General features: G+C 64.8%; 95 protein-coding genes (2 of these 95 cut by a window edge). 59 read left to right on the top strand and 36 right to left on the bottom strand.

Annotated features, from left to right (window positions below):
• Together C8C96_RS19470 and C8C96_RS19465 are read left to right on the top strand one after the other, a co-directional pair.
• A protein-coding gene (locus C8C96_RS19470; protein WP_121943350.1) for an efflux RND transporter permease subunit crosses the window boundary here: on the top strand, positions 1-1,445 show its 3' end. Its footprint begins 1,789 nt before the window's first position; only the last 1,445 of its 3,234 coding nucleotides appear in the window; its start codon lies off the left edge, out of view; the stop codon is at positions 1,443-1,445.
• Positions 1,446-1,554: 109 nt separating this feature from the next.
• A complete protein-coding gene (locus C8C96_RS19465; protein WP_233584275.1) occupies positions 1,555-3,054 on the top strand; it encodes an efflux transporter outer membrane subunit in 1,500 nt (499 codons plus the stop codon).
• A gap of 877 nt (positions 3,055-3,931) precedes the next feature.
• Here C8C96_RS19465 and C8C96_RS19455 read toward each other — a convergent pair.
• Positions 3,932-5,104 (bottom strand): pyridoxal phosphate-dependent aminotransferase, encoded by a 1,173-nt coding sequence (locus tag C8C96_RS19455; protein WP_121943349.1) that lies wholly within the window; start codon positions 5,102-5,104, stop codon positions 3,932-3,934.
• 78 nt (positions 5,105-5,182) lie between these two features.
• Here C8C96_RS19455 and C8C96_RS19450 point away from each other — a divergent pair, with 78 nt between their 5' ends.
• On the top strand, positions 5,183-6,619 hold the full coding sequence (locus C8C96_RS19450) for an NAD-dependent succinate-semialdehyde dehydrogenase (RefSeq protein WP_108497260.1): 1,437 nt from the start codon (positions 5,183-5,185) through the stop codon (positions 6,617-6,619).
• 348 nt (positions 6,620-6,967) lie between these two features.
• The gene (locus C8C96_RS19445; protein WP_121943348.1) at positions 6,968-7,213 is read left to right on the top strand and encodes a hypothetical protein; all 246 of its coding nucleotides are present in this window, start codon (positions 6,968-6,970) and stop codon (positions 7,211-7,213) included.
• A gap of 438 nt (positions 7,214-7,651) precedes the next feature.
• Here C8C96_RS19445 and C8C96_RS19440 read toward each other — a convergent pair whose 3' ends face one another.
• The 8 genes from C8C96_RS19440 to C8C96_RS19405 all read right to left on the bottom strand — a co-directional run bounded on the left by C8C96_RS19440 (position 7,652) and on the right by C8C96_RS19405 (position 16,575).
• On the bottom strand, positions 7,652-8,866 hold the full coding sequence (locus C8C96_RS19440; RefSeq protein WP_121943347.1) for an FAD-binding oxidoreductase: 1,215 nt from the start codon (positions 8,864-8,866) through the stop codon (positions 7,652-7,654).
• A gap of 6 nt (positions 8,867-8,872) precedes the next feature.
• On the bottom strand, positions 8,873-9,298 hold the full coding sequence (locus tag C8C96_RS25450; RefSeq protein ID WP_121943346.1) for an FdtA/QdtA family cupin domain-containing protein: 426 nt from the start codon (positions 9,296-9,298) through the stop codon (positions 8,873-8,875).
• Entirely contained in the window at positions 9,270-10,241 is a 972-nt protein-coding gene (locus C8C96_RS19430) for a glycosyltransferase family A protein (RefSeq protein ID WP_147455694.1), read from the bottom strand. Before C8C96_RS19430 ends, C8C96_RS25450 begins: the two co-directional genes overlap by 29 nt.
• A 223-nt stretch (positions 10,242-10,464) precedes the next feature.
• On the bottom strand, positions 10,465-11,433 hold the full coding sequence (locus C8C96_RS19425) for a porin (RefSeq protein WP_099729790.1): 969 nt from the start codon (positions 11,431-11,433) through the stop codon (positions 10,465-10,467).
• A 447-nt stretch (positions 11,434-11,880) separates the two neighbouring features.
• On the bottom strand, positions 11,881-13,866 hold the full coding sequence (locus tag C8C96_RS19420) for a TonB-dependent siderophore receptor (RefSeq protein WP_370107401.1): 1,986 nt from the start codon (positions 13,864-13,866) through the stop codon (positions 11,881-11,883).
• 276 nt (positions 13,867-14,142) lie between these two features.
• Positions 14,143-14,892, bottom strand: coding sequence for a TonB-dependent receptor (locus tag C8C96_RS19415; protein WP_121943343.1), 750 nt, complete (start codon positions 14,890-14,892; stop codon positions 14,143-14,145).
• Positions 14,893-15,151: 259 nt separating this feature from the next.
• Positions 15,152-15,376, bottom strand: a complete 225-nt coding sequence (locus C8C96_RS19410; RefSeq protein WP_056743372.1) for a hypothetical protein — start codon at positions 15,374-15,376, stop codon at positions 15,152-15,154.
• The gene (locus C8C96_RS19405; protein ID WP_121943342.1) at positions 15,373-16,575 is read right to left on the bottom strand and encodes a PepSY domain-containing protein; all 1,203 of its coding nucleotides are present in this window, start codon (positions 16,573-16,575) and stop codon (positions 15,373-15,375) included. Before C8C96_RS19405 ends, C8C96_RS19410 begins: the two co-directional genes overlap by 4 nt.
• A 593-nt stretch (positions 16,576-17,168) precedes the next feature.
• Between C8C96_RS19405 and C8C96_RS19400 the strand changes: the two genes are divergently transcribed.
• Positions 17,169-17,816 carry a hypothetical protein gene (locus tag C8C96_RS19400; RefSeq protein ID WP_147455693.1) on the top strand — a complete coding sequence of 216 codons (648 nt, stop codon included), beginning with the start codon at positions 17,169-17,171 and terminating at the stop codon, positions 17,814-17,816.
• Between the two features lie 168 nt (positions 17,817-17,984).
• Here the strand turns inward: C8C96_RS19400 and C8C96_RS19395 are convergent, their stop codons facing one another.
• The 5 genes from C8C96_RS19395 to bfr form a co-directional block, all read right to left on the bottom strand.
• Positions 17,985-20,159 carry a TonB-dependent siderophore receptor gene (locus C8C96_RS19395; RefSeq protein WP_121943341.1) on the bottom strand — a complete coding sequence of 725 codons (2,175 nt, stop codon included), beginning with the start codon at positions 20,157-20,159 and terminating at the stop codon, positions 17,985-17,987.
• 177 nt (positions 20,160-20,336) lie between these two features.
• Positions 20,337-20,669 (bottom strand): DUF3325 domain-containing protein, encoded by a 333-nt coding sequence (locus C8C96_RS19390; protein ID WP_121943340.1) that lies wholly within the window; start codon positions 20,667-20,669, stop codon positions 20,337-20,339.
• 5 nt (positions 20,670-20,674) lie between these two features.
• On the bottom strand, positions 20,675-22,513 hold the full coding sequence (locus C8C96_RS19385; RefSeq protein WP_121943339.1) for a PepSY domain-containing protein: 1,839 nt from the start codon (positions 22,511-22,513) through the stop codon (positions 20,675-20,677).
• Complete coding sequence (locus tag C8C96_RS19380; RefSeq protein WP_121943338.1) at positions 22,510-22,818, bottom strand: DUF3649 domain-containing protein; 309 nt, start codon at positions 22,816-22,818, stop codon at positions 22,510-22,512. The genes C8C96_RS19385 and C8C96_RS19380 overlap by 4 nt, the downstream gene beginning before the upstream one ends.
• A 426-nt stretch (positions 22,819-23,244) precedes the next feature.
• Positions 23,245-23,721 carry a bacterioferritin gene (gene bfr / locus C8C96_RS19375; protein ID WP_099729799.1) on the bottom strand — a complete coding sequence of 159 codons (477 nt, stop codon included), beginning with the start codon at positions 23,719-23,721 and terminating at the stop codon, positions 23,245-23,247.
• Between the two features lie 284 nt (positions 23,722-24,005).
• Here bfr and ahpC point away from each other — a divergent pair, with 284 nt between their 5' ends.
• The 9 genes from ahpC (at position 24,006) to C8C96_RS24890 (ending at position 33,930) form a co-directional block, all read left to right on the top strand.
• Positions 24,006-24,581, top strand: a complete 576-nt coding sequence (ahpC, locus tag C8C96_RS19370) for an alkyl hydroperoxide reductase subunit C (RefSeq protein ID WP_121943337.1) — start codon at positions 24,006-24,008, stop codon at positions 24,579-24,581.
• 154 nt (positions 24,582-24,735) lie between these two features.
• A complete protein-coding gene (ahpF, locus tag C8C96_RS19365; RefSeq protein WP_121943336.1) occupies positions 24,736-26,349 on the top strand; it encodes an alkyl hydroperoxide reductase subunit F in 1,614 nt (537 codons plus the stop codon).
• A 187-nt stretch (positions 26,350-26,536) separates the two neighbouring features.
• On the top strand, positions 26,537-26,890 hold the full coding sequence (locus C8C96_RS19360) for a hypothetical protein (protein ID WP_121943335.1): 354 nt from the start codon (positions 26,537-26,539) through the stop codon (positions 26,888-26,890).
• Between the two features lie 179 nt (positions 26,891-27,069).
• Positions 27,070-28,347 carry a TolC family protein gene (locus tag C8C96_RS19355; protein ID WP_121943334.1) on the top strand — a complete coding sequence of 426 codons (1,278 nt, stop codon included), beginning with the start codon at positions 27,070-27,072 and terminating at the stop codon, positions 28,345-28,347.
• 36 nt (positions 28,348-28,383) lie between these two features.
• Positions 28,384-28,956, top strand: coding sequence for a hypothetical protein (locus tag C8C96_RS19350; RefSeq protein ID WP_121943333.1), 573 nt, complete (start codon positions 28,384-28,386; stop codon positions 28,954-28,956).
• Positions 28,953-30,083, top strand: coding sequence for an efflux RND transporter periplasmic adaptor subunit (locus C8C96_RS19345; protein WP_121943332.1), 1,131 nt, complete (start codon positions 28,953-28,955; stop codon positions 30,081-30,083). Before C8C96_RS19350 ends, C8C96_RS19345 begins: the two co-directional genes overlap by 4 nt.
• 9 nt (positions 30,084-30,092) lie before the next feature.
• A complete protein-coding gene (locus C8C96_RS19340) occupies positions 30,093-33,212 on the top strand; it encodes an efflux RND transporter permease subunit (protein ID WP_121943331.1) in 3,120 nt (1,039 codons plus the stop codon).
• Between the two features lie 72 nt (positions 33,213-33,284).
• On the top strand, positions 33,285-33,683 hold the full coding sequence (locus C8C96_RS19335; RefSeq protein ID WP_121943330.1) for a hypothetical protein: 399 nt from the start codon (positions 33,285-33,287) through the stop codon (positions 33,681-33,683).
• Positions 33,684-33,783: 100 nt separating this feature from the next.
• The gene (locus C8C96_RS24890) at positions 33,784-33,930 is read left to right on the top strand and encodes a hypothetical protein (RefSeq protein ID WP_158605774.1); all 147 of its coding nucleotides are present in this window, start codon (positions 33,784-33,786) and stop codon (positions 33,928-33,930) included.
• A gap of 130 nt (positions 33,931-34,060) precedes the next feature.
• On the opposite strand, the gene C8C96_RS19330 is transcribed toward C8C96_RS24890, so the two are convergent.
• Complete coding sequence (locus tag C8C96_RS19330) at positions 34,061-38,377, bottom strand: ATP-binding protein (protein WP_147455692.1); 4,317 nt, start codon at positions 38,375-38,377, stop codon at positions 34,061-34,063.
• A gap of 593 nt (positions 38,378-38,970) precedes the next feature.
• On the opposite strand from C8C96_RS19330, the gene C8C96_RS19325 reads away from it, so the two are divergent.
• The 8 genes from C8C96_RS19325 to maiA all read left to right on the top strand — a co-directional run bounded on the left by C8C96_RS19325 (position 38,971) and on the right by maiA (position 46,085).
• Entirely contained in the window at positions 38,971-40,296 is a 1,326-nt protein-coding gene (locus C8C96_RS19325) for an aromatic ring-hydroxylating dioxygenase subunit alpha (protein WP_121943328.1), read from the top strand.
• 2 nt (positions 40,297-40,298) lie between these two features.
• Positions 40,299-40,772, top strand: a complete 474-nt coding sequence (locus C8C96_RS19320; RefSeq protein WP_055398708.1) for an aromatic-ring-hydroxylating dioxygenase subunit beta — start codon at positions 40,299-40,301, stop codon at positions 40,770-40,772.
• Positions 40,773-40,781: 9 nt separating this feature from the next.
• Positions 40,782-41,105 (top strand): non-heme iron oxygenase ferredoxin subunit, encoded by a 324-nt coding sequence (locus C8C96_RS19315; protein ID WP_121943327.1) that lies wholly within the window; start codon positions 40,782-40,784, stop codon positions 41,103-41,105.
• Between the two features lie 18 nt (positions 41,106-41,123).
• A complete protein-coding gene (locus C8C96_RS19310) occupies positions 41,124-42,401 on the top strand; it encodes an NAD(P)/FAD-dependent oxidoreductase (protein WP_121943326.1) in 1,278 nt (425 codons plus the stop codon).
• A 98-nt stretch (positions 42,402-42,499) separates the two neighbouring features.
• A complete protein-coding gene (locus C8C96_RS19305) occupies positions 42,500-43,204 on the top strand; it encodes a fumarylacetoacetate hydrolase family protein (protein ID WP_121943325.1) in 705 nt (234 codons plus the stop codon).
• Between the two features lie 30 nt (positions 43,205-43,234).
• Positions 43,235-44,359, top strand: coding sequence for a cupin domain-containing protein (locus C8C96_RS19300; protein ID WP_121943324.1), 1,125 nt, complete (start codon positions 43,235-43,237; stop codon positions 44,357-44,359).
• A gap of 54 nt (positions 44,360-44,413) precedes the next feature.
• A complete protein-coding gene (locus C8C96_RS19295; RefSeq protein ID WP_121943323.1) occupies positions 44,414-45,415 on the top strand; it encodes a tripartite tricarboxylate transporter substrate binding protein in 1,002 nt (333 codons plus the stop codon).
• Positions 45,416-45,446: 31 nt separating this feature from the next.
• The gene (gene maiA, locus C8C96_RS19290; RefSeq protein WP_121943322.1) at positions 45,447-46,085 is read left to right on the top strand and encodes a maleylacetoacetate isomerase; all 639 of its coding nucleotides are present in this window, start codon (positions 45,447-45,449) and stop codon (positions 46,083-46,085) included.
• Positions 46,086-46,263: 178 nt separating this feature from the next.
• Here maiA and C8C96_RS19285 read toward each other — a convergent pair whose 3' ends face one another.
• The gene (locus C8C96_RS19285) at positions 46,264-47,250 is read right to left on the bottom strand and encodes a 2Fe-2S iron-sulfur cluster-binding protein (RefSeq protein ID WP_121943321.1); all 987 of its coding nucleotides are present in this window, start codon (positions 47,248-47,250) and stop codon (positions 46,264-46,266) included.
• Positions 47,251-47,359: 109 nt separating this feature from the next.
• Here C8C96_RS19285 and C8C96_RS19280 point away from each other — a divergent pair, with 109 nt between their 5' ends.
• Entirely contained in the window at positions 47,360-48,289 is a 930-nt protein-coding gene (locus C8C96_RS19280; RefSeq protein ID WP_056061881.1) for a LysR family transcriptional regulator, read from the top strand.
• Between the two features lie 185 nt (positions 48,290-48,474).
• Here C8C96_RS19280 and C8C96_RS19275 read toward each other — a convergent pair whose 3' ends face one another.
• Positions 48,475-49,296 carry a pyruvate, water dikinase regulatory protein gene (locus C8C96_RS19275; protein WP_056061884.1) on the bottom strand — a complete coding sequence of 274 codons (822 nt, stop codon included), beginning with the start codon at positions 49,294-49,296 and terminating at the stop codon, positions 48,475-48,477.
• 264 nt (positions 49,297-49,560) lie between these two features.
• Here C8C96_RS19275 and ppsA point away from each other — a divergent pair, with 264 nt between their 5' ends.
• The 4 genes from ppsA (at position 49,561) to C8C96_RS19255 (ending at position 55,101) form a co-directional block, all read left to right on the top strand.
• Positions 49,561-51,951: a phosphoenolpyruvate synthase gene (ppsA, locus tag C8C96_RS19270; protein ID WP_056061886.1), complete on the top strand. Its 2,391-nt coding sequence runs from the start codon at positions 49,561-49,563 to the stop codon at positions 51,949-51,951.
• Positions 51,952-52,018: 67 nt separating this feature from the next.
• Positions 52,019-52,363 carry a DUF4212 domain-containing protein gene (locus C8C96_RS19265; RefSeq protein ID WP_056061890.1) on the top strand — a complete coding sequence of 115 codons (345 nt, stop codon included), beginning with the start codon at positions 52,019-52,021 and terminating at the stop codon, positions 52,361-52,363.
• Positions 52,356-54,452, top strand: coding sequence for a VC_2705 family sodium/solute symporter (locus C8C96_RS19260; protein ID WP_056743323.1), 2,097 nt, complete (start codon positions 52,356-52,358; stop codon positions 54,450-54,452). Before C8C96_RS19265 ends, C8C96_RS19260 begins: the two co-directional genes overlap by 8 nt.
• 124 nt (positions 54,453-54,576) lie before the next feature.
• Positions 54,577-55,101 carry a hypothetical protein gene (locus tag C8C96_RS19255; RefSeq protein WP_121943320.1) on the top strand — a complete coding sequence of 175 codons (525 nt, stop codon included), beginning with the start codon at positions 54,577-54,579 and terminating at the stop codon, positions 55,099-55,101.
• Between the two features lie 143 nt (positions 55,102-55,244).
• Here the strand turns inward: C8C96_RS19255 and C8C96_RS19250 are convergent, their stop codons facing one another.
• The 3 genes from C8C96_RS19250 to C8C96_RS19240 form a co-directional block, all read right to left on the bottom strand.
• Positions 55,245-55,604: an FKBP-type peptidyl-prolyl cis-trans isomerase gene (locus C8C96_RS19250; protein ID WP_056061897.1), complete on the bottom strand. Its 360-nt coding sequence runs from the start codon at positions 55,602-55,604 to the stop codon at positions 55,245-55,247.
• A 154-nt stretch (positions 55,605-55,758) separates the two neighbouring features.
• On the bottom strand, positions 55,759-56,067 hold the full coding sequence (locus C8C96_RS19245; RefSeq protein WP_015013381.1) for a helix-turn-helix domain-containing protein: 309 nt from the start codon (positions 56,065-56,067) through the stop codon (positions 55,759-55,761).
• A gap of 205 nt (positions 56,068-56,272) precedes the next feature.
• Positions 56,273-57,175: a LysR family transcriptional regulator gene (locus C8C96_RS19240; RefSeq protein ID WP_110959241.1), complete on the bottom strand. Its 903-nt coding sequence runs from the start codon at positions 57,173-57,175 to the stop codon at positions 56,273-56,275.
• Positions 57,176-57,294: 119 nt separating this feature from the next.
• Between C8C96_RS19240 and C8C96_RS19235 the strand changes: the two genes are divergently transcribed.
• From C8C96_RS19235 to C8C96_RS19225, 3 genes are all read left to right on the top strand, one after another.
• Complete coding sequence (locus C8C96_RS19235; protein WP_199737499.1) at positions 57,295-58,272, top strand: hydroxymethylglutaryl-CoA lyase; 978 nt, start codon at positions 57,295-57,297, stop codon at positions 58,270-58,272.
• Between the two features lie 23 nt (positions 58,273-58,295).
• Positions 58,296-59,510, top strand: a complete 1,215-nt coding sequence (locus C8C96_RS19230; protein WP_056743319.1) for a CaiB/BaiF CoA-transferase family protein — start codon at positions 58,296-58,298, stop codon at positions 59,508-59,510.
• A gap of 105 nt (positions 59,511-59,615) precedes the next feature.
• A complete protein-coding gene (locus tag C8C96_RS19225) occupies positions 59,616-60,626 on the top strand; it encodes a tripartite tricarboxylate transporter substrate binding protein (RefSeq protein ID WP_121944097.1) in 1,011 nt (336 codons plus the stop codon).
• A gap of 201 nt (positions 60,627-60,827) precedes the next feature.
• Here the strand turns inward: C8C96_RS19225 and C8C96_RS19220 are convergent, their stop codons facing one another.
• From C8C96_RS19220 to dnaG, 4 genes are all read right to left on the bottom strand, one after another.
• Complete coding sequence (locus C8C96_RS19220) at positions 60,828-62,402, bottom strand: methyl-accepting chemotaxis protein (protein ID WP_121943319.1); 1,575 nt, start codon at positions 62,400-62,402, stop codon at positions 60,828-60,830.
• A 77-nt stretch (positions 62,403-62,479) separates the two neighbouring features.
• A complete protein-coding gene (locus tag C8C96_RS19215) occupies positions 62,480-63,508 on the bottom strand; it encodes a tripartite tricarboxylate transporter substrate binding protein (RefSeq protein WP_121943318.1) in 1,029 nt (342 codons plus the stop codon).
• A 335-nt stretch (positions 63,509-63,843) separates the two neighbouring features.
• A complete protein-coding gene (gene rpoD, locus C8C96_RS19210) occupies positions 63,844-66,222 on the bottom strand; it encodes an RNA polymerase sigma factor RpoD (RefSeq protein WP_121943317.1) in 2,379 nt (792 codons plus the stop codon).
• 267 nt (positions 66,223-66,489) lie between these two features.
• Positions 66,490-68,547, bottom strand: coding sequence for a DNA primase (gene dnaG, locus C8C96_RS19205; RefSeq protein ID WP_121943316.1), 2,058 nt, complete (start codon positions 68,545-68,547; stop codon positions 66,490-66,492).
• 58 nt (positions 68,548-68,605) lie between these two features.
• On the opposite strand from dnaG, the gene C8C96_RS19200 reads away from it, so the two are divergent.
• From C8C96_RS19200 to C8C96_RS19190, 3 genes are all read left to right on the top strand, one after another.
• Positions 68,606-69,709 carry a PotD/PotF family extracellular solute-binding protein gene (locus C8C96_RS19200; protein ID WP_370107361.1) on the top strand — a complete coding sequence of 368 codons (1,104 nt, stop codon included), beginning with the start codon at positions 68,606-68,608 and terminating at the stop codon, positions 69,707-69,709.
• A 3-nt stretch (positions 69,710-69,712) separates the two neighbouring features.
• Entirely contained in the window at positions 69,713-71,380 is a 1,668-nt protein-coding gene (locus tag C8C96_RS19195; protein ID WP_233193718.1) for a GGDEF domain-containing protein, read from the top strand.
• Between the two features lie 102 nt (positions 71,381-71,482).
• The gene (locus tag C8C96_RS19190; RefSeq protein WP_121943315.1) at positions 71,483-73,129 is read left to right on the top strand and encodes an acyl-CoA synthetase; all 1,647 of its coding nucleotides are present in this window, start codon (positions 71,483-71,485) and stop codon (positions 73,127-73,129) included.
• 164 nt (positions 73,130-73,293) lie between these two features.
• Here C8C96_RS19190 and C8C96_RS19185 read toward each other — a convergent pair whose 3' ends face one another.
• Positions 73,294-74,187 (bottom strand): AraC family transcriptional regulator, encoded by an 894-nt coding sequence (locus C8C96_RS19185; protein ID WP_121943314.1) that lies wholly within the window; start codon positions 74,185-74,187, stop codon positions 73,294-73,296.
• 131 nt (positions 74,188-74,318) lie between these two features.
• On the opposite strand from C8C96_RS19185, the gene C8C96_RS19180 reads away from it, so the two are divergent.
• The 4 genes from C8C96_RS19180 (at position 74,319) to C8C96_RS19165 (ending at position 78,699) form a co-directional block, all read left to right on the top strand.
• Complete coding sequence (locus C8C96_RS19180) at positions 74,319-74,885, top strand: carboxymuconolactone decarboxylase family protein (RefSeq protein WP_056640097.1); 567 nt, start codon at positions 74,319-74,321, stop codon at positions 74,883-74,885.
• A 216-nt stretch (positions 74,886-75,101) separates the two neighbouring features.
• Positions 75,102-75,731, top strand: a complete 630-nt coding sequence (locus C8C96_RS19175) for a pyridoxamine 5'-phosphate oxidase family protein (protein ID WP_056743484.1) — start codon at positions 75,102-75,104, stop codon at positions 75,729-75,731.
• A 183-nt stretch (positions 75,732-75,914) separates the two neighbouring features.
• Positions 75,915-76,670 carry a sulfite exporter TauE/SafE family protein gene (locus tag C8C96_RS19170; protein ID WP_121943313.1) on the top strand — a complete coding sequence of 252 codons (756 nt, stop codon included), beginning with the start codon at positions 75,915-75,917 and terminating at the stop codon, positions 76,668-76,670.
• Between the two features lie 79 nt (positions 76,671-76,749).
• Positions 76,750-78,699 (top strand): diguanylate cyclase domain-containing protein, encoded by a 1,950-nt coding sequence (locus C8C96_RS19165; protein WP_121943312.1) that lies wholly within the window; start codon positions 76,750-76,752, stop codon positions 78,697-78,699.
• A 99-nt stretch (positions 78,700-78,798) separates the two neighbouring features.
• Here C8C96_RS19165 and C8C96_RS19160 read toward each other — a convergent pair whose 3' ends face one another.
• The 11 genes from C8C96_RS19160 to C8C96_RS19105 all read right to left on the bottom strand — a co-directional run bounded on the left by C8C96_RS19160 (position 78,799) and on the right by C8C96_RS19105 (position 93,803).
• On the bottom strand, positions 78,799-80,772 hold the full coding sequence (locus C8C96_RS19160) for an alkyl/aryl-sulfatase (RefSeq protein WP_121943311.1): 1,974 nt from the start codon (positions 80,770-80,772) through the stop codon (positions 78,799-78,801).
• 143 nt (positions 80,773-80,915) lie between these two features.
• On the bottom strand, positions 80,916-81,908 hold the full coding sequence (locus tag C8C96_RS19155; RefSeq protein WP_121943310.1) for a tripartite tricarboxylate transporter substrate binding protein: 993 nt from the start codon (positions 81,906-81,908) through the stop codon (positions 80,916-80,918).
• A gap of 67 nt (positions 81,909-81,975) precedes the next feature.
• Positions 81,976-83,202 (bottom strand): acyl-CoA dehydrogenase family protein, encoded by a 1,227-nt coding sequence (locus C8C96_RS19150; protein WP_121943309.1) that lies wholly within the window; start codon positions 83,200-83,202, stop codon positions 81,976-81,978.
• Between the two features lie 171 nt (positions 83,203-83,373).
• A complete protein-coding gene (locus tag C8C96_RS19145; protein WP_199737498.1) occupies positions 83,374-84,942 on the bottom strand; it encodes an AMP-binding protein in 1,569 nt (522 codons plus the stop codon).
• A gap of 197 nt (positions 84,943-85,139) precedes the next feature.
• On the bottom strand, positions 85,140-85,577 hold the full coding sequence (locus tag C8C96_RS19140; RefSeq protein WP_121943308.1) for a DUF1801 domain-containing protein: 438 nt from the start codon (positions 85,575-85,577) through the stop codon (positions 85,140-85,142).
• 48 nt (positions 85,578-85,625) lie between these two features.
• Positions 85,626-86,123 carry a GrpB family protein gene (locus C8C96_RS19135; RefSeq protein WP_158605773.1) on the bottom strand — a complete coding sequence of 166 codons (498 nt, stop codon included), beginning with the start codon at positions 86,121-86,123 and terminating at the stop codon, positions 85,626-85,628.
• Positions 86,124-86,137: 14 nt separating this feature from the next.
• Positions 86,138-87,166 carry a LysR substrate-binding domain-containing protein gene (locus C8C96_RS19130; RefSeq protein ID WP_121943307.1) on the bottom strand — a complete coding sequence of 343 codons (1,029 nt, stop codon included), beginning with the start codon at positions 87,164-87,166 and terminating at the stop codon, positions 86,138-86,140.
• 102 nt (positions 87,167-87,268) lie between these two features.
• Entirely contained in the window at positions 87,269-89,116 is a 1,848-nt protein-coding gene (locus C8C96_RS19125; protein ID WP_199737497.1) for a gamma-glutamyltransferase family protein, read from the bottom strand.
• A 264-nt stretch (positions 89,117-89,380) separates the two neighbouring features.
• Positions 89,381-90,964 carry an alkaline phosphatase gene (locus C8C96_RS19120; protein ID WP_121943306.1) on the bottom strand — a complete coding sequence of 528 codons (1,584 nt, stop codon included), beginning with the start codon at positions 90,962-90,964 and terminating at the stop codon, positions 89,381-89,383.
• Between the two features lie 168 nt (positions 90,965-91,132).
• Positions 91,133-92,668 carry a diguanylate cyclase gene (locus tag C8C96_RS19110; RefSeq protein ID WP_121943305.1) on the bottom strand — a complete coding sequence of 512 codons (1,536 nt, stop codon included), beginning with the start codon at positions 92,666-92,668 and terminating at the stop codon, positions 91,133-91,135.
• Positions 92,669-92,828: 160 nt separating this feature from the next.
• The gene (locus C8C96_RS19105) at positions 92,829-93,803 is read right to left on the bottom strand and encodes an NADPH:quinone oxidoreductase family protein (RefSeq protein WP_015013403.1); all 975 of its coding nucleotides are present in this window, start codon (positions 93,801-93,803) and stop codon (positions 92,829-92,831) included.
• 183 nt (positions 93,804-93,986) lie between these two features.
• Between C8C96_RS19105 and surE the strand changes: the two genes are divergently transcribed.
• From surE to C8C96_RS18995, 22 genes are all read left to right on the top strand, one after another.
• Complete coding sequence (gene surE, locus C8C96_RS19100; RefSeq protein WP_121943304.1) at positions 93,987-94,775, top strand: 5'/3'-nucleotidase SurE; 789 nt, start codon at positions 93,987-93,989, stop codon at positions 94,773-94,775.
• Complete coding sequence (locus tag C8C96_RS19095) at positions 94,775-95,557, top strand: protein-L-isoaspartate(D-aspartate) O-methyltransferase (RefSeq protein WP_110959224.1); 783 nt, start codon at positions 94,775-94,777, stop codon at positions 95,555-95,557. Before surE ends, C8C96_RS19095 begins: the two co-directional genes overlap by 1 nt.
• 12 nt (positions 95,558-95,569) lie before the next feature.
• Positions 95,570-96,496: a peptidoglycan DD-metalloendopeptidase family protein gene (locus tag C8C96_RS19090; RefSeq protein WP_121943303.1), complete on the top strand. Its 927-nt coding sequence runs from the start codon at positions 95,570-95,572 to the stop codon at positions 96,494-96,496.
• 5 nt (positions 96,497-96,501) lie between these two features.
• Entirely contained in the window at positions 96,502-97,545 is a 1,044-nt protein-coding gene (locus C8C96_RS19085; protein ID WP_121943302.1) for an RluA family pseudouridine synthase, read from the top strand.
• A 147-nt stretch (positions 97,546-97,692) separates the two neighbouring features.
• Entirely contained in the window at positions 97,693-98,442 is a 750-nt protein-coding gene (scpB, locus tag C8C96_RS19080; RefSeq protein ID WP_121943301.1) for an SMC-Scp complex subunit ScpB, read from the top strand.
• Positions 98,442-100,010, top strand: a complete 1,569-nt coding sequence (locus C8C96_RS19075; RefSeq protein ID WP_121943300.1) for a pseudouridine synthase — start codon at positions 98,442-98,444, stop codon at positions 100,008-100,010. Before scpB ends, C8C96_RS19075 begins: the two co-directional genes overlap by 1 nt.
• Before the next feature lie 89 nt (positions 100,011-100,099).
• The gene (gene ndk / locus C8C96_RS19070; RefSeq protein WP_008905954.1) at positions 100,100-100,525 is read left to right on the top strand and encodes a nucleoside-diphosphate kinase; all 426 of its coding nucleotides are present in this window, start codon (positions 100,100-100,102) and stop codon (positions 100,523-100,525) included.
• A gap of 90 nt (positions 100,526-100,615) precedes the next feature.
• Positions 100,616-101,731: a 23S rRNA (adenine(2503)-C(2))-methyltransferase RlmN gene (rlmN, locus tag C8C96_RS19065; protein WP_121943299.1), complete on the top strand. Its 1,116-nt coding sequence runs from the start codon at positions 100,616-100,618 to the stop codon at positions 101,729-101,731.
• 33 nt (positions 101,732-101,764) lie between these two features.
• Positions 101,765-102,598: a type IV pilus biogenesis/stability protein PilW gene (pilW, locus tag C8C96_RS19060; RefSeq protein ID WP_121943298.1), complete on the top strand. Its 834-nt coding sequence runs from the start codon at positions 101,765-101,767 to the stop codon at positions 102,596-102,598.
• Complete coding sequence (locus C8C96_RS19055; RefSeq protein WP_121943297.1) at positions 102,591-103,517, top strand: RodZ domain-containing protein; 927 nt, start codon at positions 102,591-102,593, stop codon at positions 103,515-103,517. Before pilW ends, C8C96_RS19055 begins: the two co-directional genes overlap by 8 nt.
• Entirely contained in the window at positions 103,517-104,797 is a 1,281-nt protein-coding gene (gene ispG / locus C8C96_RS19050; RefSeq protein ID WP_056061984.1) for a flavodoxin-dependent (E)-4-hydroxy-3-methylbut-2-enyl-diphosphate synthase, read from the top strand. Before C8C96_RS19055 ends, ispG begins: the two co-directional genes overlap by 1 nt.
• Positions 104,798-104,949: 152 nt before the next feature.
• Positions 104,950-106,212, top strand: a complete 1,263-nt coding sequence (gene hisS / locus C8C96_RS19045; protein ID WP_233584345.1) for a histidine--tRNA ligase — start codon at positions 104,950-104,952, stop codon at positions 106,210-106,212.
• A gap of 14 nt (positions 106,213-106,226) precedes the next feature.
• Positions 106,227-106,925 carry a tetratricopeptide repeat protein gene (locus C8C96_RS19040; protein WP_056743271.1) on the top strand — a complete coding sequence of 233 codons (699 nt, stop codon included), beginning with the start codon at positions 106,227-106,229 and terminating at the stop codon, positions 106,923-106,925.
• Between the two features lie 2 nt (positions 106,926-106,927).
• Positions 106,928-108,091 (top strand): outer membrane protein assembly factor BamB, encoded by a 1,164-nt coding sequence (gene bamB, locus C8C96_RS19035; protein ID WP_121943295.1) that lies wholly within the window; start codon positions 106,928-106,930, stop codon positions 108,089-108,091.
• Between the two features lie 13 nt (positions 108,092-108,104).
• Complete coding sequence (gene der / locus C8C96_RS19030; protein ID WP_056062205.1) at positions 108,105-109,448, top strand: ribosome biogenesis GTPase Der; 1,344 nt, start codon at positions 108,105-108,107, stop codon at positions 109,446-109,448.
• Between the two features lie 105 nt (positions 109,449-109,553).
• Complete coding sequence (gene hfq / locus C8C96_RS19025; RefSeq protein WP_056743269.1) at positions 109,554-109,808, top strand: RNA chaperone Hfq; 255 nt, start codon at positions 109,554-109,556, stop codon at positions 109,806-109,808.
• 93 nt (positions 109,809-109,901) lie between these two features.
• On the top strand, positions 109,902-111,047 hold the full coding sequence (hflX, locus tag C8C96_RS19020; RefSeq protein WP_192418921.1) for a GTPase HflX: 1,146 nt from the start codon (positions 109,902-109,904) through the stop codon (positions 111,045-111,047).
• Positions 111,048-111,100: 53 nt separating this feature from the next.
• Positions 111,101-112,471, top strand: coding sequence for an FtsH protease activity modulator HflK (gene hflK / locus C8C96_RS19015; protein WP_121943294.1), 1,371 nt, complete (start codon positions 111,101-111,103; stop codon positions 112,469-112,471).
• Between the two features lie 9 nt (positions 112,472-112,480).
• Positions 112,481-113,389, top strand: a complete 909-nt coding sequence (hflC, locus tag C8C96_RS19010) for a protease modulator HflC (RefSeq protein ID WP_056061999.1) — start codon at positions 112,481-112,483, stop codon at positions 113,387-113,389.
• 27 nt (positions 113,390-113,416) lie between these two features.
• On the top strand, positions 113,417-113,599 hold the full coding sequence (locus C8C96_RS19005) for a DUF2065 domain-containing protein (RefSeq protein ID WP_056062002.1): 183 nt from the start codon (positions 113,417-113,419) through the stop codon (positions 113,597-113,599).
• Between the two features lie 90 nt (positions 113,600-113,689).
• On the top strand, positions 113,690-114,838 hold the full coding sequence (locus C8C96_RS19000) for an ATP phosphoribosyltransferase regulatory subunit (protein ID WP_116749455.1): 1,149 nt from the start codon (positions 113,690-113,692) through the stop codon (positions 114,836-114,838).
• Positions 114,839-114,865: 27 nt separating this feature from the next.
• Positions 114,866-115,343: the start of an adenylosuccinate synthase gene (locus tag C8C96_RS18995; protein ID WP_121943293.1), read on the top strand. 899 nt of this gene lie beyond the right edge of the window; only the first 478 of its 1,377 coding nucleotides appear in the window; it begins with the start codon at positions 114,866-114,868; the stop codon falls past the right edge of the window.

Genomic DNA, 115,343 nt, shown 5'->3' with positions numbered 1-115,343 from the left:
ACGTGATCCGCCGCATGGGTGAGATCATGAAGGAGAACCCGAACGTCGAAGACGCGATCGCCTTCCCCGGCCTGTCGATCAATGGCTTCACCAACAGCTCCAACTCCGGCATCGTGTTCGCCACGCTCAAGCCCTTTGCCGAGCGCACCCGTGCCGACCAGAGCGGCGGTGCGGTGGCAGGCCAGCTGAATCAGGCGTTTGGCAGCATCCAGGACGCGTTCATCGCCATGTTCCCGCCACCCCCGGTGGCGGGCCTGGGCACCACGGGCGGCTTCAAGCTGCAGATCGAAGACCGTGCCTCGCTGGGCTATGAAGCCATGGACAACGCGGTGAAGGCTTTCATGGCCAAGGCCTACCAGACGCCCGAGCTGGCGGGGTTGTTCACCAGCTGGCAGGTCAACGTGCCGCAGCTGTACGCCAACATCGACCGCACCAAGGCACGCCAGCTCGGCGTGCCCGTGACGGACATCTTCGACACGCTGCAGATCTACCTGGGCAGCCTCTACGCCAACGACTTCAACCAGTTTGGCCGCACCTACAGCGTGCGCGTGCAGGCCGATGCGGCCTACCGCGCGCGGGCCGAAGATGTGGGTCTGCTCAAGGTGCGCTCTGCTACCGGCGAGATGGTGCCGCTGTCGGCGCTGATGAAGATGGAGCCCAGCTTCGGCCCCGAACGCGCCATGCGCTACAACGGCTACTTGGCCGCGGATGTGAACGGCGGCCCCGCGCCTGGTTATTCATCGGGCCAGGCGCAGGCGGCCATCGAGCGCATCGCCAAGGAGACGCTGCCCCAGGGCATCACGTTCGAATGGACCGAGCTGACCTACCAGGAGATCCTGGCCGGCAACTCTGCCGTGCTGGTGTTCCCGCTGGCCATCCTGCTGGTGTTCCTGGTGCTGGCCGCGCAGTACGAGAGCCTGACGCTGCCCATCGCCATCATCCTGATCGTGCCCATGGGCCTGCTGGCCGCGATGACTGGCGTGTGGCTGAGCAAGGGCGACAACAACGTGTTCACGCAGATCGGGCTCATCGTGCTGGTGGGGCTGTCGGCAAAGAACGCGATCCTGATCGTGGAGTTTGCGCGCGAGCTGGAGTTTGCCGGGCGCACGCCCATACAGGCCGCCATCGAGGCCAGCCGCCTGCGGCTGCGCCCCATCCTGATGACCTCGCTGGCCTTCGTGATGGGTGTGCTGCCCCTGGTGCTGTCCACCGGAGCGGGCGCCGAAATGCGCAGCGCCATGGGCGTGGCGGTGTTCGCCGGGATGATTGGTGTGACGGCCTTTGGCCTGTTCCTCACGCCCGTGTTCTACGTGCTGCTGCGCAAACTGGCTGGCAACCGCCCGCTGGTGGAGCATGGCGCGCATGTGGCGCCTATCTCGCACAACACTGGCACCGGTGGCACCGCGCACCCCGTGCTGGCTGCGCCACGCAAGGAGCACGAGTGATGCCCTTGACCACGGTGACAACAACGACCTTTGTGGCCCTAGATGCGCGCTCCACGGTGCACCCGCTGCCGACTGCAACGGGTGCATCGGGCGGGGCAGGAGACCAACCATGACCGATTTGCTATTGAAGAAAAACTCCACCGAGGGTGCTGCCTTTGGCGTGCGCAAGCGCAGCCTGCTGGCGCCCCTGGCCGCCGCCCTGGTGCTGGCCGGTTGTATGACCCAGCCCGTGGCCCCCGCGCCGCATGCGGGTGTGCCCGTGCCCGCCAGCTTCACGGCAGGGGGCGACGCACTGCCTACCGCCCCCTGGACGGTCGCGGCCCCCGCCGAGGCGCAGCCGCGCGGCGAGTGGTGGCTGGGCTTTCAAGACCCGGTGCTGGCCGACCTGGTATTGCGCGCGGGCACGGCCAACACCAGCATCCAGCAGGCCGCCGCGCGGCTGGCCGAGGCGCGCTCGCTGCTGCGCTCTGCCGATGCCGCGCGCTCGGTGCAAGTGGGCGCCTCGGCCGGTGTGACGCGCCAGGCAGGCGCTGCCACCACGGGCAGCGCAGCACCTGCCACGTTGGGCACGGCGGGGCTCAATGCCTCGTACGAGCTGGACCTGTTCGGCCGCCTCTCGCAAACCAGTGACGCCGCGCGGCTGGACGCCGACGCGCGCGAGGCTTTGCTGCAGAGCACGCGCTTGATGGTGCAGGCCGATGTGGCGCAAACGTACCTGCAGCTGCGCGCGGTGCAAGCCGAGCAGGTGCTGGTGCAAGAGAGCCTGGCCGCTTATCAGGACACGCTGCACCTGACACAGCGTCGCCTGCAGGCCGGCGATGTGGCTGAGCTGGACGTGGCCCGTGTGCAGACTGAGGTGGCGGCCACCGAGTCCGATGCCCTGGCCTTGCAGCGTCAGCAGGCCCTGCTGACCAACGCGTTGGCCGTGCTGGCCGGCGAGGTGGCCAGTGGCTTTGTGCTGCCGCCCGCGACGGGCGACGCCGCGTTGCCGGTGATCCCGCCGGGCGTGCCCGGCACGGTGCTGGCGCGTCGTCCCGATGTGTCAGCCGCGCAAACTGCCGTGCTGGCCGCGCAAGCGCGCGTGGGCGTGGCGCAGAAGGCGTGGTTCCCGGCCGTCACGCTCACGGGCAATGCGGGGCATGCGTCGCCCGAGCTGGGTGACCTGTTCAAGTGGTCCGCCCGTGCCTGGGGCGTGAGTGCGCTGTTATCGCTGCCGATCTTTGACGGCGGCCAGCGCGATGCGCAGATCGAGGGCGCCAAGGCGCGCCTGGAGGCTGCGCTGGCGGACCACCGTGGGCAGGTGCTCAATGCGTTTCGTGACGTGGAGGATCAGCTGACCTCGCTGCGTTTGCTCTCCGGCCAGGCCGAGGCGCAGGGGCGGGCGGTGACGGCCGCGCGGCGGGCCACGCAGTTGTCGGATGTGCGGTATCGCAATGGCTTGGTGAGCCAGCTGGAGTTGCTGGACGCGCGCCGCAGCGAGTTGCGCAATCGGCGGCAGGAGCTGCAGGTGCGGACGGCGCAGTATGTGGCGACGGTGGGGTTGATTCGGGCGCTTGGAGGCGGGTGGGGGGATCAGCCTGCGGTGAAGATGGCTGCTGTGTTGCAGTAGCTTTTTTTAGCGACTTTGGCTGCTTGCGCTAGTGGGATATGCGCTGGTAGCTATTGATTTTGTAGTGTTGGTTTTTGTGCGCTGATTGAGCCGCGTGCCTTTGTTGAGGGCGGAGGCCGGGAGTCGCCCCGGCGGGCGAGGTACTTTTCTTTGCTTCGCCAAAGAAAAGTACCCAAAAGAAAGGCGACCCCCAGTCTGCGACCCCTTCGCGGTGCGAAGGGGCAAACCTGCGTCGTGTCGGTTGCGGGGTGCGCCGTGGAACTCACTGCGCTGCGTTGCAGCTTCGTTCAGACATCCACGGCGAGTCAGTTCACGAAGCATGGGCGCTTCGACGCCCATGCTCACCCCGCAACCGCCCCGCCGCAGGCGCAGCCAGCAGGGGGTGGACAGCCGAACATCCAAACAACCGAACAGCCGGACTTCCATTCGGGCCATTGCTGCGCTCGGCCCAGGCTGCGCAGCGCGTGGCGCTTGCGCCCGCGAGATGGGGCCGAGCGCAGCAAAGGCCCGTGTGGCTGTTCTGTACCCCGGTGCCCCTCTGGATGCGCCGAGGAGCGCAGGGTTTGGCGGATCAGGGCTCGCGTGTGTCTGAGCGACGCGCAGCGGCGCGAGTTGAGCGAGACCCCGCCACACCCGAGCACCGCAGGTTGCCCCGTAGCGTCAGCGCAGGGGACGCAGACAGTGGGGTCGCCTTTCTTTTGGGTACTTTTCTTTGGCGAAGCAAAGAAAAGTGCCTCGCACGCCGGGCGACTCCCAGCCTCAGCCCTCAACCCGGGCACGCAGCCCAATCAGCACAACAACCAGACACTACAAAATCAATAGCTACCACCGCATATCCCACTAGCGCCTGCGGCCATAAAGGCTCAAAAACCTCAAATCACCCCTTCAACCACCCCCTCAACCTCTCCACCCCTTCCCCCAACCGCCCCACATCCCGGCTCGCAAAACACCACCGCAACCACCCCAACGCCTCCCCCCCAAACGCACTGCCCGGCGCCAACCCCAACCCCGCCTCCCGCACCAGCCGCTTGGCCAGCGGCAAACACTCGTCATGCCCGTCGATGTGGAAGAACGCATACATGCCCCCATGTGGCGTGGCCACCGACACTCCCGGCACCTCGGCCAGCAGCGGCACCAGCGTGTCTCGACAGTTGCGAAGATGGTTCACCAGCGCAGGCGTCACCTCCTCCGTGCGCTGCAGCGCCACCGTGGCCCCGCGCTGCACAAACACCGGCGCGCACGAGGTGTTGAACTCGATCAGCTTGCCCACCGCCTGGGTGAGTGACGGCGGCAACACCAGCCACCCCAGGCGCCAGCCGGTCATCAAAAAGCTCTTGGAAAAGCTGTGCGTCACGATCAGCCGGTCCTCGGGCTCAGCCACGTCCAGAAAGCTGGGGGCCGCGCCATTGGCCGTGTCGCCCGCGTAGTACAGCCGCTCGTACACCTCGTCCGCCAGAATCCACGTGCCCGTGCGGCGGCAGTGCGCCAGGATGGTGGCTTGCTCCTCGCGCGTCAGCGTCCAGCCCGTGGGGTTGTTGGGTGCGTTGACGACCAGCAGGCGCGTACCGGGTGTGATGGCAGCCAGCAGCGCATCCATGTCCAGGCGCCATGCGCCGTGCACGTCGGCCACCAGCGGCACAGTGCGCACCTGCGCCCCCAGAATGCGCGGCTGCGCCACCAGGTTGGGCCACACGGGCGTCACCAGCACCACCTCGTCGCCCGCGTCCACCAGGGCCTGCACGGCCACCATCAGGCCGTTCACGCCGCCGGACGTCACTGCGATGCGGTCGAACCACGCATCGGTGTGCTGCTGCGGGTGCAGGCCGTGCATGTAGCCTGCAATCGCGTGGCGCAGTTCGGGCAGGCCCAGGTTGTGGGCGTAAAAGGTCTCGCCCTTTTGCAGCGACGCAATGGCCGCATCGCGGATGAAATCCGGTGTCACCTCATCGCTCTCGCCAAACCAGAACTTCAGCACATCGCTGCGCCCCAGGCCTTCGTTGGCCACTTCGCGGATGCGCGACTCTTCGAGGCTTTGGACTACTTCTCGCATGCAATCTCCTTGAAATACACAGCCATCATCGCAGGCGTATAGTCGTTTTTTTGATTTTTTTGGCTGACCCCAACGCTCATGACCTATCCCAACACCCAGCTCTTCATCGCAGGCCAGTGGCAAGACGCCGCCGAAGGCAAGACCCTTGCCGTGTTCAACCCCGCAACGGGCAAAGAAATTGGCCGCGTGGCCCACGCCACCAAGGTCGACCTGGACCGCGCGCTGGACGCCGCACAAAAGGGCTTTGAAGCCTGGCGCGACATGCCCGCCGCCGAGCGCGCCAAGACCATGCGCCGCGCAGCGGCCCTGATGCGCGAGCGCGCCGAATCAATAGCTGCCATCATGGTGCAGGAGCAGGGCAAGCCCCTGGCCGAGGCCAAGGTTGAGACCATGGCATCCGCCGACATCATCGAATGGTTTGCCGACGAATCGCTGCGTGTGTATGGCCGCATCGTGCCCTCGCGCAATCTCAAGGCCACGCAGATGGTGCTGAAGGACCCGGTGGGCCCCGTGGCCGCGTTCACGCCCTGGAACTTCCCCATCAACCAGGTGGTGCGCAAGCTGGCCGCCGCGCTCGGTGCAGGGTGCTCGATTCTGGTGAAGGCGCCTGAGGAAACCCCCGCCAGCCCCGCAGAGCTGATCCGCGCGTTTGCCGATGCCGGTGTGCCCGCAGGCACCGTGGGCCTGGTCTATGGCGACCCGGCTGAAATCTCCAGCTACCTGATCCCGCACCCCATCATCCGCAAGGTCACGTTCACGGGTTCCACGCCCGTGGGCAAGCAGCTGGCCGCGCTGGCGGGCAAGCACATGAAGCGCGTGACGATGGAACTGGGCGGCCATGCCCCGGTCATCGTGGCCGAAGACGCCGACCTCGAACTCGCCATCAAGATCGGCAGCGGTGCCAAGTTCCGCAACGCAGGGCAGGTCTGCATTTCGCCCACGCGCTATCTGGTGCACGAAAGCATCCGTGCGGACTTTGTGGCCGCTTTCGCTAAATACGCCCAGGGCCTGAAGGTGGGCGATGGCCTCACGGCCGGCACGCAGATGGGCCCGTTGGCCAACCCGCGTCGCATTACCGCCATGGCCGACTTGTTGGCCGATGCGGTACAGCAGGGCGCCAAGGTGCTGGCCGGTGGCGAGCGCATCGGCACCGAAGGCAACTTCTTCCAGCCCACCGTGCTGAACGACGTGCCCCTGTCGGCCCGCATCGTGAACGAAGAGCCCTTTGGCCCCGTGGCAGCCGTGCGTGGCTTCACCCAAATCGAAGACGCCATTGCCGAGGCCAACCGCCTGCCGTTTGGTCTGGCCGGTTATGCCTTCACTTCGTCGCTGAAGAACGCTCATTTGCTGGCGCAGCGCCTGGAAGTGGGCATGCTCTGGATCAACCAGGCCGCCGCACCTGCAGCCGAGCTGCCGTTTGGTGGCCTGAAGGATTCGGGCTACGGCTCCGAGGGTGGCCCCGAGGCCATCGAGGCGCACCTGAACACGCGCCTGGTGTCGATCATGAACGTGTGAGGGCGACCATCGCGCTTTTTGAACAGGTTCTCAGCGCGGTAGTCACAGGCCCCCGGTGCCATGGGCATCGGGGGCCTTTCTGCTTTTTGAAGACTGCGCTGGGGCGGCGCAATGGTGCCGCGCTGGCACACGGCATGGGTAGCGGTGTGCCAGCGCGCACTGCTTTCAGGAGAGCCTAGCCCATGTTCTCCACGCGCTACCTTGCCCTCATCTTGGCCCCAGCCTGCGTATGACCCACCGGGGCTGGCATGGACAAGGAAGGCTCCAGCCAGCGGCCCGGACTGTTCTGTGCCTGGCTGTCCCCGGACGATGGCCCGGTGTGGGCGCATTTTGAGAACCCTGCGCACCATGCCGCAACTGGTGCGGCACTGCCATACCGGCGCGCCGGTGTTTGCGCTGCAGGCAGGCACCCGCTACCAGTGCAAGGCAGCATCACCACAGAAGTCCACCGGCCAGGAAGAACCCTACACCGCAGGGCTGACCGTGCAAGCAGCCGAGGCTTCCAATCGCCCGATTTCACTCCAACCCTTCGGGCAAGTACTTGTGCAACTCCAAAAAGACTTTGACCAGGTTCTTAGTGTCGGAGGGGTGTGACGGCTGGTGCGTGTCGCTCTGGGGCCTGACGGGCGGGCTGCGGCAGCTGGGGTGGTTTGGCGGGCATTGAGATGCCTGGTGCGTCTCGTGCGCACCGGACAGTGTTTGCAATGGGGCGCTGATGGTCGGACGCTGGCCAGAGCGCGCCGTGATTCAAAGCACCTGTGTGGTGAACCGTCGCTGGTGCCTGACACCTGTCAACACCGTGTGGATGACTTCGGCCCGGTCGATATACAAGCCACTCAAATCGTCGAAAACCACGTGCCTGCTGGCGGTTTTGCCCGAGACTGAAAGTGCGCAAAACGCCAGCTAGGGCTGTTGCACACCGGTTATCGGGGTATCTACTCATGGATGGCATGAACACCAGATGCCTAGAGCACCTGGTTGCAATCGTATGCCCGGGAGGTCACACCAAAAGAGATTTTGAGTGCTGACTATTTATTCAGCAAGGCTGTGAGCGAGTGATTTTGCAAGAAAAGGTGCTGTGGAGTATTTTCCAGTGTCTACTGAAAAATAGCGGCCATGTCGTGTGATGCCATAGTCTGATCGGCGATGAAGCGTGGATTTCGGATCCGAGAGCAAACCCTGGCCAGCAGCAAAAACCCAGCCACCTTCCAGATAAATGTATTCGGCTTGTTCGCGAATCTGTGCTGCCCATGGCAACAATGACTCCAGATTTTGGAAGATGGAATCCTTCAGTGCCTGCGAATCGGAAACGGCCGACTCTTTGATATCCGGTGGCAAGACGTCTGAACTATCTACCCGCAAACCATCGGGATACCAAGAGAGATAAAAATCACGTCCATTGTAATTTTTGATGTCTCCGAAAGGTCCCGTGGCAATAACGGCACAAGGTGTGTTTACTGTTGCTCGTGTGCGTACGAATAGCGACTGGCGGTATCGATTCGACCAAGTCCCCGTCGGTTCTATTCCAGCGGTCTGGTCTATCGCCATGCGGCCCTGCCAGAGCGAGTTAATCACATAGTCATAAGGGCCAAACGTGCCTTCAGATGTTTCTATGCTCCAGGTACCTTCGGCGCTGTCTCCCGTGGGGTGGGCTGCTGTAATACGGACCCCCATCAAAGGCTCAATGAGTTTTTCTTCCGCCAAAGCGGATATGAATTTTTCGGCCACCCAATTGGTCTCTACAGAGCGCTCTGGAGCGCGAAACCCCGCAACAATGTCTGGAGAAGATGTCAAGTTGGCAAGTTGGGAGGAGTTCAGTCGTTGAACCCTGCAATCGGATACATCAGCTAAATACCGTTTTGCATCTGGATGCGCTCGCACCCGTTCAACAACTTTCTCCATGTACGTCATCATTTCTGATGCCGATGTTACTGAATCGCGATGGCACAAATACAGGTCGTCTTCGCTTGTGATGGCTGGAGCAAGTGAAGTGCCGACCAATTCTTCGATCAGAGGGCGAAAATTGAGCCCTCCAGGAATGACATGGCTTGCGGTGCGTAAAGATGGATCCGCACTGTAGATAAATCCCAGATGGATCTTTCCTTCGTTCCATCGACTTGCCGCACTGAAAGGATGTTTCTCTTTGTCAAATATGGATACGTGAAATCCTTTGCGGGCGAGAAAGATCGCGGTGGAGCAGCCCATTATCCCTGCTCCGAGTACCGCAATGCGTAACGGTTTTTTCATGTTTGTTTAATTCCAGTTATTAACATATGACGCGGGATCATATTTCTCACTGGCCATTACCAAGAGTACAGAGTCCGATGCAACGTATGTCTGGCGGCACCACACTCCACTGCCTAGGAGCAGGCCTGGCCCTGTAGGTATCAGCGCGGTATTTACTTCTTCTGGCCCTGTTCTTAGCACGAGTTCAATTTTCCCTTGAAGGCAGATCAATAGTTGCTGCCCCGTTCGGTGGCCGTGCTCGCCGCGTATGGCTCCGGCGGGTACGTTTGTTACCGTGAATACCCGGCGAGGCCGGAAAGGAAGATCGTCGAAATCGATTGGCAGTAAATTGCCGCGTTCATCAGCATGAACGGGAAGATCAATCAAGCGGGCGCGCCCCTCAAACCAAGAGTGATGCGAAAAGTCAGCGCTGGTATTTATGATTTCCCTCACTTTCTAAGTCCGGCTTGTGTTGGAGGAGCCATCTCGCCATCGGACCGGTCAAGGTGAGTTTCTGTTCGCTGGTTAGGTCTGAGATCCAGATTTCTCGCATTATTGCTGCATGAACCTCAAAAAATTGCCGTTGAGAGAATTTCCAGCTTCGAGAAAGGCTGTCAGGTTTGTAGTACTTGTAGCATAGGGTTTCTGGTATTCGTGCGAACTCACCGAGCAGGCTCATGTGAAACAACCATGGCCAGTCTGCCGAAAATTCACCCGCCCGGTGGGACTTGAGTCCCTGAATTCGACGTGCAGGCTCCAAACGGAATAAACCTCGATTGGGTACCCACCATTTGTTGTCTCCCCGCATCATGATGAACCCTCTCTGTACGGGGTCGTGCACGCCTTCAATCTCTTCAAATATCCACTGCTCTTGAGATTCGTCGGTGTTGGTCAAGAGAACGTCGGAATAGCTCAATACAACTTCTGGCCGGCTGTCAAGTATGTTGACCAGCTTCTCGATATAAGCTGAATTTAATATATCATCGTGAAATGCAAACAAAACATAATCTGAGTTGGCTTGGTTGAGTAAAAAATTGCAATTGCCTACATACCCCAGCCGTTCCTGCTGTCGTATCACCCTGAAGCGTGGGTCATTGTGGGCATGGGCTGCACAGATTTCATAGGTCGAGTCATCGCATTTGTCCACTGAGATAATGATCTCAAGAGGGGCATAGGTTTGGGCCGACAGACAGTCAAGAGTCGCCAGAATAAAGCCTGCGGATTGCCATGCGGGAACCAGTGCGGTGACCTTCGATGGCTTTTTATGGGAGTCCATATGATTGAGAAAGTGATTTTTATTGCCAGCGCAGCAGGAGCCGGAAGGCCCGCATGGTCGAGCGTTTTCCTTGCTCTGTCGTGAAATTTTTTCCCATACACGAAGGTATTTTTCGTGCAAGCAAGTACTGCGCCGACTGTTGGGAAGATACCAGTTCAAACCCGCACGGCGTGTCTATCTGTAACCGCATTGGGCATGCAGGGCTGGCACGGAAACGCTCGGTGGATTGGATGCGCAAGGCGTTGATTGCGCAAGAAAAAAACCCCGCACCTCAAAGAAGTGCGGGGTAATTGGCTGTGTGTCTGCCCTCCCACCAGTCAGGGCAGCAGCGTGTGGGGCGCTATCAGAAGTTGTGGCGCACGCCCACGGCGAAGGAGCTAAAGTCGTTACCCGGAGCCGACACGCCGTAGGTGGCAGCCTGGCTGTTGTTGATGCGGGTGTAGTACGTGTAGATCTTGGTGCGCTTGCTCAGGTTGTAGTTGTAGCCCAGCGTGTACTGGGTGGCGGCGCTGTTGGACACGTTGGAGTAGTTCCCGGCACGGCCCACGTTCACGTGGAACTCGGACACGCCCATGATGTAGGCGGCCGACAGGCGCAGGTTGGTGCGGTTGCCGCCGTTGGCGATGAACACGTTCTTGTCGCGTTGCACGTAGGCGCCCATCACGAAGGGACCGGTGGAGTACGAAGCGCGCACTGCGAACTGGTTCTGGTCGCCCAGCTTGGAGTAACCGGCGCCCAGGCCCAGCTTGCCGATTTCGTAGTTGGCAGCCAGGTCCATGCTGTTCTTGCCGCCGGTGCCGCTGGGCTGCTCGTGCTGGGCCCAGCCGGCTTCGAACGTTGCGCCGCCCAGGCTGGGGGTGCGGTAAGCGATCTTGTTGATGTCACGGGCGGGGTAGGCGTACAGGGCGTCAGCCGACGAGCCAGTGTCGTGGTTGTGGTTGCTGATGAAGTCGGCCGTGGCGTAGTACGACTCGGACGTGAAGTTGCCCAGGCGCACCATGCCGAAGCCGCCGGACAGGTTCACTTCGCTCTGGCGGGCAAAAATGCCGCGCGAGTCGGTAGCGCCGGAGCTGGAGTCAAAGCCGCTTTCGAGCTGGAAGCCTGCCATCAGGCCGCCGCCCAGGTCTTCCTGGCCCTTGAAGCCAAAGCGGGAGGAGTTGTTGAACAGGCCGGTCTTGGAGACATCGCCGTCTTTTTGGTGTTCAAAGCTGGTGTTGACCCGGCCGTACAGGGTGACGCTGCTCTGTGCAAAGGCAGCAGACGTACCCACCAGGGCCAGCGCGGCGAGGGCGCAGCGGTTCAATGTTTTCATTCGCGAGGTTCCTTAAATCAAATTTTGTTTGATGACAAATAATCACCGGCCAAAAACGCACAGGGGTGATGCCTTCGGGCCGCCGCTACAAGCAAGTTTGGTGCCTGTGGTGATGTGATCGTTGCACTTTGCAACGGAAGGGGATGCTACTGGCCGCCGTGATTGGCCGCCAGCGGGGTAAACACCTTTTTGTCATCAAGATGTCGTTGCGGCGCAACATGGTTCTGGTAGGGCATGCCAGAACCGACCCGGGGCGTAGCCCGGCACCCCCTTTAAGGTAGCGAAGGCAGCGCAAGGCCCGCGCGGGCTGCGATCGGCGTGTCGCACTGCCCGGGCTGCTGCCGCCGTGCAGGCGCTGCAAGGGCCGCGAGGATTGCAGGCGCTGCAGGGCGGCTGGTGGGGTTCGTGGAGTGGGCGACGACCCCTTGAGGGATCGTCAACGGGCCCCTAGAACCGATAGGTCGAGGTCAGCGTGTAGGTGCGCGCCTGTCCGTAGAAGCAATCCCCGCGTGCCAGGCACTGGGTGATGTGCACCTTGTCGGTCAGGTTGACCACGTTGAAGGCCACGCGCCAGTCGCCAGCGTCGTAGGCCAGCATGGCATCGGCCAGGGTGGCGGCAGGGGTGCTGATGGCGCTGGTGCCGCTCCATTGCGAGCCGGTGTAGCGCACGCCCGCGCCCACCACCCAGCCGCCACGTCCTTGCGCTGCAAAGCGGTGGCTCAGCCAGGCCGATGCGGTGTGCCGGGGCACGCTGGCCACGGGCTGGCCCTGGTCGCCTGCGTTGCTGCGGCTGATCTTGGCGTCGGTGAATGCGTAGCCCACCGTGAAGTCCCACTGGCGCGCCAGGCTGGCCTGCACCTCTGCCTCGAAACCGTTGACCTTTACTTCGCCGATCTGCAGGCTGTTGAGCGGGTTGCCGGGGTCGGTGGTCTTGCGGTTCTTCTCGCGCAGGGTGTACACAGCGGCAAACGCACTGATGCCCTGGCCTGGCGGCTGCCACTTCACGCCGGCCTCCCACTGTTCACCGCGCTGGGGTTTGTAGGGGGTGCCGTACGCGTCGAGCCCACCCAGGGGCTGGAACGATTCGGAGTAGCCCACATACGGCGCCCAGCCGCCATCCATCTGGTACGTGACGCCTGCGCGTTTGGTCCAGGCCTTGTCGTCCACGGCAGCGGCAGGGCGGCCTTCGGTATCGGTCTGCGCACTGTCGTGGCGCAGGCCCAGCGTGGCCGTCCAGCGACCCCATTGGATCTGGTCTTGCGCGTAGAACCCCAACTGCTTTTGCACCACGCTGGGCTGGCGCACCAGCTGCGCCGCAGTGGGCGGTGTGAAGTTGCCGTACACGGGGTTGTACACGTCGATGGACGACGCCACCGCGCGCCAGGCCTGCTGGCCGGTGTGGTTGCGCTGCACGTCCAGGCCAGCGAGCACTGTGTGCGCGGTACTGCCCGCCTGCAGCTTGCCTTCGAGCTGCGTGTCGATGAGCAGCATGCGGCCGGTGTTGAGGTTCCACACCGCATCGCGCACCAGCGTGCGGTTGTCGCTGTTGAACACGGGGCGCGCAGGGCGGCCGGTCCCAGCGTTGGCAGTGAAGCTGGTGTAGATGGTGCGGTAGTCCACCTCGCTCACGGTGCGGCGCAGGTTCTGGCGCACTGTCCAGTCGCTGTTCAGACGGTGGCTGAGCAGGTAGCCCCAGGAGTTGTTGCTGGTGTCATACGCGTCCCAGCCCGGCTCGCTGATGAAGGTGTTGCGCGGGATCTGGCCGTACTGGCTGGGCAGCTGCGTGCCTTGCCACGGGAAGAAGCCAATGAGCGAGCCGCTTTGGTCCTTCTGGTGCAGCGCCTGCAGCGTCAGCGACGTGTCGGCATTGGGTTTCCAGGTGAGCGATGGCGCAAACACCACGCGGTTGTCGTCCACATGGTCCACCTGCGTACCGCTGTCGCGGCCCACGGCCACCAGGCGGTAGAGCCACTGGCCGTCCTGGTCGAGTGCGCCCGTCAGGTCGGCGGCGATCTGCTTGCGCGCGTTGTTGCCCAGCTGCACCTGCACCTCGCGCAGGGTGTCGGCCTGCGGGCGTTTGCTGGTCAGGTTGAGCACGCCGCCCACGCTGCCCTGGCCGTACAGCACGGAGGTGGGGCCGCGCAGAAACTCCACACGTTCCAGCGTGTACGGGTCCGGCCGGCTGGTGTTGTAGGTGCCGTAGGTGCGCAGCAGGCCGTCCTGGTACTGGCTCACCGTGCCGCCGCGTGCGGCAAAGCTGTCCACGCGGCTGTCGAAATAGTTGGACACCGCGCCCGCTGTGTATGCCGTCACCTGCCGCAGCGTCTGGACGCCCTGGGCTTCCATCTGGTCGCGGGTGATCACGCTGATGGCCTGCGGCGTTTCGATGAGTGGGGTGTCGGTCTTGGTGGCGCTCAGGGCGCGCTTGGCCACAAAGCCGGTGACGGGTGCGGTGGGGTTCTCCTGCCCCGCGCCCGAAGAGACGGTGACAGGGGCCAGCGTGGTCTCGGCCGTGGTGGTCGGAGCGGTTTGTGCATGGGCAGCGGCGCTGCACAGCAGCAGCAGGGCGGCCCGTGCCACCGCGGTGCGCGGCGCGCGGCATGCGCGCGAATTGGATGCGGAAGGATGCATGATTTGCTATTAATTAGATAGCTACTTGGGCATATTCGACTAGCGCAAGCGGCCGTTTTGGCTTGAAATGAGCGCCGCTCAGCGTCCCGCAGGTGCGGGAGTGGCCGCTGGGGGCAGGGACGGCGACGGCATGCCGTCGGCCAGCACAAAGCTCAGCGTGGTCACGTAGCTGGCTTCGCCGTACGGCGCGCCATGTGCCTCACCCGGCGTCTTGTCGCTGTGCTTCACCTCGGCCACGTACTGGCCCTTCCAGGGGGTGACGAAGGTCACTGTGCCGTCTTCACCGGCCTCGGCCTCGCGCGTCCAGCCCGAGGGTGCGGCCAGCTGCACCTTGGCCTTGGGCAGCGGTGCGCCCTGGTAGACCACTTTCAGCTCACCGGGCTTGCCGGTGGGCACCAGGTCCAGCGGGGCGGTGGGGGTCACAGGCTTGGCCAGGCTGGCCACCCAGCGGGCCGAGGGCTGCCAGACCATCGCGGGCAGGTTGCGCTTGCTGCGGTCGATCAGCGGGTAGCTGGCGGTGGCAAACAGGGTGTCGGGCGTGCCGGCGGCGGGGTAGACAAAAGCGTCCTTGCCCAGTTGGCCTTCCACACGCTGGGCGGCGGCGCCCGTGCGTTGCTGTTCGAGCACGGGCACGCCCTTGAACTGGTCCAACCGGCCGGGCGAAGTCTCGCGCAGGTTGTCGTTGAACTCCCCGAAGTGCAGGCGCGCCTGACCCCCGGCGTTTTCCAGCCACACCTGGTGCGCGTGGACAGGGGCCAGTGCGGTCACGCTGGCGATGGTCAGCGCGGCAGCCAGCCAAGGGCGTGGGAAGGTGGGAGCACAAGACATGGATATTTCCTCTCTTTGGTTTGGGATTCGGGAACGCCGCCAAAAAGCGCAGCGCGCAGCCCGCCGCACCACCTCCAGGGTGGGTGCAGCAAAGCTCACTTCTTGATAGCTGCCTGCGCTTTTGGGATAAGCGCTGGGTGGCTTTTTGATCTGAACGTTGCAGCGCCCGGCTCACACCGGACGACAGCGCAGATCGGTGGGCCGTGGGGCCCGCTTCAGCGACCGCCATGAGGTCGTCATGACAGCCGCCGGAAAACGCTCACAACGCCGCGCTCGCGCGCGGGTTCTTTGCTGGGGGAGTCGGCACCGGCGCGCGCGGCCGGCCGTACCAGCCCATCACCCCCACGGGGATGCCCAGCGCCACCCACGACCACCAGTCGCCCCAGGTGTCGGACACCAGGGCCGTGAGCAGCCCGGTGGTGGTGAGCACACCCATCACGATGGGCCCGCCCCACAAGGCCCAGAAAGGGCGGTGCTTTTTCATGCGGCCCCCTCGGTGGAGCGCGCGGCGCCCGATGTGGGCAATGCGCCGCCAGCCAAGTGAGCGGTGGCGCTGCCCACGGTTGGTGTTGCGGGGCTTGCGGCCTGCACGCCCTTGCGCAGCCACAGGTACAGCCCGCTGCCCAGCACCACGATGGTGGCGATGTCGAGCAGCGCCCAGAGGATCTTCATCGGCATGCCGCCGTAGTCGCCAAAGTGCAGCGGCTGCGACACGAGCAGCGCCGTCATGTACCACGGCAGCGTGGGCGATGCGGTGACCTGCGCTGTGCGCGCGTCCACCAGCACGGGCTTGAGCAGGCGCGAGGTGAGCGGCTCGTTGCCGCGCAGGAAAAACGTGTTGTGGTGCGGGCTGGAAAACGCCGTGCCCGGGAACGCAATGAACGACAGCTTGGTGCCCGGCGCCTGGGCCTGCGCGGCCTCCAGCGCCTGCTGCAGCGGCCCCCGCTCTGCAGCGGGCACGATGGGCTGGCCCTCATACGGCTTGAGCAGCACCGAGAGCTGGTCGTACTGCCAGTACTTGATGAGCAGGTCGGCCCACGTGTTGATCATGCCCGTACCGCCCACCACAAACGCCCACACCAGCGTGACGATGCCCAGCAGGTTGTGCAGGTCGAGCCACTTCACCCGCGTGGACCGATCCCGCCGCACCTCGCCAAACGCCAGCTTGCGCATGAACGGCGCATACAACACCACGCCGGTGACGATGGCCACCAGCAGCAGCAAGCCCATGAAGCCCAGAAACAGCTTGCCTGGCAGCCCCGCGAACAGGTCCACATGCAGCTTGAACATCACGTACATGAAGCCTTCGTCAAACCGTGGCTGCGCCAGCACCTGGGCCGTGCGGGCATCCACCGCCACTGAGCGGAAGTCATCGGTGGGCGCCGGGGTGGGCGTGAGCGTGACGAACCAGACGTTGTCATCGTCCTCCGCATGCGACGCGAACTGCACCACCCGCTCGGGGTGCAGCGCCTGTGCAGTGGCCAGCACCTTGTCCAGGCTCGCGCGCGGCGTGTTGGCAGGCATGGCGGGCGCCTCCACCTCGGTGCCCAGCAGGTGGCCGATTTCGTGGTGAAAGATCAGCGGCAGGCCGGTGATGCACAGCAGCAGCATGAAGACGGTGCACACCAGGCTGGACCATTTGTGGGTCCAGCTCCAGCGGCGCAGGGCGGTGGGGCTCAGCATGGGGCGGGGTGGTGAGGGCCGTCATGCAATCGGACCACCGCCAGCGCCGCCCACGGCACGGGGCACGCTGTCGCAACAGAGAAGGCGCAAAAGTGGTTCATCAAGCCAGACAACCCGGAAACATCGGAAGACGGTGGGTGCTGGCTGCAGCCGGGAGGCCTGTTCGATGGCTCGCGGCAAGGACTATGGCTGGCGGAAACTCAATTTTACATTGCAAATGGGAATTGTTTGTATTCGTGATTGTGCTGGGGGTAGAGGTGTTGCGAAATGGATTCAGCCATGCTGCCCATGCGGCGCTTTGAGGCAGAGACGGCTCTGCGCGCAGGGGCTGCAGGTGCAGGGCGGGGTTGGCGCCTGCAGGCTATATTCCTCTCGCCCCAACGCGCTGGTTTGGCAGACACTCGCACCGGCGTTTGATATCAGCCCATCGGCTTCAAACCCAGGCTGCGAGCCGCTTTCAGGAGAACTCTGTGTCCACGATATCCCGCGTCGTTCAGCCTGTCGCGTACGCATTTGCGGCTTGCATGGGTGCCTTGTGTCGGGCGCTGCACAGGGCTGTCTTGCTTGGGCTCGCTGTTCTGGCCGTTGGGTGTATGGGCAACGTGCACGCCGCAGACGAAAGCACATCTGCTGAGCGAAAAGCCCGACTCGCAATTCCCCCCGAGTTTCGGTATCTCGACTTTGTCCTGGCCGCTGCGGAAGGTGATTTGAACGGTGACGGCGTTCCCGACCGGGCCATGCTGTTGATGGGACGCAAAGGCGAAGGCCCGCAAGAGGAGCGGCTGTTCGTCCTGACCGGAAAGGCGGATGGCGGCTATCAGGTGCTCTCGGTGTCCGGCGAGTTCTGCCACCCCAGCAAGTTCTACAACCTGGACATTAAAAACAATTCATTGTTCGTTCAGGCGGTCTACTACGCCGACGCCGCCCGGTTCTCGGGCTTCACGCTGCAGTTCCGCTACAACCCCAAGACCAAAGACCTGGAACACATCGGCGAGCAGCAGGACGACGAAGACTATTCCAGCAACTCCTACCACCGCGTGAGCCTCAACTACCTGACCAACGCCGCCATTCATTCGCGGCGTGCTGGCAAGAAGTACAAGGAGGCGAGAGGCCGGATCGTTGATGGTCCGGGCGTGCTTCCTTTGAATGGGTTCGTCTGTGAAGGCTATGGCATGACGGGTTCTTCGGTCTACCTGGATGAAAACTTCAAGGTGCACCAGAAGGGCGTGACACCTCCGTGATGCGGAGCGGGTTCACCGCAAGAGCCCGTAGTACGGGTTGATGACAGCCAAGCCATGTTCCAGCACGCGGCTGCGGCCGATGGAGTGCCGTTCTTGGGCATCAGGCAGAAGAGGCCACATTCCTTTGAAACTTGGGTCCTTGGACCCCTTCCGCCGTTCACCTGAGCTTCAGAACCGCGTCCGTAACGTCACCTGCAGCGCGCGTGGCGAGCCCGGCAGGATCAGGTTGTCGTTGCTGCCGTGCGCCGACACGTAGTACTTGCGGTTGGCCAGGTTCTTGATGTTCACGTCCACATCCCACTGGCCCAGCGTGTACTGCAAGGCGGCATCGAGCGTGGTGTAGGCGGGCAGGGTAACCAGATTGGTCAGTGAGGTGAAGCGGGCGCCCACATAGTTCACGCCGCCACCCACGCGCAGGCCGTGGCCGAGGTCCTTCATGGCCCACAGGAAGGCCGAGTTGCGGGGCGTGAGCGCAGGCACTTTGCCCTGGGCGGCAATGGCAGCGGTGGGCAACTGGGTGGAGGTGGTGGTGGCCAGTGATTTCGTCATGCGGCCATCCAGCCAGGCGTAGCCGGCGCTTACATCCCAGCGGCCGGGCAGGCGGCCGTTGGCGGTCAGCTCCAGGCCGTTGGTGCGTTGCGTGCCCACGTTGATCTGGCGCGAGGGGTTGGTGGGGTCGGTGTTCTTGATGTTGGTGCGCTCCAGGTTGAAGAGCGCGCCCGTCACGTTCATGCGGCCATCGAGCAGGTCGAGTTTCACGCCGATTTCCTTGTTCTGCGTGATCTCGGGTTCGTTGGCGGTGTTGTTGGCAGCCAGCGCAAAAGTCTCTGCCGAGGGCTGGAACGACTTGCTGTATGACACGTAGTACGACACCGCGTCGCTGGGCTGCCAGACCAGGCCTGCGCGGGGGCTGAACTTTTTGTCGGTGCGCGACAACGCGGAGAGCTTGCGGTCAAACTCGGTCTGCTGCTTGAACACGTCGTAGCGCGCACCCACCAGCGCCTTCCACTCCGGGGCCAGCGTGATCTGGTTCTGCCAGTACAGCGCCGCTGTGTCTTGGGTGGTGTGGCTGGGGATGGCGCTGTCGGCGGTGTAGCTGGCGGCAGGTATCACCGGCGCGGCTACGCCGGCGGGGTTGAAGATGGAGACGCGGTCTGCTCCACCCGACACGGACTCCGCGCGCTTCTTCTGCTGGCCCAGTTCCATGCCCATCAGCCACTCCTGCTTCAGGCCCCCGAGCTGGTTGCGCCAGGTCACGTCGGTCTGGTTGAACAGGCCGCTTTCGTCGCGCAGGATGAACGAGCGTGTGCGGCCCACGGTCAGGTTCACCGGGTTGGTGGTGCCGCCGGGCAGGGTGTTGTAGCGATCCAGCGTGTAGTCGTATGCGCGTGTCACATTGCGCACTGACCAGTCGTCGTTGAAGCGGTGGTTGAGGGTGGCCGCCAGCGATTGCATGGTGCTGGTGGTGGTGTCGTCTTGCGCGGCGTTGCTGGATCCGTAGTAGGTGCTGGCGGGCACGTTCACTGGACGGCCGTTGAGTGCGGGAATGCCGAAGTCCGTCAGGCGCTTGTCGCGGGCGTTGGTGTACTGCAGCAGCAGGTCGGTCTGCGCCGCGAGCTTGAGCGCGAGCGACGGCGCGAAGTTGTGGCGCTTGACGAACTGCTGTTCGCGGTAGCTGCCCGAATCTTCGACGGCGGCGTTGATGCGGAAGGCTGCGGTGTCGCTGAGGCCTACATTCACATCGGCCGTGGCGCGGCGAAAGGCGTAACTGCCCAGACCCAGAGAAGCCTCCCCCGATGTCTCGCCAAACTTGGGTTTCTTGGTCACGCGGTTGATCAGGCCGCCCGAGGAGCCGCGCCCGTACAGCACGGCGGCAGGGCCCTTGAGCACCTCCACGCGCTCGATGTCGGCCAGGTCGCGGAAGTACAGCGCATCGTCGCGCACCCCATCCACAAACTGGTCGGCAATGGCGGTGAAGCCACGGATCACCACCTGGTCACGCTGGCCGTCGCCGTGGCTCATGGCCACGCCGGGTACGTTGCGCAGCACGTCTTCCATCGACCGCGCACCCTGGTCGCGCATGAGCTGCTCGGGTACCACGTTCACGGCTTGGGGCACATCGCGCAGCGGCGCGCTGCCCTTGGTGGCCGAGGTGCTGACGGCGGGCGAATAGCCGTCATCGCCGCTGGTGGATTGCACGGTGACCTCGCCCAGCGTCTGGGGCGGCGCAGAGGGCGGTGTTGCTTGTGCCAGCGCGGTGCCACAGAACGCGGCCAGGACGGCAGCGGCCAGCGGGTGCAGGGCCTGGGGGTGGCGGAAGGGGCGGCGGAAAGGTGCGTGCATGGTTTGTCCTTGGTGTGTGCGCAACGCGGTTGAAAACGGCTCCGCAGGCACCGGGCCTGGCGCGGGCCCATGGGGCCGGTGGCTGGGAGGGGCGCAGAGAGCGGGATGAAAAAATGCAGAGGTGAGAGGCGGATCAGAAAGTGCGACGAGCCAGAGGGGCCGCCGCATCCTTTCCGCTCACAACCCCCCGGCCCAGGCGGCGAGGCCTGCCAGCAGGGCCAACCCCGCCAGCAGCGGTGTGCGCCGGGGCTGCCAGGTCACAGTGGCCGTCACGGCCACGGCTGCTACTGACAGGGCCACGGCCCATGCGGTCACGCCGAGCGAAGCGGGCACGCCATCGGCCGGATGTGCGGCCAGCCAGAGCGACAGCAGCAGCAACAGCCACCCGGCGCGGCGCAGCTGTTGCAGGCGGTGGGCCACGCCTTCACGGCCCGTGGCGTCTTCGTGGTGGCGGTCCATGCCCAGCGCCATCGCCGACCAGGCCGCAAAACACAGCAGAAATGCGGACATGGTGTTCAAGCCCCCGAGGTGGAGACGGACACATCGGGTGCGGAATGCAATGCAGCCGTAGGGTCGGTGCGCAGTGTCTTGGCCGCTGCGGTGGTGCCCCGGGGCCAACGGCCCGGGCGCAGCCGCCACGACAGCCAGCCCAGCACCAGCCCGGTGGTCAGGAACGCCAGGTCCATGCTGGCCCACACCCATTCGCCCGCAGGCAGCGTGACGCCCAGGTGGGTGTGGGTGGTCAGGGCGTTGATGACAGGCAGCAGCCCCCACACCAGCCCCGCTGCGCCCAGTGGCACCGACCAGCCCATGCGGCTAGGCCGCACCACGGCGCAGGCCAGCGCCCACACCAGGGCCAGGCCCCAGGCGCTGAAGAACCAGGCCAGTTCCACATCGGCCCGGCCCTCAGCGTTCATCGGGATCAGGCGGTTGGAGGCGATGTACACGCCGCAGGCCAGCGGCAGGCCCGCCAGCGTGGCGATGTTGATGGCTGCCACCAGGCGCTCGCCAAACGGCGCCTTGGTGGGTGCGACGCCCGCCCTGTTGTCTTTACTGGCGGCGATCCCTGTGCGGCTGGCCTGCGTCTGCGACTTGGCGCTGCGCTTGACCGACCACAGCACCATGCCGGTGGCGATCATCAGGCTGCCCAACACGCCAAAGCCAAACAGCGCCCAGCGCAGGCCGATGTCGGCAAACCGCGCCATGTGCAGGCCATACAGCACGCCATAGGTCTTGACGGCGGGGCCGGTGGCATCGGCCTGGTCCAGCCACTGGCCGGTGGTGGCGTCAAACAGCAGGCGCGGTGGTCGGTATTGCAGGCGGTCGCCTTCGTGGCGCGTCACCTCGACCACGGCGCGGCCCTTGGCGTCGCGGCGCGCCTGCAGGCTGCCGATGCGCCCGCCATCCCAGCGGGTGCGCGCTTCGGTCAGGATCGACGGCAGTGCAATAGCGGGCAGGGGCTCTACCTTGTCGCCCGGTCTGCGCCGGGGGCGGCTTTCGGCTTTCTCGCCCTGCAGGTCGGCAAAGTACGTGTTGGAGTCCACGCCGTTCTCGCCCTTGTAGGCGGTGGCAATGCCTGCAGGCATGTAGAGCGTGTGGAAGATCATCAGCCCGCTGAAGGTGATCATCAGGTAGAACGGCAGCACGAGTACACCGCTGACGTTGTGTGCGTCCAGCCAGGCGCGCTGGCCACCCTTGGTGGGGCGGAAGGTGAAGAAGTCCTTGAAGATGCGGCGGTGCGTGATCACCCCCGAGATCAGCGCTACAAACATCAGCATGGTGGCTACGCCCACCACCCAGCGGCCTTCGAGGGTCCAGCGCCCCTTCTGCGCGGTGCGCAGCTCGAAGTGGAAGCGGTAGAAGAAGTCGCCGCCCATGGTCTGGCGCGCGTCGATGGCCTCGCCGGTCTGCGGGTTCATGCGCAGCGTCTCGAAACGGCCATTGCCCGTGTCGCGCCACAGGATGTTGACGGCAGGGTCGCGGTCGTCGGGCAGGTGCATGATCCACTGCGTAACGTTGGGCACCCGGCGCACCAGCGCGTCCAGGGCTTTTTGCGCCACCTGCGGATCGGTGGCATCCACCGGCTGCAGTCCATGCATCTCGGGGCGCATCCACAGGTTGAACTCGTTCTTGAAGAACGACAGCGTGCCGGTCAGGAAGATCGCAAACAGCAGCCAGCCCAGGATCAATCCGGCCCAGGTGTGCAGCCAAGACATGGCCTGGCGGAATCCCTCACGGTCGTTGGGCGCTTTGGGCTTCTTGGCTGAGCGTGCTGCTTCAGACGCAGTGTTGGCCGCGGTGGCTGCAGGGGCCCGTTCGGCCGGGGTTTGCGATGGGAGTGTGCTGCTGGTCATGCCGCTGCCTTCATCCAATGCGGTGCCGTGGCGCTGGCGCCCAGCACCAGTGCAGGCAGCAGCGTGCCACCCCAGGCGCCCCAGGCGGTGCGTGTGTAAAAAGCCCAGCCAGCGGCGGTGGCATACACCACCCACGAGAGCATGGTGGCCGTGAGCACAGCCTCCACGCGGGGCATGCATTGCGCTAGCAGGAGCGACAGCGCCGCCGAGAAGCCTGCCGCCAGCGCGTAGCCGCCCCCTATCGCCGCCACGGCGCGGGAGGTGATGGCCAGCCGGTAGCGTCCATTGACGCGGGTGCCCTTCATGGCAGGGCCCGGGGAGATCCGGGAATGTGTGTTGGCGAGGGCCCCGCAAGGCAGGGGCGGGTCGTACGGTGCGGCATCAGCAAAGAGCTCCAGACAGGTGTGTGGGTACAAAACGCACAAACGCTGGCTGCAACGGGCGGCTGGAGCCGGGTTGACTGGCTTGCTGGCGGGCTCGGGAATCAGGGTGTCACTGAACCCGGCCGCTGGTGGTAGGCTGACATTCTACTTTTGTTGAGAAGCATTCGCATTTGTGTTGCGGGAATTTTCTTCCGTTGATGTGCACTTGCAACAACCCGTGATCGCAGGGGGCATTGCTATCCGGGAGAAATATCCTCAAAGCTGCAGCGCGCAGGCACAAAAAAACGGGCCTAAGCCCGTTTTGATTTTTCTGCCCGCTTTCGTGGACCGATTTGGCGATCCGTGGCCTTACTCCACATCGCCCATCTGCGACTGCAGGTAGTTCTGCAGGCCCACCTTGCCGATCAGATCGATCTGGGTCTCGAGGAAGTCGATGTGCTCCTCGGTGTCGTCCAGGATCTTTTGCAGCAGGTCGCGCGATACATAGTCACGCACGCTTTCGCAGTGGGCGATCCCATCCTTGATGGTGGCTTGGGCGCCTTGTTCGGCGCGCAGGTCGCAGGCCAGGATCTCTGGCACGTCTTCGCCGACCTGGATCTTGGCCAGGTCCTGCAGGTTGGGCAGGCCGTCCAGCGTGAAGATGCGGTCCATGAGCCAGTCGGCATGCTTCATCTCGCCGATGGATTCCGAATACTCCTTCTTCGCCAGCTTGTCGAAGCCCCAGTGCTTGAGCATGCGGTAGTGCAGGAAGTACTGGTTGATGGCGGTGAGTTCGTTCTTGAGCTGGGCCTGCAGATGGCCAATGACCTGTGCGTCACCTTTCATGGGGACTCCTTGTAATGTGTGGATTCGGCGCTGATTGTCGTGACCCGCATCCAGCAGCGCAAGGCAAGCCCCTGCTGTGGCGCGCGGGCTGCGTGTGATGCTGAGAGGCGTTCGCGTTCACATCTTGTGTGCCCCGCGGCGCACCAGGGTTGTCACCGGGAGGTCGCACAGGGCGTTGTATAGTAATTGGCAATTGATTCGATGTAATCAATTAATTGGATTGATGGCTTGGAAATGCCTAAACTTCAGTCCTGTTCAGTCAACCAACCACAAAGGAAACAGCAATGTCCCTGATCAATACCCAAGTTCAGCCCTTCAAGACCACCGCTTTTGTCAACCGTGCCGGCAAGGGTGAATTCATCGAAGTGACCGAGCAGTCCCTCAAGGGCAAGTGGTCCGTGCTGATCTTCATGCCTGCAGCCTTCACCTTCAACTGCCCCACCGAAATCGAAGACGCTGCCGACAACTACGCTGAATTCCAAAAGGCCGGTGCCGAGGTTTACATCGTGACCACCGACACCCACTTCTCGCACAAGGTGTGGCACGAAACCTCCGACGCCGTGGGCAAGGCCAAGTTCCCCCTGGTCGGCGACCCAACGCACCAGCTGACCAACGCCTTCGGCGTGCACATTCCTGAAGAAGGTCTGGCACTGCGTGGCACGTTCGTGATCAACCCCGATGGCGTGATCAAGACCATGGAAATCCACTCCAACGAAATCGCCCGCGACGTGTCGGAAACCCTGCGCAAGCTCAAGGCTGCCCAGTTCACCGCCGCCAACCCTGGCCAAGTCTGCCCCGCCAAGTGGAAGGAAGGCGCCAAGACGCTGACGCCTTCGCTGGACCTGGTTGGCAAGATCTAATCCACGGCTCCTCCAAAGCCGGACAGCGTCATGGCGCCATCGCGCCATGCCGTCCGGCTTTTTTACGCCCGGACGTTGACAAGCAGGCTTGAACTGCAGCCTTTTTGGCGTCACCCTCCCAGACACCACAACTCGAATTTCAAAGGACACCACCATGCTCGACGAACAACTCAAGACCCAACTCGCCGCCTACCTGGAGCGCGTGCAGCAGCCGTTTGAGCTGGTGGCTTCCCTGGACGACAGCGAGACGGCGCGCGACATGCGCGAGCTGCTGACGACCATCCAATTCCTGCGCAGCGACAAGATCACCCTGCGCACCGACGGCAACGATGCACGCAAGCCATCTTTCAGCCTGCAGCGCGTGGGCGCCACCAACAGCCTGCGCTTTGCCGGCCTGCCGCTGGGCCACGAGTTCACCTCGCTGGTGCTTGCCCTGTTGTGGACGGGCGGCCACCCACCCAAGGTCGAGCAGGATGTGATCGACTCCATCAAGGCGCTGGACGGAGACTTCAACTTCGAGGTCTACATGAGCCTGACCTGCCACAACTGCCCGGACGTGGTGCAGGCGCTGTCGCTCATGGCCATCGTCAACCCGAAGATCAAGACGACCGTGATCGAAGGCGGCGCCTTCCAGCAGGAAGTGAACGACCGCGAAATCATGGCCGTGCCCATGGTGTTCCTGAACGGCCAGGTATTCGGCTCGGGCCGCATGACCATCGAAGAGATCGTCGCCAAGCTCGACACCGGCTCTGCCGCCCGCGAAGCCGCCAAGCTCAGCGCCAAGGATCCGTATGACGTGCTGATCGTCGGTGGTGGCCCCGCTGGCGCGGCAGCTGCCGTGTATGCCGCCCGCAAGGGCATCCGCACCGGCGTGGCGGCCGAGCGTTTTGGCGGCCAGGTGAATGACACGCTGGCCATCGAGAACTACATCTCGGTACTCGAAACCGATGGCCCCAAGTTCGCCGCCGCGCTCGAAGCCCACACCCGCGCCTATGGCGTGGACATCATGAACCTGCAGCGCGCCGACAAGCTCATCCCTGCTGCGCAGCCCGGTGGTTTGATCGAAGTGCAGCTGGCCAACGGCGGCTCGCTCAAGGCCAAGACGGTGATCCTGTCCACCGGCGCCCGCTGGCGCAACGTGAACGTGCCCGGCGAAGCCGAGTACAAGAACAAGGGCGTGGCCTACTGCCCGCACTGCGATGGCCCGCTGTTCAAGGGCAAGCGCGTGTCGGTGATCGGCGGCGGCAACAGTGGTGTCGAAGCCGCGATTGACCTCGCTGGCGTGGTGGCCCACGTCACGCTCATCGAATTTGCCGACCAGCTCAAGGCCGACGCCGTGCTGGTCAACAAGCTCAAGAGCCTGTCCAACGTGACCATCCACACCAACGCGCAGACCACCGAAATCACCGGCGCTGATGGCAAGGTCAATGGCCTCAAGTACAAGGACCGCGCGACCAACGTGGAGCACACCGTAGCGCTGGAGGGCGTGTTCGTGCAGATCGGCCTGGTGCCCAACACCGAGTGGCTCAAGGGCACGGTGGAGCTGTCCAAGTTCGGCGAAATCATCGTCGACTCGCACGGCCGCACCAACATCCCCGGCGTGTTCGCGGCGGGCGATTGCACCACCGTGCCTTTCAAGCAGATCGTGATTGCAGCGGGCGATGGCTCCAAGGCAGCGCTGAGCGCCTTTGACCACCTGATCCGCATGCCCGTGGTGGCCGAAGGGGCCAAGGCGCAGGCAGTGCAGCCCGAGGCCGTTGCTGCTTGATGTCGTGCAGGGGATGGGGGCGGATGCTGCCCTCGTCCCTGCAGGTAGGGCGGCCCGCAGCGTGAATCCAGCTGCGGATTCAGGCCTGGGCCTTTTGCCACTCAACCACGCAAAGTCCTTCAACCCGGTCTGGGCGATCCGCTGTTTTTGTAGGGGTTCTACAAACCTCCCTAGAATCCGGCTGCCCATGCGCCGCTTGCTGTTGCTCTTTCTCTTGGTGTTCATGCCGCTCCAGTCCATTTGGGCGGCTGCTTCGCCCTATTGCGGGCATGAAACGGCGCCGCAAGCCTCGCACTTTGGCCACCATGTGCACGATCATGTGGCCGATGAATCCCCTGTCCATCCAGCCAAGACATCCAGTGCCACCCCGGCGGACATGGACTGTCACGCCTGCCATGGTGCGGGCAGCGGTCTCGCGCACAGTCCCGGTGACCATGCCATCGTGGTGACTGCGGCACGCCCGCTGGCCCAGGCGGCACCAGCCTGGCCTCCAGCCCCCCTTTCACGCCCCGAACGCCCCAATTGGCCCTTCCTCGCCTGAGCGGCGAGGCGGGGGCTCTGGGCTGTCCCGTTTTCATTTTGTTGATGGTGTTGAAGAGCTGCCTTTTGAGGCTGTCGCGACGCGTGCGCTGACGCCTGCGCACGCTGCTGATCGTCTCTCCCTCCCATCGCGCCTCGCCGGTTTCAACCTGTGGCCCCTGGCCACTGCAGAGGAATCGGATGCAATCAACGAAACAACGACACCATGCGCCCGCCGCCGCCGTAGCGGCTATGGCGCTGGGCGTGGCACTTCTGGGCACTGCCGCACAGGCCCAGACCTCCAACCCCGGCACAGCGCCGCTCACGCTCCAGGCCCTGTTCGAGCAGGCCTGGCAACGCCAGCCCGAAGCGCAGTCTGCCGCCTTGCGGCGCGAGGCCGCGCAGGCCACACGCCGCGCGGCGGAAGCCTGGACGGCCGAGCCCGTGGCGCTGGAGCTGTCCACCAAAACCGACCGCCCCGGCAGCAACCAGGGCAGCCGCGAAGCCGAAGTGGGCCTGGCCCTGCCGCTGTGGCTGCCCGGCGAGCGCGCCCGCAAGGCCGCGCTCGCCGATGCGGAAGCGCAGGCGCTGGAAAGCCGTCAGCGCGCTGCGCAGCTGCAACTGGCCGCCACCGTGCGCGAAGCGTGGTGGGCGGCGCAGCGCGCGCAGGCTGACTGGGCCCTGGCGCAAGACCGGCTGCTGAACGCGCAGCGCCTGGCTGCCGACGTAGCGCGCCGCGTGCGCGCGGGCGACCTGTCGCGTGCCGACCAGGCGCAGGCCGACGGCGCCGTGGCCCAGGCCGAAGCCGCCATGGCCGAGGCCCAGGGCGCACGGGACTCAGCGCAGGCCGCACTGGCCGCCTGGGGCGTGCAGGCCGCGCCCACCATGGCGCTGGCGGACGGGGCAGAGCCCGAGCCCCCCGTGCCCGATGCCACGGCAGCCGCTGCCCAGCACCCTGCGGCGGCCGACTGGCAGGACCAGGCCGAGGTGGCCCGCCGCGCGGCCGACCTGGCCGCCGTGCAAACCCGCGCCAACCCCGAACTGACGGTGGCCGCCACGCGCGGCCGCGAGCAGGCGGGCGACCGCTACCAGCAGACCTTCACCGTGGGCCTGCGCATACCCCTGGGCGGGGGCGACCGTGCGCAGGCAAAGCAGGCTACAGCACGCGCCGATGCCATCGATGCCGAGGCGCGTGCTGCCGTGGAGCAGAGGCGCCTGGCCGCCGACATCGCCGCCGCCATGGCCCGTGTGAAAGCCACCCAGGCCCAGCGGGATGCGCTGGCACGGCACGCGGCCCTGGCGCAGGGCACACGCGGCTTTGTCGACAAGGCCTTCCGCCTGGGCGAAGCCGACGGCCCCACACGCCTGCGTGTGGAGCTGGAAGCCGCCCAGGCCGAACGCCAGCTGGCCCGCGCCCGCATCGATGCGGCCGCCGCCATCTCCCATCTGCGCCAGGCCCTGGGCCTGCTGCCGCAATGAACTCCCTGTGAATTTCGACCAATTTTTAAGACAACCATGACACTCTCTTCCGCTTTCTCCACACTGGGCCTGGCCCTGCTGCTGGGCTTGCTACCGCCGACCGCGCTGGCTGGCGCAGGCCATGACCATGGCGAAGCCCCCGCCGCCGCAGCGGGCACAGCCGTGCCGCGCTTTGCCGCCACCTCCGACCTGTTTGAACTGGTGGGTGTGCTCGACGGGCAAAAAATCGCGCTCTATCTGGACCACGCGGGTGACAACAGCCCCGTGAAGGACGCCCGGCTGGAGCTGGACATTGCAGGCACCAGCGTGCCCGTCACCCGCGTGGCCGAGGGCGAGTTCCAGGCCACCTTGGCCGCGCCGCTGGCCGAGGGCGTGAGCCCCGTCACCGCCACCGTGGCCGCAGGCACTGACACCGACCTGCTCGCAGGCGAGATCGACCTGCACCCCGCCGCCCACACCGATGCCGCACCGGCAGGGCTGGCCCGTCGCACCGCGCTGATCGCAGGGGCCGTGGCCGCCGTGCTGCTGGCGCTGGTCGCCGTGTGGGGTTTGCGCCGGGGCCGTACTGCCCGCATGGGCAACACCCAGCGCGTGGGAGGTGCAGCATGAAGCGCTTCCATCCCATGCCCTCTTGGCTGGCTTTGCTGATGGCCACCGCGCTCAGCGCCCCCCTGCCAGCCCTGGCGGGCCCCGGCCACGACCACGGCGACGCACCGCCCGCGCCCACCGGCAACGGCCCCAGCCGCCAGCCCGATGGCAGCGTCTTCCTGCCCAAACCCGCTCAGCGCCAACTGGGCGTGCGCACCCTGGAGGCAGCCACCGGGCAGCACGCCAAGGTTTTTGAACTGGCAGGCACCGTGGTGATGGACCCCAACGCGGGTGGCAAGGTGCAGTCCGTGCTGGCCGGGCGGCTGGAGGCCGGGCCCAAGGGCCTGCCCGGTGTGGGCCAGGCGGTGCGCAAGGGCGAGGTGCTGGCCTATGTGGTGCCCACGGCAGGCGCCATCGAGCGCTCCAACCAACTGGCCCAGCAGGCTGAACTGCGCGCCGCACGCGACCTGGCCGCACGGCGCGTGGCACGCCTGACCGAGCTGGCCGACACCGTGCCGCGCAAGGACATCGAGGCCGCCGAGAGCGAGCTGCACAGCCTCATCCAGCGCCTGGGCGCCGTGGGCGCGGGCCTGGCCACACGCGATGCGCTGGTGGCCCCTGTGTCGGGCGTGATCGCTTCGGCCAATGCCGTGGCCGGGCAGGTGGTGGACGCGCGCGAACTGGTGTTCGAGGTGGTAGACCCATCGCGCCTGCGCATCGAGGCCCTGGCTTACGACCCGGCACAGGCCCAGAGCGTGGCCGGTGCCACGCTGGTTGCGGGCGGGCAGCGCGTGCCCCTGCGCTTTGTGGGCGCGGCGCGCAGCCTGCGTGATCAGGCGCAGCCGCTGCAGTTTGCGGGCGACTCGTCTGCGCTTGGCACCTTGGCTCACTTGGCAATTGGCCAGCCGGTGCGCGTGTTCGTGCAGTCCACCGACAAGGTCGATGGCGTGCAAGTGCCCGCTGCCGCGCTGCTGCGCAACCCGGCCAACCAGACCATCGTCTGGGTCAAGGAGTCGCCCGAGCGCTTTGCGCCACGGGTGGTCACGGCGGTGCCGCTGGATGGCACCTCGGTGGCCGTGACCTCGGGCCTCCAGCCCGGCGACCGCGTGGCCACGCAGGGCGCTACGCTCATCAACCAGGTCCGCTAAGGAGTCACGATGTTCAAGTGGCTTCTCGAAAACAGCCTGGTCAACCGGCTGCTGGTGCTCATCGCCGCCGTAGTGCTCATGGCCTATGGCGCCTTCACGCTCTCGCGCACGCCGGTGGACGTGTTCCCTGACCTCAACAAACCCACCGTCACCCTCATGACCGAGGCGGGCGGTATGGCCGCTGAAGAGGTGGAGCAGCTCATCACCTTTCCGCTGGAGACCACCATGAACGGCCTGCCCGGTGTGGAGAGCGTACGCTCCACCTCCAGTGCGGGCCTGTCGTTCATCTACCTCACCTTCGACTGGAGCACCGACATCTACCGCGCGCGCCAGATGGTGTCCGAACGCCTGTCGTCCATGGAAGAGGGCCTGCCCAGCGGCATCACGCCGCGCATGGGGCCCATCAGCTCCATCATGGGCGAGATCATGCAGGTGGCCATCCCCATCGACGCGGGCAAGACCACGCCCATGGCCGTGCGCGAGTACGCCGACTGGGTGCTGCGCCCGCGCCTCATGGCCATCCCCGGTGTGGCGCAGGTGATCCCCATCGGTGGCGAGGTGCGCCAGTTTCAGGTGCTGCCCGACACGGCGCGCATGGCGGCGCTGGGCATCACGCACGACCAGCTCACGGGCGCGCTCAAGGGCTTTGCGGCCAACACCTCGGGCGGGTTTCTGGAGCTGGGCGGGCGCGAATACCTCATCCGCCACCTGGGCCGCACCTCGCGGCTCGAAGACCTGCAGAACCTGGCCCTCACCGCCAAAAACGGCCAGAGCGTGCTGCTGCGCCAGGTGGCCGATGCCACCTTTGCCGCCGCCACCAAGCGGGGCGATGCAGGCTTTGAAGGGCAGGGCGCCGTCATCCTGGGCATCCAGAAGCAGCCCACGGCCGACACCATCGGGCTCACGCGCAGCATCGAGACCGCGCTGGTGGACCTGAAGAACTCGCTGCCCGCAGGCATGGAGGCGCCGCGCGTCACCTTCCGCCAGGCAAGCTTCATCGAGGCATCGGTCACCACGCTGCAGGGCAAGCTCATGGGCGCTTCGGTGTTTGTGGCGGTGATTTTGTTCGTGTTCCTCGGCACGCTCAGGCCCACGGTGATTGCGCTCACGGCCATCCCGGTGTCCATCTTCATCACGGCGCTGGTGTTCAAGTATTTCGGCCTGTCGATCAACACCATGACGCTGGGCGGCCTGGCCATTGCCATCGGCGGCCTGGTGGACGACGCGGTGGTCGATGTGGAAAACGTGCTGCGCCGCCTCAAGATGGACCGCGCCAAGCACCCCCACCACCGCCTGCACCCCATCGAGGTGGTCAAGCTCGCGTCGATGGAAGTGCGCTCGGGCATCCTCTACGCCACGGCCATCATCGTGCTGGTGTTCTTGCCGCTGTTTGCGCTGCCGGGCATTGAGGGGCGGCTGTTTGTGCCGCTGGGCATTGCGTTCATCGTGTCCACGCTGGCCTCGCTGCTGGTGTCGGTCACCGTCACGCCGGTGCTGGCGTTCTACCTGCTGCCGCGCATGAAGAACCTCGACCATGGCGACACGCGCGTGGTGGCCTGGCTCAAGGCGCGCTATCGCAACGGGCTTGTGGCCGTGCTGGCGCGCCCGCGCACCGCCCTGGCCGTGAGTGCGGTGGCGGTGGCGCTGTCGGCAGCGGCGGTGCCGTTCTTCCCCACCACCTTCCTGCCCCCGTTCAACGAAGGCACGCTGCTCATCGGCATGCGGCTCAACCCCGGTGTCACGCTGGCCGAATCGAGCGCGCTGGCCCGCCAGGCCGAGGTGCTGGTGCGCCAGGTGCCCGAGGTCACGCACGTGGGCCGGCGCAGTGGCCGCGCCGAGCTGGACGAGCATGCCGAAGGCGTGCACGTGAGCGAGCTGGATGTGGGCCTGCTGCCTGCGGCCGAGCTCAAGCGCAGCGTGGCCGAGGTGCAGGCCGACATTCGCAGCCGCCTCGCGCACCTGCCTGCCGCCATCGCCATCGGCCAGCCCATCTCGCACCGCATCGACCACATGCTCTCGGGCGTGCGCTCGCAGATCGCCATCAAGCTCTTTGGCGACGACCTGGACACGCTGCGGGGCCAGGCCGAGGCCCTGCGCGCGCGGCTGGCGGGCATCCCCGGCCTGGCCGACCTGGAGGTGGAAAAGCAGGTGCTGGCGCCGCAGATCACTGTGCGCGTGGACTACGCCGCCGCTGCACAAATGGGCGTGCCCGCACCCCAGGTGCTGGCCGCGCTGCAGACGCTGGTAGAGGGCGAAAAAGTGGCCCAGGTGGTGGAGGGCAGCCGTCGCTTTGCGCTGGTGGTGCGCCTGCCCGACAGCGCGCGCTCCATCGACGGCCTGGCGCGTGTGCTGATCGACACGCCACGCGGCCCCGTGCCCCTGTCGCGCCTGGCCACCATCGAAGAGGGCGACGGCCCCAACCAGATCAGCCGCGACGATGGCAAGCGCCGCATCGTGCTCTCGGCCAACGCGCAGGGCAGGGCGCTGTCCGACGTGGTGGCCGACATCCGCCAGGCCGTGGGCGACACGCGCCTGCCCGAGGGCTACTTCATCACCCTGGGCGGCCAGTTCCAGGCGCAGGAAGAAGCCAGCCGCCTGGTGGGCCTGCTGGCCATCGTCTCGCTGGTGCTGATGTTTGTGGTGCTGTACACGCGCTACCGCTCGGCCACGCTGTCGGCCCTCATCATGGCCAACATCCCGCTGGCGCTGGTGGGTGCGGTGCTGGGGCTGTGGGTGTCGGGCCAGCCGCTGTCGGTGGCGGCGCTGATCGGCTTCATCACGCTGGCGGGCATCTCGGTGCGCAACGGCATTTTGAAGGTGAGCCACTACCTCAACCTGATGCGCGTGGAAGGCGAGCGCTTTGACACCGCCATGATCGTGCGCGGCTCGCTGGAGCGCCTGAGCCCCGTGCTGATAACCGCCCTGGTCACCGCCTTTGCTTTGGCCCCGCTGCTGCTGGAGGCCGAACGCCCCGGCACCGAAATCCTGCACCCGGTGGCGGTGGTCATCTTCAGCGGCCTCATCAGCTCCACGCTGCTCGACACCTTCCTCACCCCGGCCCTGTTCTGGCTGTTTGGCCGCAAAGACGCCGAACGCCTGCTGGACGACAAGAACGCCGAGGCGTTCTGAGCTTTTCTTGTTTTGTACTTGTTCTCTTTATCTGTTCGTTTGCTTTTTCATTCACCCTTTGAAAGGACTCTCATGAAAACCACCCGCCAACTTTTCGCCGCCCTGGCCCTCGCCGCTGTGGCCACCACCGCCGTCCATGCCGCTGGCGACCACGGCGCAGGCCACGACCACAAGCCCCAACACGGCGGCATCGTGGCCGAAGCCAACGACATGGACTACGAACTCGTCGCCAAGCCCGACACCATCACCCTGCACCTGCGCGACCACGGCAAACCCGCCAGGACCGAGGGCGTGAGCGCCAAGCTCACCCTGCTCAACGGCACCGAGAAATCCGAGGCCATGCTTGTACCGGCCGGCGAGGGCAGGCTTGAAACCAAAGGCATCTTCAAGGTCGCAGCAGGCACCAAGGTGGTGGCGCTGGTGACGCTGCCGGGCAAGAAGGCGGCGAATGTGCGGTTTGCGGTGAAGTAAGCCGCTGCCGTAGAGAGAAAGAAAGCGTTGTGCGCCACGCGCCGCTGCGTTGGCTTTTGCTGGCGTGGCGGTGTGTGGCCTGTCACAGTTGCTGTGCGCCATGAGCACCGGCGAGGTGGTGCGTGCATGGTTTCAGTGGTGCGGTGTGCTGAAAATTGAAGAAAATTGGGCTCTACCGCCTGTCTATCAAGCGCTAAAAGCTATCAAATTTGTAGTGAATCGGTTGGTGCTGGGCGCAAGGAGCTGAGCTTCTGTTGGTGGGAAAAGAAAGATTTTTGGGGCTGAGTGTCTTTCGGTTTAGGCTGGGACCGGTGGTTCCTCCTCGTCGCGTAGGCGGCAGTTCCCGATACTTGACCGACATTGAATAGCCTGATCGGTCATCGCGCAGTGCCCGCCGCCTGCTTTTCGGTTGAAAGTCGCGGAACAAGATCAAGGACGCGAGCGAGAATCCGCGCCTCCCCGCCCAGTCGTCGTTGCGCCTCATCCGCTTTCTTCTGAAGCAGTGCCTGCAGGCCAATGCGATCGATACGCTCACCAGTGTCGGGGTGCTGCCAATGCCTTCCCGGGTTCGACACCGAGACAAGCAGGCAGCCCGTACGCGCGTCCCGATGGGCCATGTACTTCTTGACCAACTGCTCGTCGATGGTGTCGCACAGCTCTCGCGCGGATCGCCCCTTCTCACCGATCTTCAGCTCAATAGTTGCTTGGTACCCTGATACAGACCGAAGACGGATGTCGGTCTCCTTGCCTTCAGCGGTTACGGCCTCCTGGTCAACGGTGTAGGCTTCCCGCGACGCAACTTCCAGTTCTCGTGCAATCAACGGCCGTAGCGTGTTCTCGTCGTCGATAGACGCCCAGCCGGCACGTGGTCCCGTGTCCTTGAGCAACAGCTCCTGAAGGTCGTCCAGCCGATCGACCAACAACTGCGCCATATCGGTCGCAGTCTTGGGCGAAAGCTCTTTGCGGGACAAAAGTGTGACCACTTCCGTCGGTGTCCAGGCGCTGGAGTCGATCTCTGCCGCAAGGCGCTCATGAGCCAACGCCGCGATGCGATCCCGCAAGCGCTCGAAGAGCGGATCGGCAGCGAGCGCGAGCTTTGCACTGAGAGCCTCCTGTCCACTCGTCTTCATCAGTGCATCGAAGATGTACCGACGCCCGTTCTCGGCAAAGTCTCGATACCCGGGTGAATAGACGGTGTCGTGGACGAGGTCGTCTTCCGACCTCACGTGCCGATGAAATTCAAGAGTCAGCCGGAGCAAGTGGTCAGGCGCCAGCTTGGAGACCCAATCGGTCATCCCCGGGTCAGTCCGCTCACTGAACAGTGAACCGATGATACGAACGGCTGCCCCATTAGGCTCCACAGGAAGTGTTGCCAGAACGGCAAGCATGCTCTCCACACCGCGCAGCGGCGCTAGCGAGAACAACACAGGCAGCCAGAACAACAAGTACGGATCGGTGCCGGCAGCCTGCACCTGCGACGCGGCCAGTCTCTCCAAAGGTCTTGTGATCTCAGGGCCGGCGTGCACCAGCAGCACGCGCACAACTTGGGACAGCTTCTGTTCGTTCGAAGGCGAATGCGGAAGCTGCACCAACGCCGAGCCCGACCATGCGAGCCAACCAACGAGACAAGGCAGAAGCGGCTGCGCTACTTCTTGCGTGCTGTTCCGCAGGGACTGCAGAACCATCGAGTGCCAGCCCGAATCGCCGCCCGCGTCGAGCAGCTCATCGAGCAGCTCGGTGCCAACGACGCTTTCCACCTCAGTGGGGTGCGCCTTTGCAAGGCTGCCAAGCCAGCTTGGCAGGCCGTTCAGCTCCAGCAAGGCATAGCGAGAAGCGAGTTCAGCTTCACTACGTTCCAACTTGGTCGCCCAGAGGGGATCCTCCGCTTCAGCATAGATGCCCATGAGACCGATCGACCACACAACGAGATAGGTGTTCTCCTCTCCAAAACGACGCTCGCATCGGACCGTTGGGCACAGGCTACGCCAATAGGCCATCAATGCGCGCCTCAGTCTGTCGGCGATGTCGCTTCCGAACTGGGAGGTCAGGAACGCACGATCCCATCGCCCCTCGTCGCCGTTGTGGCCCAGCTTGCGCAAGACCAGCCAGAGGTTCCAGATCGTGCTGTCCCTGCGCCCAGGCCCTAGCGCCAGCGCGGGCTGCTCAGCCAGTTCTCGCCTAATCTGAGCCCATGCTTCTCTTTCATCTGCGCGCTTCTTTGCCTGGCGCTTTTCCCGCTTTCGCTGCTCCTCCTGCATCTTCAGGAATTGGGCGCTCGGCTCGCTCGACGCGGCGATCGCTTTTAACTCTTCTGTCAGCGCTGTCGAGTCAGCCACGGCAATACGAAGAGAGCCCTCGCTCTCCTTGAGGCGCCCCTCAATCGCATGGAGGTGTGCGGCCAAGTGCAGAAGAACTGCTCGACGCTCCGGCGGCATCTGCACATCAGCAAGCGCTGCCTGTACCCACGGGTAGTCTCGCTCCAACGTGTAGTTCAGTGCCCCTTCGTAGACGATGCGAACCAGTCGGAGCCTGGCACTGCGATCGCCGCCAAGCGATTCCACGCAGGCCAGATCTACCTCGAAGACCCGCGGTCGCCAACCGTCAGCCAGCGAGTCCAGCAGCGCACTCAGCTCTGTTTTGCCCTTCCCCAGGCCGGAGGAGGCGTCGATCGACCGCCTTGCAAGAACCGAAGCCTCAATCAGTGTCTGGCTGGTGCTTCCAAGTTCAAGCAGCCGGAGACACAGCGAGCGCAGGATGCTCGATATTTCCAGCCGCCCATCGGCGTCTTGAAACTCATCCCCGACCGCCGACAGCCACTCTCGCGTGAGCCGAAGCACATCAGGCAACAAGGCGTCAAGGCGGGCTTGGCTGATGTCGGCCTTTTGGATTACCCGGGCGACACTATCAGCGTAGCCCCCACGGTTCCTTTTTTCGCTGCGAACCCTCGTCAAGAGCTGAACCAGTTGGGCCTCGGTGACATGCTCCGGATACAGCATAGTCCCGACCCAACGCGCAAGTCGTTCGGACCACCCTGGCGCTAACGTGACGATCGCATCGATCATCGGTGCAAGGCGGTAATCGCCCAGGGCTGCAAGAGCGAGCAATGCCTCGAACCGCTCGCGATCGCTGCAGGTTGCGTCCGCTGCGACGCTTGCAACCAGGTCAGCGCAGCCCTGCATGCGGCCAGCACTCACAAGCCGGAGCAGCAGCTCCCGAACTTCGGGCGCTTCGACACCGGCGGCCCAAGCAGATTGCACTGTGTCGGCGAGGCCGAGTTGCGCCAGCCGTGCCACCTGCAGATTCGGTACGTCAAGGCCGCGCCACAGCCCTTTGCCGTATCGCACCAGGAAACCGAGCAACGCGCGCTCGCGCTGGAGATCCGTGAGCGACTCCGGGTCGCCCTGGATCAACAAGGCGTCCGGCTCGATCTTGACCACACGTTCGAACATGTCGGGTCGAAGCAGGGCAAGCCATGCCACCACTGGCCTCATCGACGGCCTGAGGATCGTCTCGTTCGAGCCCGTGAGCCCAAACAACATGCGGCCTGCGGCGGCCTGGGTCAGCAAGCCAGCCTCGATCAGGTCATGAATCTGACGGGCCGCGAGAAACTCCATTACTGACCGATGGTGGAACCGGACCCTGCCGTATCCGCCTTCCACAAAAATCGGGCGCTCCAAGAGCGTCAACACCTCTTTGGGGCCCCAGTCCGTCAGCAGCTCACGCGGATCGATCGGTGCAGCGCCTGATGCGTCGCCATCCGATCCAGCGCTGTACTGGATGGTCAGGCGTCGGCTCAGGATGACCGCGAGCGCGAGCCGCTGTGCACCTATCAGCGCCTTCGCTGGCGGAAGCTCTGCCCTCTCTCGCCGATCAGGGCGCGCTGAGAGTCGGGCGCGCACATGGGACTGGATCTGCTCGAAGTGCGCACGAAGCACCCCGTGCTCTCGCCAGTCGTCGCAAAGCTCAATCAGATCCTGTGGCTTGCGAGCGAACTCTCTTGCGTGCTTTGCGTCGATGGCTGCCAGCAGTGCCTCAGGGTCCTCAACACCTCGGGATCGCGCGAACTCAATGATCTGGGGGCCGGTCAGCGGCAACAGCTCGACCTCTCGGCTGACGGGCGGGCCTTCGTCCTTGGTCTTGCTGGGGCCATCCATGGCGATGCGAATGAATTCATCTTGCGAATCTTCATGCCGCACTTGCGTGGGCACGGGCAGGATGTCCCTGAACGCCTGGCGATCGATCGGCACTGGGCGAGCGGTGACGACTACAGTGGCTCGTCCCATTGCCCCCCGAATGTCGTTTGCAAATCGACGCAGCGCGTCCTTGAACGAACGATGAACGAGTTGAAGTTCGTCGATCGAGTCGAGGAAGAAGTAGGCAAGTTGCGATGAGGACGCCAACCAGTTGGTGAAACGTTCGTGCTCATCCCCGAAAAGGGTGGCTACGACGCCGGCGGATTCAACGCGTTCAAGAGACAAGAAGAAGGCTGGCTCGCCGCGAGCGAAGAGCTCCCTCGCCTTTGACTCGCACTCATAGGTCTTCCCTGCGCCAGCCTCCGATATGATGAGAATGCGTTGGGACTTCAGCAACTCGTCCCAGCTGATACCGGATTCGTCGAAGCGCTCGCCCCAGGACAGTTCGAATGCATCGTCGTTGCTTGAGGTCGCTCTCAGGGCCTTGAAAGTGCGATTCATCTTGGTTGATGGCTTATTAGTCAACGCTTGTTCGATGTAGAACTGTAATGTCTCCGCTAGTTTGGCTTCGGGGGGCGCTGAACCCAACCGATCCGGCGTCTCAGAGGCACCGAGCTGCTGTATAGCTGGCATTGGTTTGGCGGAGGCGAACGGCCACAGCACCTGCAAAGCCGACGTTAAGTCGCCCCTGCAGATCTGAAATGCTCTCTTATGCCCCAGCCACCTATCGGCTGAGCATTGCCCCCTGCGCCCCCCCCCGCCACGCAGGCTGTCCGCCCGGTCCAGACTCATCGGTAGAAGCTCCCGGCTGATTGCCCCAGTACCCGCTCCCGTTTGTCCCGCTCACGCAACCGGCATGCAACGTGGCCTTGCGCGCCTTGCACCGCCACATGGCCCTGCAATCTCCCGCGCCGCCGTCAAAGTCATATTCACACCAGTGATGTGAAACATCACCAGCGTTCCATTGACTGATATTGCTGCAGCGCGAATGATCGCTCCCCAGGCGCTGGATGCATCTGCACCGGCCCCGAAAGACAGATGGATTGATGGATCGACTGATTGATTGGCGATGACAAAAAACAAAGGAGACGCCCATGCATGAATGCCCCGTGACCGTGTTCCCGCAGCAGATCCGCTGGGAGACGGACGGCACCAGCCGCATTCCCTTTCAGGCCTATACCGATGAGGCGCTGTACCGCAAGGAGCTGGACCGTTTGTTCTACAACGGGCACTGGTGCTATGTCGGCCTGGAGGCGGAGATTCCCAATGCAGGGGATTTCAAGCGCACGGTGATCGGCGAGCGTTCGGTGCTGCTGGTGCGTGACAAGGATGCTTCGATCCATGTGGTGGAAAACGTCTGCGCCCACCGTGGCATGGCGTTTTGCCGCGAGCGGCATGGCAACCGCGAGAGCCTGACCTGCCCGTACCACCAGTGGAACTACACCCTTTCCGGTGACTTGCAGGGTGTGCCGTTTCGGCGTGGCGTGAAGCAGGATGGCAAGGTCAATGGCGGTATGCCTGCGGACTTCAACCCGGCAGAGCATGGGTTGACCAAGCTCAAGGTGGCTACCCGTGGCGGCGTGGTGTTTGCGTCGTTTGACCACAGCGTGGAGCCGCTGGAGGAGTTTTTGGGCCCCACCATCCTGGGTTACTTTGACCGGCTGTTCAATGGCCGCAAGCTCACCATCCTGGGCTACAACCGCCAGCGCATTCCGGGCAACTGGAAGCTGATGCAAGAGAACATCAAGGACCCGTACCACCCCGGCCTGCTGCACACCTGGTTCGTTACCTTTGGGCTCTGGCGTGCGGACAACAAGTCGCAGCTGCTGATGGATGCGCAGCACCGCCATGCGGCCATGGTGTCCACACGTGGCGCGGCGGGCAAGGCGGCGGATGTGACGCAGGTGTCCAGCTTCAAGGCGGGCATGGAGCTGAACGACCCGCGCTTTTTGGACATTGCGCAGGAGGACTGGTGGGCGGGGCCACCCCTGGCTGCCAGCAGTGGTGATGCTGCGGCGCCCAACGCACCGGCATCTGTGCCCACGGCGGTGATGATGACCGTGTTCCCCAGCGTGATTTTTCAGCAGCAGGTCAACAGCGTGTCCACGCGCCACATCCAGCCCGATGGCAAGGGCGCTTTTGATTTTGTGTGGACGCATTTCGGCTTTGAGGACGACAGCGAAGCAATGACGCAGCGCCGCCTGCGCCAGGCCAATCTGTTCGGCCCGGCGGGCTTTGTGTCGGCCGACGATGGCGAGGTGATCGAGTGGTCGCAAGAAGGCTTTGAGACCAAGCCCGCGCACCGCACGCTGGCCGAGCTGGGCGGGCGCGATGTGGGCGACACGGACCACATGGTGACCGAGACGCTGATCCGGGGCATGTACGAATACTGGCGCAAGGTGATGGAGGCGGAGGCATGACCATGGACTTCCAGACCTACTTTGAACTGAACCAGCTCTACGCCCGCTACGCCCGCGCACTCGACGCGGCGGACTGGGAGGCGTGGCCAGAGTTTTTCATCGAGAACTGCGTTTACAAGCTGCAGCCGCGCGAGAACCACGAGCGCGGGTTTCCGCTGGCCACGCTGGCGTTTGACAGCAAGGGCATGCTGAAGGACCGCGTTTACGGCATCCGCGAGACGCTGTTCCACGACCCCTACTACCAGCGCCATGTGGTGGGTGCGCCGCTGGTGCACAAGGTGGATGCGGATGGTCGCATCCACTGCGAGGCCAACTATGCGGTGCTGCGCACGCGCTTGTCGAAGGAATCGACGGTGTTCAACGTGGGGCGCACGCTGGATGAGGTGGTGCCCACGCCCGAGGGCCTGAAATTCGCATCGCGCCTCGTCGTTTACGACAGCGAGATGATCCCCAACTCGCTGATCTACCCCATCTGAGGAGCCGCCATGACGACGATGACGACAAACTGGATTGACGCCGCAGCGCGGGACGATGTGCCAGAGGATGACGTGATGGGCCTGGCCGTGGCCGGGCGCGACATTGCGCTGTATGGCGTGGGCGGCGAGGTGTTTGCCACCGACAACATCTGCACCCACGGCCATGCGCGCCTGTGCGATGGGTTTCTGGAGGGGCACGAGATCGAATGCCCTTTGCACCAGGGCAAGTTTGATGTGCGCAACGGCAAACCCACCTGCGCGCCCGTCACCGAGCCGCTGCGCAGCTACCCCGTGAAGATCGAGGGCGGCCGCGTGTGGCTGGCCCTGGACTGAACCTCTCGAGGAGCCCCCATGACTGCCGAACGACCTGAGGTCGAGGCCGCCGCATTGCCGCATGAAGGCGTAAACGCCCACTCGGCCCACACCATCGTGATCGTCGGTGCGGGCCAGGCGGGCGGCTGGGCGGCGCAAACGCTGCGCAGCGAAGGCTTTGCGGGCCGTGTGGTGCTGATCGGTGATGAAGCCCATCCGCCGCACGAGCGGCCACCGTTGTCAAAGGCGGTGCTATCGGGCGCAGCCGCGCCGGAGAGCACGCGCCTCATGAAGCCCGAGGCCTTTGACGCCCTGGCGGTGCAATGGCGGCCCGGCGTGCAGGTGCACCGCATTGACCGCGCTGCCAAGCAGGTGCTGTTGTCGGATGGCACAGCGCAGCCCTACGACAAGCTCATCCTGTGCACCGGCGGGCGCGCCCGGAGGCTTGCCGTGCCGGGGGCAGACCAGGTGCCGCTGCACACGCTGCGCACCATTGAAGATGCGCAGGCGCTGGCCCCGGCCCTTCGGCCTGGCCGCAGCGTGGTGGTGGTGGGCGGCGGCTGGATCGGCCTGGAGGTGGCGGCCACCGCACGCCAGCAGGGCGCGGAAGTGGTGGTGGTGGAGACGCAAAGCCGCTTGTGTGAACGCACCGTGCCCGCTGAGGTGTCGGCGTATCTGCTGGCGCTGCACCGCGCCCAGGGCGTGCGCGTGCTGCTGGGCGCGGGTGTGCGGGGCTTTGCCCGCGCTGCAGATAGCCGTTCGGAAGTCTTGCTGGCCGATGGCAGCGCGCTGGCGTGCGACACCATCGTGCTGGGGGTTGGCCTGGTGCCCAACGACGAGCTGGCGCGCGCGGCGGGCCTGGCTTGCGAAGGTGGCGTGCTGGTCGGTGCCCAATGCCGCACGTCCGACCCCGACATCCTGGCCGCAGGCGATGTGGCCGTGGCACCCAACCCCTGGGCGGGCCGCAGCCTGCGGCTTGAATCGTGGCAGAACGCGCAGGAGCAGGGCATGGCCGCTGCGCGCTCGGCCCTGGGCCAGGCCGTGGACTACCAGCCGCTGCCGTGGTTCTGGTCCGACCAGTACGGCATGAACCTGCAGATCTACGGCATGCCCACGCCTGCGCACCGCGTGGTGCAGCGCGGCGATGCGGCCAGCGGCAGCTTTGTGCTGTTCTACCTGGCAGGCGATGTGGTGCAAGCAGCCATCGGCGCCAACGCGGCGCGTGATTTGCGGTTTGCCCGCCGCTTGATCGAGCAGCGCAAGCCGGTCGATACAGAGCGGCTTGCCGACCCGGCCACACCCATGTCCAAACTTTGATCCAGCGCTGGCGGTGCACGGTTGGCGCTCTGGCGCCATCAGTGGTCACAGCCAACGCTTGCCCCTCCTGACACCTCCCTTTGAAGAAAGAAACTGCGATGACCACCACCTACCTCTGGACCCCGCCCCCCGTCTATTCGCTGCCCGTGCGGGGCCGTAGCGAGCGCCTGCCCATCCACCGCCTGTTCTTTGTGGGCCGCAACTACCACGCGCATGCGGTCGAGATGGGGCGCCCGGTAGACAAGTCGGTGGAAGTGCCGTTCTACTTCACCAAGGCCCCGTCCACGCTGGTCGAGTCGGGCGCCACCGTGGCCTACCCACCCGGCACCCACAACTACCACCACGAAATGGAACTGGTGCTGGCCATTGGTGCGCCCGGTTTTCGCGTGAGCGAGGCCGATGCGCCCCGCCTTGTCTATGGCTATGCCTGTGGCCTGGACATGACGCGCCGCGACCTGCAGCTGGTGGCGCGGGATAAGGGCCGGCCTTGGGACCTGGGCAAGGATGTGGAGCAGTCCTCGGTGGTTTCGGAGATCGTGCCCATGCCGCAGGTGGTGCTGGGCCAGGGCGACCTGGAGCTGTCGGTCAACGGCGCTGTGCGCCAGAAGTCCGATCTGTCCAAGCTGATCTGGAACATCCCCGAGCTGATTGCCGACCTGTCCAAGTTCTACCACCTGCAGCCGGGTGACCTGATCTTCACCGGCACGCCCGAGGGCGTAGGCCCGGTACTGGCAGGCGACCGCATCGACGGCCACATTGAGGGCGTGGGCAGCATCGTGCTCCACGTTGGCCCGGCGGAATAAGAAAAAACCACATCCAGGAGACAAGCCACCATGACCATTGACCTCACGCCTTCCCCCGTGCGGCTGCATGCCGTTGCGGGCAAAGGCCAACCCGAGCCGACGCCCGAGCTGGAGCAGCTGTACCGGGGCTTTGAGCAAGAGCTGCTGGTGCCGCTGTGGACGCAGATTGGCGACCTGATGCCCTGCCAGCCCCAATCCAAGGCTGTGCCGCACCTGTGGCGCTGGGATCGCTTGAAGGCCCTGGCCGCACAGGCGGGCGCTATCGTGCCCGTGGGCCGTGGCGGCGAGCGCCGTGCGATTGCGCTGGCCAACCCGGCGCTGGGCGGGCGCCCCTTTGCCACGCCCACGCTGTGGGCCGCCATTCAGTACCTGATGCCTGGCGAAGACGCCCCCGAGCACCGGCACACGCAGCACGCGTTTCGCTTTGTGGTGGAAGGCGAGGGCGTGTGGACCGTGGTGAATGGCGATGCCGTGCGCATGTCGCGGGGCGACTTTCTGCCCCAGGCCGGCTGGAACTGGCATGCCCACCACAACGCTGCCACCGAGCCCATGGCCTGGATCGACGGCTTGGACATTCCGTTCTCGTACTACACCGAGAGCCAGTTCTTCGAAGTGGGACGCGAGAAGCTCCCGCCCGCCGAGCGCACCACCGCCGAGCGTTCCTATTCCGAAAGGCTGTGGGGCCACCCGGGCCTGCGCCCGGTGTCGATGGTGCAGGCGCAGCCCGCCACGCCCCTGCTGGCCTACCGCTGGGTGGACACCGACCGTGCGCTGGCCGATCAGCTGGCGCTGGAAGACGAAGGCCAGGCGGGCACGCTGAGCCCCGGGCACGCGGCGGTGCGCTTTACCAACCCCACCACCGGCGCCGATGTGTTGCCCACCATGCGGACCGAAATGCACCGCGTGCGCGCGGGCGGTGCAACGCGGGTGCACCGCGAGGTGGGCTCGTCCGTGTTCCAGGTGTTTGACGGCAGCGGCACCGTCACGGTGGGTGAACGCACCTGGCAGGTGGCGCGGGGCGACTTGTTTGTGGTGCCGTCGTGGCAGCCGTTCTCGGCCCAGGCATCGGCCGCTGGCGCGCTGGACCTGTTCCGCTTCAGCGACGCGCCGATTTTTGAGGCGCTGCACAGCCACCGTGTGCAAGTCACTGTTTGATCCATCACTCACCAAGCCGGATTCGGCTTTCATAAAACCAAGGAGACACCCCCCATGCTGACCGCCATTCGTTCACAGATTTTTAAACCCGCTCTGGCGCTTTGCGCGCTGGCCCTTGTGGCCGCCGCGAGCGTGCCCAACGCCGTGGCGCAGACCTTTCCTGCCAAGCCCGTCCGCTCCGTCGCGCCGTATTCGCCCGGCAGTGGCCCCGATGCGGTGATGCGCATCCTCAGCGAGCGCCTGTCGCGCAATTGGGGGCAGCAACTCGTCATTGACAACAAGCCGGGTGCCAACGGTTTCATCGCCATCGGCGATGCCAAGCGCGCTGCGCCAGATGGCTACACGCTGCTGCAGGTGGACAACACGCACATGGCCCTGCAGCCGCATGTGTTCAAGCAACTGCCCTATGACCCGACCAAAGATTTCGAGCCCGTCGCTCCGGTGTATTTCACGAACTTCTTTGTGGTGGTGGCGGCCAACTCGCCCTGGAAGGATGTGGGCGATTTGATCAAGGCGGCCAAGGCGGCGCCGGGCGACATCACCTACGGCTCCTGGGGCATTGGCAGCGTGGCCCATGTGGGCGCGGCGAGTCTGGAGGCAGCAACGGGCACAAAGATGATGCATGTGCCTTACAAGGACATGGGCAGCGTCTACACCTCGGTGGCCACGGGTGACATCAAGTGGGCGTTTGGAACGGCGGCGACGGCCGGGCCGATGTTCCAGGCCAAAAAGGTAAAGTTTCTGGCCCTGGCTGCGCCCCAGCGTCTGGCGGGCTTCACCGACATTCCGACCATGGGCGAAGCGGGCGGCCCGGCCGGGTTTGAAGTGAAGACCTGGGTGGGCCTGTTCGCGCCTGCTGGCACGCCGAAGGCCGCCATCGAGAAGATCAATGCCGACGTGGGCAAGGTGCTGGCCACTTCAGAGGTCAAGGAGCGCCTGGCGACCTTCGGGTTTGAGCCTTACATTGGCCCGCCCGCTGAACTCACCAAGGCCATCGAACGCGATTCGCGCACGTTCGGTGAAGTCGTCAAGCGCGCCAAGATTGCCCTGGACTGACCTGACACAGGGACTGAAACAGAGACTGAGCATGAAACTCTATTCCTTCTTCCGCAGCGGAACCTCCCACCGCTTGCGCATCGCGCTCAACCTCAAGGGGCTGGTCTACGAGCAGATTGCGGTCGACTTGCGGCGTGAGGAACATTTTGGCGATGCCTTCAAGGCCATCAACCCGCAGCAGTTCGTGCCCGTGCTGGAGGCCGATGAGCGCCTGATGATCCAGTCGCCCGCCATCATCGAGTGGCTCGAAGAGCGCTATCCCACACCACCGCTGCTGCCCGGCGATGCAGGCGATCGCGCCCAGGTGCGCGCCCTGGCCGCCATCGTGGGCTGCGACATCCACCCCATCAACAACCGCCGCATTTTGGAGGCGCTGCGCCACCGCTTTGGTGCGGACGAGGCTGCCGTGAACGACTGGTGCGGCACCTGGATCAGCGCGGGCTTTGACGCCATCGAGGCGCTGCTGGCCAGGGACCCGCAGCGCGGTGATTTCTGCTTTGGCAGCACCCCCACGCTGGCCGATGTGTACCTGGTTCCGCAGGTGGAGAGCGCGCGCCGCTTCAAGGTGGACGTGTCGCGCTGGCCGCTGGTGCAGGCGGTGGACGCGGCCTGCGCGCAAGTGGATGCGTTCCGCAAGGCGGCGCCCAGCGCGCAGCCGGATGCGGGCTGAGCCTGCCGAAGCCCCTCGCGGCGCTTCGACCGCGCTGAGTGAGCGGTTCAAGTGGATTCAGAAGACTCCAAAAACCTCATTCCGTTTCCAAATCATTCGTGTCTAGGCGCGAAGCCGCAGACAGTGCTGTAGCACGGCAAGGCGAAGCAACAACGACACGGATGATTTGGAGACGGAATCAGTCGCCCTGCATGTAAAAAGCCTCGGCATGGAGGTGAGCCGCCTCCAGGCCTTTGCCCAGCGCCAGCAGTGTGGTGGTTTCCACCATCGGCGGCGAGCCGCACAGATACGCCTGCCAGCCTTGCAGGCTCGCGTGGTCCTGCTCGATGGCCTGGGTCACCAGCCCGCGCCGCTGTGTGGCAGGGTCGGCACCCGAGGCCACCACCACATGCACCTGCAGGGCAGGGTGCACGCTGCGCAGATGGTCCAGCCATGCCAGGCCATACAGCTCGCGCGGCGAGCGCAGGCCGAAGTACAGGTGAATGGGGTTGCGCATGCCCGCAGCCACTGCGCCGCGCACCACAGACAGCACCGACGCCAGCCCGGTGCCCCCAGCCACGCACAGCATGGGCCCCGTGTGCTGTTGGCGCAGATACGCCGCACCCAGCGGCCCGCTGACCTTGACCTTGTCCCCCACCTTCAGCTGCCCGGCGATGTAGCCGCTGACCCGGCCCTGGGGCATGAGTTGCACATGAAACTCCAGCAGCGGTTCGCCCGGCAGGTTTGCCATGGAGTAGGGGCGCACATGCGTCGGCGTGAACCCCAACTGCACGTACTGGCCTGGTGAAAACGCAATCGGTTTTGCCACCTTGAGCAGCAGGCGCCGGATGTCTGCCGCCAGTGGCTCGATGGCCACCACGGTGGCCTTGGCCACGCGCGCACGGTGCACCACGGCCTCTTCCGGGGCGGGCACTTCGATGGTGCAGGGCTCGGTCACATAGGTCTGGCAAGCCAGCACGGCACCGTCCACGCCGTCCAGCGGACGCTGCTGCTCGCGCCCGCCATCGAGCACCTCACCAGACAGCACCCGGCAGCGGCAGATGCCGCAGCGGCCCGACAGGCATGAATACGACATCGGAACCTGCGCCGCGCGCAGGGCGTCGAGCAGGTTCACGCCGGGCTCGGCGCGGATCACGCGGTTAAGCGGCTGAACGAGGATGTCCATGGCGGGCTGCGTTCGATTTCATCCAGCCCATTGTGCCCACGAAAGCGCCAGCGAATCACTGGCTGCAATACCATCGCCACTTCATATCACCCAAGCTGATGGAGTGGCGATGGAGCTATCGGATATCGACCTGAACCTGCTGGTGCTGTTTCAGCAACTCATGGTCGAACGGCGCGTGTCCAAGGTGGCCGACAACCTGGGGCTGACGCAGCCTGCGGTCAGCAACGCGCTGGCCAAGCTGCGGCGCATTTTTGGCGACGAGCTTTTCCTGCGCACCTCGGGCGGCATGGTGCCCACGCCTTTTGCCGAACAACTGGGCGAGTCCGTGGGGTATGCGCTGGGCATGATCCACAGCGGGCTGAACCAGCGCACACAGTTCACGCCCGCAACGCTCAAGCGCACCATCACCATCGGCATGACGGACATTGGCGAGATCGTCTTCCTGCCCGCGCTGCTGGAGCGCCTGGGGCGGGAGGCGCCGGGCGTCACGCTGAACACCGTGCGCAACAACGCCGCCCATCTGCGCGAAGACATGGAGGCTGGCAAGGTGGACCTGGCCATCGGCCTGCTGCCGCAGCTGAAAGCCGGGTTCTTCCAGCGGCGCTTGTTCCGCCAGCGTTATGTGTGCCTGTTCCGCAAGGGCCATGCGCTGGACCGGCCCAAGCTGCTGTTGTCGGACTACAAAGCGGCAGAGCACCTAGTGATCGTGTCGGCGGGCACGGGGCACGGCAAGGTGGATGAATTGATCCAGAAGGCCGGCATCGACCGCCTGGTGCGGCTGAGCGTGCCGCACTTTGTGAGCGTGGGCCACATCCTCCAAAGCACGGCGCTGGTGGCGACGGTGCCCGAGCGGCTGGCGCTCAAGCTGGTCGAACCCTTTGGCTTGGTGCTGCGAACGCACCCCGTCAAACTGCCTGACGCGCCCATCAGCGTGTTCTGGCACGCCAAGGTGCACCGCGAACCCGTCAATCAGTGGCTGCGCGGTATGGTGTTTGAGCTGTTTGGGGGCGACGGTACCGTTGGCGGTGGGTTACCGTGATCTGTGGGTTGAGCCAGCGGCGCACGCCAGGTTGCGCCGTTGGCTCTCATAGAGATTGCTATGTTATTTATAGCTTGTTTTTCTTTTAAGTAAAGCGGTAGCCCCGGTTTTTATTCAACATTCTGATCGCCACTCCGAGGGGTTGGTGGTTGTCGGTTGGTGGCAGCGTTGTCACCCAACGCTGTTCAATACACCAGCCGCTCCGGCCGCACCTCCTGCAGGATGGTCGTCGCAATCTCTTCAATCGATTTGGTAGTGGTGGACAGCCACCGGATGCCCGCGCGGCGCATCATGGCTTCGGCCTCGGCCACTTCGGCGCGGCAGTTTTCGATGCTGGCGTATTTGGAGTTGGGGCGACGCTCGGCGCGGATCTCGGCCAGGCGGTCGGGGCTGATGGTCAGGCCAAAGATCTTGCTGCGAAACGGCACCAGGGCCGGGGGGAGCTGGCGGCGCTCGAAATCCTCGGGGATCAGGGGGTAGTTGGCGGCTTTCAGGCCACATTGCATGGCCAGGTACAGGCTGGTAGGGGTTTTGCCGCTGCGGCTCACGCCCACCAGGATCACATCGGCCCCCGCCAGGTCGCGGTTGCTCTGGCCGTCGTCATGGGCCAGGCTGAAGTTGATGGCTTCAATGCGGTCCGTGTACTCCTTGCTGCGGCTCACGTCGCTGAAGCGCCCCACGCGGTGGTGCGACTTGATGCCCAGCTCTTCCTCCAGCGGGTGCACAAAGGTGCCGAACATGTCCAGCAGCATGCCCTTGCAGCCCTCCTGGATGACCTTGAGCACGTCCATGTTGACCAGCGTGGTGAAAACGATGGGCTTTTTACCCTCGACCTCTGCAGTGTGGTTGATCTGCCGCACCGCCTGGTGCGCCTTGTCCACGGTGTCGATGAAGGGCAGGCGCACATGGCGCGGCTTCATCTCGAACTGGGCCAGGATGGCGTTGCCGAAGGTTTCGGCGGTGATGCCGGTGCCGTCAGAGACAAAAAATACGGTGCGCGAGTGCATGGAGCCCCTTTTTTTGGATGCGGCTTGCGCCAGCCGGGTGGACACCACAAAGAAGTGGCAATTCCCCGTTTTGCGTCAGTCGCGTGAAAGCGTCAGCCCGTTGCCAGATGCGCGGGCCTACAATTGTCACAATTATCCAATTCTCACCATGCACACCGTCGGCCTACAACCACAACGACAAAGCTGCAGCCTGTGCATGGCCGCTCGCCCATCGCTCTCAGGGGGCAGGCGCGCAGACCCGGTTTCAACTTCTGGAGCTTTCCCATGTCTGCACTTTTCAGCCCGACCGCCCTGGTCGTACCGTTTGAAAACCTGAGAATGACCGATGTCGAGGCCGTTGGCGGTAAAAACGCCAGCCTCGGCGAGATGATCTCCCAGCTGCCGCAGGGTGTGCGCGTGCCCACGGGCTTTGCCACCACCGCCCACGCGTTCCGCGAGTTCCTGGCCTACGACGGCCTGGCCGACCGCATCAGCGCCAAGCTCAAAAGCCTGGATACCGAGGATGTGCGCGCCCTCGCACAGGTCGGTGCCGAGATTCGCGCCATGGTTGAGGCCCAGCCCTTCCCGGCCGACCTGCAAAAGGCCATTGCCGACGAATTTGCCAAGCTGAGCGCTGGCAACCCCGCCGCCTCATTTGCCGTGCGCTCGTCCGCCACGGCCGAGGACTTGCCCGACGCATCGTTTGCCGGCCAGCAGGAAACCTTCCTGAACGTGGTGGGCATCGACGAAGTCATGCACAAGATGAAGGAAGTGTTTGCGTCGCTGTACAACGACCGCGCCATTTCCTACCGTGTGCACAAGGGCTTCGAGCACGATGTGGTGGCCCTGTCGGCCGGTGTGCAGCGCATGGTGCGCTCCGACCTGGGCGCCGCCGGCGTGATGTTCACCATCGACACCGAATCCGGCTTTGAGGACGTTGTCTTCATCACCAGCAGCTACGGCCTGGGCGAGACGGTGGTGCAGGGCGCCGTGAACCCCGACGAGTTCTACGTACACAAGCCCATGCTCCAGGCAGGCAAGAAGGCGCTGATCCGTCGCAATCTGGGCAGCAAGCTGATCCAGATGGTGTTCTCCACGCCTGAAGAAAAGGCCGCCAGCGGCAAGCTGGTCAAGACCATTGATGTGCCCACCGAGCAGCGCAACCGCTACTCGCTGACCGACGCCGATGTGGAGCAACTGGCCCGCTACGCGCTGGTGATCGAGCAGCACTACGGCCGCCCCATGGACATCGAGTGGGGCAAGGACGGCACCGACGGCCAGCTCTACATCCTGCAGGCACGGCCTGAAACCGTGAAGAGCCAGGCCAAGGGCCAGGCCGAGCTGCGCTACAAGCTCAAGGGCCAAGGCACCGTGCTGGCCGAGGGCCGTGCCATCGGCCAGAAGATTGGCACCGGCCCCGTGCGCCTGGTGCACAACATTTCCGAGATGGACAAGGTCCAGCCGGGCGATGTGCTGGTCACCGACATGACGGACCCCAACTGGGAGCCCGTGATGAAGCGCGCCAGCGCCATCGTCACCAACCGGGGTGGCCGCACGTGCCACGCCGCCATCATTGCGCGCGAGCTGGGCATTCCGGCCGTCGTGGGCTGTGGCGACGCGACCGAGCGTCTGAAGGATGGCACGCTGGTCACGGTGAGCTGCTCCGAGGGCGACACGGGCAAGATCTACGACGGCCTGCTCGAAACCGAAGTCACCGAAGTGCAGCGCGGCGCGATGCCCCCCATCAAGACCAAGATCATGATGAACGTGGGCAACCCCCAGCTGGCGTTTGATTTTGCCCAGCTGCCCAACGAAGGCGTTGGCCTGGCGCGGCTCGAGTTCATCATCAACAACAACATTGGTGTGCACCCCAAGGCCATCCTGGACTACCCCCAGATCGATGCCGACCTGAAGAAGGCCGTGGAGTCCGTGGCCCGTGGCCATGCCAGCCCCAGGGCGTTCTATGTGGACAAGGTCGCCGAAGGCGTGGCCACTATTGCCGCCGCCTTCTGGCCCAAGCCTGTCATCGTGCGCCTGTCGGACTTCAAGTCCAACGAATACCGCAAGCTCATCGGCGGCAGCCGCTACGAGCCCGAGGAAGAAAACCCGATGCTGGGCTTCCGTGGCGCCGCCCGCTATATCAGCGAAGACTTCGGCGAAGCCTTTGCGATGGAATGTGAAGCCTTGAAGCGCGTGCGCAACGACATGGGCCTGACCAACGTGCAGGTGATGGTGCCCTTTGTGCGTACGCTCGGCCAGGCCGAACGCGTGACCAAGCTGCTGGCCAGCCATGGCCTGCAGCGTGGCAAGGACGACCTCAAGGTCATCATGATGTGCGAAGTGCCGAGCAACGCCATCCTGGCCGAGCGTTTCCTGGAGTTCTTCGACGGCTTCTCCATCGGCTCCAACGACCTGACCCAGCTCACGCTGGGCCTGGACCGCGACTCTGGCCTGGAGCTGCTGGCGCAGGACTTCGACGAGCGTGACCCGGCTGTCGAGGCACTGATCCATCAGGCGATCAAGGCCTGCCTGGCCCAGGGCAAGTACATCGGCATCTGCGGCCAGGGCCCCAGCGACCACCCTGACTTTGCGCAGTGGCTGGCCAAGGAGGGCATCTCGTCGATTTCGCTCAACCCCGACAGCGTGATTGCCACCTGGCAGCAACTGGCAGGCTGACGCACCGACCGGGCTGCCATGTGCCAACTGCACCACCCGCCATCGCGTCCGTGATGCCGCGCCAGTGATGCCGTTGCAGCAGCCCGCTACCCGCCCCGCCGACGCCGAGATGGCGGGGCCGTTTCCCCCCGACTTGCATGACGTGCGCCACCTGTGGCTCAAAGCAGGTTTGCTCCTGCTGTGGGCCCTGGTGTCTTTTGGGGCCACCTACTTCGCCCGGGACCTGCAGGTACTGGTGGTGGGGGGCTGGCCTCTGGGCTACTGGATTGCGGCGCAGGGCGCTGTGCTGGTGTTCATCGCCATCGTGGTCGCCTACGGCTGGGCCATGAACCACTTTGAGCGGCAGGACCAGCAGCAACGCGAGGCGTTGGAGCTTTCCGCCCCTCCCGCAGAAGACCGCGCCCATGGCTGAGCGCAAGCCAGGCAGCGCCGAGGCGGACCGCGCCTATTTGTGGCGGCTGCACCGTATTCTGGCGCTGTACGTGGCGGGGGTGCTGGGCTTTCTGGCACTGATGACCTGGGCTGAGCACCAGGGGCTGTCGCGCCACTGGATCGGCCCGATTTTTCTGTTCCTCACGGTGATGGTGTACGCCGGCATCGGCGTGTACGGCCGCACGACGGACCCCGAGGACTACTACGTGGCTGGGCGGCGCATTCCGCCCATGTACAACGGCATGGCGACGGCGGCCGACTGGATGAGTGCGGCCTCGTTCATCAGTCTGTCGGGCGCGCTGTACCTGCAGGGCTTTTCGGGCACGCCGGGGCAGGCCGGTGGCCTGGCCTATCTGCTGGGGTGGACGGGGGGCTTTTGCCTGGTGGCCATGCTCATCGCACCCCACCTGCGCGCCATGGGCCTGTACACCGTGCCCGACTTTTTTCACGTGCGTTTTGGTGGGCGCTGGCCGCGTGTCATTGCCGCACTGGCAGCCGTGTTGTGCTCGTTCACTTACGTGGTGGCGCAGATCTACGGCGTGGGGCTGATTGCGTCGCGCCTCACCGGCGTGCAGTTCGAGATCGGCATCATGCTGGGCCTGGGCGGGGTGTTGTTGTGCTCGTTCCTGGGCGGCATGCGGGCCATCACCTGGACGCAGGTGGCGCAGTACGTTGTGCTGCTGCTGGCGTTCATGATCCCGGTGTCGTGGCTGGCGTACAAGCAGCTGGGCAACCCGCTGGCGCCATTGGTATATGGCGCGCAGATCAGCAAGATTGCCGACCTGGAGGCGCAGCTGCTCGACTCCCCGGCCGAACACCAGGTGGTGCAGGCTTACCTGCAGCGCGCCAAGGACTTCGAAGCGCGCCTGCAGGATGTGGATGCCGCCCTGGAGCGTGAACGCGAAAAGGGCCGTGAGCGCATCCGGGCCCTGCGTGCGCAGAACGCTGATGTGGGCCTGATCGTCTCTGCCAGCCGCGAGCTGGCGGCGCTGCCCCGCGATGCTGCAGCTGCCCGCGAGCGCTGGACCCGCGAAATGCGCGAGAACTACGAGCGCGCGCGTCCTTTGGGTGGGCTGCCGCCCCACAGCCAGGCCTATGCCGGCGACCCCCACGGCACCCCCGAGGAGCAACGCGACTACGAGCTCACGCGCCGTAATTTTCTGGCGCTGATGTTCTGCCTGATGGTGGGCACCGCCGGGCTGCCCCACCTGCTGACCCGCTACTACACATCGCCCACGGTATCTGCGGCCCGCGCGTCGGTGGGCTGGTCGCTGTTTTTCATTGCGCTGCTGTACCTCAGTGCGCCCGCGCTGGCCGTGCTGGTGAAGTTCGAGGTCATGCAGAACCTGGTGGGCAGCAGTTTTGAGGCCCTGCCCACCTGGATGGCCCAATGGGCGCGGGTGGACAGCTCGCTGCTGTCGGTGGAAGACGTGAACGGCGATGGCCTGATCCAGTTTGGCGAGATCCGGCTGGGGGCCGACCTCATCATGCTGGCCACGCCCGAACTGGGTGGGCTGCCGTACGTGGTGTCGGGCCTGGTGGCGGCAGGGGGCCTGGCAGCGGCGCTGTCCACGGCCGACGGCTTGCTGCTCACCATCAGCAATGCGCTCGTGCGCGACCTGTATTTCCAGGACACGCGCCGCCAGGCGTCGCCCGAGCAGCGGGTGATCCTGACCAAGTTCACGCTGCTGGCCGTGGCCTTGTCGGCTGCGTTTGTGGCGGCGCTCAAGCCATCCGAAATCCTGCCCATGGTGTCGGCGTCCTTCTCGCTGGCGGCGTCGGCGTTTGTGCCGGTGATGGTGCTGGGCATCTTCTGGCGGGGCACCACGCGGCAAGGCGCGGTGGCGGGCATGCTGGGCGGGCTGGCTATCACGGTGTACTACATGCTGTCGCATGTGCCCGCCATGCAGGCGCTGCCGCGCTGGCTGCTGGCCGATGGGTTGTGGTTCGGCATCCAGCCCATTTCGGCCGGGGTGTTTGGTGTGCCCTGTGGCCTGCTCGTTACCTTGGTGGTCAGCTGGATCACCCGGCCTGCACCGCCGCTGCCACGCATTCGCTCGGAGATGTGAGGGGTTGGCGCCGCGCGGGGGTTATGTGTAAACCCCGATTTGCAGAGGTGCCAAAACATGGGATTCTGGTTCGCAGGTGATAGCCTTGCGGCGTCCCCCGCGACTGCTCACTACTAGGAGACTCATGGTTCTCGTCAAAACCCCCGCAGGCCAGGAAGCACTCAAGGACCGTCACGGCAGCCTGAGCTCGCGCCAGCGTTCGGCCTTCATTCTTTTTGACGGCAAGCGCACCACGGGGGAGATTTTGGCGGCCACGGCGGCCATGGGCATCACGCAGGACGATGTGCAGGCCATGATCGCCCAGGGGCTGTTGGCGCCGGTCGGGGGGCAGATGGCTGCTGCAGTCGTGGGCTCCGTTGCTGCCAGTGCACCCCTCGCTTCCGCCACGCTGGCAGAGGCTCCCGCCACCGATCTGGGCACGGTGGCGTCGCCCGTCGAAGGCTCGGGGCGTTCGCCCATGGAGCGCTACCAGGCGGCGTATCCCATCGCCACGGAGCTGACGGCGGCGCTGGGCTTGCGCGGGTTTCGCTTGAACCTCGCGGTGGAGGGCGCAGGCAGTTTTGAAGACCTGGCGGCACTGGCCCCCAAAATCCGGGAGGCGGTGGGTGATGCCAAGTTCGAGCGGCTGGACAAGGCGCTGTTTGATTGAGGCCCCGGGGTTCCGGACTGGTCTTGATGGATAGGAGCCTGAGGGCTCCCCAGCCAAAGCCCGTTTGCAAGATGCGCGGGCATAAAAAAAGCGGCCCGAGGGCCGCTTTTGTTTTGCCGATGTAGACCGGAAGGGGGCTGAGATCAGCGGCCCACCTTGAGCAGTTCCACGTCGAACTTGAGCGTGGCGTTCGGGGGGATCACGCCGCCCGCACCGCGTGCGCCATAGCCCAAGGCGGCGGGGATGATCAGGGTGCGCTGGCCGCCGATCTTCATGCCCTGTACGCCTTCGTCCCAGCCCTTGATGACCATGCCGGCGCCCAGTGCAAATTCAAAAGGGTCGTTGCGGTCGCGGCTGGAGTCGAACTTGGCACCTTGCTCACCGTTGTTGTACAGCCAGCCGGTGTAGTGCACCGACACGTTTTGGCCCTTGGTGGCTTCGGCGCCTTCGCCCACGGTGGTGTCTTCGTATTGCAGGCCGGATGCAGTGGTGGTCAGTGCCATGGGAGTTCCTTGTTTGCTATTAAAAATATAGCTTCAGGCGCATGTTTTGATTGCGCTTGAAGCTATTTTGATCCCTATTTTAACGAAAGCCCCGCGCGGAGGTCCGGCGGGGCTTCTCCCTGCGGGGCAGGGCGAGCAGGGGGGGGGAGAGGGCTCAGGCCTTCTTGGCGCGGCCTGCGACCCAGCGGGTGGCAAAGGCCTGCACGTCCGACAGGCGCTTGAGCAGGTCAGCGCCCGAGGGGGTGACGGTGTAGCCGTCGCTGCCATGGTCCACAAAACCGGCTTCGCGCAGCTCTTTGATGCGGGTGTTGAGCGTGTTGGGGGTGATGCCACCCACGCTGTCCTGCAGCAGGCGGAACGTCTGGGGGTGGCCGTCCTTCAGGGCCCACAGCACGCGCAGCGCATAGCGGCATTCAAGTTTCTCGAAAAGCTGGTTGATGGAAGCATTTTCTTTGGAGCTCATGGACGCTTCTCCTCGCGCAAGTGTTGGATCTGGATTCAGTGCGGGTGGCCGTCAACCGGGCCCGCTGATGCGCTGAGACTATAGCGCGGAACCCATTTTGCTACAAGTTTAGTAGCTCAGAACGCACAGCACACATGCGCTAGTGGCGAAAAATACAATGTTGCGTATCAAACTGTTGCGACAGGGCCACGGTTTTTGGGCCTCTTCAGGCGCGTCCCAGCCCCGCCAGATGCCCCACCAGCAACTGGGCCGCGGGGGGCAGCCACTGGGCGCTGCGGTAGCAGATGGCAAAGCGCCGCTGGGCCCAGGGGTCGCTCAGCGGGACGATGCGCACCGGTGCCAGCTGGGCAAAAGGCTGGGCCACTTCGCGTGGCACCACGCTGATGGCGAGGTTGGCGCGCACCACCCGCAGGGCGGCGTCAAAGTTGGACACCAGCACGCGGTGGGCCAGCATTTTCCCTTCCACTGCAGCGGCGCGCGCCAGCAGCACCTGCACTGCACTGAGCGCGGGCATGCTGACGAATTCGTGCTCCAGCACGTCGGCAAACCGCACGCTCTGCAGCTGGGCCACGGGGTGCGACTCGTGTGCCACCACAGCCAGGTGGTCGCTGCGGTAGGCGCTGGTTTCCAGGCCCGACAGGTCGGCTGCGTCCCAGCAGATGCCGATGGAGGCGCTGCCGTCGCGCACGCCTTGCACCACGTCCGGGCTCACGCGTTCCTCCAGGCTGATCTGGATGTTGCGGTGTGCCGGGTCTTGCAGAAAGGCCGCCACATCGTCGGCCAGCGACTCTGCCATGACCGAGGCCGTGACCAGCATGCGCACATGGCCCCGGGTGCCGGTGGCGTAGGCCGCCATGTCGCGCTCGATCTGCCCTACGCTGGCCAGCATGGTGCGGGCATGCTCCAGCAGGGTCTCGCCGGCAGGCGTTGGCACCACGCCCCGGCGCTTGCGCAGCAGCAGCGGTGTGCCCACCGTGTCTTCCAGCTGCGCCAGCCGCTTGCTGATGGCCGAGCCCACGATGGACTCCTGCTCTGCCACACGCGCGATGCTGCGCTGCTCGCACACGGCGGCAAAGAGGCGCAGGGTCTGCAAGTCCAGGTCGCGCATGGCAAACCTCCAAGTGTTGTGATGTTCCGTTTGGGAATGTTACGGCTTCCGAGATGTATTTTCTGATTCATTCGGGAATTTTTAGAATCTTGCCCAGACCCACCCGAAAGAGACATCCCGTGCACATCTCACCGATCCCATCCGACCAGCAGCCCCCGGTGGCCCGCGCCATCGTCCGCGAAGTCGGCCTGCGCGACGGCCTGCAAAGCATCGCCACGGTGGTGTCCACCGCGCACAAGATCGAATGGATCAACGCTGCCTACGCCGCCGGCCAGCGCGAGATCGAGGTGGGCTCCTTTGTGCCCGCCCGGCTGCTGCCCCAGCTGGCCGACACGGCCGAGGTCCTGGCCCACGCCAAAACGTTGCCCGGCCTGGTGGCCTCGGTGCTGGTGCCCAACATCAAAGGCGCCGAGCGCGCGCTGGAGCAGGGTGCTGACCTGATGATCGTGCCCCTGTCTGCCAGCCACGCCCACAGCCTGGCCAACCTGCGCAAGACCCCCGACGAGGTGGTGGCCGAGGTGGCCCGCATCCGCGCGCTGCGCGACGCGAGTGGCGGCCGCACCTTGATCGAGGGCGGCGTGGGCACGGCCTTTGGCTGCACCCTGCAGGGCGAAGTGGCTGAGAGCGAAGTGCTGCGCCTGATGCAGGCGCTGCTGGATGCGGGCGCCGACCGCGTGAGCCTGGCCGACACCGTGGGCTATGCCGACCCGGCTGCGGTCGCCCGCCTGTTTGGCAAAGCGCGGGCGCTGGTGGGCGACCGCCTGGCCTGCGCGCACTTCCACGACACGCGCGGCATGGGCCTGGCCAATGTGTATGCCGCCTGGCAGGCAGGCATCACGCGCTTTGATGCCTGCCTGGCGGGCATCGGCGGCTGCCCGCACGCGCCGGGCGCCAGCGGCAATGTCACCACCGAAGACCTGGTGTTCATGCTGGAGCGCATGGGCATCGCCACCGGCATCGATGTGACTGCGCTGCTCGCGCTGCGCCAGCGCGTGGCCGGATGGCTGGCGGGCGAGACCCTGCATGGCACCCTCTGGCAGGCCGGGCTGCCGCAGAATGCCGCACCCGCCGTGCTGCGTGAAGCAGCAACGGCCTGAACCCCTTTCTGAACGCTCTGAACATGCACGACACATCCGCCCCTCTCTCGTCCCCCCGCCTGCCGCTGGAAGGCCTGCGCGTGGTGGAGTTCACCCACATGGTCATGGGCCCCACCTGCGGCATGGTGCTGGCCGACCTGGGCGCCGAGGTCATCAAGGTCGAGCCGGTGGACGGCGACCGCACCCGCCACCTGCTGGGCGCGGGCGCGGGCTTCTTCCCCATGTTCAACCGCAACAAGAAGAGCATTGCGCTCGACCTGCGCAGCCCCGAGGGCCTGGCGGTGGCGCGCAAGCTGGCCGCATCGGCCGACGTGGTGGCGCAAAACTTCAAGCCCGGCGTGATGACCAAATACGGCCTGGACTATGCCGCCCTGAGCCAGGTCAACCCGCGCCTCATCTACGTCAACCACACCGGCTTCTTGCCCGGCCCGTACGAGCACCGCACGGCGCTGGACGAGGTGGTGCAGATGATGGGCGGACTGGCTTACATGACTGGCCGCCCCGGCGACCCGCTGCGCGCAGGCAGCAGCGTGAACGACATCATGGGCGGCATGTTTGGCGCGATTGGCGCCATGGCGGCGCTGATGCAGCGCGGCATCACCGGGCGCGGGCAGGAGGTGGACTCGGCCCTGTTCGAGAACAACGTGTTCCTGGTCGGCCAGCACATGATGCAGTACGCCGTCACCGGAAAACCGGCCGCGCCCATGCCCGACCGCATCTCGTCCTGGGCCGTGTACGACGTGTTCAGCGTGAAGGACGGCGGGCAGATCTTTTTGGCCGCCGTGAGCGATGCGCAGTGGCAGACCTTCTGCGACGCCATGGGCTATGCCGACCTGAAGGCCGACACCGGCCTGGCCACCAACAACGACCGCGTGCGCGCCCGCCCCACGCTGATGCCGGTGCTGCGCGAGCGGCTGGCGCAGCACACGGCCGATGAACTGGCCGCGATCTTCGAGCGCCACGGCCTGCCGTTTGCACCCATCCGCCGGCCCGAAGAACTGTTTGACGACCCGCACCTGCAAGCCACGGGGGGCCTCGCCGACATCACGCTGCCCGATGGCGAACGTGCCGGGCAGACCGCGCAGATCACGCTGATGCCGCTGCGCATGGACGGCCAGCGCCTGGATGTGCGCTGCGACCCGCCGCGCCTGGGCCAGCACACGGCCGAACTGCTGCAGGGCCTGGGCTACACCGCCGATGAAGTGACCGCGCTGCAGGCCACCGGGGCCATTGCCTGATTTTTCCTTGACGACCGGGGCAGCCCACGCGGCGCAGACCGCAGGCCCTGGATTCCAACCACACTACCGGAGACAACCGTGCCCCTGCCCACCCCTGCTTTTGACATGCACCGCATCGCGCCCGCCCGCCATGGCGTGCTCACGCGCCGCCAGGCGCTGGCCACCGGTGCGGCCGCGCTGGGCGCCGCCGCCTGGGGCCTGCCCCGCCTGGCCCGTGCCCAGGGCGACGGCAAGCCGCTGCGCGTGATCCTGCCGCTGTCGGCGGGCTCAGGGGCCGACGGCGCCATCCGAGCCATCAGCACCAGCCTGGCCAAGGCGCTGGGCCAGCCCATCGTCATCGAGAACCTGCCGGGCGCGGGTGGCATCACCGGCACCACGCAGATCGTGCGTGCGCCCAAGGACGGCTCGGTGATCGGCGTGGTGTCCAACAACCACGTGGTCAACCCCAGCGTTTACAAGAACATTCCGTTCGACTCGCTGGCCGACATCACCCCCATCACCATCCTGGGCGCCACGCCGTTTGTGCTGGTCGCGCACCCTGCGGTGCCCGCCAAGACGGTGCAGGAGCTGATCGCGCTGGCCAAGTCCAAACCCGGCGTGCTCAACTACGGCTCGTCGGGCAACGGCACCATCCTGCACCTGGGCGCGGCCATGTTCGTGGACCAGGCCAAGATCGACATCAAGCACATTCCCTACCGGGGCATGGGCCCGCTGATGAACGACATCCTGGGCGGGCAGGTGCAGCTGGGGGTGGTGGCGGTGGCACCGGCGGCTGCGCACATCAAGGCAGGCGCCTTGCGGGCCCTGGGTGTGACCACCGCCACCCGCGTGGCGGCACTGCCGGGCGTGCCCACCATTGCCGAGCAAGGCCTGCCGGGCTATGAGCTGGATGGGTGGATCGCCCCGGTGGCGCCTGCGGGCCTGCCCAAGGCCGAGCTGGCGCGGCTGTACAACGGCTTCAAGGCCGCCATGGAGATGCCCGAGGCGCGTGACGCGCTGATTGCGCAGGGCTACGAGATCAAGCTCACGCCGCCCGAGCCGGCCGCCGCCTTCTTCCGCAGCGAAGCAGCGCGCATGGCGCAGGTGGTGAAGAACGCGAACGTGAAGATCGACTGACGCAGCGCAGGGGGCTGCCTGCAGCGTGTTTTTGCGCAGCAGCAGGCAGGTTTTGAGGGTTTTTGGGCGCTTGCGCTAGTGCAATATGCCTGAGTAGCTATTGTATTGATAGCATTTGCATGGCCGCCGTGGCCCTGCGCCTGCAGGGCTGTGGTGCCACCGCGGGGGCGGTGTGATGTGCAATTGCCTTGCGGCCCCCCGTCAGGCCCGCGGCGCGGGGAGCGCGGGGTGGGCGTGGCGCAGGCGGAACACCTCCACGGCCTCCACCAGTTGCTGCGCTTGCCCGCTCAGGCTGCCTGCGGCAGCGGCGCTTTCTTCGACCAGGGCGGCGTTCTGCTGTGTCGCCTCGTCCATGCGCACGATGGCCTGCGTCACGCGCAGCATGTCGCTGGTCTGTGCGGCGCTGGCCTGGCTGATCTCTTCCATCAGCGCGCTCACACCCTGGATGGACGACACCACCTCGGCCATGGTGGTGCCTGCATTGCGCGCCAGGTCCGAGCCGGCCTGCACGCGCTCCACGCTGGTCTGGATGAGCTGCTTGATCTCGCGTGCGGCGCTGGCGCTGCGGGTGGCGAGGTTGCGCACCTCGCTGGCCACCACGGCAAAGCCCCGGCCCTGTTCACCGGCGCGCGCGGCCTCGACGGCGGCATTGAGCGCGAGGATGTTGGTCTGGAATGCGATGCCGTCGATGACGCCAATGATGTCGGCAATGCGGCGCGAGCTGTCCTGGATGCCCTGGACCACCTCCACCATCTGCGTGACCACGTCACCCCCCCTCTGCGCCACAGTGGCGCCGTTGCGCGCCAGCTCGTTCGCGCGCTGGGCGTTGGAGGCGTTCTGCTGCACCGTGGATTGCAGCTGCTGCATCGACGAGGTGGTTTCGTCCAGCGACGAGGCCTGCTCTTCGGTGCGCAGGCTCAGGTCGGCATTGCCCTGCGCGATTTCAGCACTGGCGCTGGCCACGCCCTCGGCATTGCTGCGCACGCCAGAGACCACGTTTTCCAGGTTGTCCTGCATGGCGCGCAAGGCCTCCAGCAGGCGCGCGGGTTCATCCGTGCCCTCCACCTCGATGCGGGTGGTGAGATCGCCCGCCGCCACCTTGTGCGCCACCGACACCGCCACCCCCAGGGGGCGCACCACCGAGCGGGTGAGCAGCCAGCCCGCGCAGGCGCCCAGCGCCGTGACCAGCGCGAGTGCCACCAGGCTGCTGAACAGTGCGCGCCGGGCGTCCTGCGCAGCCTCCTGGGCGATGACTGCACTGCTGGCGGCCACCTGCTGGCTCAGCTCGGTGAGCAGCTTGGCCGGGCCCTGGTCGATGTCGGCCACGTCCGCATCGCCCGCCGAGGGCACAAAGCCCAGCGACTGGAACACCTCAAAGCCCTTGCGGTAGCCCTGCGCCATCTGGGCGTGGGCCTGGGTGAACTTTTGCAGCGCCGCCTTTTCCTGCGCGTCGGTCAGCTGGGGCTCCAGCGACTTGGCCGCATCGGCCACCCGTTTTTCACTGGCCTGGAAGGCATTCCAGTGCAACTCGCGCTTGCGCGAGTCCTCGCCCCGCAGCAGGGTGTTCTTCCACTCCAGCACCTGGGTCTTGAACTCGCTTTCCATGCGGCTCACGGCGCGCTCCTGCGCCACGCGCTGTTGCACCGTGGTGTCGTAGGTGCCGAGCGTTTGGTACAGAGCCGCAATGCCGAACAGCGCGGCCCCCAGCAGCAGGGCCAGCACCAGGCCCAGGGCTGTGGCCATGCGTGCGCCGATGGAGTAGTTGGACATTTTCATCAGAGGCTCCAAAGGTTCTGCAGCAGGCCGGTCGGCTGGTGCTCAGAGGCGCTTGCGGCGGGGGTGTTCAGACCTTCTCAGGCCTTCAGCTTGAGCAGGTACACCATCACGCGGGCGGTCGTGAGGTCCAGTTCCATGAACTCTGCCAAATCCTTGCCGGTGAGCCAAGAGGGTTCCCACCGGTTCTGCTTGAGCGTGCGCAGCCAGGATTCGTGGCGGGTGGCGGCCTCGACGGCGGCCAGCATCTCCGCCGTGCGTGCGGCGGACACGCCCTTGCCGGTGAACACACCGCGCCAGTTCGCCATCACGGCATCCAGCCCTTGTTCGCGGAACGACGGCAGGCCAAAGACGCTGCGGCGCGACGACACGCCCACGGCGCGCAGCTTGCCGCTGGCAATGGCATCGTTGAACTCGCTGTAGCCCGACAAACCCAGGGCTGCGTTGCCCGACAGCACGGCCTCGACCACCTCGGCACCGCCAGGGAAGGGTTTGTAGACCAGCCCCTCCGGGTTGGCCTTGGCGGCGCGGGCCAGCACGCCTGCGTAGATGTGGTCCACACCACCGGCCGAACCGCCGGCAATCGGCACGGCCTTGAGGTCGGCACGCAGCGCATCGGCGAGGTCCTTGGTGGTCTTGATGGGCGAGTTGGCGGCCACGGCGGCCACCAGGTAGTCGCTGGTGAGCCGCGCCAGGGGCTGGATCTGTGTCATGTCCACTGCAGGCTTTTGCAGTGCCACGGCGCCCACCATCACCATGCCACCCATCAGCAGCGTGTTGGGGTCGTTGCTGTACTTTTCGGCGTATTTGGCCAGGCCGATGGTGCCGCCCTTGCCGCCGATGTTTTCGTATTCCACCTGGTCCGCAGCGCCGGCTGCGACCATGGCTGCTCCGAGGGCTCGGCCTGTCTGGTCCCAGCCGCCACCGGCATTGGCAGGGATCACGATGCGCACGGTGCCCGCCAGCTTGGCAGGCTTGGCGGCTGCAGGGGCAGGACGGGCTGCTGTCGCAGCGCTCTGCGCCCAGGCGGAGGGGGCGAGCGCAGTCCAGGCCAGGGCGGTCGCAACGGATTGGGCAAGGGCACGGCGGCGGTCGATGGCTGCAGACATGGAAAGTCCTTTGACAAGAGGGAAGGCAGGAAGGGCGTCGGGAACCAGATCTCAGGCCGCTGCGGGAGCGCCCTGACTGGGTTGCTTGCGCGTTGCCACGCCGAAGCAACGCAGTCAGCCTGTGGCTGCATGCACAGGGAAGGGACCTGCGCACCACCTGGGCTGCGCGCAATGGTCGCCAGCCAAGCTGTCAGTCTGCTGTCGCTGGCATCAGGGTAAACGCGGGGTTTATGGCCCCGTGCAGAGCGGTGCGCCGATCAGCGCACCATGAAAAACGCCCTGCGCCGCAGGTGCGGGGCAGGGCGTTGAAGCCAGTAAAGGCTGGGTCGCGAGGCTTACAGCGAGTCGATGAAGCTGCGCAGCTTGTCAGAGCGGCTGGGGTGCTTGAGCTTGCGCAGCGCCTTGGCTTCTATTTGGCGAATGCGCTCGCGGGTCACGTCGAACTGCTTGCCCACTTCTTCCAGCGTGTGGTCGCTGGTCATCTCGATACCGAAGCGCATGCGCAGCACCTTGGCTTCGCGGGGGGTCAGGCCATCGAGGATGTCCTTGACCACGTCGCGCAGGCCGGCCTGCATGGCGGCTTCGATAGGCGCGGTGTTGGCACCGTCCTCGATGAAGTCGCCCAGGTGGCTGTCGTCGTCGTCGCCGATCGGCGTTTCCATGGAGATCGGCTCCTTGGCGATCTTCATGATCTTGCGGATCTTGTCCTCGGGGATCTCCATCTTGGCCGCCAGGATGGACGCATCGGGCTCGAAACCAAACTCTTGCAAGTGCTGGCGGCTGATGCGGTTCATCTTGTTGATCGTCTCGATCATGTGCACCGGGATACGGATGGTGCGCGCCTGGTCGGCGATCGAGCGGGTGATGGCCTGGCGAATCCACCAGGTGGCGTACGTCGAGAACTTGTAGCCCCGGCGGTATTCGAACTTGTCCACCGCCTTCATCAGGCCGATGTTGCCTTCCTGGATCAAATCGAGGAACTGGAGGCCACGGTTGGTGTACTTCTTGGCGATCGAGATCACAAGGCGCAGGTTGGCCTCGATCATTTCCTTCTTGGCATCGCGCGAGGTGGCTTCACCTTCGTTCATGCGCTTGTTGATGCCTTTGAGCTCGGCCAACGGCACGACCACGCGCGACTGCAGGTCGATCAGCTTTTGCTGCAGATCCTGGATGGGCGGGATGTTGCGCGCAATCACGGCCGACCAGGGCTTGCCGGCGGTGGCCTGCTTCTCGACCCACTGCAGGTTCAGCAGATTGGGCGGGAAGTCCTTGATGAAGGTTTCCTGCGGCATGCCGCACTTGTCCACGATGATGCGGCGCAGCTCGCGTTCCTTCTTGCGCACGTCGTCCACCTGGCCGCGCACCATGTCGCACAGCTTCTCGATGGTCTTGGCGGTGAAGCGGATGGTCATCAGCTCGGCCGACAAAGCAGCTTGCGCCTTGACATAGGCGGGCGTGCCGTAGCCTTCCTTGTCGTAGACCTTGTGCACTTTTTCGAACAGCTCACGCAGCTTGTCAAAGCGCTCCAGTGCCTGCTTCTTGAGTTCTTCGAGTTTCTTGGTCAGCGCCTTGGAGCCGCCCTTGCCGTCGTCGTCATCGGCCTCGTCGAATTCGTCGAAGTCTTCTTCGGCCACATAGTCGTCGGCCTCGTTGGGGTTGGAGAAGCCGTCCACGATGGTCGAGATGACGACCTTGCCTTCGCGGATCTCCTCGCCCATGTTGAGGATCTCGGCGATGGTGGCGGGCGATGCGCTGATCGCCTCCATCATGGCCATCAGGCCGCCTTCGATGCGCTTGGCGATTTCGATTTCGCCTTCGCGGGTCAGCAGCTCCACGGTGCCCATTTCGCGCATGTACATGCGCACGGGGTCGGTGGTGCGGCCGAATTCCGAGTCCACGGTGGACAGCGCGGCTTCGGCGGCTTCTTCGGCCTCTTCCTCGGTGGCGCCAGCGGGAGCGTTGTCCGTGATGATCAGCGCTTCGGCATCGGGCGTCTGCTCGTACACCGCCACGCCCAGGTCGTTCAGGGTGGTGATGACGGCTTCGAGGGTTTCGGCATCGACCAGCTTGTCGGGCAAGTGGTCGTTGATTTCAACGTGCGTGAGGTAGCCGCGGGTCTTGCCCAGCTTGATCAGGGCCTTCAGGCGCTGGCGGCGCTTTTGCATGTCCTCTTCGGACAGGACGGTTTCGTCCAGGCCGAATTCCTTCATCAAGGCGCGTTCCTTGGCCTTGCTGATCTTCATGCGCAGGGGCTTGACCTTCTCGACCGTGGCGGCTGCCTCGGGGGTCTCTTCGATCTCGCCTTCGAGATCGGCCTCGATGTCCGACAGGTCGGTATCGTCCACGCTCTCATCGCCACCGGCGGCTGCCTTGGGCTTGCGGCCGCGCTTGGCGGGGGCTTTGGCTTCGGCGGCACCAGCAGCCTTGGCGGGGCGGCCAGGCTTTTTCTTGGGCGCTTCTTCGTCGTCCGCAGCTGCGGCGACGGCCTTGGCGCGGGCAGGTTTCTTTTTCAGCAACTCATCGGCAGCTTTGATCAGCTCGGCGGTACTTTTCACGGGCACAATTTTCACTTTCTTGGCGACCGGGGCGGGCGCAGCGGCAGCGGCCTTTTTGGGGGCCGCCTTGGCCGGCGCTTTGGCCGCGGTTTTGGAGACAGCCTTTGCGGCGGTGCCTGAGGCAGACTTGGGCGACTTCGCGGACTTTTGAGCGGGCATGGAGCAACCTCAGAATCAAAAACGGACACAAAGAAAACGCAAGCGCCTCAGATCCCGGCGCGGGTGGCAACGCAAAGCAACGAGGGCTTTGCGCCTGGAGGGGACACCCTCAGCGGCAAGATGTCTGGGCGATCATTTGGTGTGCAGTCCTTGCGATAAGTGGGCCCATCAGCGCATAGGTGCGCGTTTGTCACGGTGGCCCGGCTCGGAGGTGCTGCTGTCGCTCTTGCCAATAACTAACCTTATATTATACCGCCCAGACCCTATTCAAGTGGTTTTTGGCGCTATTTGCTCCAGTTCCTTGCGCTTTTCGGCCAGCGCCCGGTAACGCTCCAGGGCAGATGGGTCTTGTGCCACCTGCAGCACCAGCACTTTTTGCTGCTCCTTGATGTCTTCGATCTGCATGCGGGTGAGCAGGTCGCGCAGCTCCAGCCGCAATTCGTGCAGTTCGCCCTCGGTCTGCGCATGCGAGCCGGTCATCACCTTGACGGCCAGCTCTTCGCACTCGTGATCGCGCAGGCTTTCGCGCAGCACGGCCCAGGCCAGGGGGCCATGTTCGTGGAACTGCGCCTCCAGCCACGCAAACAGTGGCCCATGGGGCGCAGGCTGGGCCGCCAGTGTGGTGTGGTCGTCGTGCGTCAGCTCTTCCAGAAACGCCATGTGCGACAGCAGCAGCCGCGCCGCGTGGTCCGCCCGGCCCATGGCCGGCGTGCGGGGCAAGCGGGGCTGGGGCGGCCAGGGAGCGTCCTTGTCGCGCTTTTTCCAGCCTCCGCCGCTTTTCCAGTCGCCCCCTTTGCGGAACGGGGGCTTGCCGCCGCTGCCATAGCCACTTTGGCCTCCGTAGCCTCCCTGGTTGCCGTAACTGCCGTAGCCTGGGTCGTAGGCCGTGCCTGTCGACTCGCTGTGGGGTTGCCAGCCATCGGTGTCGGGCGGGGCATCCCAACTGGGGGCGTCATCAGGGGCGGTACGGGGCGGGTGGCGCTGCGGGGGGGCATGGTGTGCAGCGCGCAGGCCGTCGCGGGCGGCGGCCTGGCCCCACAGGTCGGACAGGTCGCGGGCATTGAGCTGGGTCAGCTCGGCCAGCTCGCCCAGCAGCTGGCGCTTGAGCACGCCGTCGGGCAGCGCCGTCCACAGCGGGCGTGCATTGCTGGCCATGTGGGCGCGGCCTTCGGCGGTGGCCAGGTCGCAGCCCTCGCTGGCCGATTCGACCAGGAAGCGGCTCAGCGGCATGGCGTCGCTCACATGGCGCGCAAAGGCGTCGGTGCCATGGTCGCGGATGAAGCTGTCCGGGTCGTGCTCTGCGGGCAGGAACAGAAACTTGATGCTGCGCGTGTCGGTGGCATGGGGCAGGGCGCCATCCAGGGCCTTGCGCGCGGCGCGCCGCCCGGCGTTGTCGCCGTCAAAGCTGAACACCACCGCGTCGGTAAACCGCAGCAGCTTTTGCACATGCTCTGGCGTGCACGCCGTGCCCAGTGTGGCCACCGCGTTCGGAAAACCCAGCTGCGCCAGGGCCACCACGTCCATATAGCCCTCGGTGACCAGCGCGTAGCCCGCCTCGCGGATGGGCGTGCGGGCCTCAAACAGGCCGTACAGCTCGCGCCCCTTGTGAAATACCGGGGTTTCGGGGGAGTTGAGGTACTTGGGCTTGTCGTCCCCCAGCACCCGGCCACCAAAGCCGATGTACTCGCCCTTGACGTTGCGGATGGGGAACATCACCCGGTCGCGAAACCGGTCATAGCGCTTGCCACCGTCTTCGTCGTTGACGATGACCAGGCCGCTTTCCTCCAGCAGCGGGTCGTCGTAGCTTGGGAACACGCTGGCCAGGCTGCGCCAGCCTTCGGGCGCGTAGCCCAGTCCGTAGCGCTTGGCCACCGCGCCCGAGACACCCCGGCCCTTGAAGTACCCGATGGCGCGCTGCGACTCGCGCAGGTGGCGGCGGTAGGCGTCGGCGGCTTTCTCCAGCACCTCGTTCAGCGTGGCTTGTTTCTGTCGCGCGGCGGCGGCGCGTTCCTTTTCCTGCGGGGAGATGTCGTCATCGGGCACCTGCAGGCCCACGCTCTGGGCCAGGTCCTGGACGGCCTCGACGAACCCCATGCCCGCGTGGTCCATCAGAAAGCTGATGGCATTGCCGTTCTTGCCGCAGCCAAAGCAGTGATAGAACTGCTTGGCGGGGCTGACGCTGAAAGAGGGCGACTTCTCTCCGTGAAAGGGGCACAGCCCCATGAAATTGGCGCCACCTTTTTTCAGCTGGACGTAGCGCCCCACGATGTCCACCACGTCCACACGGGTGAGCAGTTCCTGAATGAAAGACTGAGGGATCGTCACGCGCCCTATTGTCCGCGTAAACTCTTTGTAACCAGTTATTGCTGGAAAGGCTTTTGGCATGGGGTTCGCGGCATGTGGGCGGGCGTTGGCGGGTAGGGCGCTGCACGGGTGGCGCGCCAGCCTGCCCGTGCTGCTGTTCGCGCTGGCGGGACTCGCATGGCTGCCGGGGGCCTCGCAGGCCGCGACGGTCCTCAGGGTGCTGGCCTGGCCGGGTTATGCCGACCCGGACTTTGTCGCGGTGTTCGAGAAGCGCCATGGGGTCAAGGTGGAGATCACCATCGTGGCGTCGGACGACGTCTTGCGCGCCAAGATGGACAGCACCGACGGGCCGGGTTTTGACCTGGTGGCTGCCAACACGGCGGAAATTGCGCGGCTGATCCTCCATGACAAGCTCGCGCCGTTGCCGTTGAGCAACATCCGCAACACTGCCGGGCAGCTGCCCCGGTTTCGCCAGCTGCACACCATCTCGGGCATTGGCTGGCGGGGCGAGGTCTATGCCATGCCCTTCACCTACTCCGAGATGGGGCTGGTGTACGACCGCCAGCAGTTCAGCACGCCACCGCAGTCGATCGCCGTGCTGTGGGACCCGCGCTGGCAGGGCAAGGTGCTGGCGTTTGACGGCAGCAGCCACGGATTTTCGCTGGCCGCCATGCGCCGGGGCCTGCCGCCGTTTCGCATCGACCCCGCCCGTTTCAGCCCGCTGGCCAAGGACCTGGTGGCCCTGCGGCGCAATGTGCGGTCGTTCTACAGCCTGCCCGAGGAGTCGGTGGAGCTGTTTCGCAAGCACAAGGTGGCGGTAATGCACGCCAACTACGGCCAGCAGCAGCTCAAGCAGCTGCGCGATGCGGGGCTGGATGTGGGCTACGTTGTGCCCAAGGAGGGCGCGCTCGCCTGGCTGGATTGCTGGGCCATCACCCGCCGCTCCACCCAGGTCGCGCTGGCTGCCGAGTGGATCAACTACATGCTCGACCCGGCCGTGAGCCGCGAGTTCACGCGGCGCCAAGGGCTGGCCAACACCCTGGACGAGCCACCAGCACTGGCGGGCGATGTGCCCGGGGGGACCATGGGCCCCATCGTGTGGCTGGAGCCGGTGGAAGACGAAGCCCTGCGCGCCCGCCTCTGGCAACGCATCGTGTCGGGCGACCGACCCAACCGGTTCTGACCGATGGCACGCGTGAAATGGAGCATCGCGCTGAGGCTGGGGGCCCTGCTGGCCTCGTTCAGTGTGTTCGCGGCCATTCTGGCGGGCTACTACACCTTTGACTCGAGCCGCGAACGCCTGCAGGGGCGGGCCGAGCGCTCGCTGCTGGCCACCACGCAGGTGCTGGCGCGCCACATGCAGGCGGGCTTTGGCACGGTGGCGCGCGACACGGCCTTTCTGGCCGACGCCGCTGCCGTCGAACAAGACCAGGGACGGCTGGCCGACCTGTTCAAGGCCAACCTGCAGGCCCATCCCGCCTATTTGCAGATCCGCTTCATCAGCGCCAGCGACTACGGGCTGGAGCTGGTGCGCATCGATCGCCAGGGCGACAAGCTGGTGCGCGTGCCCGATGACCAGCTGCAGGAGAAGTCGCACTTTCCGTTCGTTTTCGAGGCCCTCAGCCTGCCCGATGGGGAGGTGTATGTGTCCGAGTTCGGCATCAACCATGAAGACGCCGCGCAGGAGGCGGCCGTGCCCGTGTTCAACATGGCGTCGCCCGTGGTGCAGGGGGGGCAGCTGCGGGGCGTGGTGGTGGTGCGTGTGGCGGCCGCGCCGTTCCTGCACAACTTCAACGCGGCGCTGCCGACCCCTTACGGTTTTTATCTGAGCAACCGCTGGGGTGACTTTCTGGTGCACCCGGACGCTGCGCAGACCTTTGGCTTTGACCGGGGCCAGCGCATCCTGATCCAGGAGTCGTTCCCGCAGGTGGCCGCGCTCGTCGATGGCCGTGCCGAAGAGGCGGTACTCAGCCAGTCCGGCACCGACGACGAGGAGGCGCGTGTCTTTGCCTTTGTGCGCATGCCCTTTGGCAACGCGGACGAGGGGCGTTTCATGGTCGTGGGGCTCTCGCAGCCGCTGGCCGTGGTGCAGGGCGAGGTGCTGGACCTGGGGCGCAGCATCCTCAAGATCCTGCTGGTGCTCAGCGTGGTGGGTGTGGCCCTGGCGGCTGGGGTATCGCGCCTGGTGACCCAGCCGCTCCAGGCCATGGTGAAGGCGGCGCAGGCGTTTTCGCGTGGGGAGGCCCACGGCGCGCTGCCGGTGCACCGGGGCGACGAGGTGGGCGAGCTGGCCCGCAGCTTCCAGGACATGGAGCAGCAGATCAGCCGCCAGCTGGCCGAGCTGAACCTGAGCCGAGACGCCATGGCCCACCTGGCGCACCACGACGCACTCACCGGCCTGCCCAACCGCCGCATGTTCGAGCAGCGCCTGGCCCAGGTGCTGGAGCTGTCGCGCCGCAGCGGCCGCAGCTGTGCACTGTTGTTCGTGGACCTGGATGAGTTCAAAGCCATCAACGACACGCGTGGGCATGCCGTGGGCGATCTGGTGCTGCAGGCGGTGGCACGCACCATCGTCGGCGCCGTGCGGCAGGTGGACACCGTGGCCCGGCTCGCCGGGGATGAGTTCACGGTGCTGTGCGAAAACGTGGATTCCGAAGAGGCCGCGCTGCAGATCGTGACCAAGCTGCAGCACGCGTTCGAGCCACCGCTGGACATCGACGGCGAGCCCCTGGCCGTGCGCGCCAGCATCGGCCTGAGCCTGTTCCCCCGCGACGCGCAGGATGCGCGCACACTCATGGCCAGCGCCGACGCGGCCATGTACCGCATCAAGCAGAGCCACAAGCGAAGGTTGTGAGGCTGCGCACCGCAGTCCACACCGCGCTTGCGCCAGCCCGTGTTGCTTTCGTGTCAGCCTGCGGCGCTAGGCTGTGTGTAGTTCACCTTCTTGCACCGACCCATGACCTCCATCTTTGACCAGCACCTGTCCCGCAACGAAGCCAACTTTGCCGCCCTGTCGCCCCTGTCGTTCATCGAACGCACGGCCGAGGTCTACCCCGACCGCCTGGCCATCGTGCACGGCGCGCTGCGCCAGACCTGGGCCCAGACCTACGCGCGCTGCCGCCAGCTGGCCAGCGCGCTGACCCAGGCCGGCATCGGCAAGAACGACACCGTGGCCGTGATGCTGCCCAACACGCCGCCGATGGTGGAGGCGCACTTTGGCGTGCCCATGGCGGGCGCGGTGCTCAACACCCTCAACACCCGGCTGGACCCGGAGGCCATCGCCTTCATGCTCGACCACGGCGAGGCCAAGGCCGTGATCGTGGACCCGGAATTCACTGGCACCATGGCCAAGGCGCTGGCCCTGCGCACGGGCACCACGCCCATCCGCGTGATCGAGGTGCAGGACGCGCTCTACGGCCCCGCCGTGCACAACCTGGGCGGCACCGAGTACGAGGCCTTTGTGGCCAGTGGCGACGCCACCTTTGCCTGGAGCCTGCCTGCCGACGAGTGGGATGCGATTGCGCTCAACTACACCAGCGGCACCACCGGCAACCCCAAGGGCGTGGTCTACCACCACCGGGGCGCCGCCACCAACGCCATCAGCAACGTGCTGGAGTGGGACATGCCCAAACACGCGGTGTACCTGTGGACGCTGCCCATGTTCCACTGCAACGGCTGGTGCTTTCCCTGGACCATTGCGGCCCGCGCAGGCGTCAACGTGTGCCTGCGCCGGGTGGACGCGCAGGCCATCTTCGACGCCATTCGCACGCACGGCGTCACGCACTACTGCGGCGCGCCCATCGTGCACGGGCTGCTGGTCAACGCGCCCGAGGCGATGAAGGCGGGTGTGCCATCCGGCGTCAAGGCCATGGTGGCGGGCGCAGCGCCACCAGCGTCGATGATCGAAGGCATGGAAAAAATGGGGTTTGACCTGACCCATGTGTACGGCCTGACCGAGGTCTACGGCCCGGCCACCGTGTGCGCCAAACACGAGGCCTGGGATGCCCTGGACATCGGCGAGCGCGCCCGCCTCAACGCCCGCCAGGGCGTGCGCTATCACCTGGAGCGCGACGTGCGCGTGCTCGACCCCGAGACCATGCTGCCCGTGCCGCAGGACGGCGAAACCATGGGCGAGATCATGTTCAAGGGCAACATCGCCATGAAGGGCTACCTCAAGAACCCCAAGGCCACCGACGAGGCCTTCGCGGGCGGCTGGTTCCACAGCGGCGACCTGGCCGTGCAGTACCCCGACGGCTACATCAAGATCAAGGACCGCAGCAAGGACATCATCATCTCGGGTGGCGAGAACATCTCGTCCATCGAGGTCGAAGACGTGCTCTACCGCCACCCCGACGTGCTGGCCGCTGCCGTGGTGGCCAAGCCCGACCCCAAGTGGGGCGAGACGCCCTGCGCGTTTGTAGAGCTGAAGGCCGGTGCCCAGACCACGCCCGAAGACATCGTGGCGCACTGCAAGAAGCACCTGGCGGGCTTCAAGGTGCCACGCGCCGTGGTGTTTGGCGAGCTGCCCAAGACCAGCACCGGCAAGATCCAGAAGTTTGAGCTGCGCAAGCAGGCCGGGTCGGCAGCGGCCATCAACGTCTGAGAAGGCGTGACGCGCCTCGTGGAGGGGGCGCGCGCGGTGGGTGGCTATTTGCTATGTAATTAATAGCTGCCGGTGCATATTCCACTAGCGCATCCGCCGCTTTTGGTTTGAAAACCGGGGCCAGGGGCTCCTGGGTGCCCCTGCGGCGCTGCCCGGGCTGGGTGTCAACGCCCTTCGTCCACCGCCTCCCGCCAGTCCCGCGCTGACATCCCCAGCTTTTGCGCAAACACGCGCGACAGCGCCGAGGGGTTGGCGTAGCCCAGTTCATGGGCGATGGACTTGAGCGACCGGCCCGCACGCAAATGCGCCTGCGCCAGCGTGAGCCGCCAGTGCGCCAGGTAGTCGGCTGGCGTGTCCCCCACCACGGCCTTGAAGCGGGCGGCAAACGCGCTGCGCGACATGCCCGCCTGCTGGGCCATCTGCGCCAGGCTCCACGGCTCGCCGGGTGCCTCGTGCAGGGCCGTGAGCGTGCGCGACAGTTGCGGGTCGGCCAGGCCCGTCAGCAGGCCGGGGGGCATCTGTGCTTGCTGCGGGTGGTCCAGCAGCCAGCGCAGCAACTGCAGCAGCACCACTTCAAACAAGCGGTCGGCCAGCACGCGGTGGCCGCAGCGCAGGCGGTCAGTCTCGGCAAACAGCAGGTCCAGCGACTGCTGCAGCCCGTCCACCGCGCCCAGCGGCAGCACCACCAGCGGCGGCAGGGCGCGGGCCAGCGGGTGGCTGGCGCCGCCGTCGAAGTCCAGCGCGGCGCAGGTGAAGTCCGAGCCCTCGGTGGGCGCGTTGTGAAAGAAGTGCTCCAGCGGCCGGGCATAGAACAGCAGGCTGGGCTCGCACACCTGAAGCCGCTCGGGCGGGCCGGCCTGGGGCTGGTGCGTGACCACCATCTCGCCCTGGCGCAGCACATGCAAAAAGCCCCGGCCCGGCGCCGCCGCAAAGTGCGTCACGCCGCACAGCGGCCCGTTGTGGAACAGGTGCGCCCGCACCCGAAACCGCTCCAGCAGCGGCGACAACCGGTCGAGCGGGGTGGAGGCCTGCGCGGGTGTAGGAACGCTTGGTGGCATGGTTTTGGATTATTGGGTATGAATTATGGATTTTATGTGCCAAATGGTACGCGCTGGCGCCGGACACTGCAGGGGTGCCGAGAACAGGCACAAGTTCTCACCAACCCTTCATGACCTTCAAGGAACACACCATGTCCGCTACTTCTTCTTCCGTCGCCCGCGTCCCCCTCGTCGACCGCACCGCCGCCACCGGCACTGTGCGCGCCGTGCTCGACCAGGTCCACGGAGCCTTTGGCGCCACGCCCAACATGTTCCGCGCCGTGGCCAACTCGCCCGCTGCGCTGCAAAGCATGTGGGGTGCGTTTGGCGCCTTGGGCGGCGGCGTGATCGGCGCCGCCCTGGGCGAGCAGATCGCCGTGGCCGTGGCCAACCGCAATGCCTGCGACTACTGCCTGGCCGCCCACACCGCACTGGGCCGCAAGGCGGGCGTGAGTGGCGAGGCCCTGGCCGCCGCGCAGGCGGGCGAATCGGCCGACCCGCGCACGGCCGCCGTGCTGCGCTTTGTGCTGCAACTGGTCAACGAACGCGGCCAGGTCGATGCGGCCGATGTGCAGGCCCTGCGCGACCAGGGCGTGAACGACGAGCAGATCGTCGAAATCGTGGCCCATGTGGCGCTCAACCTGTTCACCAACTATGTGAACGTGGCGCTGGCCGTGCCGGTGGACTTCCCTGGCGTCAAGCTGCGCCCGGCGCGCTGAACGATGGGGCGGCGCGCGTCTGGCCGGTGGGCTGGGTGCGCGCCGCTTCTGTTGCTGCTGGCGCGGTCCTGTGGCGAAGCCATCGCAGGCAGTCCTTCGCCAAACCCATGCGTGCATTTTTTGCACGCATGACCGGCTGCAAAGTCGTTTGTCAGCGCGGCAGGCCTGCTACACCATGGCCGCTCCCTTGCCCACCCACCCGAAGGAAGCCGCCCCATGACCCCCGCCCGCGACGAGCACGCCATCGACACCCTGCCACGCCTGGAGGCCCTGCTGGGCACGCTGAGCGATGCCTCCGTCCACAAAGAGCTGCCGTATGTGCACCCCGCCTACCGCGCCATGATCGCGGCGTCGCCCTTTGCCGTGCTGGCCACCACCGGCCCCGGCGGGCTGGATGCCTCGCCGCGCGGTGACCCCGCCGGCTTTGTGCAACTGCTGGATGACAAGACCTTGCTGCTGCCCGAGCGCCGTGGCAACAACCGCGCCGACAGCCTGCGCAACATCGTGGCCGACCCGCGCGTGGCGCTGCTGTTCCTCATCCCCGGCGTGGGCGAGACGCTGCGCGTCAACGGCCACGCGCGCATCAGCGTCGCGCCCGACCTGCTGGCGCGTTTTGTGGTCAACGGCCAGCCGCCAAAGTGTGTGATCGTGGTCGATGTGCAGGCGGTGTACTTCCAGTGCGCGCGCGCCATCCAGCGCTCGCGCCTGTGGCATGCCGTGCCGCCCGGCACCCCGCGCCCCGTGCCCACCCCGGGCGCCATCCTGGCGTCCATCACACAGGGCGCATTTGACGGCGCTGCCTACGACCGCGAACTGCCTGCGCGCCAGCAGGCCACGCTGTATTGAGCCGGCACCGCGATCCGTCGCCACAGCGTTGCCCCTGCCGCAAGCGCACACAATGGCGGCTGGGCGCGCAGGGCTTGCGCTTCATGGGCTCACCGGCCGAACGCGCAGATGCGTGAGGAGCGTGGAGCTCCGTGGGGCGTGAAGCCCACTCACGCGCGCGTTCACACCAAGTGAGGGGGAGACATGGATTCCGTGCTGTTGATCGTGGCCCTGGGCGCAGTGGCCGCCGGGTTTGTGCAGGGGCTGTCGGGTTTTGGTTTTGGCATGGTCGCCATGTCGTTCTGGGCCTGGACGCTGGAGCCCCGCCTGGCCGCGCTGCTGGCGGTGTGCGGCGCGCTCACCGGCCAGCTGGTGGCGGCGGCCACGGTGCGCCGGGGGTTTGACCGGGCGCGCCTGCTGCCCTTTGTGCTGGGTGGCCTGGTGGGCATCCCCATTGGCGTGGCCGTATTGCCCCGGCTGGACATGGACGCGTTCAAGGTCATCCTGGGCACGCTGCTGGTGCTGTGGTGCCCGGCGATGCTGATGGCCAAGCAGTTGCCCCGCATCACGCGCGGCGGGCGCGTGGCCGACGCGCTGGTGGGCATGGCCGGCGGCGTTATGGGCGGCCTGGGCGGCTTCACCGGCGTGCTGCCCACCCTGTGGTGCACCTTGCGCGGTCTGGACAAGGACGTGCAGCGCGCCATCATCCAGAACTTCAACCTGGCCATGCTGCTGGTGACCTTCATCACCTACCTGGCCACCGGTCTGGTCACCCGCGAGGCACTGCCGCTGCTGGCCATTGTGGTGCCCGCCATGCTGGTGCCCGTGCTGCTGGGAGCGCGGCTGTACCACGGTATCAGCGATGCGCGGTTCCGGCAGATCGTGCTGGGCATGTTGACCTTGTCGGGCGTGGCGATGCTGGTGGCCAGCCTGCCCAAGGTGCTGGCGCGGCTCGCGTAGGGTTCCATTTGCGTGGGCCGCGCCCGGTGGCCATCCTGTTGTCGACTTGCCGCACATGCCCCGTTACATTGGGAGGGGCATGCACCAAAAAGATGACACCACGCGGCCACCGGACGCGGACGACCGTCTTGAGGCCGGGGCCCCGCGTCGCCGCTATCGCCTTGTCACGCCGCTGAGCTTGGCGATTGCGCTGGGCTGCATCGTTGCCGTGGCGGGCTTGTGGCTGGTCACGCTGCAGCGTGTGGCGTTCGAGCGCGAGCAGGCCGTGGCCTCCGCCATGCAGTCCAACGCCAACCTGGCCATCGCCTTCGAGCAGCAGGTGTTCCGCACCCTCAAGGCGGCCGAGCAGGTCGCCGCCTTTGTGCGCGAGCAGTACCTGCAGCAGGGCACCGATATCGACCTGCGCGACTGGGTGGAGCGGGGGGTGATCCGCGAGCCCATGTTCACCATCATCAGCGTGGTGAACGAGCAGGGCGACATCGTCAGCAGCAGCCAGGAGACCGGGGCTGTCAACTACAGCGACCGCGCCTTTTTCAAGGCGCTGCGTGCCAGCGATCGCGATGACCTGTTTGTGAGCGAGCCTGTGCTGGGCCGTGTGTCGGGGCAGTGGCGCATTCCGATGGCGCTGCGCATCGTGAGTGAGGGAGGCCGCTTTGGTGGTGTGGTGGTGATGTCGGTGGACCCGACGAACTTCACCGACTTTTACCGCCAGGCCGACCTGGGTGCACAGGGGCTGCTGGAGCTGACAGGGCTGGACGGCGTGGTGCGCGGCCGCAAGGCCGGGGGCAAGATCAGCTTCGGTGGCGATGCGCGGGGCCTGCCCTGGTTTCAACTCCGCGCGCAAGACCCTGAAGGCGAACTGATCGATGAGAACGGCGCGGTGGACGGTGTGCCGCGCATCCTGAGCTACCGCAGCATGGCGGGCTACCCGTTGATGGTGACGGTGGGGTCGACCTCCGACGAGGTGCTGGCGCCGGTGATGCAGCGGCGCGTTGACTACCTCGCCCTGGCGGCGGGGGCCAGTGTGGCGCTGCTGTGTTTTGGCGCGCTGCTCATTGTGGTGCTGGCACGCCAGCGGGCCGTGGCCGATGCCCTGGCGTCCAGCGAAGGCTTGTTCCGCGCCACCTTCCACCAGGCGGCTACCGGCATCGCCCATATCACGCCCGAAGGCCGCATCCTGCGTGCCAACGACAAGTTCTGCCGCATGCTGGGCTATTCGCTGGAGGAGCTGCGCCAGCGCGACCTGTTTGCGCTGAGCGACGAGGGCGAGCGTGAAGCCCTGCGCCGCTTTCTGGCGCGGCGCCTGGTGACGCACTCGCCCGTGTTCTCTCCCGAGATGGAAAAGGCCTACCGGCGCAAGGACGGCGGCCTGTTGTGGGTGTACGAAGCGCTGGGCCTCGTCAAGGACGCCCAGGGTCACCCGGACTTTCTGGTGGTGGTGACGCAGGACATCAGCGCGCGCAAGGAGCTGGAGATGCGCCTGTCGCACGATGTGCTGCACGACGCGCTCACGGGCCTGTCCAACCGCGTGATGTTCCATGACCGATTGGCGCGTGTGCTCGAAACGGCCCGGCGCCACGGGCGGCACGCCGCAGTGCTCTATGTGGACCTGGACGGGTTCAAGTCCGTCAACGACCAGTGGGGCCATGCAGCAGGCGACCTGCTGCTGCAGCAGGTGGCACGGCGGCTGGAAGACTGCGTGCGCGCCGAAGACACCGTGGCGCGCCTGGGCGGCGACGAGTTCGGCATCGTGCTGGCCACCATCGAGCGGGCAGACCACTGCGAGGTCGTGGCGGGCAAGGTGCTGTCTGCGATGGAGCAGCCTTTTGTGCTGGAGGGGGCTGTTGCGCACATCTCGGCCAGCGTGGGCGCGGCGCTCTACCCGCGCCATGGCACCGATGCCGATGCGCTGCTCGCCCAGGCCGATGCTGCGATGTATGCGGCCAAGCAGGCGGGCAAGAATCGCTTCAGCATCGACACCGCACTGAGCCCGCTGGCCGATGGGGGTGTCGCAGGTTCGCCGGGCTGAGGAGGAGCCAGCCATCGAGGGATGGCTCTGGTGTTGTGCTCCTAATTTGGGAGCATTAAGCGCATTATGTATAGGCGCTATCGGCCTGTTTCATTCAAATCACCGCGTCATGATCGGAAAGTCACGCACCGGCTTGTCCAGCATGCCCATCAGCTGCCGCAGGGCCTGCGCATCGCCTTCCATGCGCAGCGCGCCAGAGGCGGCCAGCTCCTGCGGTGTGGCCTGGCCGTTCATCAGGCGCAGGAAGGCGGGTTTGGTAAGCAGCAGCGTGGCGTCGGCGGGCCAGGGTGGTGTGCCCGGGCGGTGGTGCAGCACCGCGTTCTCAAGCCACAGACCATGGTTTTCTTCGGCGTCGGTAAAGCGCAGTGCCACGGCCAGGCGCACGCCGTCCGCGCGCGGGCCGTTGAGCGAGGCGGCCATTGCATCGAGGAACTGCGGGATGGGGGTCTGCATGAGCATGTCGGCCACTGCAGCGCGCGGGCCTGAAGCGTTGCGCTGTGCAGTGCCATGCCGCAGTTCCTGCGCGCCTGTCAGGTAGAAGTTGCGCCAGGGCGCCGATTCAGCGGCGTAGCCCATCTGCTCAAAGCTGCGCGCCATCAGGTCTTTGGCCGCAGCGTTGTTGCTGTCCGCCAGCAGCACATGGCGTAGCAGCTCGGCCGCCCAGCGGTAGTCGCCCGCGTCAAAGGCCTGGCGCGCGGCGGTCACTGCAGCGTCCGCGCCGCCTGCCAGGGCCACGTAGCGGCGCGCGGCCTCCACAGGCGGCAGCGGGTCGAGCGTGGCGGGGTGCGCGTCGAACCAGCCCAGGTAGAACTGCGCCACCGCGCGCACGTTGTGTTTGACAGTGCCGTAGTACCCGCGCGATGCCCACTGCGCCGCCAGCGTGGAGGGCAGTTGCACGGCCTCGGCGATCTCGCCGGGTGTCTGCCCGGCGTTGAGCAGGCGCACCGTCTGGTCGTGCAGGTAGCGGTAGGTGTCGCGCTGCGTGGTCAAGAAGGTGTCGATGCGCTCGCGGCCCCACACGGGCCAGCCGTGCTGCAGGAAGACCACATCTGCACGGCGTGCGTGCGCAAGGGCGCTGTCGATGTAGCGCGACCACGCCAGCGCGTCGCGCACCTTGGCGCCGCGCAGGGTGTAGAGGTTGTGCAGTGTCTGCGAGACCAGTTCTGCCGCACCGAACGCGCGCAGGTCGGGCAGCTCGAACACCATCTCGGCCGGGGCTTCGGAGCCTGGCACGTTGTGGAACACGAAGCGCACGCCATCAATGTCGAGCGCCTGCGTGGGCTGGTCGATGAGCACGGTGGGCGGCAGGATGCCGATGCGCCCGACCGCCACGGCCATGCCCAGGCCGTTGTCCACCACGCCGCGCGCATCGCGTGGCAACTGGCTGCCATACATGAAGCCCGCGCGGCGCGACATGGCGGGGCCGAGCAGCAGGTTCTCGCTGGTCGCCTCCTCCATGAAGCCCACCGGTGCCACGATGGGCACGCTGCGTGCCTTGGCGTCCTGCGCGGTCAGCACGCCCAATGCGCCGCCGAAGTGGTCCACATGGCTGTGCGTGAACACCAGGCCCGACACCGGCTGCGCGCCCAGGTGCTGGCGCGCGAAGGCGAGGGCGGCCGCCGCCGTCTCCTGCGTGGTGAGCGGGTCCACCACGATCCAGCCCGTGCGGCCCTGGATGAGCGTGAGGTTGACCAAGTCGAACCCACGCAGCTGCCAGATGCCCTCACGCACCTGGTACAGGCCGGGCGTCTGGTTCAGGCGCGCATGGCGCCACAGGCTGGGGTGCACGGTGTCGGGGGCCTCGCCCTGCGCAAACTGCAGCGCATCAAAGTCCCACACCACCTGGCCCTGCGCGTTGCGCACCTGGCCTCTGGGCGTGGCGATCAGGCCCCGGCGCGCGTCCTCGAAGCTGGCGGGCGCGTTCACGTCCAGTGTGCCCAGGGATGCGGCCTGGCGCGCACGCGTGGCGGCTGTTGCGTCCTGCCGGACATCGGCCACCTGCGCAAAGGTTGCAGGTGCCAGGCCCAGCAGGAGTGGCAAGGCGAGTGCCGCAAGCGTTGGGAGGTTTCGCATGGGGGTTTGGAACCTTTTTGAGATGAAAAAGGCCTCACGCGCACAATTTATATGCGCTGGCAGCTATCAAAATTGAAGTAATGCGTTGCCTGGTACGGACGGGTAGGGCCCGCGCACGTGGGCGCGCTCACCCCTTCGCGCTATCACATCGGCTCCAGCCTGATGCGTTTCATCATCGCCTCGGTGAAGCCGATTTCCTTGCCGAAGGCCCGTGTGAAGGTCTCGCCGTCTTGCGGGTTGACCATGCCGCCTTGCTCTTCGAGCGCGGTCACCACGGTGGGCTGGCGCAAGGCGGCTTCGAACGCGGCGCGCACGCGGGACACGATGGCATCGGGCGTGCCGGTGGGCACGGAGACACCGCCCCACGAGGTCAGCTCCACCCCGGGCAGGCCCGCCTCGGCCAGCGTGGGCACACTGGGCAGCTTGGGGTTGCGCGCGGGCCCGGTCACGGCCAATGCGCGCAGCTTGCCAGCCACGATGTTCGAGTACGCCACAGCGGTGATGGGCGCGCCAAAGGCCACCTGCTGGCCCAGCACCGCATTGACGATTTCCGACGCGCCCTTGTACGGCACATGCGTGGCCTGCGCCTGGCTGACGCTGAGCACCATCTCCACCCCCAGGTGCGAGGGCGTGCCGACACCGCCCGACGCGTAGTCCAGCTTGCCGGGCTGCGCACGCAGGCGCGCCAGCAGGTCGGCAAAGCTGCGGATGTCGCTTTGCGCGTGGACGATGACCACCGTGTCCGAACTCGTCAGGCCGATCACATGGCGAAAGTCCTTGAGTGCGTCGTAGCCGGGCTGCTTATACATGCGCATGCTGGCCGCCATGGGTGAGGCGGAGTACACCCAGGTGTAGCCGTCGGGCGCGGCCTTGGCCGCCTGGCGCGCACCCAGGTTGCCGCCTGCGCCGCCCTTGTTTTCGATGACCACGGGCTGGCCCAGCTCCTTCGACACCGCTTCGGCCACGATGCGGGCCGTGGTGTCCGGGCCCGTGCCGGCGAGGTAGGGCACCACCCACTTGATGGGGCGCGCGGGCCACGGCTCGGCGGCCATGGTGGATGTACTGGCCAGCAGTGGCAGCAGGCTTGCAGCGAGCAGTACGCGGCGGCGCAGGTGGGGGATGGGTTGATTGGTCATGTCTTGTCTTGTCTCCGTGTCATTTTCTGTGAGGGTTGTTTTGGCGCGCTGTGGGCGGCGCAGCCGCTCAGGGGGATGCCATGAGTTCTTTCGCGATGGTGTTGCGCTGGATCTCGCTCGTGCCGGTGAGCACGCGGTACATGCGCAGCATGCGGAACAGGAACTCCACGCGCCGGCCCTGCACGATGCCTTCGCCGCCGTGGATCTGCACCGCGCGGTCGGCGATGCGAAAGGCCGCCTCCGAGCAGAACAGCTTGGCCATGGAGGACTCGGCGCGTGGCTCGGCGCCCGCATCAATCGCGCGGGCCGTGGCCAGCATCAGCCCGCGCGCGGCAGCCCAGTCGGTCGCCATGTCGGCCAGCATGTGTTGGATGGCCTGGAACTGCCCGATGGCGCGGCCGAACTGGTGGCGCTGCTGTGCGTAGTCGCGCGCATCGCGCAGGGCCACCTGCGCCAGGCCCAGCATGGCGGGGCAGTGCAGCAGCCGGTTCACGCTGATGCGGCCCAGCGCCAGCGCCAGGCCGCGCCCGGCCTCACCGATCAGGTTGGCGGCGGGTACGCGCGTGCCCTCCAGCACGATGTTGCCCGTGCTCGTCTGCCCCGCCATGGTCTTGTAGCCCGACTCCACGCGCACCCCGGGCGCATGCAGGTCCACAAAGAAGGCCGTGACCTCGCGCTTTTTCGGATCGGGGGCGTCGTGTGTGGCGGTGGACGCCATCAGCACCGCGTAGTCGGCAAACGGCGAGCCCGAGATGAAGCGCTTGGTGCCCGTGATGACGTAGTCGTCGCCCTCGCGCACGGCGCGTGTCTGCACGTTGCCAGCGTCCGATCCAGCCTCGGCCTCGGTCAGCGCGAAGCAGATGGCCATCTCGGCCCGGGCCACCGGCAGGATGAACTGCTGCATCTGGTGCGGCGTGGCCATGCGCGCCAGCGCGCCCACGCGTGGCGGGCCACTCAGCTCGCCAAACACATGGGGGGCGAACGGCGAGCCGCTGGCGTAGATGGCTTCCTTGACCAGCACATGGTCCAGCGTGGACAGGCCCAGGCCGCCCATCTTCTGCGGCAGCGTCATGCCGTAAAAGCCTAAAGCGTGCGAGCGCTTCCACACCTGCTGCAGCAAGGCCTTGTCGGGCGCGTGCTCGTGGTCGATGCCATGCTCGCGCGCCAGCGCGGCCAGCTCGCCATACAGAAACTCGTTGATGCGCGCAATCAGCTCGGCCGCCTGTGGCGAGCCTTCAAAAGGCATGCCGGGAAACAGCGGCGCTGGGAGGGGGGATGTGATGTCGTTGTTCATGTCAGGATTCCTTGTCGTTGGCTGTGACAGCGGGCTCTGGAAACTGGCGCAGGCCCAGGCGAGAGACGCCGAGCAAGGGCCGCCCCGCAGCGATGGCGTCGTCCCCCTTCTCGCAGCGCGCAGCGCCAAGAGAGAAGGGGGAGGCGGCAAAGCCGCTCAGGGGGATGCCCTCTAATTCACCATCCGCCCACGCCCTTCCCAGTACGGGGCCTGCACGGCACGGCGCATCACCTTGCCGTTGGGGTTCTTGGGCAGGGTGGTGACGAACTCAATACGCCGTGGCCGCTTGAACCCGCCCAGGTGCTGGGCGCAGAACGCGTCGATCGCAGCGGTGGTGTCAGCGCCGGCCGCGCGGCCGGGCTTGAGCACCACGTGCGCGGCCACGGCCTCGCCCCATTTGTCATCGGGCACGGCGAACACGCAGGCGTCCGCAATGGCATCGTGCTGGTACAGCACGGCCTCGACCTCCGATGGGTACACGTTGAAGCCGCCGCTGATCACCATGTCTTTCTTGCGGTCCACGATGTAGACGTAGCCCTCGTCATCCATGCGGGCCAGGTCGCCCGTGTGGTACGCGCCGTCCTTGAGCACCTCGGCCGTCAGCTCGGGGGCGCGCCAGTAGCCCGCAAAGATGTCGTCGCCACGCACCACGATCTCGCCGATCTCGCCGGTGGCCACGGGCTGGCCGTCGTCGCCCAGGATCTGCACATCGCATTCCAGAAACGGCCGTCCGCACGATGCCAGGCGCTCTGGCCGCGCAGCGCGGGCAAACAGATGGTCCTCCACCGACAGGCCACACACGCCCGAGGTCGTCTCGCCCGCGCCGTAGCCTTGCTGCAGGATGGGCCCGAACACGTCCATGGCCTGCAGGATGCGCGCGGGCGCCATCGGGGCGGCGCCGTAGCCCAGGCGCAGCAGGTCGGGCAGGGGGCGGTACTGGCCCTCCAGCTCGGTCAGCAGCATGTTGATCATGGTGGGCACCATGAAGGTGTGGGTCACGCGGTCGGCCCGCATGTCGGCGATGAAGCGCGGGGGCTCGAAGCCGTTGAACAGGCGGATGGTGACCCCCTGGCACAGCGCCGGCACCATCTGCATGCCCGATGCGTGGGTGATCGGGCCCACCAGCCCCAGGATGTGGCCGGGCTGCTGCCCGTCCGAACGCGTGAGGAACTTGCGCAGCTGCGCAAGGCGGTTGCCGAAGGTCTGCATGGCCGCCTTGAGCACGCCGGACGAGCCCGAGGTGTAGTGCAGCACGGCGACTTCGTCCTCGCACACGACCACCGGGGTGAATGTGTCGCTGGCCTGGGCCAGTGCCGCTTCATACCCTGCGGGGCCCGCATCGTCGGTCAGCAGCAGCCAGGGCATGGCGCCGGGCATGCATTGCTCCACATGCGGGCGGATGGTCTCGGCACGCTCGGCGGTGGTCACGATCAGCGCCGCACCGCTGTTGGCGGCAATGGCGCCGACCTCGGTGGGCGAGAGCCGGGCGTTGAACGGCGCCTTGATCAGCCCGGCCTTGTAGCAGGCGATCTCGATCTCGACGACCTCGACACAGTTGGGCAGGTAGATGCCCACGCGGTCACCGCGCTGCAGGCCCAGGCCGAGCAAGGCGTTGGCCAGGCGGTTGGTGCGCTGCTCCAGATCGGCATAAGTGATGCTGCGTGCGGGGCTCTTGACCGCCATGCGGCGGGCATGGGCACGGGCGCTGCGCGCCACGAGGGCGCCGACGTTGGCGACCACGCGCGGGGGAATGGGGGGCGAGGTGGTAATGGCTGTCTCCTGAAACACTGGCCCCGTCGAGCGCGGGGCATGGGGTCACTGTTCCAGAAGACGGGGTATCAGGGAAATACCGATTGCTGATGGGCAGGCATCACTGAAATTGATGCCCGTGCCGTAGCGTGCCTTCCGCACACGCTGCGTGCGCGGCCGCGACAGTGTTATGCCGCCTTCGCCCGGGTGGCGGGCTTTTTGGCGGCGGATCTGGCGGGCTTGGCGGCGTTGAGTGCCACTGCCGCGCGGATGAGCGACTTGAACGCCTCTGCATCCACCACATCGCCCTCGTGGATGTCGATGGCGCGCCGCGCATTGCCGTCCAGGCTGGCGTTGAACAGCCGCGCCGGGTCCGGCAGCGAGGCACCCTTCAGAAAGGTGAGCTTCACTGCGGCCTTGTAGCTCTCGCCGGTGCAGAGGATGCCGCCCAGCGACCATACGGGCGTTCCCATCCACTTCCACTCTTCCACCACGCCGGGGGCGGCCTCATGGATGAGCGCACGCATGCGTGCCAGCACCGGTCCGCGCCAGTCGGCCAGGTCTGCGATGCGCTGATCGATGAGGGTGGAGGCGGGTTGGGACGATGAAATGGTTTTGGATGCCATGGCGGTGTCTCCTGAAGCGGAATCGTTAGAGCCTTTATGGGAATGTGATCAGTCGGCAGCCAGGGGCTTGCCCGCCGCCCGCAGCACCTGCGTGATGAAGCGTGCCTTCTCCTCGCGGTAGCGGTCCATCCCCTCAGATGCGAATCGCTGCTTGAGCCGGTTGTACTCTGCCACCAGGGCGGGGTCGGCGCGCAAGGCATCGCGAAAGTGCAGAAAGCATTCGAACGGCGAGCCGCAGGCCACCACCTGCAGTGCAACGTCCATCGTGGCGCCGGGCCACAGCAGCATGCACAGATCGGGCGCGCGCAGTGTGTCGGCCTTGGCGCTGCAGCCTGCGGCTTCGAGCGCTGCCACGCCCGGTGCATGGTCTTGCGGCGGCACCAGCACGCAGATATCGAGGTCACCCTTGGAGACTGCGCCGGGAATGGACGAGGCGCCGATGTGTTCGATGCGCGCCTGCGGCACGATTGCAGCCACCTGGGCAGCCACCGCGGCAAACGTGGCTGCGGCGTCGTCCTGGTACTGCGCGGATTCGAGCAAGGTCACTGCGGTCACTCGGGTCACACTGCGGCCTCCCACCTGCCCGATGCCACCAGCTTCTGCACCACGGCCTCCAGCGCGTCCATCACCACCTGCATCACCCCGTCCACCTCGCGGTCCGCAGCGGTGGCCAGGGTGTAGCTGCGCGTCATCTCCGGGTTGACCACGCGGGCCACCATCCAGTCGGTGCCAGAGGCAGGGGCATCCCCCAGCGCGCAGGCAGGGGTGAAGGTGAAGCCGCCCCCGCACGCATACAGCGAGCGGATCACCCGCGCGGAGTCGTGTTCGTGGGCGATGTTCAGGGCCACACCGCGCGCGGCGGCGGCTTCTTCGACCCGCTGGCGGATGGTGTAGCGGCGCGACTGCAGCACCAGGGGCTGTGCGGCCGCATCGGCAAAGTCGATGGTGGGGCGCATGGTGGGGCTGGCGGCGCGCGCTGCCGTGGCACGCGCGCCAGCCCGGCGCGCAGCAGGCGCTTTGGCCGTGGCTGCTGCGTCAGGCACTGGCCGCAGCAGCGCACGCACCGTGCCGCCGGGGTCGTGCCCGCAAAAGTACATGGCCTCGCGCACCAGGGGACGGCAGTGCAGGCCCTCCACCTGCGCGGCGTCGACCAGAACGCCGATGTCCGCACGCCGGTCCAGCATGGCTTTCCTGACCATAAGGCTGAGGTCGTCGAGCACGAACACCCGAATGCGCGGGTGCGTGTCCTTCAGGTGCGCCAGCAACGGGCCCATGAGCAGCGATGACAGCAGAAACGGCACGGCAATCGTGACCGATCCCTCCGGCCCCTGCGGCAGACGCTGAATGCGTTCGCGCATCGCAGACGCGTCGCTCAGCAGGCGCCTAGCATCCTGGTACAGCTGCACGCCGGCCTGTGTTGGGGTGACGCCGATGTGCGAGCGCTCCAGCAATTGCGCGCCCAGCTCTGACTCCAGCTTCTTGATCTGGGCGGTGAGTGCCGGCTGGGCAATGTAGAGGCTGCCAGCCGCCCGCGAGAGGCTGCCGGCCTCGACCACGGCGATGAAGTAGCGCAGGCTTCGGAGATCCATGGGGCAAGAATGTAGCCGGGTCTGTCCTTGGCGCACGCCATGCCCGCCCAGGCGGCAGCGCACTCGGCGTGTAGCCCTTTTATAGGCCGCGCAGGGCGGCCTTTAGTCGCCCATCACCACACCCTCACGCCGTGGGTCCGCGCCCCCCAGCCACAGCTTCTTGCCATGTGCCTGCCCGCGCGTGATGGCTTGCAGGCCGCTGGTCATGTTCATCTCACGCACCTCGGCGCCCCGCGCGCGCAGGGCTTCGACGGTGGCGGGTGGGAAGCGCTTTTCTTCCAGCAGCGTGGGGCCGTTCATCGAGCCGAAGTTGGGCAGGTTGATGGCCTGCTGGGGCATCAGGCCCCAGTTGAAGACGCCATACAGCGTCTTGGCCGTGTAGTGGATGATGGCTGCGCCGCCAGGGCTGCCGCCGCTCATCAGCAGCTCGCCCGTGGCTTTGTCGAACACCAGCGTGGGCGACATGGACGAGCGCGGGCGCTTACCGGGCTGCACGCGGTTGGCAATGGGTTGGCCTTGCGCGTCGGTGGGGGCAAAGCTGAAGTCGGTGAGTTCGTTGTTGAGCAGGAAGCCTTTCACCATTTGCCGTGCGCCGAACTGGTCTTCGATGGTCGTGGTCATGGCCACCGCGTTGCCAAAGGCATCGACGATGCTGATGTGGCTGGTGCCGTATTCGGGTTGGTCGGGCATGGGCGCAAAGCCCGTCTTGACATCGCCGGGGTTGCCGGGCTGGGCGACCTTCATGCTCTGCGTGCCGATGAGCTTGGCTCGGTCGGCCAGGTAGGCGGGCGCGAGCAGGCTGGTCCAGCTGCCGTCGGGGGGCTGCACAAAGTCGGGGTCGGCCACGTACTGGGCGCGGTCGGCAAAGGCCAGGCGGGCGGCCTCGGTGTAGAGGTGCAGCCAGTCCGCGCTGGGCAGGCCGTCCTGCAGGGGCTTGGCGGCGGCGTCGGTGTTCTTCAGGATACCCAGGATCTGCCCGATGGCGATGGCCCCGGAGCTGGGTGGCGGAAAGCCGCACACACGGTAGTCCTTGCTGGCCACCTGGTAGTCGTGGCACAGCGCATCGCGCTTCTTGGGCTGGTAGCCAGCCAGGTCGGCCAGGCTGAGCTTGCCGGGGTTGGTGGGGTGTTTTTGCACCTTGTCGACGATGGCCTGGGCGATCTCGCCTTCGTGCAGGGCCTTGCTGCCTTCGGCGGCGATGCGGCGCAGCACGGCGGCCAGCTCGGGGTTGCGCAGGTTCACGCCCACATCGCGTGCGTCGCCATCGGCCTTGTAGAAGTAGGCGGCGGCCACTGGGTCCTTCTTGAGGTGGGCGTCGGCCTTGACCAGGGTGTTGAGCCGCGCGCTGACCTTGAAGCCGCCTTCGGCCAACGTGATGGCGGGCTGGAACAGCGTGGCCCAGGGCAGCTTGCCGTGCTGCTTGTGCGCCATCTCCAGCATGCGCACGGTGCCGGGCACGCCCACCGAGCGGCCGCCCACCACGCCATCGTAGAACGGCACGGGTTTGCCGTCGGCGCCCAGGAAGAGTTTTTCATCGGCAGCAGCGGGCGCGGTCTCGCGGCCGTCGTAGGCCTCTACCACCTTGCCGTTGCTGTGCAGCAGAAAGGCGCCGCCACCGATGCCGCTGGACTGGGGCTCCACCAGCGTCAGCACCATCTGCACGGCGATGGCCGCGTCGACGGCCGAGCCGCCAGCCTTGAGGATCTGGTAGCCCGCGTCGGTGGCCAGCGGGTTAGCAGCGGCCACGGCGAACTTCTCGGTGGCCCAGCCCGGCTTTTCGGTGTAGCCGGACGAGCCCTCGGGCTGGGGGGGCACGGTGTAGGCGAACTGGGAGGGAGCGCTGGCGCAGCCCGCCAGGGCCACCAGGGTGGCAAGGGCCGCAGGGGCCAGCAGGTTGTGACTGAACGGGCGGCGCAGGGGCGGCGTGGCAGGCAGGGCAGTGGGGGACATGCGGGTCTCCTGTGGGTGCAAGCAGCGAAGCGGCCATGGTAAGGGGCCTTGCTGCAGCCTGCGAGGGCGTGCCAGGGGCTGCTGGAGGGGTTTGCGCAGCGATTGAAGGTATTTTGTGGTGGTAGCGCTAGTGCAATATGCCTGAGCAGCTATCAAAAAGATAGTTGTTACCGACCGTCAGCGGCTGTTCTCTGGTCATCTCTGAGCCCTGGTGCGGCGTAGTGACAAGGGGCCCCCGGGCCTGGAGGCTTGCGCCACGCCCTCTCAGGCCGCCTGGGGCCCCGCGCGGCCGTCTTCCACCACAAACCGGGCGAGCGTGAATGCGCCGCTGTCAGCGCGCAACGGGTCGTCCACCACGCGCAGCGTGGTGGCCCAGCGCGCGGGGGTGATGTCGGTCAGGCCGTAGCCGCGCTGGTCGCAGCGTGCCAGTAGCACATGCGGGTTGTGGCGGACGATGGCGTCCACCTTGGCCTGTGTGGTGCCCGACCGCGAACTGATGGAGGTGCCGCAGAACTCGCTGGCCAGTACGGCCGAATCGGCGCGCGCGGCATCGGCATGCACACGGCAGACGTAGTTCTGGTGGATGTCGCCGCCCAGCAGCACCGTATTGCGCGGCGCGTGCCGGGCCACGGATTGCAGCAGGCGCTGGCGTGCGGCGGGGTAGCCGTCCCAGGCGTCTGTGGGCACAGTGCCGGATGGGTAATGGCGCGGCGAGAACAGCGTCTGCTGCGCGATCACGCTCCAGCGCGTGGCCTGTGCGCTCGCTGCATCAGCGGCCAAGCCTGCGTCCAGCCAGCGCTCTTGCGCGCTGCCCAGCAGGCTGCGCTGTGGCTGGGCCAGCTCGGCGCAGTCGGCGGGGCGCACAGCGGGTGCGCTGCCGGCGTCGGGCGTGCGGCAGGCTTGCCAGCTGCGGTATTGGCGACTGTCGAGCAGGTGGATGTGCGCCAGCCGGCCCCAGCGCAGGCGGCGGTAGATTTGCAGAGCGTCCCAGCCCGTGGTGGACGCGGGGCGCTGAAGGCTGGCCGCGCTCAGCGGCATGTTTTCGTAGAACGCCTGCCACGCCGCGCTGCGCTGGGCCAGAAAGGCGGCGCTGCCCGCAGCCTCGCCGCGGCCTGCATCGGCGGCGTAGTCGTTTTGCACCTCATGGTCGTCCCAGGTCACGGCCCAGGGGCAGGTGGCGTGGGCCAGCTGCAGGGCGGGGTCGCTTTTGTGCAGGGCGTAGCGGTCGCGGTAGTCGGCCAGCGTGGTGGCGTGGCGCAGGCTGTGGGTGCGCGCCAGGTCGGTGGTGGTTTTGGGGGTGGCGTATTCGTAGATGTAGTCGCCCAGGAACAGCACCAGGTCTGGCTGGTCGGCGGCCAGATGGCGCCAGGCCGCGTAGTGCCCATGCTCCCAGCGCTGGCACGAGGCAAACGCCACCCGCAGCGCCCCGGGTAGGTCGCCCGCCGCAGGCGCGGTCCGCGTGCGGCCCGTAGGGCTCACTGCGTCGCCCAGCATGAAGCGGTAGTGGTACCAGCGTGCGGGTTGCAGGCCTTGCAACTCCACATGCACGCTGTGGCCCAGCGCGGGCAGCGCGGGGGCCTCGCCCTTTTGCACGATCTGGGCAAAGCTTGCGTCGTGTGCCACCTCCCACCGCACGGTGTGTGTGGCCAACATCTGCGCCGGATCAGTCAGTGCGAGCCGCGTCCAAAGCACCACGCCATCAGGCGTCGGGTCGCCGCTGGCGATGCCCAGTGCAAAGGGGTTGGTTTGCAGCGCGGGTGGGTTGCTCCAGGCCCAGCGGGGGAGGGTGGCGACGGAGGCAGCCAGAGCTGCATTGCGCAGGAACTGCCGTCTTTGCTCGGATGTCAATTCAGCTGCCCTTTGCGTCGGGCGCCGTGCTCAGAAACTGACGCAACCCAGACCAGTGGCCGCCGCGCAAGGGCCGCCCCGCCGCGCTGGCGGCGTCCCCCTGCCCGCAGCGCGTAGCGCTGCGAGAGCGGGGGGAAGGCGCGCAGCGCCTCAGGGGGGTGTTCCTGCTCAAGCCGCCATCACCCGGTTCTTGCCCGAGCGCTTGGCGAGATACATCGCCTGGTCGGCCCGCACGATGGCGTCGGTGGCGCTCTCGCTGTAACTCAACTGGGCCACGCCCGCGCTGAAGGTGATAAGCACCTTCTCGGTGCCTTGCAAGAAGAAGCGCGTGGTCAGCTCGCGCTGCAAGCGGGTCATGGCCGCAACGCCGGCTTCGACCGTGGTGTCGGGCAGCACGATCACGAACTCTTCGCCTCCATAGCGGGCCAACAGGTCCTGCGGCCGCATGACTTCGCGCGTGACCTGTGCCAGGTGCACCAGGGCTGCGTCGCCCCCGGCATGGCCCAGCCGGTCGTTGATGGTCTTGAAGTTGTCCACGTCCAGCAGTGCCAGGCACAGTGACGAGCCCAGGCGGCGGGCGCGGGCGATTTCGCGTTCCACGGCCTCGTCCAGGCCCTTGCGGTTGAGGCTGCCGGTCAGCGGGTCGTGGCGCGCCTGGGCGCTGGCGCGGTCCAGCTCTTCCTGCAGTTTGGCGACCTCGGCGCGCTTGGCCTCGGTGCGCTCGCGCAGGTCTTGCAGTTCGTCGTGCGTCACGCGGCTGTCCAGCGCCATGGCGCGGGTGGCGCTCATCACTTCCTGCAGCACCGGGGCGATCTCCTGCAGGGTACTGGCCTTGCCGATCAGGTCGGCGCAGCGCTCCATGGTGCCCTGGTAGCTGGTGCTGGATGCGGTGATGCGCGCCAGCCGCTCGATGAAGGTGGCCAGCATTTCCTTCATCTGCTCTTGCGCCTCCAGCGACCGCGCCTTGGCTTCGGTCTGCTTGAAGATCACGTCCTTGAGCCGGCGCTGCACATCGTCCAGCCGCCGCAGCGTCAGCGGCGGGGTCGAGGCACTCATCAGCGCCTCGGCCTGGCCCTGCAGCCAGCGGTCGTCCACGCTGAGCACGGCGATGTTCTCGAAGATCATGTGCAGCAGCTCCAGCAGGCTGGTGCGGATGGAGGCTTGTTCTTCGGTGGCGAACGACAGGCGGTAGCTGAAGTTGCCCAGCATGAGCTGCGCGGTGGTCACCAGGGGGGCGGGCTCGCGCAAAAAGGTGATGAGCTGCTGCGCCATGTCGATGACGCGGGGGTCGTCGTCGCCCAGCGCGGGCAGGGTGTTGTCGATCAGGCGGGCCAGGGCCTCGGCAAACTCGGTGGGCAGTTCGCCCAGCGCGGTGGGGGCGTCGGCCACCTCGATGGGTTTGGACGCCGTGGCCGGGTGCAGCCCGAGATTGGCATACCCCACCATCACGCTTTGCAGCGACGTCCAGTCCTTGGTGATGATGGCGCGTTCGAACTGTCCCAGCAGGCGCTTTTGCGCGGGTGTCTGGCCGGGCAGCACCCGCTGGATGCTGCTCAGCGGCCCTTCCGGGAACGGCTGCGGGCTGCGGATGCCCGCTATTTCATCGTAGATCGCAAGGTAGTTGTCTGGCGTGGGGGCCAGTCGGCGTGCGGCCAGTTGTTTGAGCGTCTCGCGCGCGATCTCGGAAGGTGGTCGGTCGGCCATGGAGGGGCACCAGTGTCAGAGGGGCTGGAATACGCAAGTGTGACACAGGCAAGGCCTGGAAGGGGCTGGCATACCGCGCCACACGGGTATGCCAGCCGGGAACGTGGTGGCGGCTTTGCGACGTGGCCTGCCGTACGTTCCGAGGCGGCGCGGCCAGGCGTCAGTTCACCATGACCAGCTTGCCCATCACGCCGCGTGAGCCCATGTGCGCGTAGGCGGCGGGCAGTTCGGCCATGGGCATGGTGCGGTCGATCACGGGCTTGATCTTGCCCTGGGCGTACCACTGGGCCAGCTCGCCCATCATGGCGGCGTTGGCCTTGGGTTCGCGCTTGGAAAACTCGCCCCAGAACACGCCCACGATGGAGGCCCCCTTGAGCAGCGCCAGGTTGAACGGCAGGGCCGGAATGGGGCCGGACGCAAACCCCACCACCAGGTAGCGGCCGCGCCATGCGATGGAGCGGAAGGCGGGCTCGGCAAAGTCGCCGCCCACCGGGTCATAGATCACATCGGGGCCCTTGCCGTCCGTCAGGGTCTTGATGGCCTCGCGCAGGTTGTCCTTGCTGTAGTTGATGGTCGCGTCGGCCCCGATGGAGGTGCACAGCGCGCATTTTTCGTCGCTGGAGGCCGCAGCGATCACGCGTGCGCCCATGGCCTTGGCGATCTGGATGGCCGCCGTGCCCACGCCGCCGGCGGCGCCAAGCACCAGCACGGTCTCACCCGCCTTGAGCTGGGCGCGGTCCACCAGTGCGTGGTGCGACGTGGCGTAGATCATGATGAATGCGGCCGCATCGACATGCGAAAAGCCATCTGGCAGGGGCATGCAGAGGGCGGCCGGGGCGACGGTGTGGGTGCCGAATCCACCGGTGCCCGACAGGCAGGCCACGTTCTGGCCGACCTTGAGGTGCGTGACGCCTTCGCCCACAGCGGCCACCACGCCCGCGTATTCCGAGCCGGGCACAAAGGGCAGCGGCGGCTTCATCTGGTACTTGTTCTGCACGATGAGCAGGTCGGGGAAGTTCAGGCTGGCTGCCTTGATTTCGATGAGCACCTCGCCCGCCTTGGGGGTGGGGGTGGGCAGCTCCGTCCAGGTGAGCGCTTCGACGCCGGTGGGGTTGGTGCAAAGCCAGGCATGCATGGGGAAGTCTCCTGTCGGTCGGTCTTGTCAATGATGGCCCGCATGATAGGTGGCGCTCCGGTGTGCTGGATGTCCCACGAGCGACGGGGCCCGGGGTGCCGTCGGCGCAATGTGGTCAACGGGCGTCTGACCGAGGTGCAGCAGTCCGGCCACCTACAATCCGTTGCAACCGCTATCCAGACCATGAAGATCCTGATATCCAACGACGACGGCTTCCAGGCCCCTGGCATCGTGGCGCTGCATGATGCGCTCAAGACCCTCGACGGGGTCGAGGTGGAGGTCGTTGCGCCAGAACACAACAACAGTGCCAAATCCAACGCGCTGACGTTGCATTCCCCTCTGTATGTGCACAAGGCAGCCAACGGCTTTCGCTACGTGAATGGCACCCCGGCAGATTGCGTGCACATTGCGCTGACCGGCCTGCTGGGCTACCGGCCCGATCTGGTGGTGTCGGGCATCAACAACGGCGCCAACATGGGCGACGACACCATCTATTCCGGCACGGTGGGGGCGGCCATGGAGGGATATCTCTTCGGCATTCCGGCCATTGCGTTCTCGCAGGTGGATAAGGGCTGGGCCGAGCTGGAGGCCGCTGCGGCCAAGGCGCGTGAGCTGGTGGCGCAGATGCGTGCGCAGCAACTGTTCAACGAAACCCCCTGGCTGCTCAACGTGAACATCCCCAACATGCCGCTGGAGGCCTTGCGCCCGGCCAAGCTGTGCCGCCTGGGGCGCCGCCATGCGGCGGAACGGGTCATCGTGCAGGAAAGCCCCCGGGGCGAAGCCATGTACTGGATCGGCGGTGCGGGTGCCGCCAAGGACGATGCCGAAGGCACGGACTTTCATGCCACGGCGCAGGGCCATGTGTCCATCACGCCCCTCAAGGTGGACCTGACCGATCACGACAACCTCGGCTACTGGGCACAGACCGCCGCCCGGTTGGCGACAGGGGCGGCTGCCGCCCCTGGGGCGTGATGCAGCGCCGCCCGGGGTTCCCGGCCAAGCTGCCGGTGCCGGGCAACGCTGCCGCGGGCAAGCCGGTGACGGCGCCTCCGTCTGTTGCTCTGCGCAAGCCGGCCGTCGCCCCGGCGCCCGCCGGGGTGGGGCTGGACTCGTCGGCTGTGCGTGCCCGCATGGTGCAAAAACTGGCGGCGGGCGGCATCACATTGCCCCCCGTGTTGCAGGCCATGGGCGCGGTGGAGCGTCACCGGTTTGTGGACAGTGCACTGGTCAACCAGGCCTATGAAGACACCAGCCTGCCGATAGGCTTGGGTCAGACCATCTCCAAGCCCAGCGTGGTGGCGCGCATGTGCGAGCTGTTGCTGGGTGCTGAGAGTGCGCGCCATGGCGGGCTGGGCCGTGTGCTGGAGATTGGCACGGGCTGCGGCTACCAGGCGGCCGTGCTGAGCCTGCTGGCCCGCGAGGTGTACACGCTAGAGCGCCTGCGCGGCCTGCACGACAAGGCGCGTGACAACCTGCGGCCGTTCCGCCTGGCCAACGTGCATCTGCTGTTTGGCGACGGCATGCTTGGCTATGCCAAAGGTGCTCCGTACGCGGCCATCATCGCGGCGGCCGGCGGCGATGCCGTGCCGCTGGCGTGGTGCGACCAGCTGGCCGTGGGGGGGCGTCTGGTAGCGCCCATGGCGCTGTCGGGCGGGCAGCAGATGTTGCTGGTGATCGACAAAACCCCGCACGGATTGAAACAAAACGTGCTCGAGCCCGTGCATTTTGTCCCCCTAAAATCGGGGATTGCGTAAAGGGAATTGCTTATGTTCGTATCGCGTGGTCTTGTGGCGGGTTTTACTGTGGCAATGGCGGGGCTGGTGCTCTCCGGCTGTGGCACCCGCATGAACAAGGCTCCTGTGGAAGATCGGGGCACCTCTTCGTCGTCTTCTGCCCCAGCGCCCGCAGCACAGCCGGGCGTGGTGGTGGGTACCCCCATCAAGCCTCTGCCTGGTGCAGAAAACGCCGGCAAGCCGGGTTACTACACGGTCAAGCCTGGGGATACCCTGATTCGCATCGGCCTGGAGTCTGGGCAAAGCTGGAAAGACATTGCCCGCTGGAACAATCTGGAAAACGCCAACCTGATCGAAGTCGGTCAGGTGCTGCGCGTGCTTCCTCCGTCCGCTACCCCGGCGGTGGTGGCCTCTGAGAGCGGGGTGGTGACACGCCCGGTAACATCATCCTCCGTCGCTCCAGCCAGCACGCCCGCTGCTGCTCCTGCATCGGCCGCCAGCGGCGCCAAGCCTGCTGCCTCTGCTGCGTCGGGCACGGCGGTGGCGGTGGCGCCAGCCACGCCGGCACCTGCGCCAGCGCCAGCGGGCGAGGATGAGTTGGCGTTCATCTGGCCTGCATCGGGTTCGCTGATTGCCGGGTTTGACGAGGCACGCAACAAGGGCTTCGACATTGCCGGCAAGGCGGGTGACCCGGTACTGGCGGCAGCGGATGGCCGTGTGGTCTATGCCGGTGCCGGTCTGCGCGGCTATGGCAACCTGGTCATCCTGAAGCACAACAACACGTTCCTCACCGCTTACGCACACAACCAGACCCTGTTGGTCAAGGAAGACCAGGCGGTGCGCAAGGGCCAGAAGATCGCCGAGATGGGCAACACCGACGCAGACCGCGTCAAGCTGCACTTTGAAATCCGCCGGCAGGGCAAGCCTGTCGATCCCACACGCTATCTGCCATCCCGTTGAGTCCGATGGCGGATCACTCGCCGGGCGGTGGTCCCGAAGCGTCTGAGGTGGCGACAGCGCAGGAGGGCGATTCCCTCCTGCTGGCCGATGAGTCGGAAGCCCTGGCCGACGCGGATAGCGAGCTGCGCTCGTTGCAGATGGGCCCAGGCCAGCACGCCGAGCGGCTGGATCGTGCGCTGGTAGAGCTGGTTCCCGAGTTCTCCCGCAGCTATCTCCAGCAATTGCTGGCCCAGGGGCTGGTCAGCCTCAATGGCAAGCCTGCTCTCAAGGCAGCCGCGCGGGTCAAGGCCGGCGACCTGGTGGTGCTGGAGATGCGGCCCACCCTCCAAAGCCAGGCATTCCGGCCTGAGCCCATGGCGATTGATGTGGTGTACGAAGACGAGCACTTGCTGGTGGTGAACAAGCCCGCAGGCTTGGTTGTGCACCCTGCGCCAGGCAACTGGAGCGGCACCCTGCTCAACGGCCTGCTGGCCCGCGACGACAAGGCACTGCGGGTGCCACGGGCTGGTATCGTTCACCGCCTGGACAAGGATACCAGCGGTCTTATGGTGGTCGCCCGGGACCGTGCGACCATGGACGCCCTGGTGGCGCTGATTGCCGAGCGCAAGGTCAAGCGCCAGTACGTGGCCATGGCGCATGGTGCCTGGACGGGGGGGGCGACCCGCTCGGTGGATGCCCCCATCGGGCGGGACCCTCGCAATCGCCTGCGCATGGCGGTGGTGGACTTGGCGGTACACCCTGGCAAAACCGCCCGCACGGATTTCCTGTGTCTGGAGGGAGGCGAGCGTGGTTGCTGGGTGCAGTGCACCTTGCACACCGGGCGCACGCACCAGATTCGCGTGCACATGGCGTCTCTGCGCCATCCTTTGGTGGGCGATGCCTTGTACGGTGGCACGCCGGTCGGCGCCTTGCAACGCCAGGCCCTGCACGCCTACCGGTTGGCTTTTGCGCATCCGGTGACGGGGGATCCTCTGGAGTTTCGTGCCCCTGTACCCGACGATATGCGCCGGGCGCTGTCGGAATGGGGTCTGGGCTACAATGCGCCCTGAACGGCCGTGACGGCCCTAGCCCGCAGCCGGAATCCCGCCGGGCTCTACCAAAGCACCAGCGCCATTGCGCGGTGCACCAATGATTGCCCCTGCTGTTGATGTGACACCCGTTGCAACGCGTGGCACTTTTCCAGGAATCGCTGAACCATGAACACGGTGGATGCCAAAAGGGTCCTCGAAACTGCGTTGATCTGCGCGCAGCAGCCCGTGCCTGTGCGCGAGTTGCGGGTGCTGTTCAATGACGCGCTGGGGTCCGACACCCTCAAGGTGCTGTTGCAGGAACTGCAGCTTGATTGGGCGCAGCGTGGGGTGGAGCTGGTACAGGTGGCAACGGGATGGCGCTTCCAGAGCCGTCCTGAAATGCGTGAATACCTGGACCGTCTGCATCCCGAAAAACCGCCACGCTACACCCGGGCCACCATGGAAACCCTGGCCATCATTGCCTACCGGCAACCGGTCACGCGCGGGGATATCGAGGACATTCGGGGTGTGACGGTCAACAGCCTGATCATCAAACAGTTGGAAGACCGGGGTTGGGTGGAGGTCATTGGCCACCGCGAAACGGTGGGGCGCCCGGCGTTGTTCGCCACGACCCGCCAGTTTCTGGACGATATGGGCCTGCAGTCTCTGGACCAACTGCCGGTGCTCGATGACCCGACAGGCAATGCGAATGTGTTGGAAGCCATGGCAGCCGCCGCCCAGGGAGTCATTGAGGGTGGGCCTGATCTGCTGGCAGTTTTGCCGCACGAAGTCGGTGGGCAAGAGCCAGTGGAGTCTGTGGAGGCTGTGACTGATACGGGGGGTAAGCGGCCCGTGGATGATTTTTTTCAGAATGTGGAGACCGATCTCCGCGACGACCATGTTGATACCCCGGGTGGTATCCAGGGAAATACTTGATGAACGACTCGACCTCCGAAAATCCGGCCGAAGTGCCTGGGTTGAATGCCGCTGATACGGTACCTGCTGCCAAAAAGCCGGCTGCCAAGCGGGCTCCTCGCAAAAAGGCGGAAGCTGTCCTTGTCGAGGAAGCGGTGCCTGAAGCCGTGGTGGCGATGCAGGTCGGTACTTCGGTGCCTGTGTCGGAAGCTGCGGCGCCAGAGGTGCCTGTGGCCCAGGTGCAGGCGGTCGCCATGGACTCGATATCTCCTGAGGCGGTCGTATCGGCTGCCGACGGCGAGGGCAATACTCGGCAGGCAGGGAGGCCCCCTCGTGGCGAATCTCGTGAACGGCCTCAGCGTTCTGATGGGGCAGGGCGCGACAAGCGCAGAGCTGCCCCTGTCGTTGAGGGCTATCAGTTTGAGGATGTAGTGTCCGGTCGTTTCGACGAAGAAGATGCCTCCGCAGACGCGGTGCCGCAGAAGCGGGTGCTGCTGCCGCAGGTCGAGACACCTAAACTGCACAAGGTGCTGGCCCAGGCAGGGCTGGGATCGCGGCTGGAGATGGAGCAATTGATCCTGGAGGGGCGGATCTCGGTCAACAACGAACCTGCTCACATCGGACAGCGCATTCAGTTTGGCGATCAGGTCAAGGTCAACGGCAAGCCGATCCGCTATCGCATCGACCCCCCTCCGGCGCGCGTAATCGCATATCACAAACCTGTGGGCGAGGTCGTGACCCATGACGATCCCCAGAATCGACCCACCGTCTTTCGCAAGCTGCCCCGGCTCATGCAGGGCAAGTGGCAGTCGGTAGGACGCCTGGACCTGAACACGGAGGGCCTCTTGCTGTTCACCAGCTCGGGCGAGCTGGCGAACAAACTGATGCATCCACGCTTTGGGTTGGAGCGCGAGTACGCCGTTCGGGTGCTGGGTGCTCTGAGCAACGAGGAAAAACAAAAACTGCTGGACGGCGTGCGCCTGGATGACGGCATGGCATCGTTTGGCTCCATCGAGGACGGTGGTGGGGAGGGTTCCAACTGCTGGTACCGGGTCACCATCTCCGAAGGCCGCAACCGTGAAGTACGCCGCATGCTCGAATCGGTGGGTCATGCGGTCAGCCGCCTGATCCGCATCCGCTACGGTGCCATGGTGCTGCCGCGCGGCCTCAAGCGCGGAGCCTGGCTGGAACTGGACGAGAGTGATATCCGCGCACTGGTTCAGGCCGCAGGTGCTGGGCGCCCCGAGCCTGTTGAGGGACGTCCTGAAGGGGCTGGTGCTGGCGGGCGCAATGGCAAGCCGCGCAACCGTGGCCGTGGTGGACCACGCGGTGATGGCTCGCGTCGGGACATGTCGCAGCCGGCCGTCCCTGGTGGCCCCCGTGGCCAGAAGCCGCGCCGCGATGGTGGCCAGGGCCCTGCCCGTGGCAACAACACCGCGGGGGGCGATCGCCAGCGTGGGGGCTCGGCACAGCCCGACCCGATGAAGACGTCGGTGGGCTACATCGGCATGGACAGCCTCTCGCGCCACCGCCAGGATAAACGACGCCCCGGTGGCGGCGGTCCCCGGCGCGGAGGTGGTGGGCGCTGAGTGCTCCTGCCTTCACGCTCCCCGGTTAGAATCGAGGGCTTTGTCCGGTGGACAAACGAATCACAGCAACAACCATTTAGGAAATCAACATGGCAATCGAACGCACTCTCTCCATCATCAAGCCCGACGCAGTGGCTAAGAACGTCATCGGTCAGATCTACGCTCGCTTTGAAGCTGCCGGCCTCAAGGTCGTGGCAGCCCGCATGGCCCACCTGTCGCGCCTGGAAGCCGAGCAGTTCTATGCAGTTCACAAAGAGCGTCCTTTCTTCAAGGACCTGGTGGACTTCATGATCTCCGGCCCTGTGATGATCCAGGCCCTGGAAGGCGAGAACGCCATCCTCAAGAACCGCGAACTTATGGGCGCAACCGACCCCAAGAAGGCAGAAGCTGGCACCATCCGCGCCGACTTCGCTGACAGCATCGACGCTAACGCTGTGCACGGCTCCGACGCCGCTGAAACTGCACAGGCCGAAGTGGCATTCTTCTTCCCCGGCCTGAATATCTACTCGCGCTGAGATGGTGATGCTCCCCATGCCCGTACCCACTCTGGTGGGAGTCCCGTGTCATGGGGTTAGCTATGCTTGGTCTCCAGTGGGTTTGGCACCATGAGCACGACGAATCTGCTGGAATTCGACCTCGACGGTCTGGCGGCGTTTTGCGAGCGGCTGGGGGAAAAGCGCTTCCGCGCCACCCAGCTGTTTCGTTGGATTCATCAGCGCGGTGCCAGCGATTTCGACGCCATGAGCGACTTGGCCAAGGCCTTGCGTGACAAGCTCAAGGGCTGCGCGCAGGTCGAGGCACTGCCCGTTATTTCAGAGCATGTGTCCTCGGACGGCACTGTGAAGTGGCTGTTTGATGTGGGTGATGGCAACGCGGTGGAAGCCGTGTTCATCCCGGAGGATGATCGCGGAACCCTCTGTGTGTCATCGCAGGCGGGCTGCGCTGTCGGTTGCCGCTTCTGTTCTACAGGCCATCAGGGTTTCAGTCGCAATCTGACGACGGGTGAGATCGTCGCCCAGCTGTGGTTTGCAGAGCACTCCCTGCGCAAGCGCTTGCAGACTGAAGACCGTGTGATCTCGAATGTGGTCATGATGGGCATGGGGGAGCCGCTGCAAAACTATGCGGCATTAGTCCCTGCGCTCAAAGTAATGCTGGACGATCACGGGTATGGCCTGTCGCGCCGCCGTGTGACGGTGTCTACATCGGGCGTCGTGCCCATGATGGACCGCCTTGCGCAAGACTGTCCCGTGGCATTGGCGGTGTCGCTGCACGCACCCAATGACCCACTGCGCGACAACCTGGTTCCGCTCAATCGCAAGTATCCGATCGAGGAGTTGCTGGACGCTTGCAACCGCTATTTGGCGCATGCACCCCGTGACTTCATCACGTTCGAATACTGCATGCTTGATGCTGTCAATGACCAGGCGGAGCATGCGCGCCAACTGATCGAGTTGGTCAAGCGCAGTGGTATTCGCTGCAAGTTCAATCTGATTCCTTTTAATCCGTTTCCCGCATCAGGGCTGTTGCGGTCCCCGCAAAATCAGGTGCAGGCCTTTGCCAAGATACTCAGTGACGCGGGCATCATCACCACGGTGCGCAAGACGCGCGGTGATGACATTGACGCGGCGTGCGGTCAATTGGCTGGGGATGTCAAAGATCGTACCCGGGCCGCAGAACGCATGGCAAAGCAGCGCACAATCGTGCTCAAACCGGTGACTTGATCAGGCAGTTGGCAAACTTCAAGGAGGCTCTACATGGCGGGAATGGTTGGACGCTGGCAGCATATTGGCCGCTGGACACTCACGGCATGCAGTGCGGTGGTTTGCATATGGGCGCTCCAGGGGTGTGCAACAAACGCTTTGTCTGCAGTCAGTGACGCCGATGCGGGCTTGGTCACGCCGTCCGATGAGCCTGAGTCGCGGCGCCGCGCTCGTATCCGGCTGGAGTTGGCCTCCAACTATTTTGAATTGGGGCAAACGGCGGTCGCACTGGATGAAGTCAAGCAGTCGCTGGCTGCAGATCCGTCTTATGCCGATGCTTTCAATCTTCGTGGCCTGATTTACATGCGCCTGAGTGACTATGCACAGGCCGAAGACAGTTTCCGCCGTGCCTTGTCGCTAAGGGCAAATGACTCCAACGTACTGCACAACTATGGCTGGCTGATGTGCCAGCAGCAAAAGTACGTGGAGGCCGACCAATATTTTGTCCGAGCCATTGCCAACCCCGCCTATACAGCGCGTGGCAAAACGTGGATGGCCCGTGGCCTGTGCCAGTCAGGGGCGGGACAGTTTCCCGAAGCGGAACAGTCTTTCTTGAAGGCCTATGAATTCGATGCTGCGAATCCGGTGGTCGGTTATCACCTCGCAGCGCTCTTGCTGCGGCGCAACGAGTTGTCGCGTGCGCAGTTTTACATTCGACGGCTCAACAACAGCGATTTCGCCAACTCTGAATCGTTGTGGCTGGGCATCAAGGTGGAGCGGGCTTTGGGCGACACCGTGGCAATGAGGCAACTGGCTGCTCAGTTGCGCAAGCGCTTCCCGGATTCCAGGGAGCTGGGTGCATACGAACGTGGGGCTTTCAATGAGTGAGGTGGTGGAGAGCGGAGTGACGGCGGGCGGCTTGCTCAAGGAGGCCCGGCAGGCGGCAGGCATGCACATCGCAGCCCTGGCGGTTGCGTTGAAAGTACCCGTCAGCAAGTTGGAAGCCCTGGAGGCAGATAACTACACAGTGCTGCCTGACACCGTATTTGTGCGCGCGCTGGCTTCGAGTGTTTGCCGTACCCTCAAAATTGACCCAGCGCCCATTTTGTCTTTGCTTCCCCAAAGTCAAAGTCCTCGTCTGTCTGTGGACAGCGCGGGTATCAATGCACCTGTGAAGGGTAGTGCCGGCAAATCTTCGTCGTCCTCTTCGGCGTCATTCGCGGGTTCAGGTTCCGGTTCGCGTTCGGTGGTGTTGGTCGTTCTTGCACTGTTGGTGGGAGCTGTGGTTTTGTTCTTTGTCCCTCGGCATTCCACGCCAGGGGATTCTTCCGATCCAGTGCCCGTTGCGGTGCCAGATGCTTTGCCGGCCAATGCCTCCGAGCCTGCACCTGCAGTGGTGCCACCAACGGTGGAGCGCCCCGCCGATGCATCTATTTCTGCATCGCCCGCCGCGGCTTCGGTGCCTGTGTCTGCTGCGCCACCTACCGCTGCACCTCCAGCGCCTGCTGCCGCTGGCAGTGGCGTGTCTGCGGGCGCTGTTTCGGCCGCTGATGGCGCGGCAGATGCTCCCTCCGGTCTCCTGGTGCTGCGCGCGCGCGGTGCGTCATGGGTGCAAGTTCGCGATGCCAATGGTGCACTGGCGTTGCAACGCAATCTGGCGGCGGGAGAGTCGGTATCGGTGTCGGCACCCACGCCCCTGGCAGTGATTGTCGGTCGCGCTGACGCGACGGAAGTGATTGTTCGAGGAAAGCCGTTTGATCTGACGGCAGTCGCCCGTGAAAACGTGGCGCGTTTCGAGGTGAAATAGTGGAAAACTCCCCGATTGATTTTGGGCCGGTGGCGATTGCTTCGCCCTTACCTAGACGTTCGCGCCAAGCGAAAGTTGTCTGGGGTTCGCGTGTGGTGACCGTGGGGGGGGATGCTCCCGTGCGCGTGCAGTCCATGACCAACACCGACACCGTCGATGCCATTGGGACCGCGATTCAGGTCAAGGAGCTCGCTCAGGCGGGGTCGGAGTTTGTCCGCATCACCGTTAATACGCCAGAAGCTGCTGCAGCGGTACCGTACATCCGAGAGCAACTGGATCGCATGGGTGAGAACGTTCCCTTGGTGGGCGATTTTCACTACAACGGACACCGCCTGCTCACCGAGTTTCCGGACTGCGCCCAGGCTTTGTCCAAGTACCGAATCAACCCTGGCAATGTGGGCAAAGGTGACAAGCGCGATAAGCAATTTGGTCAAATGATCGAGGCTGCCATGCGCTGGAACAAGGCTGTGCGCATCGGTGTCAACTGGGGCAGTCTCGATCAGGAGTTGCTGGCTGAGCTGATGGATACGAACAGCCGCCGCAGCAATCCATGGGAGGCTCGTCAGGTCATGTACGAGGCCCTCATCACATCGGCCATTGAATCTGCACGTCGTGCAGAGGCCATGGGGATGGACGGCAACCAGATCATCTTGTCGTGCAAAGTCAGCGGAGTGCAGGATCTGATTTCGGTGTACCGCGAGTTGGCACGCCGTTGCGACTACGCTTTGCACCTGGGTCTCACCGAAGCCGGTATGGGCACCAAGGGAACGGTTGCTTCGGCGGCCGCATTGTCTGTGCTGCTGCAAGAGGGTATTGGCGACACGATTCGTGTGTCGTTGACACCCCAGCCCGGCGAGGCGCGTACCCAAGAGGTGGTTGTGGCATCCGAAATCTTGCAGGCCTTGGGCATGCGGGTTTTTGTGCCCAGCGTTACCGCTTGCCCGGGATGTGGCCGTACCACCAGCACCACCTTTCAGGACCTGGCCAAGCAAATCGACGATTTCCTGCGTGCGCAAATGCCTGTGTGGCGCGTGCGTTATCCGGGTGTGGAATCGCTACGGGTTGCAGTTATGGGCTGCATCGTCAATGGCCCGGGTGAAAGCAAGCACGCAGACATTGGAATCAGTCTGCCGGGGACGGGTGAGGCGCCTGCCGCCCCTGTCTTCATTGATGGCGAGAAGGCAATGACCCTGCGCGGTGACGATATCGCCAATGAATTCCATCGCATCGTCGAGCAGTACATCGAAAAGCGTTTTGGCGCTGGGGTGTCTGCTGCTTGACCGGTAGTGCTGCAGCCACCCGCACCGTAAAGCCTCGGGAGGTGGTCTGTCCAGCTTATGTAAATTTCCGCCAGACATAGAAAAGAAGCGCTGTGAGTAACGAAAAAAGCAGTCCCTCGTCCAAACCAGAGAAGCTGGTTGCGGTGAAGGGCATGAACGACATCCTGCCTCCGGAATCTGCCCGTTGGGAGTGGCTGGAGGCCAAGGTGCGCGACCTGATGGCGCGCTACGCCTATCACAATATCCGCACACCCATTGTCGAACCCACACCGTTGTTTGTACGTGGATTGGGCGAGGTCACCGACATTGTCGAGAAAGAGATGTACTCGTTTGAGGACCGTCTCAATGGGGAGCAGCTGACGCTTCGCCCCGAAGCGACAGCTGGTGTGGTGCGTGCGGTTGCAGAGCACTCTATGTTGTACGACGGCGGTAAGCGCCTGTACTACATGGGCCCCATGTTTCGTCATGAGCGTCCCCAACGCGGACGCTACCGCCAGTTTCACCAGATCGGCGCCGAGGCACTGGGGTTTCCGGGGGCCGAGGTCGATGCCGAGTTGATTCTTCTGGCAAGTGCCCTGTGGCGCGACCTTGGCCTGCAGAACGTGCGTCTCGAACTCAACAGTTTGGGTCAGCCGGACGAGCGCAAGGCTCACCGGGCTGCATTGATCGCGTATCTGGAACAGCACGTCGATGCTCTTGACGAGGAGGCGCGTCGGCGGCTGCACAGCAACCCTCTGCGCATCCTCGACACCAAGAATCCCGCGATGCAGTCGCTGGTGGAAGCGGCGCCTCGTTTGATTGACTTTCTGGGTCAGGAGTCTTTGGCGCATTTCAATGCCGTCAAGGCCATTCTTGATGCCAATGGGATAGCTTGGACTGTCAATCCTCGCCTGGTGCGTGGCATGGACTACTACAACCTCACTGTGTTCGAGTTTGTGACGGATCAGTTGGGCTCGCAGGGCACGATCTGCGGTGGGGGGCGCTACGACTACTTGATCGAACAAATCGGTGGCAAGGCCGCACCGGCGGTGGGTTGGGCGTTGGGGGTCGAAAGGGTACTGGAGTTGCTCAAGGAGCAGCAAAGTGCCACCCCTTTGCTGGTTCCGGACGTCTATGCCATTGTCCCTTCGGCGGCCGCGTTACCTCGGGCTGTGGCTACTGTCGAGCAATTGCGCCAACATGGTGTTCGTGTCCAGATGCACGCGGCCCCTTCGCTGGAGGGCATGGGCAGTATGAAATCGCAATTCAAGAAGGCTGATGCCAGTGGTGCAATGCACGCGCTGGTGTTTGGCGATGATGAGCTGTCTCGTGGCATGGTGACTGTCAAAGCCTTGCGTGATGGCGCAGGTGAGCAAACCGAGCGCCCGCTGGACTTGGTCGCGCAATGGTCGGCCACCCTACAATCCACCCGCTAACCCAATCACTTTCCATGGCAAATCATCTCGACCTTGAAGAACAAGAGCAGCTAGACCAGCTCAAGCATTTTTGGAACACCTGGGGCACGTTGATCAGCTCCGTGGTCATTGTCGTTGCAGGTGCAGCGGCTGCTTGGAACGGTTACCAGTACTGGCAAACCCGGCAGGCCACGCAGGCGGCTGCGTTGTTTGATGCTGTGGATGTGGCTGCGCGGTCTGCCGATAACGTCCGCATGGAACAAGCTTTTGCCGATCTGAAGTCTAAATATGCAGGGACTGTCCAAGCTGGGCAGGCAGGCTTGACCCTCGCCAAGGCCATGCAGGGCACTGGTAATGTCGAAGGCGCCAAAGAGGCGCTTATGTGGGTTGCAGAACAATCGTCTGACGAGGGCCTCAAGGCCTTGGCCAAGTTGCGATTGGCTGGTGTGCTCATGGATCAAAAGAACTATGACGAAGCACTCAAGCAACTATCCAGCAGTTTCGCGCCGGAATTCTCCTCTGTTGTGGCGGACCGCAAGGGTGACGTCCTGATGCTCCAGGACAAGCGTCAGGACGCGATTGCTGAGTACACCAAGGCATATAAGGGGTTCGAAGACAGTGTCGAGTACCGCCGTCTGGTGGAAATCAAGCTGAACGCGCTGGGTGTCTCGCTGCAAGGTGTGAATGTGGCTTCTGCTGTCTCTTCAACCGCAACACCTGCGGAGTCCAAATAACCATGTCGTCGCCTATCAACGCAAGGTCAGGGCACCAATTGTTTGTGCGCGGTCTGGTGGTAGCACTAGCGGCTGCCACGTTAGCCGGTTGTTCTTTGTGGAGCGCCGACAAGTCTAAGCCTGTGCCTGCCGACCTCGGAGCCAATGTGGCCGTTCTGGGCGTGCGGCAAGCATGGACTGCGCGCGTTGGCAATGTGGCTGGATTGCCATTGGAGGTCCATGTTGCTGGCAATGTGGTGACCGTCGCGTCAGCTGATGGTGCGGTGGCAGCCCTGGATGCGCGTACGGGGGGGGATATCTGGCGAGCAGCGCTGGCTGAGCCTCTGTCAGCAGCTGTGGGTAGCGATGGCAAGTTCGCGGCGGTGGTATCGCGTAACAATGCACTGATCGTTATTGATGGGGGGCGTGAGCGCTGGCGTGAGACGCTCGCAGCTCAGGTATTCACACCACCTCTGGTTGCAGGCGGTCGTGTTTTCGTGTTGTCGGCAGATCGATCCGTGTCTGCCTTTGATCTGTCGACAGGTCGTCGTCTCTGGTCCCAGCAGCGCCCCGGGGAGCCTTTGATATTGCGCCAGGCTGGTGTCTTGACCGCTGTGGGTGACACGCTGGTGGTGGGGTTGTCAGGCCGTTTGGTCGGATTGAATCCTGACAATGGCAGTGTGCGATGGGAGACCCCCATTGCCAGCGCACGGGGCACCAATGATGTGGAGCGCCTTGTCGAGTTGGTGGGGCGCACCAGCCGTGTGGGAGAAACAGTGTGCGCTCGATCCTTTCAAGCTGCTGTGGGTTGTGTGAACACGGCAAGGGGAGCGACCATCTGGACGCAGCCTGCTAGCGGAGCAGAAGGCGTTCACGGCGATGCAGAGGCCATTTTTGGCTCTGAGAGCAATGGCACTCTTGTTGCGTGGCGCCGCGCGGATGGTTCACGCTTGTGGGGTATCGATCGACTCAAGTACCGCAAACTCACGGCGCCGCTGCTTCTAGGGCGTTCGGTAGTCGTCGGTGACGACTCGGGTTTGGTGCATTTGCTGTCCCGTACAGATGGTTCACCCCTGAACAGGCTGGCGACAGATGGGTCTGCCATCGCTGCTGCCCCAGTCGTGGCTGCAGATACCCTGGTGGTTGTTACCCGCAATGGCGGCATTTACGGATTCCGTCCAGATTGATCGGTCTTATTCAATGAAGCCAGTTATCGCCCTCGTGGGGCGTCCGAATGTCGGCAAGTCCACGCTCTTCAACCGTCTGACCAAGTCGCGCGACGCTATCGTCGCTGACTTTGCAGGGCTCACGCGTGACCGGCACTACGGTAACGGCAAGCAAGGAAAACACGAGTACATCGTCATTGATACCGGTGGCTTCGAACCCGACGCTTCCAGCGGCATCTACCGCGAGATGGCCAAACAAACTCAGCAGGCGGTCGCCGAGGCGGACGTGGTGATTTTTGTGGTGGATGCCCGTGCAGGCGTCTCCGCGCAAGACCACGACATTGCCAATTACTTGCGTCGCTTGGGCAAGCCTTGCGTGCTCGTCGCCAACAAAGCGGAGGGCATGCTCCAGGGCGTCCAACTAGCGGAGTTCTATGAGCTGGGGCTGGGCGAGGTTTATCCTGTGTCTGCGGCGCACGGGCAGGGCATACGCAGTTTGGTTGACATTGCGCTGGAGCCGCTCAATCTGCCTGAGCCTGACGATTCGGATACGGCGTTGGACAAGGGCGTAATCAAGCTTGCCGTGGCGGGGCGCCCCAACGTGGGTAAGTCCACCCTGATCAACACGTGGCTTGGCGAAGAGCGACTGGTGGCATTTGATATGCCCGGTACGACCCGCGATGCCATCACTGTGCCTTTTGAGCGCAATGGCCAGCGCTTTGAGCTGGTGGATACTGCAGGACTGCGCCGCAAGGGGAAGGTGTTTGAGGCTATCGAAAAATTCTCGGTAGTGAAAACGCTCCAAGCCATCGAGTCCGCAAATGTGGTGCTGTTATTGCTCGATGCCACCCAGGGGGTAACGGACCAGGATGCCCATATCGCGGGCTATATTCTGGAGAGTGGCCGCGCTGTGGTTCTGGCGGTGAACAAATGGGATGCCGTGGATGACTACCAACGGCAGCTCTTGGAGCGCTCCATTGAGACGCGGCTAGCGTTTTTGAAGTTTGCTTCGTTGCACTTCATTTCTGCGAAGAAGCGTCAGGGGCTTGGCCCTCTATGGACATCTATTGCCCAGGCCCACCGGGCGGCCACCTGCAAGATGTCCACGCCAGTGCTCACCCGACTGTTGCTGGAGGCAGTTCAGTTCCAAAGCCCCAAGAGGGCGGGAATGTTCCGCCCCAAAATGCGGTATGCGCACCAAGGCGGCATGAATCCGCCTGTGATCGTGATCCATGGTAACTCGCTGGAGCACGTGACTGATGCTTACAAGCGATTCTTGGAAGGGCGCTTCCGCAAGGAGTTTGATCTTGTGGGGACCCCTTTGCGCATTGAGATGAAAACTTCGCACAATCCTTTTGCGGACAAAGACGAGGCCTGACGACAAAGGCTCTTCAGTCGAGGGGCCATGTGTGTTAAAGCCAGAGCGTGCGTCTGGCTGTGGTAAGGTGCTGGTTTACAACAACACTTGAACACGGAGAATATCGTGAGCAATAAAGGCCAGCTTTTGCAAGACCCCTTCCTTAACGCATTGCGTCGGGAGCATGTTCCAGTGTCCATTTATTTGGTCAACGGGATCAAGCTGCAGGGGCAAATCGAGTCTTTCGACCAGTATGTGGTGTTGCTGCGCAATACGGTGACGCAGATGGTTTACAAACACGCGATTTCTACGATCGTTCCAGGTCGGGCGGTCAATTTCTCTACCTCAGAAACCCCTGATGCTGACAACAGCAACTCTTGAGTTGTTGTCTGGTAGCGGGGCTCGCTTTCTGAGCGAGGTAGAGCAGAGAGAGGGTGGTTGGCTTTGAGTTCGGCTTCCGCATCCTCGTCCGCTATGACGCCGGTGTTGCTGGTGGGCGTTGATTTTGGTCTCCCCCACTTCGATGCTGAGTTGGAAGAGTTGGGACTGCTCGCCCAGACGGCGGGTTTACGGCCTGTTGCTCGCATTACGTGCAAGCGGAAAGCGCCGGACGCGGCACTCTTTATTGGCTCTGGCAAAGCGGATGAAATTCGCACCTTGGCCCAGATGCATGGGGCATTGGAGGTGCTGTTTGACCAATCACTCAGCCCCGCGCAGCAGCGTAATCTGGAACGTCATATCGAGCTTCCAGTCAATGACCGCACGCTGTTGATTCTGGAGATCTTTGCGCAACGTGCGCGAAGCCACGAAGGCAAGCTTCAGGTTGAGCTCGCCAAGCTGCAGTATGTGAGTACACGGCTGGTGCGGCGCTGGTCTCACTTGGAGCGCCAAACTGGCGGTATCGGTGCCCGGGGCGGTCCGGGTGAAAAGCAGATCGAGCTGGATCGACGCATGATTGGTGACGCGATCAAGCGCACCAGAGAGCGCTTGATCAAGGTCAAGCGTCAGCGCTCCACGCAGCGGCGCCAGCGCGAGAGGCGCGATACCTTCAATATTTCGCTTGTTGGATACACCAACGCGGGTAAGTCCACGCTTTTTAATGCTCTGGTGAAAGCGCGAGCGTATGCAGCGGATCAACTTTTTGCCACGCTAGACACCACAACACGCCAGTTGTATCTGGCAGATGCGGCGCGATCTGTTTCTCTGTCCGATACGGTGGGCTTTATCCGGGATCTCCCGCACGGATTGGTGGATGCCTTTCAGGCTACGCTGCAAGAGGCTGTCGATGCAGATCTGCTGCTTCATGTGGTGGATGCTTCCAACCCGGATTTCCCGGAGCAGATGGCGCAGGTGGAGCGGGTGTTGCTGGAAATTGGTGCGTCGGATATCCCGCAGATACTGGTGTTCAACAAGCTTGACGCATTGCCCGAAGAGCGACGGCCCTCCCTGCTGGTAGACCAATACGAAGTGGGGGGGCAGTCGCTTTCCCGTCTGTTCGTAAGTGCTCGATCTGGAGAAGGTCTTGATGATCTGCGCCGCGCTTTGGCCGATAGGTTGCTGGCTACGCGTGAGGATATGACCCCAGCAGACGCCCTTGAATTGCCGGATGTGTTGCCCTGATTGGGCACAATGCATGATCGAATGACGCCATCAGAGAACCAGAGATTTTGCGCATGAATTTTCATACTCGCACCCTACGCTGGGCTTCATTGCCGGACCGTATTCGGGGCATGTTCAATCTGAACGATCCACGCTGGGGTCGCGGGGATGATAAGTCGGAGGACGGTAGCGTGCGCCCTGAGGATCGACCTGCAGCGCCACCCGCAGGTCAGAGGGGTGGGGATCAGCGGCCAAGCAATGGCCAGCAGCCGCCTGATCTCGACGAGCTCTGGCGTGACCTTAATCGCAAGCTTGGCAGTCTGTTCGGGGGAAAGAATGGTTCTGGCCGTGGCCCGGGAGGAGGGGCGGGCGGTGGCTTTCAACCTGATTTGAAAAGCGCCGGTGTGGGTGTTGGCTTGATTGTTGGCATTGCGTTCGTGATCTGGATGGGCACAGGTTTTTTCATAGTGCAAGAAGGCCAGCAAGCCGTCATTACGCAATTCGGCAAGTACAAAAGCACCGTGGGTGCAGGTTTTAACTGGCGCTTGCCTTACCCAATTGAGCGTCATGAGTTGGTTTTTGTGACGCAAATTCGCTCCGCTGATGTGGGGAGGGACACGGTCATCAAAAGCACGGGCTTGAGAGAGTCCGCAATGCTGACCGAAGACGAAAACATCGTGGAGATCAAGTTTGCTGTTCAGTATCGCCTGAGCGATGCCAGGGCATGGCTTTTTGAAAGCAAAAATCCCTCAGATGCCGTGGTTCAAGCAGCGGAGACCGCCGTTCGCGAGGTGGTGGGCAAGATGCGCATGGACACGGCATTGGCTGAAGAGCGGGATCAGATTGCGCCTCGCGTTCGCGCGCTCATGCAGACCATATTGGACCGTTACAAAGTTGGCGTCGAAGTTGTTGGCATCAATTTGCAGCAGGGCGGTGTGCGGCCGCCTGAGCAGGTGCAGTCCTCCTTTGATGATGTCCTCAAAGCTGGACAGGAGCGCGAGCGTGCCAAAAACGAGGCACAGGCTTACGCGAATGATGTGATTCCACGCGCTGTGGGCTCTGCCTCTCGTCTGAACGAGGAGGCTGCTGCGTACAAGGCGAGGATCGTTGCACAGGCTCAAGGTGACTCGCAACGGTTTGCTTCTATTTTGGCCGAGTACCAGAAGGCTCCGCAGGTAACCCGTGATCGTATGTATCTGGACACGATGCAGCAGATTTATGGCAACGTGACCAAGGTGCTGGTGGAGTCGCGTCAAGGCTCCAATTTGCTGTACCTGCCGCTCGACAAAATTATGCAAGGCGTAGCAAGCGGGTCCGGAGCGCTGGATGCCCCTGCGGCCACCAGCTCGCCTCCAGCGGTGTCACCAGCAACACCCGCACCAACCTTTTCGAATGACGCTCGCGCGCGCGACACCAGCCGCACCCGTGAACGTGAATCCCGCTAGGAGCAGTTCGTGAACAGAGTCGGTTTTATTGCATCTACCCTTCTGGTGGTGCTTGCTCTCATGAGCTCCATGCTTTTTGTTGTGGACCAGCGGCAGTTTGGAGTGTTGTATGCACTGGGTCAGATCAAAGAAGTGATCACGGAGCCTGGCCTCAATTTCAAGCTGCCTCCTCCATTTCAGAACGTCACCTACATAGACAAGCGTTTGCTGACCTTGGACAGCACGGACACCGAGCCCATGTTGACCGCTGAAAAGCAGCGTGTCGTTATCGACTGGTATGTGCGCTGGCGCATTTCCGAGCCCACTGAGTACATTCGCAACGTTGGGCTGGATGAGACGGCGGGCGCCATGCAGCTTAATCGGGTGGTTCGCAATGCTTTCCAGGAGGAAATCAACAAGCGCACGGTGAAAGAGCTGCTCTCACTCAAACGCGAAGCGCTGATGGCTGATGTCAAGCGCGAGGTCTTGGAGACAGTTCGTGGTTCCAAGCCCTGGGGGGTGGATGTGGTGGATGTGCGTATTACCCGTGTTGATTACGTGGAAGCCATCACTGAATCTGTGTACCGGCGCATGGAAGCGGAGCGAAAGCGCGTGGCCAATGAGTTGCGCTCTACAGGGGCTGCAGAAGGCGAAAAGATTCGTGCAGACGCAGATCGTCAGCGCGAGATCACAATCGCCAATGCCTATCGGGATGCTCAAAAGCTGAAAGGTGAGGGCGACGCGGAAGCGGCCCGCATCTACGCCGAAGCGTTTGGCAAAGATCCTCAATTTGCCCAGTTTTATCGCAGTCTCGAGGCGTACAAGGGCAGTTTCAATAAGAAAAGCGATGTGATGGTGCTGGACCCTTCGTCCTCTGACTTCTTCAAGGTCTTTCGCGGCTCAGCGTCTGCATCGGCGCCTGTTGCTCCACGCAAGTAAACAAGTGGCGCTGGTTGTGAGAGGTGAATGATGTGGGACAGCCTTTGGACGGCATTTGCCTTGGTCCTGGTAATTGAGGGTTTTTTGCCTTTTTTGTCCCCCCAAGTCTGGAAGCGTACGGTTGCGCAGATCGCTCAATTGCAGGATGGCCAAATACGCTTTTTCGCATTGTTGGCCCTGGCTGCGGGTCTTCTGATGCTTTGTTTCTGAACGCTGTCACACCCCTCGACTAGGAGATTCCTTGGGGAGTCTCGCCCGGTCCCGGTAGAATCACGGTTTTAACAGCCTCCCCTTTTCTCCATGTCTGCTTGGGTCCTTCCGGATCACATTGCCGATGTCTTGCCGTCTGAAGCGCGGCACATCGAAGAATTGCGTCGCGGGCTGCTTGATACAGCCCGTTGTTATGGTTATGAGTTGGTGATGCCCCCGCTGTTGGAGCATCTGGAATCTCTCCTTACGGGCACTGGCGAAGCGCTGGATCTGCAAACCTTCAAACTGGTGGACCAGCTATCTGGTCGTTCCATGGGGCTGCGAGCTGATACGACTCCGCAGGTTGCTCGCATTGATGCGCATTTGCTCAATCGCAAAGGTGTGACACGTCTTTGCTACTGTGGTCCTGTGTTGCACACGCGTCCTGACCGCCCGCATGCCACCCGCGAGCCTCTTCAGTTTGGTGCCGAAATCTATGGGCATACCGGGCTGGAGGCTGACCTTGAGGCTTTGCAGTTAGCTCGGGAGTGTTTGCGAGTTGCCAATGTACGCGACACAACCATTGATCTTGCGGACGTGCGCATCGTCCGCAGCCTGTTGGCTGGTGTGAGCGTGAGCCCGCAACTGCTCAGCGGCATTCATTCTGCTTTGGCGGCCAAGGATGCGGGAGAGTTGACAGTCTTGACGCGTGGCTTTCCTGAGGATTCTCGGCAAGGCCTTCTCGCTCTTGTCCAGTTATATGGAGACTCTGCTGTTCTGGCTGAGGCTGAAAATGCGCTGAAACGCATTTCTGGTGTGTCTCAAGTGCTATCAAATTTGAAGTGGTTGGCGTCGCGTCTTGACGGAGCCTCTGTCACTTTCGACTTGGCTGATTTGCGTGGATATGCCTACTACAGCGGTGCGCGCTTCGCGATCTATGCGCCCGGTGCCAGCGATGCCCTGGTGCGCGGCGGCCGGTACGACGAGGTGGGGGCAGTGTTTGGCCGAAATCGTCCTGCGGCGGGATTCAGTTTGGACATCAAGCAGGTGGTTGGCGTGGTGCCACCCCGTGCGCTGAAGGCTGCCATTCGTGCTCCCTGGGGCGAGGCTGCGGATGTGAATGCAGCGATTGGAGAGCTTCGGTCCGCTGGGGAAACAGTGGTGTGTGTTTTGCCAGGGCACGAGAGTGAGGTGGATGAGTTCCACTGTGATCGTGAACTGGTTCAGGTTGCGGGCCGTTGGGTCGTGCAGGCTGTTTGAGCAATTGTCATTTGAATTGGGTTTGAGATGAAAGCAACCAAAGGTCGCAACGTAGTGGTGGTCGGTACCCAGTGGGGCGACGAAGGCAAAGGCAAGTTGGTCGATTGGCTGACGGAGAGCGCTCAAGGGGTCGTGCGTTTCCAAGGGGGGCACAACGCTGGCCACACACTGGTGATCAATGGCGTGAAGACGGCGCTGCATTTGATCCCGAGCGGCATCATGCGCCCTGGGGTCAAGTGCTACATCGGCAATGGCGTGGTGCTTTCTGCCGCGAAGTTGTTTGAGGAAATTGAGGGGCTTGAGAAAGCCGGTGTCGAGGTTCGTTCGCGCCTGCGCATCAGTGAGGCTTGCCCTCTGATCTTGCCTTTCCACGCGGCAATTGACGTTGCGCGTGAGGCGGCCCGAGAGCAGGGGGGGACTGAGAAGATTGGTACCACCGGCCGTGGCATTGGTCCAGCTTACGAGGACAAGATTGCCCGCCGTGCCTTGCGCGTACAGGACTTGA

The sequence above is a fragment of the Acidovorax sp. 100 genome, assembly GCF_003688355.1.
In the GTDB taxonomy this organism is placed as follows: domain Bacteria; phylum Pseudomonadota; class Gammaproteobacteria; order Burkholderiales; family Burkholderiaceae_C; genus Acidovorax; species Acidovorax delafieldii.
This window is presented reverse-complemented; position numbering and strand designations above follow the sequence as displayed.

Coding starts and splice junctions, on each gene's coding strand:
- C8C96_RS19340 (WP_121943331.1), top strand. CDS start 30,093: ATGTTCAAGTGGCTTCTCGAAAACAGCCTGGTCAACCGGCTGCTGGTG.
- C8C96_RS19085 (WP_121943302.1), top strand. CDS start 96,502: ATGGCGGATCACTCGCCGGGCGGTGGTCCCGAAGCGTCTGAGGTGGCG.
- C8C96_RS19380 (WP_121943338.1), bottom strand. CDS start 22,818: ATGAAGGGCACCCGCGTCAATGGACGCTACCGGCTGGCCATCACCTCC.
- hisS (WP_233584345.1), top strand. CDS start 104,950: ATGAACGACATCCTGCCTCCGGAATCTGCCCGTTGGGAGTGGCTGGAG.
- C8C96_RS19300 (WP_121943324.1), top strand. CDS start 43,235: ATGACCATTGACCTCACGCCTTCCCCCGTGCGGCTGCATGCCGTTGCG.
- C8C96_RS19175 (WP_056743484.1), top strand. CDS start 75,102: ATGACCCCCGCCCGCGACGAGCACGCCATCGACACCCTGCCACGCCTG.
- C8C96_RS19250 (WP_056061897.1), bottom strand. CDS start 55,604: ATGGCACTGACCACCACTGCATCCGGCCTGCAATACGAAGACACCACC.
- maiA (WP_121943322.1), top strand. CDS start 45,447: ATGAAACTCTATTCCTTCTTCCGCAGCGGAACCTCCCACCGCTTGCGC.
- ahpC (WP_121943337.1), top strand. CDS start 24,006: ATGTCCCTGATCAATACCCAAGTTCAGCCCTTCAAGACCACCGCTTTT.
- C8C96_RS19410 (WP_056743372.1), bottom strand. CDS start 15,376: ATGAAAAAGCACCGCCCTTTCTGGGCCTTGTGGGGCGGGCCCATCGTG.
- C8C96_RS19090 (WP_121943303.1), top strand. CDS start 95,570: ATGTTCGTATCGCGTGGTCTTGTGGCGGGTTTTACTGTGGCAATGGCG.
- pilW (WP_121943298.1), top strand. CDS start 101,765: ATGGCGGGAATGGTTGGACGCTGGCAGCATATTGGCCGCTGGACACTC.
- C8C96_RS19195 (WP_233193718.1), top strand. CDS start 69,713: ATGGCACGCGTGAAATGGAGCATCGCGCTGAGGCTGGGGGCCCTGCTG.
- C8C96_RS19200 (WP_370107361.1), top strand. CDS start 68,606: ATGGGGTTCGCGGCATGTGGGCGGGCGTTGGCGGGTAGGGCGCTGCAC.
- C8C96_RS24890 (WP_158605774.1), top strand. CDS start 33,784: ATGAGCACCGGCGAGGTGGTGCGTGCATGGTTTCAGTGGTGCGGTGTG.
- C8C96_RS19280 (WP_056061881.1), top strand. CDS start 47,360: ATGGAGCTATCGGATATCGACCTGAACCTGCTGGTGCTGTTTCAGCAA.
- C8C96_RS19425 (WP_099729790.1), bottom strand. CDS start 11,433: ATGAAAACATTGAACCGCTGCGCCCTCGCCGCGCTGGCCCTGGTGGGT.
- C8C96_RS19305 (WP_121943325.1), top strand. CDS start 42,500: ATGACCACCACCTACCTCTGGACCCCGCCCCCCGTCTATTCGCTGCCC.
- C8C96_RS19170 (WP_121943313.1), top strand. CDS start 75,915: ATGGATTCCGTGCTGTTGATCGTGGCCCTGGGCGCAGTGGCCGCCGGG.
- C8C96_RS19445 (WP_121943348.1), top strand. CDS start 6,968: ATGCCGCAACTGGTGCGGCACTGCCATACCGGCGCGCCGGTGTTTGCG.
- C8C96_RS19160 (WP_121943311.1), bottom strand. CDS start 80,772: ATGCGAAACCTCCCAACGCTTGCGGCACTCGCCTTGCCACTCCTGCTG.
- C8C96_RS19325 (WP_121943328.1), top strand. CDS start 38,971: ATGCATGAATGCCCCGTGACCGTGTTCCCGCAGCAGATCCGCTGGGAG.
- C8C96_RS19105 (WP_015013403.1), bottom strand. CDS start 93,803: ATGCATGCCTGGCTTTGCACCAACCCCACCGGCGTCGAAGCGCTCACC.
- C8C96_RS19260 (WP_056743323.1), top strand. CDS start 52,356: ATGGCTGAGCGCAAGCCAGGCAGCGCCGAGGCGGACCGCGCCTATTTG.
- C8C96_RS19165 (WP_121943312.1), top strand. CDS start 76,750: ATGCACCAAAAAGATGACACCACGCGGCCACCGGACGCGGACGACCGT.
- C8C96_RS19295 (WP_121943323.1), top strand. CDS start 44,414: ATGCTGACCGCCATTCGTTCACAGATTTTTAAACCCGCTCTGGCGCTT.
- C8C96_RS19330 (WP_147455692.1), bottom strand. CDS start 38,377: ATGAATCGCACTTTCAAGGCCCTGAGAGCGACCTCAAGCAACGACGAT.
- hflK (WP_121943294.1), top strand. CDS start 111,101: ATGAATTTTCATACTCGCACCCTACGCTGGGCTTCATTGCCGGACCGT.
- C8C96_RS19255 (WP_121943320.1), top strand. CDS start 54,577: ATGGTTCTCGTCAAAACCCCCGCAGGCCAGGAAGCACTCAAGGACCGT.
- C8C96_RS19285 (WP_121943321.1), bottom strand. CDS start 47,250: ATGGACATCCTCGTTCAGCCGCTTAACCGCGTGATCCGCGCCGAGCCC.
- C8C96_RS19415 (WP_121943343.1), bottom strand. CDS start 14,892: ATGTCTTGTGCTCCCACCTTCCCACGCCCTTGGCTGGCTGCCGCGCTG.
- C8C96_RS19005 (WP_056062002.1), top strand. CDS start 113,417: ATGATGTGGGACAGCCTTTGGACGGCATTTGCCTTGGTCCTGGTAATT.
- C8C96_RS19040 (WP_056743271.1), top strand. CDS start 106,227: ATGGCAAATCATCTCGACCTTGAAGAACAAGAGCAGCTAGACCAGCTC.
- C8C96_RS19075 (WP_121943300.1), top strand. CDS start 98,442: ATGAACGACTCGACCTCCGAAAATCCGGCCGAAGTGCCTGGGTTGAAT.
- ppsA (WP_056061886.1), top strand. CDS start 49,561: ATGTCTGCACTTTTCAGCCCGACCGCCCTGGTCGTACCGTTTGAAAAC.
- C8C96_RS19335 (WP_121943330.1), top strand. CDS start 33,285: ATGAAAACCACCCGCCAACTTTTCGCCGCCCTGGCCCTCGCCGCTGTG.
- C8C96_RS19265 (WP_056061890.1), top strand. CDS start 52,019: ATGCCGTTGCAGCAGCCCGCTACCCGCCCCGCCGACGCCGAGATGGCG.
- der (WP_056062205.1), top strand. CDS start 108,105: ATGAAGCCAGTTATCGCCCTCGTGGGGCGTCCGAATGTCGGCAAGTCC.
- C8C96_RS19225 (WP_121944097.1), top strand. CDS start 59,616: ATGCACCGCATCGCGCCCGCCCGCCATGGCGTGCTCACGCGCCGCCAG.
- C8C96_RS19095 (WP_110959224.1), top strand. CDS start 94,775: ATGCAGCGCCGCCCGGGGTTCCCGGCCAAGCTGCCGGTGCCGGGCAAC.
- C8C96_RS19240 (WP_110959241.1), bottom strand. CDS start 57,175: ATGCGCGACCTGGACTTGCAGACCCTGCGCCTCTTTGCCGCCGTGTGC.
- C8C96_RS19230 (WP_056743319.1), top strand. CDS start 58,296: ATGCACGACACATCCGCCCCTCTCTCGTCCCCCCGCCTGCCGCTGGAA.
- scpB (WP_121943301.1), top strand. CDS start 97,693: ATGAACACGGTGGATGCCAAAAGGGTCCTCGAAACTGCGTTGATCTGC.
- C8C96_RS19190 (WP_121943315.1), top strand. CDS start 71,483: ATGACCTCCATCTTTGACCAGCACCTGTCCCGCAACGAAGCCAACTTT.
- C8C96_RS19185 (WP_121943314.1), bottom strand. CDS start 74,187: ATGCCACCAAGCGTTCCTACACCCGCGCAGGCCTCCACCCCGCTCGAC.
- bfr (WP_099729799.1), bottom strand. CDS start 23,721: ATGAAAGGTGACGCACAGGTCATTGGCCATCTGCAGGCCCAGCTCAAG.
- C8C96_RS19465 (WP_233584275.1), top strand. CDS start 1,555: ATGACCGATTTGCTATTGAAGAAAAACTCCACCGAGGGTGCTGCCTTT.
- C8C96_RS19180 (WP_056640097.1), top strand. CDS start 74,319: ATGTCCGCTACTTCTTCTTCCGTCGCCCGCGTCCCCCTCGTCGACCGC.
- C8C96_RS19360 (WP_121943335.1), top strand. CDS start 26,537: ATGCGCCGCTTGCTGTTGCTCTTTCTCTTGGTGTTCATGCCGCTCCAG.
- C8C96_RS19395 (WP_121943341.1), bottom strand. CDS start 20,159: ATGCACGCACCTTTCCGCCGCCCCTTCCGCCACCCCCAGGCCCTGCAC.
- C8C96_RS19150 (WP_121943309.1), bottom strand. CDS start 83,202: ATGAACAACGACATCACATCCCCCCTCCCAGCGCCGCTGTTTCCCGGC.
- hflX (WP_192418921.1), top strand. CDS start 109,902: ATGACGCCGGTGTTGCTGGTGGGCGTTGATTTTGGTCTCCCCCACTTC.
- C8C96_RS19345 (WP_121943332.1), top strand. CDS start 28,953: ATGAAGCGCTTCCATCCCATGCCCTCTTGGCTGGCTTTGCTGATGGCC.
- C8C96_RS19140 (WP_121943308.1), bottom strand. CDS start 85,577: ATGGCATCCAAAACCATTTCATCGTCCCAACCCGCCTCCACCCTCATC.
- C8C96_RS19400 (WP_147455693.1), top strand. CDS start 17,169: ATGGGCAACGTGCACGCCGCAGACGAAAGCACATCTGCTGAGCGAAAA.
- C8C96_RS19155 (WP_121943310.1), bottom strand. CDS start 81,908: ATGACCAATCAACCCATCCCCCACCTGCGCCGCCGCGTACTGCTCGCT.
- C8C96_RS19455 (WP_121943349.1), bottom strand. CDS start 5,104: ATGCGAGAAGTAGTCCAAAGCCTCGAAGAGTCGCGCATCCGCGAAGTG.
- C8C96_RS19245 (WP_015013381.1), bottom strand. CDS start 56,067: ATGAGCTCCAAAGAAAATGCTTCCATCAACCAGCTTTTCGAGAAACTT.
- bamB (WP_121943295.1), top strand. CDS start 106,928: ATGTCGTCGCCTATCAACGCAAGGTCAGGGCACCAATTGTTTGTGCGC.
- rpoD (WP_121943317.1), bottom strand. CDS start 66,222: ATGCCCGCTCAAAAGTCCGCGAAGTCGCCCAAGTCTGCCTCAGGCACC.
- C8C96_RS19350 (WP_121943333.1), top strand. CDS start 28,384: ATGACACTCTCTTCCGCTTTCTCCACACTGGGCCTGGCCCTGCTGCTG.
- C8C96_RS19315 (WP_121943327.1), top strand. CDS start 40,782: ATGACGACGATGACGACAAACTGGATTGACGCCGCAGCGCGGGACGAT.
- C8C96_RS19125 (WP_199737497.1), bottom strand. CDS start 89,116: ATGTCCCCCACTGCCCTGCCTGCCACGCCGCCCCTGCGCCGCCCGTTC.
- C8C96_RS19355 (WP_121943334.1), top strand. CDS start 27,070: ATGCAATCAACGAAACAACGACACCATGCGCCCGCCGCCGCCGTAGCG.
- C8C96_RS19110 (WP_121943305.1), bottom strand. CDS start 92,668: ATGGCCGACCGACCACCTTCCGAGATCGCGCGCGAGACGCTCAAACAA.
- rlmN (WP_121943299.1), top strand. CDS start 100,616: ATGAGCACGACGAATCTGCTGGAATTCGACCTCGACGGTCTGGCGGCG.
- C8C96_RS19385 (WP_121943339.1), bottom strand. CDS start 22,513: ATGACCAGCAGCACACTCCCATCGCAAACCCCGGCCGAACGGGCCCCT.
- C8C96_RS19055 (WP_121943297.1), top strand. CDS start 102,591: ATGAGTGAGGTGGTGGAGAGCGGAGTGACGGCGGGCGGCTTGCTCAAG.
- C8C96_RS19310 (WP_121943326.1), top strand. CDS start 41,124: ATGACTGCCGAACGACCTGAGGTCGAGGCCGCCGCATTGCCGCATGAA.
- C8C96_RS19390 (WP_121943340.1), bottom strand. CDS start 20,669: ATGTCCGCATTTCTGCTGTGTTTTGCGGCCTGGTCGGCGATGGCGCTG.
- C8C96_RS19130 (WP_121943307.1), bottom strand. CDS start 87,166: ATGGATCTCCGAAGCCTGCGCTACTTCATCGCCGTGGTCGAGGCCGGC.
- C8C96_RS19275 (WP_056061884.1), bottom strand. CDS start 49,296: ATGCACTCGCGCACCGTATTTTTTGTCTCTGACGGCACCGGCATCACC.
- C8C96_RS19000 (WP_116749455.1), top strand. CDS start 113,690: ATGTCTGCTTGGGTCCTTCCGGATCACATTGCCGATGTCTTGCCGTCT.
- ndk (WP_008905954.1), top strand. CDS start 100,100: ATGGCAATCGAACGCACTCTCTCCATCATCAAGCCCGACGCAGTGGCT.
- C8C96_RS19440 (WP_121943347.1), bottom strand. CDS start 8,866: ATGAAAAAACCGTTACGCATTGCGGTACTCGGAGCAGGGATAATGGGC.
- ahpF (WP_121943336.1), top strand. CDS start 24,736: ATGCTCGACGAACAACTCAAGACCCAACTCGCCGCCTACCTGGAGCGC.
- C8C96_RS19405 (WP_121943342.1), bottom strand. CDS start 16,575: ATGCTGAGCCCCACCGCCCTGCGCCGCTGGAGCTGGACCCACAAATGG.
- C8C96_RS19320 (WP_055398708.1), top strand. CDS start 40,299: ATGGACTTCCAGACCTACTTTGAACTGAACCAGCTCTACGCCCGCTAC.
- C8C96_RS19450 (WP_108497260.1), top strand. CDS start 5,183: ATGACCTATCCCAACACCCAGCTCTTCATCGCAGGCCAGTGGCAAGAC.
- surE (WP_121943304.1), top strand. CDS start 93,987: ATGAAGATCCTGATATCCAACGACGACGGCTTCCAGGCCCCTGGCATC.
- C8C96_RS19215 (WP_121943318.1), bottom strand. CDS start 63,508: ATGTCTGCAGCCATCGACCGCCGCCGTGCCCTTGCCCAATCCGTTGCG.
- C8C96_RS19220 (WP_121943319.1), bottom strand. CDS start 62,402: ATGAAAATGTCCAACTACTCCATCGGCGCACGCATGGCCACAGCCCTG.